This window comes from Spongiibacter taiwanensis (genome assembly GCF_023702635.1).
GTDB classification, from domain to species: domain Bacteria; phylum Pseudomonadota; class Gammaproteobacteria; order Pseudomonadales; family Spongiibacteraceae; genus Spongiibacter; species Spongiibacter taiwanensis.
This window is the reverse complement of record NZ_CP098455.1, coordinates 3,505,955-3,621,297: the sequence shown is the minus strand read 5'-3', so window position 1 is coordinate 3,621,297 and position 115,343 is coordinate 3,505,955. Positions and strand designations below refer to the sequence as shown.

Genomic DNA, 115,343 nt, shown 5'->3' with positions numbered 1-115,343 from the left:
CCATATCCCGGCCATCGGCAACCAGGCCCGGCAACTGGGCAAAGTCACGTTGGCGCTGCAACAGGGCTTTACGCACCGCCGGCAACACTGCCACTTGGGAGGCCAGGCCACCGCTACGCTCACTGCGCAGTTCTGTACTCACATCAGCGCCATCAAGGATCACCCGGGTGGGCTCGCCGGGCTCTCCGGGAATGAACGCCACATCTAATGACGAGGCGATTTCGGCAACCGCCGACTCCTCAGCCAAATCAATTCCCCGCTGATCGGCCGCCATCCCCGTCAACCGGTACAAGGCGCCACTGTCGAGCAGATGCCACCCCAGTTGATGGGCCAGCATCTGACATAACGTCCCTTTACCTGACCCACTCGGGCCATCAATCGTGACCACCGGCGCCGTCATGGGCGTTTCTCTATTTGAATGCCTACCTGCTTGGCCAGTTCGACAAAGTTCGGGAATGAGGTGGCGACGTTATCACAGTCGTGTATCAAAATTGTGTCATGAGCCCGCAGAGAGGCCACAGAAAAGGCCATGGCAATGCGATGATCGTGGTGGGGATTGATGGTAGCGCCACCCATTTCACCACCCTCTATCACAATGCCATCGGGTGTTGGCTGGGCATCAATACCCAAGGCCACCAAACCATCGGCCATCACCTGGATACGATCGCTTTCCTTAACCCGGAGCTCTTCAGCGCCGGTCAACACGGTGCGCCCCTTGGCGCAGGCCGCCGCGATGAAGAGCGCTGGGAACTCATCAATGGCCAGGGGCACCTGATCCTCGGGAATATCAATGCCCTTCAGCTCGGCATAGCGCACGGTAATATCTGCCACGGGCTCCCCGCCCACCAGACGTTCATTTTCAACGTCCAGATTGCCACCCATTGCGCGCAGAATATTGATCACACCGATACGCGTCGGGTTGATCCCCACATGCTCCAGCGTCAGCTCGGCACCGGGGGTGATACTGGCCGCAACCATAAAAAAGGCCGCCGAGGAGATATCCGCCGGCACATCGATATGCACACCCTTCAGGCGACCACCACCCTGCAAACTGGCCTTGGCACCGTCGACGGTCACGGGGTAAGAAAAGCCCTGCAACATACGCTCGCTGTGATCCCGGGTTGGCGCTGGCTCCAGGGTGGAGGTGGTGCCGTCAGCATAGATGCCGGCCAGCAGCACACAGGATTTGACCTGGGCACTGGCCATCGGCAGCACATAATCAATACCTTTTAACTGCTGCCCGCCGCGCAGGGTCAGCGGCGGACGACCACCCTCGCCAGTCTCCACCACCGCGCCCATTTCCCGCAGCGGCTTTGCCACCCGCTCCATCGGCCGCTTGTTCAGCGACTCGTCACCGGTCATGGTGACATCAAAGGATTGCCCCGCCAGCAACCCGGCCAGCAGACGCATAGACGTACCGGAATTGCCCACATACAACGGCCCGGCAGGTGCCTTGAGGCCATCGCGCCCCACACCGTGAATGACCAGACGACCGTTGTCGGGGCCTTCAATGTTCACACCCATCGCCTGAAAGGCCTTCAGCGTGCACAAGGCATCTTCGCCCTCAAGAAAACCGTCGACGGTGGTCACACCATCGGCTATTGCGCCAAACATGACCGAGCGATGGGAGATCGATTTGTCGCCCGGCACCCGAATACGCCCGTTCACCCGACCGCCGGGCTGCAGTGTAAATTCCACAATTATGTTCTCACTGAATGGGGCTCAGTCGCTTTTTCCAGCAGACTGGCCATTGAGATACTGACCGAGAAAGTGCTCATCCCGAGCCGCCTTCGCCTGATCAAACACCTTATATATCGCCTCGCCATCACCATTTTCAATGGCGCGGCGCAACTCGCTGAGATGACTACTAAACAGATCGATGCCCGCCAGCACCGCGTCGGCATTGGCCAGCACAATATCGTGCCACATCTTGGGGTCGCTGGATGCAATGCGGGTAAAATCACGAAACCCACCAGCGGCAAAGCGAAAAATCTCTGCCGCTCTACCGTCTTTGGCCAGGGCGTCCACCAGCGTATAGGCCAGCACATGGGGAAGATGACTGGTCGACGCCAGCACGGCGTCGTGCTCGGCCACCGGCATGCACACCACATCGGCGCCACTGGCCTGCCACATCTGCTCAACGGCCGTCACGGCCTCAGGCCGGGTTGTGGCAAGCGGCGTCAAAATGACGCGGTGATCTTCAAATAACCCGGCCCTAGCCGCCTCAACCCCGCTTTGCTCAGACCCGGCGATGGGGTGGCCCAAAACAAGATTGCTCGGCACATCACCAAAAATATGCTCGGCAGCCCGCTGGATATTGCCCTTCACACTGGCAACGTCGGTAACCACCATGGTGTCATTCCACAATGGCGCCAGGTCGCTAAGTACCGATTCGGCAACCAAGGTCGGCGTCGCAATAACCACGATATCAGCACCGCGGACGGCCTCAGCCAAGTCGAGGGTGTATTCGTCAATCACCCCTAATTCCAAACCTTTGGCGAGAGACGCCTCTCGCCGCCCGGTCGCGACAACACTGCCAACCTTGCCCTGGGCTTTCAAGGCCGCGGCAAGGGAGCCGCCCATCAAGCCGAGGCCGATAATGCACAGTCGGCCGATCACCAGCGAGCCTCCAGCACTTCAGCAAGGGCCGCAAGGAATCGGGCATTTTCAGACGCCAAGCCGACAGAAACCCGCAGGTGATTGGGCATGTCATAGATACCTACCGGCCGGACAATAACGCCACGTTCCAGCAGTGCCTGATAAATTGGCGCGGCCGGGCAAGGCAACTCAATGGCAATAAAATTACCGACCGAGGGAATGTAGGGCACACCCAACGTATCGAGCCCGGCACCCAGCTGGGCCAAACCCTCACGATTCACCTGCTGACTGCGCAGCAAATAATCTTCGTCGTCCAGCACTGCCTCCGCCGCTGCCAATGCCGGCACAGTGACGTTGAAGGGAGCCCGCACCCGATTGAGCAAATCGGCAATATCGGGGTGACTCACCGCATAACCCACCCGCAAGCCGGCCAGACCGTATGCCTTGGAGAAGGTGCGGGTCAAAATCAGGTTGGGGTAATCCTTAAGCAGCGCCAGCCCCTCTTCGCCACGACCCGTGCCGACAAACTCCACATAGGCTTCGTCGAGCACCACAATCACCTGCTCAGCCACCTTTGCCATAAAGGCCCGCAAATCGGAAAACGCCAGACAGGTGCCCGTCGGGTTGTTGGGGTTGGCAATGAAGACCAAGCGGGTATCGGGCTCGATGGCTGCCGCCATGGCGTCGAGGTCATGGCCCCAGTCCTGAGCTGGCGTAATGATGGCGCGAGCCCCTACCGCCTTCACTGAAATGGGGTAGACAATAAAGGCATGCTGGGAAAATACCGCCGAGCCGTCTTTGTCCAGAAACACCCGCGTAATCACGTCGAGCACGTCATTAGAACCGTTGCCCAAGGTCAATTGATTGGCATTCACACCCAGGCGGGGCGCCAGTTTCTTCTTCAGGGCAAACCCGCTGGCGTCAGGATAAAGATGGCTCTCAGCCAGAGCAGCCTGGGCAGCGGCCACGGCCAATGCCGAGGGGCCGAGGGGATTTTCATTACTCGCCAGCTTGACGACATCGCTCAGCCCCAGCTCCCGCTCAAGTTCTTCGATCGGTTTACCCGGCTGATAGGGGTGCAGTTCCTGCACACCACTGTTTGCCAAGCCAATCAGATCACAGCTCATAGCGCCGCCCGGGGGTAGGAACCCAAAATTTTGTAGGTTTGTGAGTGGGTTTCGATCACCTTCAAAATATCGGTGATCACCGCATCCTGCTGATGCCCCTCAAACTCGATGAAGAACAGATAAGTCCAGGCCTCGCTGCGAGACGGCCGGGTATCTATGCGGGTCAGCATGACATTGGCCTGCTCAAAGGGCTCGAGCAGACGCACCAGCGCGCCAGGAACATTACGCGCCGACACCACAATGGAAGTTTTATCACGACCACTGGGGGCAACATCTTCCCGGCCTATAATCAGAAAGCGCGTGGTGTTATTGGTCAGGTCTTCAATATCGCCGGCCACTACCGACAAGCCATATTGCTCTGCCGCGAGCTCTCCAGCCACCGCAGCAATGGAGGTGTCAGCTGCCGCCATTTTTGCGGCCTCGCCGTTGCTGCTCACCGCTTGCCGGGGAATACCCGGATAATGGGCATCCAGCCAGCGACGGCATTGGGCCAGCGCTTGCTGATGGGCAATAATTTTGGTGATTTGCTGATCCGCGTCCTTTTGCATCAACTGCAGGCGAATGCGCAAATCCACCTCACCACAAATTTTCAGCGGCGAATTAATAAAGGCATCCAGGGTTAGGGCAACCATCCCCTCAGTGGAATTTTCTACCGGCACCACACCGTAGTTACAGCGCCCGGCTTCCACATCCCGAAACACCGAATCGATCGACGCCTTGGGCACACTGTTGATGGCATGACCAAAGTGCTTGATGGCCGCGGCCTGGGTAAAGGTTCCCTCGGGACCGAGAAAGGCCACGTCCAGCGGTTTCTCCAGCGCCAGACAGGCCGACATAATTTCCCGAAAAATATAGGCGACGGTGTCATCTGCCAGAGGGCCTTCGTTGGCATCTTTGACCCGTTTGAGCACCTGGGCTTCCCGCTCCGGACGGTAGAACAGCAGCTGCTGGGAACTGCTGCTTTCACCACTGGATTCAAATTGGGCCGCACTGGCGTGCTCACGCAGTTTCACCTCCGCAACCTGCTGGGCACAGCGGGCCCGCTGGTTGAGCAGCCGGTGAATTTGGCTGTCGATATCATCAATCTGATTACGCAAGGTATTCAGATCCACCGGTTTTTCACCAGCGTCACCGCTGCCTGCGTTGTGGTCCTTTCCTGCAGTCATGGTCTTAGCCCTTGGTTTGGGCGAAATCTTTCATGTAGTGAATCAACGCATCCACGGCTGATTCCGGCACCGCATTGTAGACACTGGCACGCATGCCGCCCACCGAGCGATGACCTTTCAGGTTCAGCAGCCCCGCTTCTTCTGCCCCTTTCAGGAAGGCTTTATCCAGCGCAGCGTCAGCCAGAACAAAGGGAATATTCATGAGTGAGCGGCTCGCCACTTCCACCGGGTTACTGTAGAAATCGCTACCATCAATATAACCGTAGAGCTTTTCCGCCTTGCGACGATTGATGATCTCCATCGCTTCCAGGCCGCCCTGCTTTTTCAGCCATTTGAACACCAGCCCCGACAGGTACCAGGCCATGGTCGGCGGGGTGTTGTACATGGAGTCATTGTCCGCTGCCGTTTGGTAATTCAGCATGGTCGGGGTGATGCTTTGCGCCTTACCCAGCAAATCCTTGCGTACAATAACGATCGTCAGACCAGCAGGGCCAATGTTCTTTTGGGCACCGGCGTAAATCAGACCGAATTTGTTCACGTCGATAGGACGAGACAGAATCGTTGACGACATATCCGCCACCAGTGGCGCGGCTACCTCGGGTGTCCAGAAGAACTCAACACCGCCAATGGTTTCGTTTGGGGTGTAGTGCACGTAGGCCGCGTTATCGGTCAGCTGCCAGCGATCAAAGGCGGGAATGGTGGAGAAATTCGTATCTTCAGAGGACGCCGCCACGTTGACCTGACCAAAGCGCTTGGCTTCCTTGATGGCCTTTTTGGACCACTCACCGGTGTTGATATAGTCCGCTGTCTGGCCTTCAGCCATCAGGTTCAACGGGATGGCCGCAAATTGACTGCTGGCACCGCCCTGGACAAACAACACTGCGTAATCATCAGAGATACCGAGCAGTTCGCGCAGATCCTGCTCCGCCTCGGTGGCAATACCCACCATCTCATCGCTGCGGTGACTCATCTCCATTACCGACAGGCCCCTGCCCTGCCAGTCCAGCATTTCATCTCGAGCCTGGGCCAAAACGGATTCAGGCATGGCCGCCGGGCCCGCGCAGAAATTGTAGCGTCGTGTCATGTTTGCTTACTGCTCCAAAAAGAAAACCGGGGAGCATCGCCCCCCATTAATAATCAACCTGAGCTGGATCAGGCATCACTGGTCGGTGCGGCATCACCATCGCCGGCATCGGTCGGCGCAGTCACGGCGGACTCACCATCACCGCCCGCATCGCCGTCAACCTCGGCCACCACATCATCTTCGGCGACGCGCTGAACCCCCACCAGGTGCTCATCTTCCCGCAGACGGATTACCCGAACCCCCTGGGTGTTGCGACCCAGCAAGGAAATTTCGTCCGTGCGGGTTCTTACCAGTGTGCCCTGATCGGTGATCAGCATGAGATCATCGCCGTCGAACACCTGCACCGCGCCCACCAGGTCGCCGTTGCGCTCGGTAATTGCCATCGCGATAACACCGCGACTCCCCCGGCCTTTACAGGGGAAATCTTCCACCGACGTGCGCTTGCCGTAGCCATTTTCAGAAACGGTGAGTACCCTGCCACCCTCTTTCGGGATCAACATGGCGATCACTTTCTGGCCGTCATCCATCCGTACGCCGCGCACACCCCGAGCAGTCCGGCCCATGGCGCGAACATCACCCTCCTGGAAGCGGGCAGCCTTGCCGGCGCTGGTGAGCAACACGACATCGTCTTTGCCATCCGTAATGGCGGTCCCAATCAGTACATCGCCCTCGTCGAGCTCAAGAGCGCGAAGCCCCACACTGCGCGGCCGCGAGAAGGCCTCCAGAGGCGTCTTTTTCACGGTGCCCTGCTCGGTGGCCATAAAGATGAAGTAGCCTTCGGTATATTCGTGCACCGGCAGAATCGAGGTGATGCGCTCACCGTCATCCAGCGGCAGCAAGTTGATCATCGGCCGCCCCCGGGAATTGCGCCCTGCGACCGGAATCTGATACACCTTGAGCCAGTACACCTTGCCGATATTGCTGAAGCACAAAATGGTGTCGTGGGTGTTGGCAACCAGTAGGTGCTCGACAAAATCCTCTTCTTTTACAGCGGTTGCCGACTTACCCATGCCGCCGCGACGCTGCGCTGCGTAGGAATCCAGAGGCTGGGATTTGGCATAGCCGCCGTGGGAAATGGTCACTACCCGATCCTCTTCGGGAATCAGGTCTTCGTGGGTCAGATCCAGCTGGGAAGCCACAATTTCGGTGCGACGGTCATCGCCAAAGTCAGCCACAACCTGTTGCAGCTCACCGCGAATCACCGCCAACAAAGCGGTGTGGTCGCCTAGAATATTCAGGTATTCGGCTATCTCGTCCAGCTTGAGCTTGTACTCTTCCAACAGCTTTTCGTGTTCAAGGCCAGTCAGTTTCTGCAGGCGCAAATCCAAGATGGCCTGCACCTGGGCCGCCGACAGATAATATTTGCCGTCGCGAACACCGAGCCCTTCTTCAAGATCATCCGGGCGGCAGGCGCTCTCACCCGCCCGTTCGAGCATGGCGCTGACGCTGCCCAACTCCCAGGGACGCCCGATCAGGTTATCCCGGGCATCCTGGGTGGTAGCAGACGCTTTGATGGTGGCGATAATCTCGTCGATGTTGGCAATGGCCACCGCCAGGCCTTCCAGCACATGTCCCCGCTCCCGGGCTTTGCGCAGCAGGTAAACCGTGCGCCGGGTAACCACTTCACGGCGGTGACGGATAAAGTAATCCAGCAGCTCCTTCAAATTGAGGATGCGCGGCTGATTATCCACCAGAGCAACAATATTGATGCCGAAGACATTCTGCAGCTGGGTCTGGGCGTAGAGGTTATTCAGCACCACCTCACCGCTCTCGCCCCGCTTCATCTCTACCACGACCCGCAGACCATCTTTATCCGACTCGTCGCGCAGCTCAGAAATGCCCTCTATTTTCTTTTCTTTTACCAGCTCGGCGATCTTCTCAATCAAGCGCGCCTTGTTCACCTGATAAGGCAGCTCGGTAATGATGATCGTGTCTTTGTTGGTCTTCTCGTTGCTGATGACCTCGGCACGGGCACGCACATAAATGCGCCCACGCCCAGTTTTATATGCTTCCACAATGCCAGCGCGGCCATTAATAATCGCGGCAGTGGGAAAATCCGGCCCCGGCACAAATTCCATCAACTCTTCGACGGTAATATCAGGATTGTCCAACACCGCCAAACAGGCATTGACCACTTCCGCCAGATTATGGGGCGGGATATTGGTCGCCATCCCCACCGCGATGCCCGAAGAGCCGTTAATAAGCAGGTTGGGCACCTTGGTGGGCAGCACCGCCGGAATTTGTTCGGTGCCGTCGTAGTTGGGCACCCAGTCAACGGTTTCCTTTTCCAGATCGGCCAACAGCTCGTGGGACAGCTTTTGCATGCGGATTTCGGTGTAACGCATTGCCGCCGCATTGTCGCCATCGATGGAGCCGAAGTTACCCTGACCATCAACCAGCATGTAGCGCAGAGAGAATGGCTGGGCCATCCGAACGATGGTGTCGTACACCGCCGAGTCGCCGTGGGGGTGGTACTTACCGATTACATCACCGACCACACGGGCCGACTTTTTATAGCCCTTGTTCCAGTCGTTGCTGAGTTCGCTCATGGCGAACAATACCCGCCGGTGAACGGGCTTGAGGCCATCTCGCACATCGGGCAGGGCCCGGCCAACGATGACACTCATGGCGTAATCAAGGTAGGACTGCTTAAGCTCGTCCTCGATATTTACGGGAAGAATTTCTTTAGCTAAATCAGCCATTAACGGAAGATTTCCTTATTATCGGCCAGGGCGATGGCGCGGCATATCAAACAGGGGATAACCCATTTCCCCCCAACTCCACCAGCGTTGCCGTGACTGACTGTCACGCGCCTGTCGGGGGTGAAAACAAAACGGCGATCATAGCACGAATATCGCCACCGTAGACAGTTTGAAATCGCGGCAAATCAAGGAGCTAAGGCTCGATCACTTCCCCGGGCAGCACCGAATCTGAGTATACTGGCGCCTTTGCCGAGCTGGAGTTTTTGTCGCCCATGTCCGAGGCCATCCCCACCGTCGCCGACACGCTTATTTTTCCTCGCTGGATACTGCCGATTACCGATGGCGACCCGATTCTGGAGAACCACGCCCTCGCCATCAGCGGCGGGGTGATCACGGCCATTCTCCCCAGCGAACAAGCCCGCAGCGTGGTGGCCAAAGAACGCGTCGATCTGCCGGGCCAGATTGTTTTACCCGGGCTCATCAACGCCCACGGCCACGCCGCCATGAGCCTGCTTCGCGGCATGGCCGACGACTACCCGCTGATGACCTGGCTGAATGATCATATCTGGCCAACCGAGGGCCGCTGGGTAAGCGAGGAGTTTGTCCGCGACGGTGCCGCCCTGGCCCTGGCAGAAATGCTCAAAACCGGCACCACCTGTTTCAGCGACATGTATTTCTTCCCGGAGGTGGCAGCGGAGCTCACTCACCGCATCGGCATGCGCGCCCAATTCGCGTTTCCAATATTCGATTTCCCCTGCGCCTGGGGCAGCGGCCCCGACGAGTACTTTGCCAAGGGCCTGACCCTGCGCGACAAATACAAACAAAGCGACCTGATCAGCATTGCGTTCGGCCCTCATGCACCTTACACCGTTGGCGATGCGGCCCTCAGTCGGGTTGCCATGCTCAGCGCCGAAACCGAGGCCCCGGTGCAGATTCACCTGCACGAGACCCAAACCGAGGTCGACGATGCGGTAGGCGCGGATGGCCGCCGCCCCATTCAACGTCTGGCAGACCTGGGGCTGCTAACACCGCGAACCCAGTGCGTTCACCTGGCCGCCGTCAGCGATGAGGATGTCGCACTGCTGGCCACCCATGGCAGCCATGCTATTCATTGCCCCGAATCCAACCTGAAATTAGCCAGCGGCTTTTCGCCGGTCGAGAAAATGCGCCGGGCGGGTATCAACGTCGCCCTGGGCACTGATGGCGCCGCCAGCAACAATGACCTAGACCTGCTGGGCGAAATGCGCACCGCCGCACTGCTCGCCAAGGCGGTCGCCGGGGACGCCACCGCCCTACCCGATATGGCGGCCCTGCGCTGCGCAACGCTCAACGGCGCCAAAGCACTGGGCATCGACCACCTGGTTGGCAGCCTGGAAGTCGGCAAGCAAGCGGACCTGATCAGCATTGACCTGACCGACCTGGCCCAGCAGCCCCTCTACTCGCCCAGCTCGCAGATGGTCTACAGCAATGTCAGCCACCGGGTTCGCAATAGCTGGATAAAGGGTCAGCGGATGCTGGATAATGGCGCCCTCACCCAGTTGGACAGTCAGGAACTGGCCGCCAAGGCCGAGTATTGGCGCCAGCGTATTAGTGGAGTTTGATATGCAGCAGTATTCCAATGTGGACCCCGCCGAAATCGCCAAATTTGAAGAGTTGGCCCATCGCTGGTGGGACCGGGAAAGCGAGTTCAAGCCCCTTCACGATATTAATCCGCTGCGGGTGAATTACATTGACCAGCGCTCCCCCCTGGCCGAGAAAAAGGTGTTGGACGTGGGCTGCGGCGGCGGCATTTTGTCTGAGGCGATGGCCCAGCGCGGCGCCAAAGTCACCGGCATTGACATGGGCGAAACCCCGCTGAGCGTTGCCCGACTGCATCAACTCGAATCCGGCGTCAAAGTGGACTACTTTCAAGCCACCGCCGAGGAAATGGCCGAGGACCAACCCGGCACCTACGATGTTGTCACCTGCCTGGAAATGCTGGAGCACGTGCCCAATCCGGCGTCAGTCATTCGGGCCTGCGCGAGCTTGTGCAAGCCCGGCGGCGACCTCTATTTCTCCACCATCAACCGTAACCCCAAGTCCTTTATGTTTGCGATTGTTGGCGCCGAGTACGTACTGCAGATGCTGCCCAAGGGCACCCATGAATTCAGCAAATTCATTCGTCCCGCTGAACTGGCCGGCTGGGTGCGCGAGGCTGATCTTTCCCTCGAACACATGACCGGCATGGTCTACAACCCCCTCACCAAGCGCTACAAGCTGACCGAGCGGGATGTCGACGTGAACTACATGATCCACGTCAAGAAGCCCGACTGATGCTCAAAGCCGTTTTATTTGACCTCGATGGCACCCTGCTCGATACGGCGTCCGACTTCACCACCGTTCTCAATAGCATGCTCGCCGCGCGCGACCTGCCCCTGCAAAACTATGAGGCAGTTCGGCAAAACGTCTCCAACGGCGCTCGCGCCGTGATCAAACTCGGCTTCTCCCAGGATGAAAACACCCCCGGATTTGCTGAACTACTGACCGAATTTCTCGACCGCTACGCCGACAACCTCGCCGACCACACCACACTGTTTCCCGGCATGGCCAAAGTTCTGGAGGATTTGGAATGCTGGGGCCTGAAGTGGGGCGTCGTCACCAACAAGCCAGCCCGCTTCACCCTGCCCCTGCTCGCCACATTAAACCTCGATAAACGCTGCGGCCCGGCAATTTGCCCCGATCACGTCAGCCGTCGCAAACCCGACCCAGAGCCCCTGCTGCTGGCCTGTGAGCAATTGGACATCGAACCTGAACAGGCCATCTACGTGGGCGATCACGTGCGCGACATCGAAGCGGGCCGCGCCGCTGCCATGCCCACCATCGCCTGCCGCTATGGGTATATCTCCAGCGATGAAGACATCGCTTCCTGGCAGGCAGATTACATTGTCGATCAACCCGCTGAACTGGCCGATATTGTTGCCGCACTGCTGGCAAACGATATCGCCTGACTCCCAGCACCATTCTTAACCGATACGAGGCTTACCAGTGGCTGACACCCTTCCTCACGACTTCACGCCGGGCGATGCCTGTCTGCAAAACAAAATCATTCTGGTGACCGGTGCCGGCGACGGCATCGGCAGAGCCGCAGCGCTGCGGTTTGCCGCCCACGGCGCCAACGTGATTCTGCTTGGCCGCACCGTGGAAAAACTGGAAGCGGTGTACGACGAGATCGAGGCAGCCGGTCACCCCCAGGCGGCAATCTACCCATTGCACCTGCGCGGCGCCGTCATGCAGGACTACGAGCAACTGGCCAATACCATTGAGCAGGAGTTTGGCCGACTTGATGGATTGCTCCATAACGCCAGCGTGCTTGGCCAGCGCCGCACCCTTGCGCAAACCACAGTAGACAGCTGGGAAGAGGTGTTGCAGGTCAATCTGACGGCGCCCTTTATGATGACCCAGGCCCTGCTACCGGTGATGGCCGCAGCGGGCAAGGCATCACTGGTATTCACTTCGTCAAGCGTGGGGAGAAAGGGCCGCGCCTATTGGGGGGCCTACTCGGTATCCAAATTTGGCACGGAGGCGATGATGCAGATTCTGGCGGATGAGGAATTCAGCCTTAACGGCATTCGGGTGAACAGCATCAACCCGGGAGCCACCAATACCGTGATGCGCCGACTGGCTTACCCCGGCGAGAATCCCGCTTCAAACCCCTCGCCCGAGGAAATCATGCCGCTGTACCTGTATCTGATGAGTGATGACAGTGCTGGGGTCAATGGCCGACAGTTTGACGCCCAACCAAAATAAGCGGTGTAAGTCGCACAAAAAAAGGCGAACAGATTTGTTCGCCTTTTTTCGCAATACCAGGGATTAAGCCCGCAAGGCTTCCTGCATGCGCTCGATCTGCTCCCGATATCCCGCATCTTCCTCGGCGGGATCGACTGGCAGCCCCAGGCGGGCAAAGGCCGTCACGTCGGCCCAGTTCACCGATGCAAAAGGGTGTTGGGTGCCGACGTAACTGTGAAGATTGGCCACGGTGACCAAGTCGGCGTAATCCGCCCGGTCCACTTCCCGGTCAAACTTCAAGTGATCGACCGGCACGTTCACCAGCTCCGGCGCAAAGCCCCAGGACTCCAGAATCCGGGTGCCGATTTCCGGCGCCAACTGCACCAGCACCTGATCCAGCATGGTTGGGTGGTCTCGCAGAAACCCCCGACCTACAGCGTAGTTCAGCAGCGGTAACGCGCCGATCTGGTGAATGATTCCAGCCAGCGTGGCCAGCTCTGGTTTCAGATGGCGCTGGCTCTTCGCCAATGTATTGCAGATCGCTGCAACATCGGTGCTATGCACCCACAAAGCCCGCATCCGGGCATTAAGATTCTCTTTGGTCGACAGAAATATCTGCTGCATCGCCAGTGCCGTCACCAAGGTGCTGGTATAGGAAAGTCCTATTCGACTGATGGCCGTTTTCACGTCCACCACCGGCTCCTGGGCGCGCAGCAACGAGCTATTGGACACCCGCAAAATACGGGCAGCCAGAGAGCTGTCATGCTCAATGATGGTGGCCAACACAGGGATACTGACATCGGGATCGCTGGCGGCCTCCCTCACCTCAAGGGCGACCTCCGGGAGGGTCGGCAGCACGATGGAATCATCTTCGATTGCGCGAATGATATCGCTTCGGATTTGCCCGATAACTTGACTCATAGTTGTAACTTATCAATCCGCATATTTTGGCAAAGCGTAGCAGATAGCGGCCAACCTGCCTTATCGCCAAAAATACCTACACCGCCTCGGCAGGGCCGATACACCTTTTCAGAAAAGGCACAGAAAGCAATCCTGCGGACATAAAAAAGGGCCACCCAGTGGGCAGCCCCCTATCACCGAATCGGCGCGCAACCGGAGGCTACAAGCTCCCGGCGACGGCGGCCAGAGCCGCCTGGGCATCCACCGTCTTGCCCTGTTCGGCAAAGGCGTCGGCCAGTGCGTTGATCAGCAGCTCAATGTTCTCCCGCCGGGCGCTATGGCCCATCAGACCAATGCGCCATACTTTTCCAGCGAAATCGCCCAGACCTGCGCCGATCTCCAGGTTGTATTTGCTGAGCAGGAAGGCCCGCGCCTGGGCATCGTCAACGCCCTCGGGAATATACACACTGTTAAGCTGGGGCAAACGCGCACCGGCTTTAACCACAAAGCGCATTCCAAGGGCCTCCAGACCCGCCGCCAGGGCCTGATGCATACTGGCGTGACGCAGCCAGGCGTTTTCGAGCCCCTCTTCCTTCAAAGCAACCAGGGCTTCATGCAAACCATACAGGGCATTCACCGGCGCGGTATGGTGGTAGGCGCGCTTACCGCCCTGCCCCCAGTATCCCAGGATCAGGTTCATATCCAGAAACCAGCTCTGAACGGGCGTCTTGCGCGCTTTGATCGCTGCCACCGCCGCATCGCTAAAGGTTACCGGCGACAGCCCCGGGGTGCAGGACAAACACTTCTGGGTACCGGAGTACACCGCATCGGCTTTCCAGCGATCAACATACAGCGGCACCCCGCCCAGCGAGGTCACGGTGTCGACAATACTCAGGCAGTTGTGACGCTTGGCCAGGGCACACAGGGTTTCGGCATCGCTGAGGGCGCCGGTCGAGGTTTCCGCATGCACAAAGGCAAGCACTTTCGCGTCGGGATGCGCTGCCAACACCTGCTCCACCGCGGCGGGATCAACAGGCTCGCCCCAGGGCTGATCAACCGCCACCGCAGTGGCGCCGCAGCGCTGCACATTTTCAATCATCCGCTTGCCAAACACCCCGTTCACGGCAACCACCGCCTTATCGCCGGGTTCCAGCAAGTTGGCGAAGCACGCTTCCATGCCCGCTGAACCGGGCGCAGAGACCGGCAACGTCAACGCGTTCTCAGTCTGAAAGGCATATTTCAGCAGGGCTTTGATCTCATCCATCAGCTCAATAAAGCGAGGATCCAAATGGCCAATGGTGGGCCGGGCCAACGCATCGAGAATCCGCTGGGGGACATCTGAAGGTCCAGGACCCATCAGCACCCGCTGGGGGGCAACGAAAGAGGAAATCTGCATAAAAGCCTCACAGGTGACATGATTCGGAGACGCTGCAAGCAAAGGGGCAGCGAAAAAGGCGAGTATTGTACCCAATTTGGTCAACGGCTGGGCAACTTGCGCGGCGTGCCTGCAAATCTGATGATGATCAGGAGCAAAAGCATGCGGCTGAGCTCACACCCGGTGAATACCGCTATTTCCCTTCACAGCAAAAATAGGCATCATGAAATTGCAACAATTGCGGTGCATCCGGGCCGAGGTGTGATACGTATATTGAGTGATACGTCATCGGGTGATGCTTAACGCGCAGGGCGAGCTTGCATGGGAGTGCATCCCTACCCCCCTCCCGGGAGACGGGACGGCCACTTCGCCAACCCTGTTTCGCGCTAGCAAGTCACAGCGCACAGGACTGCCACCGCCATATTATTTTTGCCGGGATAACACTATTCACTGCCACCTTCCCCGGCTGCTGACAGGAGATCGTTTTATGATAGAACGCCTTCGCCGCACACTTCACGAGCTCCGGCTCGCCGTTCGTCGCCACCTCGAGTCGGTCCGTTTCGAGGAGCAAAGTCTACGGGATGAGCCCTACCAGGAAGGGCAATTAGTGCCGATTCGTGTTGAGGCCAGCCGACACCAGCCCCGCTACCGGCGGTAGCCCAACCGCCCGCTCACAATCGATTAACTCCCTCTACAAGATGGCGCGGTGGCACTCTCGCCGACGCCACTTCGCTACTGGACTCTGACCCGCGCCCTGCGCAAAATGGCAGCTTGCGGCCCCAAACCACAGAACCCGAATTCATGTCAGAGATTGTCAGTAAACTCCCCCAAGTGGGCACCACCATCTTCAGCGTGATGTCTGCTCTTGCGAGCGAGCACAATGCCCTGAATTTATCCCAGGGCTTCCCGGATTTTCCGGCGCCCCAAAGCCTGCTCGACGATTTAAACCGCCACGCCCAGGCGGGCCGCAACCAATACCCCCCCATGAGTGGCGCGGCGGAGTTGCGCCAGGCATTGGCCGAATTGATCAAGCGGAGTTATCAGCGGCAGGTCTGCCCGGATCGGGAAATCACCATCACCTCCGGCGCCACAGAAGGGCTGTTCGTGGCGATACACACGCTGGTCAACCCGGGCGATGAAGTGATCGTGTTCGACCCCGCCTACGATAGTTACGAGCCAGCGGTCACCCTAGCGGGAGGACACTGCCGCCACATTCCGCTGGCGGCACCCGATTTTCGCCCTGATTGGCAGCAGGTCGTGGACAGCATCAACCCGCGCACCCGCTGCATCATCGTGAACAGCCCCCACAACCCCAGCGCGACCGTTTTTAGTCAGGCCGACTGGCTGCAGCTTCAGCAGATCGTCATCGACAACAATCTGTTTTTGATTAGCGACGAAGTCTACGAGCATATCGTCTTTGATAATCACCCGCGGCTAAGTGCCAACCGCTTTGAGGCTCTAGCGCAACGCAGCTTCATCGTGTCCTCCTTTGGCAAGACCTTTCATTGCACAGGTTGGAAGACCGGCTACTGCGTTGCGCCGTCTGCGCTCACCACCGAATTTCGCAAAATTCATCAGTACGTTACCTTCGCCAGCTTTGCGCCGGCGCAATATGCCCTGGCCGATATGCTCAACCACCAGCCGCAGCACATTGAGCAACTCGGGGCTTTCTATCAGCAGCGGCGTGACCGCTTTGCCACCGCGCTGGCGTCCAGCCGCCTAAAATTACTTCCCAGTGCAGGAACCTATTTCATGCTGGCTGACTACAGCGCAATCAGTGAGCTAGGCGACATTGAATTTTGCCAATGGTTGACTCAGCATGCTGGGGTGGCCGCCATCCCCTTGTCGGTGTTTTATCAAACACCACCACAAAGCCGCATTATTCGATTCTGTTTTGCCAAACAAGACGCCACCTTAGATCAAGCTGCCGAGAAACTATGTCGACTGTAACGGTGAGCGCCATCCAGGCGCCCCTCACATGGCAGGACCCCGACGCCAACCATCGCTACTTTGCCAATCAAATGGCATCCCTTTTGAACGTGGATGTGGTGGTGCTTCCAGAGATGTTTAGCACGGGCTTTTCCATGGCCAGCGACACCATCGCCGAAGCCAGCGACGGCCCCACCCTGGCGTGGATGAAATCCCAAGCGGCGCGCCTCGACGCTGCCGTCACCGGCTCGGTCGCCGTCCGCGACGGCAACGCCTATTTCAACCGGATGTTCTGGGTCGAGCCCGACGGCAGCGTCAGCTATTACGACAAGCGGCACCTGTTTCGGATGGCCGCCGAGCACCATCATTACCACGCCGGACAAGAACGTGTCATCGTGCCCTGGCGCGGCCTGCGCTTTTGTCTGCAAGTGTGTTACGACCTGCGCTTTCCCGTGTTTTCGCGCAACCGTGGCGATTACGACGTGTTGATTTACGTCGCCAACTGGCCCGCCGCCCGGGCTCACGCATGGCGCACTTTGTTGCCCGCCCGGGCCATTGAAAACCAGTGTTACACCATCGGCGTGAACCGGGTTGGCCAGGACGGCAATGGCCATGACTACAGCGGCGACAGCGTGGTTCTGAATTATCTGGGCCAGCCCCTGCAAAGCGCCCCGGCCAATGCCGCCGTCACCCTGCAGTGTGAACTGGATGGCGCCAAACTGACCGCGTTCCGGGAGAGTTTTCCGGCCGCACTGGATGCCGATGATTTTGAATTGCATTAATAAAATCGACAGGTTCACAGGCCCATTTTGTTTCTAATGCACACGCTCGTAGTGTCACGACCCGAGAACGGTCAAAAACTGAACCCGAACTTTTCATCCCCACCTGTGTGGGGAACACGGTGCTGATGCAGGGCGATGGCGAGCACAAAGGCGGTTCATCCCCACCTGCGTGGGGAACACGTTGACCGTTCAGGTCTGCGTAGATGTAGTAGCGGTTCATCCCCACCTGCGTGGGGAACACGCTGCTGAATCTGCTGGCCACACCGATGCCACCGGTTCATCCCCACCTGCGTGGGGAACACGAACGCATCCACCGGCTAATGTGGGAATCCGGCGGTTCATCCCCACCTGCGTGGGGAACACCGATCCCTAGCGTGTAGGTTTCGACGGGAATGCGGTTCATCCCCACCTGCGTGGGGAACACCCAACAAAATGCCGCCCACTGTGCGCCGGTATCGGTTCATCCCCACCTGCGTGGGGAACACCTTGTGCGGGCCTAGCAGCCAGTCGATGTGCGCGGTTCATCCCCACCTGCGTGGGGAACACCGCAGCCTGATTGCCAGTATTGCCCACCAACGCGGTTCATCCCCACCTGCGTGGGGAACACGGGGATGGGTCGGCCCGCGTTAGACGTAGGGACGGTTCATCCCCACCTGCGTGGGGAACACCCAGCCACCACGGCCCGAAACCGATTGCAGCGCGGTTCATCCCCACCTGCGTGGGGAACACGCTGCAGCGTTCCGCGAAGACCCCGCCAAGGTGCGGTTCATCCCCACCTGCGTGGGGAACACGTAGTAGCGGTCTGCCACCACACTGCCCAACTCGGTTCATCCCCACCTGCGTGGGGAACACTGGACCTGAGCCCGTCTGAGCTGACGCGAAAGCGGTTCATCCCCACCTGCGTGGGGAACACATCAGGTGCCCCTGTAGTCGATATGTTTGCCGCGGTTCATCCCCACCTGCGTGGGGAACACATACCCCACCACCACCGACCGACCGCCCGGTACGGTTCATCCCCACCTGCGTGGGGAACACGCGAGGGGAACCCGGCGAACTGGTGGGGGAACCGGTTCATCCCCACCTGCGTGGGGAACACCAGGAAGCTATCAACCAGCGGGACGCGAAAGCCGGTTCATCCCCACCTGCGTGGGGAACACGCAACCTCTGATTGAGCGCTGTTTTGGTATTGCGGTTCATCCCCACCTGCGTGGGGAACACCCAACAAAATGCCGCCCACTGTGCGCCGGTATCGGTTCATCCCCACCTGCGTGGGGAACACTTCGACAAAAAGATCATGGATCGCGTCTAACTCGGTTCATCCCCACCTGCGTGGGGAACACCCCCGGCACCGCGTACCGCTACCGGCTTATCTCGGTTCATCCCCACCTGCGTGGGGAACACGCCCTGCAGGGCTGCGATAGCCTCAAACATGCCGGTTCATCCCCACCTGCGTGGGGAACACGTCGCTAAATTGCAGCGTGTAGGCCGCGCCCGCGGTTCATCCCCACCTGCGTGGGGAACACAGCGGGCTCAGTACCATCAGGCGACAGCCCCACGGTTCATCCCCACCTGCGTGGGGAACACCTCCAGCAATTCGGCGGAGGTATGCCGATACTCGGTTCATCCCCACCTGCGTGGGGAACACTGCGCCCACAGATATTGCTGATTGTTGGTTCGCGGTTCATCCCCACCTGCGTGGGGAACACGCCCCCCGTTCGAATACTGGGTTGTCGGCCCCCGGTTCATCCCCACCTGCGTGGGGAACACAAATGCATTCAAATTTGCATGATGACCGAATACGGTTCATCCCCACCTGCGTGGGGAACACCTCCCCAACTCCTGTTTTTGCTGGGAATATGGCGGTTCATCCCCACCTGCGTGGGGAACACGTTTCCTATATGGGGCTCTCACTGATAATGGGCGGTTCATCCCCACCTGCGTGGGGAACACCCTCCAAGCTGTCAGGATAAAGCCGGTGATACCGGTTCATCCCCACCTGCGTGGGGAACACTTATTGTTATTGCTTCTCTTCGCGTCAAGTGCCGGTTCATCCCCACCTGCGTGGGGAACACTGGGGAAATTCGATGATACTGCTCTGTTTTTGCGGTTCATCCCCACCTGCGTGGGGAACACACCCCTTCCCAGCACAAAACCATTCGTCAAACGCGGTTCATCCCCACCTGCGTGGGGAACACTTAATCTGTTCAAAGAGCTGGTCGATTTTCTGCGGTTCATCCCCACCTGCGTGGGGAACACATTTCGGCAACAGGTTTATTTTTAGCTGGTTGCGGTTCATCCCCACCTGCGTGGGGAACACCTCGGGATTTGCAACATAAAACGCCGCCATATCGGTTCATCCCCACCTGCGTGGGGAACACACTAAGTCTACATGCTTGTTTTTAAAGAACAAATCGGCGATGAAAAAATCTACCGACTATTGAGTAGTATTATCAGGATTTTCCGAGGGGATAAATTTCACAAGTCTTAGCCCATCCAACTCCACGGGCATACGTCGATTTTCACCATGCGTTACAAAGTCAAACCCTGATTCCGTATTTGTCGCCCAGGCCATAACCGCGTTGCCGTCATCCGCCAATTCGGTAATCTGATGCCAAATCATTTCCCTAATCCGGCGCGATACATCACCTACATAAACACCCGCGCGAATTTCCAACAGCCACACCGCCAATCGACCGCGAAGTCGTGGCGGCACTGCTTCGGTAACGACCACGCACATGCTCACCGTTAACCGCTCCTGTGTCCGCTATCACCAATGGACTCGGGCTCCGGAATCGCGGGAGGCTGTGCATCTCTTGGAGGTTCTGGAGGATTAATTTCCCCGGCGGCCAATACTTCCTCAACCAACGGTATCAAGCGTTTCAGAATCTTGGACGTTCGAAAACTGTCGCGACACGCAATGCGGGTTTCCCGGTCGGCAAACGGGGGCTTTTTTGCAGCGATCTGAAATGCGACGGGAACCACCGTTTCAAACTTCACAATATCAGCAATATCGTAAACAAAACTCAGCGGTTTGCCCGAGTGAAGGAAGCCTATGGCGGGTGCGTACCCGGCTGCCAATACAGCCGCTTCCGTTACGCCATATAGGCATGAAGTCGCTGCACTGAGACATTGATTGGCTATGTCACCCTTTTTCCAATCCTTGGGGTCGTAGCGACGACCATGCCATTGCACACCGTACTGCTGCGCCAGCAGTTCATAGGTCTTGCGCACGCGCGCGCCTTCGATGCCACGCAACTGGTCTACACTTCGTCGCTCAGGAGCTGGTTCACCGAAACGCAGTTCAAACATTTTGCGAACCACTTTTAGTCGCAAGCTTTCATCCAACGCCAACTGCGCCTGGTACAACAGCCGATCAGACCGCGCACCGCCAGGTTGCCCCGCCGCATATAAACGGACCCCTGCCTCGCCCACCCAGATCAACAGCGTACCCACTGTCGAGGCGAGTTTAACGGCGGCATGGCTGACCCTGGCACCCGGCTCCAGCATCAGGCAGGCCAAGCTGCCAACCGGAATCAGCATCCGCTCACCATTGACTTCATCAACCACGCAGAACGCGCCATCACGCACATCCAACTGCCCGCGGCCAACAAACACCATTGAATTGCGGTCTTTAATGGGGATGGGTTTAAGTGGGACGAAATTTCCTTTATCACTCATTGGACAGCTTCCTTTTATGTCCGTACCGACCTCGCGCCAGATTAAAACCCCGCCGTGTTGAGCCCTTCAGACAACGACGTAACTGCAGTGCTCGTCCCTCGCTCACTCCTCCCCCTTTTCGACTAGCGGGTTTTGACTGGAAGTCAGGATACCCATCTGGCGGATTGCTAGCTCGTTGAGCTTTACTACCCGCTCAGCCTGCCCCAGCCCCTGATCAATAAAATGGGCATTGAGCGATTCCAAATTGGCCAGACACACCAGTTGTTGCACGCTGGCGTGGTCACGCATATTCCCCGTTAAAGAAGGATTGGCATCACGCCATTCGCGGGCGGTAATACCGAACAACGCCACGTTAAGCAGATCGGCTTCACTGGCGTACACTGCATTAATCTGTTGGGGAAGCAAGGTATCCGGGATCAGATTTTCCTTGATGGCGTCGGTGTGAATCAGGTAGTTGACCTTGGCCAGATTGCGGCGAATATCCCAGCCAAGCTGCTGAAACTCCTGCTCTTTTAAACGTTGAAACTCCTTAATGAGATACAACTTGAATTCGACGGAGATCCAACTGGCGAATTCGAAGGCGATGTCTTTTTGAGCGAAGGTCCCGCCGTAGCGGCCACGGCTGGATAAAATGCCGATGGCGCCGGTTTTCTCTACCCACTGTTTGGGCGTGAGGGTAAAGCTGTTCAACCCCGCCTCTTTTTTAAACCCGTCGAATTCGACGGGTTTAAAATTCGGGTTATTGAGTTGCTCCCAAATACCAAGGAACTCAATGGTATTGCGATTTCTCAACCAGTTTCGAATCAAGTCATCTGTGCGCTCGCTATTCTTGTAACGCGCAATATCCGTGATATTGATGTACTCGACGCCATCCTTGGTTGTGGTAGCAATTTCCTGCTCCAGCACCTGCAGCTTTGCTTTCATAGACTCATCCTTGAGTGGGTTTGTTGATTCCTGAGTCATCGCGGGCGGATTAGCATCAAGCCACAGCCAAATGCCTTCGCCGGACCAATCCCGTTATTAATCATGGTAAGAAACCCTTCCGGGTCTTTCACAATCAACTCCCCCGAGATATCAACCGAAAGAAAACGAGCCTGTTGCTTTCGCGCAGAGGCATCCTTTTGCGGTAGTGGATGGATTCGATAACGCTGCCACTGAAAAACCGGCACCGTTATCTCTCGATCACCGTCATCATCCTCCACCTCTTGCTCCGCAATAGAAAACAAGCCATCCCGCGAAGGGTTGTGCGCCAGCCACTGAATCAGCCGACGAGACACGGCCTCCTGCGTCGCCAAACCAAGAAGAACATCGACACTGTGCCCCGCCACAGCATCCGCAAAGCACCGGCTTTGGCTTAGATAACTGCACAAGTAGTCCGTCACAGCAGATGCGCGCTGATTTTCCATTAGCCGTCTTTTTAGGTCGCCTTTGCTTCCCTCGCACGACAGCCCAATTTCTTTACAGGCTTGGCGAAAAAACACCAACTGCTCATCCATTACCAGGTCACAGCGCTTTTTATCGCGGGTAACGACCGGATTGGCCGTAAGGCAAAACGAGAGGCGTTGACCAGCCTGAAATTGGGGCCGGTATTCCTTGGATTCCACAGTAAAAAGCGGCGTGCTTTCTCTGGGCCTTGTCACAGAAAGCACATAGTAAACGGGCTCACCTTTTGCTCCAGCGTGCTGCTTCAACTGCTCCTTCGCGACTTCCTCCCGGTAGAGAAAATCCCGCTTTTCCTGATCAAACAAATCCCAGAGTAGTTGATGGGTGCCATAGGTATTGGATTGCAGAAGCCGACCCAACTGTGAGTTTTGACCAATATCGGGTTTCAAGGTCACGCGGGAAAGGTACATTTACACACCCTCCTTGGTACGGTAGTGATAAATCTGTCGGGGGGCATACTGCCAGCGTCTCCGGGAGTTCAGGCGGTCGTGTTGTGTCTCACTGAGTAATTGGCTTTTATCCAATCGCCCTTCACTACCAAAATCCTCAACGTTACCCTCCCAGCAATACTCCACCGATTGATCACGGCAAAGAACATCCCGCTCAAAACGCTCTGACTGTCTTTCCAGTACGGGAGAAATCCCACGGGGTTGATACTTTTTAAATGCCTCTGCAAAGCCGTCAGCAACAACAAGTTGTGGATCAAGCGGGGCGGCCAGCGGGCAGGACTTACGCCCTAGGTAGAGCGTAAATATGGGCGTTCGCAATCCATCTGCAATCTGCTCAAGGGTATAGGGAACCCCGTCCTCTGCACGCAAAGCCACCCATGCCAGGGCATCGCTACGATATTCGCGACTGGAAAGCACCGTACCCAGACGGTCTTTGCCGATCACCAACTCATCTCGACGACTGCGATAGGTAAATTTTCCTACAGTATCCGGTGCCTGCACCGTGTGGTAGTCCCGCAACAAACTGCCTTGGCTGAACAAGGCTGACGCCATGTGATACTCGCGATTCAACCGCAGATGCTGGGACTCCTCCTCACGGCGAATACCCAGAGCTGCCGCCACCAGCCCCATCACCGCAGATTTTGTTGGCCCATGAAAGCTGTGCCGGGATTCGCCAATGGCAATATTCCCCCAACTGGCCAGGGGGCCGTAAAGCCGAAACAGCAGATAATCCATTATCGCCTCCTATTCGGCTCCACCCACAAAGTCCAGCAGCTCGCCCATGGCACCGAGGCGCTCACCAACACAAATTTCATATCGGCGATCAGCGCAAGGGCCATACACCTGGTCAAAGCCCTGATACTGCTGGCGAATGGCATCTACAGCCTGGGTAAGATAATCCTTATCAATCAAGCCGCGAACCTCCACCGGCTTAAGGAAAGAAACCGAAAGGGATCGCGGTTGCTGATTGCCCGCCTCAGCCAGCACATAACTCGCGTAGCCCTGATGGGCAAAGCTGTTTTGCTTCCCTGAGGGTGGCACTTTAATCGCCGTTTCTATCAATGCCGCGATCGCGCGGTTAGCCAACGCGGCATCCCCATTCAGGTTTTCAATAAGTTGTTCACGATTGATACACAGGTAGGAATAAAACAAGCCCGCGGCAAAGCCTGTTTCACCAATATGCGATGAACCCGCATCTTCCCGACCGTCATTCAGATCATCAACAGCGGTAAAGTAGTCATCTTCTATCACAACCGGATGCACACTAATGGCATGGGCAACTTGGCAGGCCGCCTCAATGTTGTATGCTGGCTTTGACGCCAGCATGCGACCGAACAGGGCAATATCCACCGCAGAGGTAGTCTCGCGCAGCAAGTCCAATTCGCCTTTTTCCGGCGCGCGCTGCTCCTCAATAAGTGTTGCGACCAGCTGATCTATTTGGGCCTGTTCATCCGGCCCGATATGGACTAATTGTTCAATTTCCAATTCATTAAGTGGATCATTCTTATCCGCCTTTTTATTCTTACCAAACTCTCCAGCGATGGTGGCTGCCCAGGTCAACGCATTTTTATCCTTTATGCCTGCCTCAGTCAGACGATCATAAATTCCCAGTCCCAGTCGCTTGGTACGCGTACCCAAGTGGCCAGACACCGCTTGCCCAAACAATTCGGAGGTACGCCAATGGCGCTTCAAACTTTGAGAAGAAACACGCAAACGATCAACGCCACCCATTTTGGCGGTTTTTGGACGCCCCTGATCGTCACGATTCAAATTGGCGGGAGGATATGCAGTAAGTAGATGTATCTGGATAAAGCGGCTCATTATTCAGTTCCTTTTGAAGTAGTAGATGAGTTAGATGGAAGGTAATAATCCTTGGCCCATAGCACACTGAGCCGGTTTACCGGATTGCGATCGGGACCTGTTTGATATTCGTCGTACCAACGCAGAATGCCCTCAACAAGGGAAAGAATATTGACACCACCATTGAGCATACGAATGGCCCGAATCAGCCTGCGAAAGAATTCCTCAGGGGTACGGCTTTTAATCAGCTGCCGAAAACGGAGATCACTCATTACAGCAACGTCTTCACCGCCGCCTAATTGAGCAGCAAAACTTCTCCCAGGTTGGTTATGCCTTACTTGAGCCAAGGCACAGGCAACCAACGCACTCGCGTAAAGATGTTCTGTTTCAGCCCAGCGCGGCGGAACATACTCCAGAAAATTAAAGAAAGCCTCCGTCAACAAAGCATCATCCGGGCGCTCCACCCGGCGCAAGCGAGCGCGCAAACCACGATTTTCATCCAGCGACGACCACCAAGCGAGCAAGCGATCAGGCGCCGCGCCGTGAAGGTAGTAAAAGTGTTTTTTCGCCTCCATTGTTTCAGCCATTGGCAACCTCCTTGGCAACTTGGCCTTTTTCCCTCAGGTGTTTAATCGATTTCATTGAATTAAATTTTTTAACCAGTGCATCGCGGGCATTAACAATTCGCTTCAAATCCAGCTCTTCCACCGAGGTTTGCAGAGTGAAGTGATCGAACAGTTCAAGAACGGACTTATAAAGGACTGACCGCCAGTCGCCATAGATTTCTGGTGGTACACGATCAGCACCCACCGGCAAAGCCGCCATCTGCCCCAGCAATCGGTAAAAGTCATTTTCAGTGGCCTGCCAGAATTCTGTGTCGATAAAGCCCACATCGCCTGTCGCATCTTCAGGTCGCCGATACCAACCCTCTTTAACGTATTTTCTAAGCAAGGGCGCGCTATCTTTAGCGCTGGTAAGTAACGTCTGTATCCATGCCTGCACATTGACGATTTGTTCAGGCTCCAAATGAAAGACTGGCAAAATATGTTCGTACCAGCAACGCGCTTTCATGTTGTCCATGTCATAGCCAAAGCACCACAGGCTTAGCTGTTTCTCACTATCCAGCTCCCGCGATTTATTGTTAAAAAAATCCTGAACAATGATCGATGCGCGGTCACCATTGCCATCGTCGTGAAACATGAAGCCCAACCAGTGCCGATAACCAAGGCCGCCTTTCTGACCTTTTAACGACAGGGGTTCGTTTTCTTTCTTGAGATCAAAGCGGTACGGCGTAAGCGGATGAAGCCAAGGGCCTTCGTAATTGACACCATAGTTACGGGTTCGATAGCGGGAATAGAGCGGCAAATCCTGCTCACCGCACAGATCGCACTCACCTGACTGGCTTGCGGGGCAAAGTCTGATACGTCGGGGCATTCCCCAATACATTTGCAGCGGATGGGTATCATCTGGCAACGTTGCCTTACCACTTTTGTCAGATAATCTGGTTAGCGCCAGCCAAGGCAGTATCGACGCATCCATAGACTCTGCCGACGTCTTCAGCCCCTGCTCCTGATCCAATACATTGAGCCAGAGCTTTTGCCACAGACTGCTATCACCCACAGGTCGCAAGAGCGTGGTAAGGGGACCGCCGCCACGCAAACCAACACGATGCCCCACGCCACCAGAAGGCGCATTGGTTTGCAGGGTAAATAAAGCCAAAGCAGTACAGGACGGACACAGCGCATTGACCAAGCCCCCCTTAATAAAAAAATCGAGATTGTCTTTAAGGGTCTTCCCCCCCGGCGCATCAATCAGCAGCCCAGCAATACCCTTTTCTTCGCCATCCTCCAAAGTGAGATCTTGGAGAAAAGCGGGGCTGCCCACCTCGGCATCCAATGCAAATGCATCTTTCCAGGCGCCGAACGCCTCCTGAAGATACCTCGATGACATAGGTTCAACATAACGTTCCTCCCACTCGACAATATCTTCCGGCGCAACACAGGTTTGCAACAGCCCAATCAAAAATTGGTAGAGTGCTCCCTGAAAATCCGCCCTAGGTGCGCATAGCTCAACAACCGGGTTGTCAGTTTCTGCTATTTGCCAAGGGGCAATTTTGCATTGGCTTCCATCCCGCCGGATGGCAGGTATCCATTGAGACGACAATAGGTTCATAGCTCGTATTCCCTCACCAAACTCCATGTGCAATCTAAGAAACGTATACACCAACTCCTGCAACAATCACGGCTGACGCCACAATCCCCAACAGAAGCTTTGTCGACCAATTTGCTCGGTCAATCACCTGAATCAATTCCACCAAGTCACTTACTCGCATCGCGCTAAACCTTTTGGCCAAAAGGAGATACTAGCGAGACTACCACACATTTCTTAAGTGATAAAATCAGTTTTCAATAAAATTCACTTGCTGTACAATCTCTCCCGTTCCCAACATTTGGGATCAACCGTGATAGAACCACTTTTCAGTGGTTCATTATTGCCCGTTCCCCGCTTCGGCGGGGCCTCCCAACCACCCTACCTCTTGGTCGTAGTAGCTATCCAATACCCCCGCCAACGGAAACAGTCTCTTCCATTTCAAAGCGTTATGATTTTCCTGCAAGTCAGCCATTTGCTTTATCAGCTCTGACGACAGTGCCTTTTCCGCCTGCCGCCAGAGGTTTTCCCTCATACTCACCGTGCTTAAATCCCAGGGGTAGTGCGGGTGTTCCGCATAGGCTCGCCAACTGCCCTCCCCATCCGGTTTCACCAGCACCACACTCACTGACGCGTCACTTAGCCGGGTCGGTACATTAACCTCCTCCCCCCAACCCGCGTCATTGCTTTTCCGGGTATAGCCTTTACTCATATCCAGCATATTGAAACCCGCCATACTGGCCGCGGCCCGGCGGTCGCCATCCGCAGAGAAGGAGGCTTCCTCGATGGCTTCTGGAGTGATTAGCGAGGTTGCCGATGAATACACTGACTCAATCAGTTCCCGGGCATCTTCCGGCATCCGATATCCACCTCTGGAAAACAAGACCTTGGCCGAACGCCAGAGCTGGCCGAGATCACGATATACCGCCAGGGTCCCCTTCTGGCCGTCCAGCCAATTCTCATCGGCATCGTCCTGTGGATCAGGGGAATGAACGTAAAATACAGCGGGTGGGCGCTGATCCGCTTCGCCCGGCGAATCAACGGGATTACCTTGGGCGTCCCGACGATGGCGATGCAGGCGACCAGCGCGCTGAAGTAACAGGTCTATTGGCGCCAGATCGGAGATCAGTACATCGAAATCAAGATCAAGGCTCTGCTCCACTACTTGCGTACTGACTAGCACCCGTCCCTTTCGTTTTGCGCCGTCGCTATGCTTACCAAAGCGGGCCAGCACATCCGCTTCAATATTCTGCCGATCCAACATGACATAGCGGCTGTGGAATAACTGAACGACTTCATCGCTTGCCAAGATATTGCGCACCTGTTGACGGGCCCACCGAGCGTCATCCACCGTGTTGCGGATCCAGCAAACACATTGACCTTGCGCCACTGTCTCTGCAATCAACGCCAGAGCCGCGTCTACGCCATTCAGCCTCTGCACTTCTACTCGGCGCGCTACCTCCGGCCGGGTTGCTAGTGCGCACTGGGGCTCTGCAATCGCAGGAAACTGCGTCGCCAGGGGATAGGCTGTCGAATCGAGCGCAGACATGTCTTTGCCTGTCCCCTTGGCGTAAGCGGCGATCAAATCGCGTTTCATTTGATACGGCAGCGTTGCCGACAGCAATATGGCGCTGCCACCCTGGCCGGCATGCATTTCAAGCAGGTTTTCCAACAGCTTTTTCATATAGGGGTCATAGGCGTGTACTTCGTCAATCAGCAAAACCTTTCGACTCAGACCCACCAATCTCAAAGATTGATGGCGTGCTGGTAAAACGCCCAACAGCCCCTGATCTATCGTCCCAACCCCAATATCAGCGAGCAGCGCCTTTTTGCGGTTATCAGCAAACCAGGCATTGCAATAGGCAGAGGCGCTGGCTTCGCCACTTGCGTAATCAACGTCACTTGGCTGCTGGTTCCCCCAACCAACAGAGTCGGAAAACTCCGCCGATAAATGCCTGGCCCCGTGGGCCAAAATCAAAGAAGGCCGTTCTGACTGTGGATAGAGGGCCCGATAACACTCCGCCATGCGTCCATACATAGCATTGGCGGTGGCCATCGTGGGCAAGCCAACATATAGGCCATCCGCCAATCCGACGCTCATCAGGCGATGAACCAGCACCATCGCCGCTTCGGTTTTACCTGCACCCGTCACATCTTCCAGAATAAAAAGCTGAGGCTCTTCTACTAGCGGCTGTGAAATGGCGTAATGCTGCAAAGGGGTAGGCGTTTCGACAAAAGGAAATAACTGTCTGATCGATTCAAATCCTTGCACGGGGCGGCGCTGGAGGCCCGATTGCGCCAGTGCTTTACGGGCCGAGGGCAGCGCGCTTTCCTCCCAATAGTCTTTTAAAGGAACGCGTTGAGCGCAGTAACCGAAATAGCGCTGATTGGACCCCAACCAATCCGCCAGCACAGCCAATCCCGCCAAGCACCAGGACTGGCTTTTAAGTTCCTTGTTCAGCGCTTTATCCTGCAAAAAGCCGAGGTCTTCCGCTTGCAACCACCACCTAAGCATTTCTCCCGAGAAGCTCACCGCGGAGGCAATATCGGATTTATCAAAATGATCAAGAAGGCGGATATTTCCTGGATACTGGGGAGGCTGGCCATGATGACCGGTCACAATCTCTAACCAAGTATCGAGCTGATGCAACCGCCGCACTTGCTTTTGATCTACATTAAATGCCTTGGCAAACACGTCTTGAAGCTCAGCAGACTCCCGCCACAGCCAAAAACCCAGGGAATCATGGCGCACCTCATAACTCATACCGGGCATTGGCGCGACGAGTTGTGCAGATAAGCCGGGTGCTAGCCCCTGAAATGCCCGGGCAAATTTGCCGAGATCGTGCAGACACAGAAACAGCACAAACAAGCGACGCAGCTGATGTTCATCAATACCCAAAGTCTCTGCAATTCGCGCTACGTAAGGGTATTCCTCCGACATTAACAGCCAGCCACAGGCCGCCACATCCAGACTGTGATAAGCCAACAGATGATAGTCTGGCCCTGGTGACACATCGTCTCTTTTGGCCTTGCCCCAATACCGATAAAAATCCGGTACGGGTTCGGAGGCAATTACCTTTTCATCCATCACCGTCCTCCACCGCTTACGGAACACTATTAGCGATAATCACTGTTCGTCCTTATTCCATTCCACCGCAGGGGGATCAAACTTCACCATCACATCGACCTAGGCTCTCTCGATCCATTCATCCGCAATGCGCTTTTCGCAATTCAGCAACTTTCTAATGGATTCCATGGCTTTCTCAGTTCCACCAGTATTGACGCTACTTTAGCCAAGCTGTCGGCCAAAACCTGTCCTGGCGTTTTATCCAGTACTGTTTTCCATCCCCAGCGCTCTCTTAAGACACCTCAGCGAAGGCTTCCCGAACCCAGCTACAAAAATTCCGCTTTCGTTTGTACTCCACCAAAATCCCCGCCAATTCATCTATAATGGCGGCGCGATACCGGTCACCGGCTAACGCTCTGGCGTGTTTAAGGATGTCGATGGCGTCCTGATAGCTTTTGTTATTACTCTGGTCGATCAGATGTCGTACGGCGCCGTAGAGCAGAGGTAAGCCGCGTCCAGCGTGGTCGGGGTTGGCCTGGGCTACCTGAACAAGCAGAACCGACTCAAGCTGATGCGTTTCGGCAATGCGCAATGCATCTTCAGGTTGTTCAAAATGCAGATAAAGTTCAGCCAGGGTGTTTCTACCCTGCCAACACAAATAGGCGTTGCTGGTGTTTGCGGCCGCGATAGTGGCCAGTTCGATGGCTTTGTTGCGGTTGCTTTTGCCGTCCCTTTGCTTGGGTATCGCCAATATCTTTTGGTAGCCTTCCATCCCGGGCTGTTTGGCAAAACGCTGCCATAGCAGCTCCACCACTGGCGCGTACTGTTTATTGTAGAGGTCAATGGCAATCTGGTTATCTTCCAGTGCTTGGGCGTAGTGGTATTGTTTGCCAGCCACGCGCTCTGCCCGCTGGCGCCAGACCAAGGCTTGGTCCAGCTGGCCGTGCTCCAGGCACCGCTCGGACTGCATCAAAAAATCCCGAAAGTCCACGGCGGTTTTAGCATGCAGGTCGATGATCAGCTGATGGTCCTGGCGGGTTTCAGCATCGTCCTCTAAAGGGCCGCGCAGGTGGTAGTAGTCCCCCATGCGCTCCCAGTCTTTTTCCTGCATCGGCGGCAATGCATCCCAGGCCTGTCTTATCAGGGCGATAAAATCGCGCATACCGGCATCGCCCAGCAAGTCTCGGTAATCCCCGGGAATCTCCGGATAAAAATCGCAGGCAGGACTCATAAAGCGCTCAAACAGGTATTGCGCCAATTGCGCCTCTGTCAGCGCTGAAGCATCCAGAATATGGCGATGCCAACGACCCAGCTGCGCCAGCACAGCTAGCCGAAAGCCGCCGGAATCATCAATGGTGTGCAGGGCACGCTCGATGCGGTCAAAGCTGTAGTCGATCAACGCCAGGGCCTTGGCGGGCGGTAAATCGAGAATCACGCTGTCCAGGTTATCCAGCACGGTCTCAAGCCGGGCAAAGTAACTGCGCACTTGGGCGTAACGGAACAGATTGCGATTGAGGGGCATGGCAGCGGTAATCTGCTTTTTTATCGCACGATCATTGAGCTTACCGGCGGCCAGGTCTGCTTTGATAGTCAGTTGTGCCAGCATATCCCGGTCATTTTTAAGCTGTTCCATCAGAAGCTCAACGAGGGCTTCCTTGCTCATGCCCATCAAGTAGGTGGGCAACCGATCTTTATTTTTGCTACTTTGCAATTGCAGCTCTTGTTGCAGGGCATCCCGGTATACCAGCGCCGCGGCAACACAGTGCTTGCAAAAATCAACGCCATCAGATGCTGGGCAATCACAGACACCTTCGAATACTTTGCCGGTGTGCGTTAACACTACTTGGTAAGTCTCACTGCCATCCACCTCGGCAATAACGCTTTTGCCTTTGTGGCGCAGCGGGCCCACCCGATCCTCACGGTAATAGCCCACGCCGCGTTTGTAGGCTGCTTCACCGGCAAGCCGAATCAATAGCTGATCAGTAATTTCTGCACATCAAACCTCTTGGTTATACAACTGAATGCCCTGTTGCAGGCGCGCCAACACCGCACTGCGCAATGCGGTGGGCGCCTCTACAACCACATTGGGGATATGGCGGAGAATATCTTGGATCAGCTCTCGGTCATCGCTGTAAGGCAGGGTGAGAAGATAATCATCACCTTCCCAGCGCCCCTGCTGCGCGGGGTGCCATTGCTGCAAGGCGATCTCTTTAGCGACCACAGGAAGAAAGCGCAACACAGCCCGATTGTCAGCCGCACCTGCAAAGATGCCATAGCCCTGGGCAAAGTGGGTCTTAAGCTGGGTAGGCGCCACCTCCCTGGCCCGCGCCTTTTGTGGTACCAGGCGCTCAATCCGCGCCAACGAAAAGGTACGCAGGTCCTGACGCAGGTGGCACCAGGCGTCCAGGTACCAGTTCTCGCGGTAATAAACGAGGGTTTGGGGGCTAATATCACGATGACTCGCTTTATTGTTATAGGACGAATAGCGAATCGTTATCTTATGACGTTTGAGCAATGCCTCGCACACCCCAACAAACACCGGGTTGGCGAGATAGCGGTTGGCATGGGGCAGCACTTTAACATGCTGATCGAAGTCACTACGACTGATCCCTCGGGCCGCAAGCAGGCGGTTGATGTTGTGCTCAATCACAGCCAGTTCATCGTTGAGCAGACCGCTACCAAACGTGCCCAGTAGTTGCAGCAGCAGCGCAAGGGACTGCAGTTCGCCGCCGGTCAGCCATAAACCGGGCAGTTCAAACAGCACCCGCTCACCGTCGCTACAGTGCCAATCCAAATAGTGCCAGCCTTTGTGTTCGGGAAAGTAATCAATGGGCGCGCCGAGGTAGTCCTTCATCTGGTCGATGGTGCGCCTGACCGTTCTTTCGGAGCATTCCAGAGCATCCGCGAGTTTGCCCAGAGCAATGGGGCGCCGGTGGCTACAAAACTGGCGATGCAGCAATTGGAATCGATCAAATTTATCCACGCAACCCCCGGCAACGTCCTGTCACAAACAAAGCCGCTTTTACAGTGGCCAGTTTCAAAGGCTATGATCCACACTGCTTGGGCTGGCGGTATAACAAACACTCGGCCCACCGGCCCTGTTTTAACACACAACGCCCCGAACCGCCTCTCGGGCGAGGAGCAAGCAGCATCATGATTCGCAAACTGTGTTTTTTTCTGAGCCTGGCAGTTCCCGCCGTGGCCGCTCAGGCCGACTGGCAATGCCCCAACAGCCTCAACACCACGCGCCCCACCCTTGAAGCCGGTGAGCTTAACCTGTGCGACACGGTGAAAAATGCCAAAGCGGTGTTAGTGGTCAACACCGCCAGCATGTGCGGCTTCACCCCGCAATTTGAAGGCCTCGAAGCACTTTACCAGGAGTACAAAGACCAGGGGCTGGTGGTGCTCGGTGTGCCCACCGCAGATTTTGGCGGACAGGAATATGACGATGCGGCCAAGACCTCAAAAGTCTGTCATGCAAATTATGGGGTGACCTTCCCCATGTTCCGCAAGGCCTGCATTCGTTGCGATGAACCCGACCCGCTGCTGGCCTTGGTCAGCGAGGCCAGCGGCACCAAACCGAAGTGGAACTTCTACAAATACGTGCTCAACCCGGCCACCGGCGAGACCGAAAGCTTTTCCTCAATGACCAAGCCCTCATCGGACTCGCTGAAAAAATCCATTGAAGGGGCCTTGAGTGGGCAATCAACGGCTGGGCAATAAACGGGTGGGCAATGACCCGGCAGGCCAATGAAACGCGCTACCCTGGGTCTGCTGGCGCTACTGTCACTGGTCGCCTGCAGCGCCAGTGACAGTTGGACCGAGGGCTGGCAAGCCTACACCGACGGGCTCACCCGACTACTCGACCGGGAGGCGCAGCAACCGCATCCTCTCCCCCCCTTCCCCCACTACCCCCGGGGAAAGGCCATGGCACAGCAATTCTCGTCACCCGATATCAACCTGCTGGAATTTCTTCGGCTCGGGCGCTGTAAGCTCGGGCAAACCCTGGCCCAGCGCAATAGCATTCTGGGCAAGCATGGCGACGCCGCCAGCTTGCTGGTGTTTGATTTACAGTTTCTGTCTCAGGTCGACAACTGCGCAATCAGCCTGGCCGCCCGGGATCAGCATGCGCTCGCCGACGCACTGCTGCGCGCCAAAAAAGTAAAGGCCCAGGAATTACCCCGGCGCATCTTTGCCGCCAGCCTGGCGGGAGCAGAATTTCGTGAACTCTGGTCCCCGCCCGAGCAACGCCAAACGTATCAGCCCAACGGTGAAGATGTGGCCGTGGCGGCATTGCAGCGCTGGGCGACATGGCAAGCCCAGTGGCTTGCGGGAAACTGGTCGGCAGGATTAGAAGACGGCAGCGGTGATGCACTACTCACTACTCTCGGAGAAATTCGCCAGGGCCAGGGCGGCCAGCTATTGCAAGCCCAGCGAATCGCGGTCAGCCATTTACAGCGGGCCAGTGACATACTGCAGCAACGCCTGCATGGCAGGCCGCTATGCCTCAAGCCCCAACCGACACCGAAGGCCAACCACCTGCGCGCACTGCTGCAGGCGCGTTTTGTCGGTGAACTTCAGCCCCGGGCGGCGCGCATCAATCGCCACCAGCAACAACTCAACGCGGCCATTGCGGCGATTGAGCTGCCGCTGTTTGACGCGATGGAAGCGGTTGCAACGGAGTATCTGACCTGGCGGAGCCAGCGTGTGGCGCTACTGGAGCAGGCCACCCAGGCCTACCGCGAACATGTTGCAAGCGCGTCAGCGCTGCTCAAACAATGCGGCCTGTCGCCGGGTGGCAATTAACGGCGACGCTGCTCCATACGCCGCAAAAACACTTCCATCACCGACTGATACAGGCCCTCGCCCATAAACAGGTCTTCCACCCCGGAATCAATGCTGGGGTTGTCGTTCACCTCGATGACCACCACTTGTTTGTCATTCTGTTTCAGGTCAACCCCGTAGAAACCGTTGCCGATCAGCCGGGCCGCCTTGGACGCCGCATCAAGGACTTTCTTGGGGACTTCGTAAGTTGGCATGGTGTCGAAACCGCCAGACTGACTGCGGCTACTGCTGTGTTTATAGATCTGCCAGTGGTTTTTCACCATGTAATACCGGCAGGCATACAGGGGCTTGCCATCGAGCACGCCAATGCGCCAGTCGTATTCGGTGTACATAAATTCCTGGGCCAACAGCAGCGCCGACTTTGCCAACAAGCGTTCGCTTTCGCTCACCAATTCTTCCCAGTTAGCGACTTTCACCACACCGCGAGAAAAGGCGCCATCAGGCACTTTTAGCACCATGGGAAAACCCAGTGTGTCCGCAATGCGGCGCAGCTCCTCTTCGTTTTCCCGGCGCAGAAACTCGGTTTTGGGCACCGGCACTTTATGGCTGCGCAGCAGGTCTGCGAGATAAATTTTGTTGGTGCAGCGCAAAATTGACGTGGGGTCATCCATCACCACCAGCCCCTCCGCCTCGGCCTTTTTGGCAAAGCGGTAGGTGTGGTGATCCACTGATGTGGTCTCGCGGATAAACAGGCCGTCATATTCCGGCAGGCGCATGTAATCCTTGCGGGTAATCATCTCCGCCGAGATGCCCAGCTGCTGGGCGGCTTTCACAAACTTGCGCAGAGCCGCCTTGTCGCTGGGGGGCAACTTCTCTTCGGGGTCCACCAGAATCGCCAGGTCATAACGAAACTGCTTGCGCGCCCGAGGCTTGCGCCACATCTTGTTACTGAAGGATTCGAAAGTCGCTGCAAAGGCATCCTGCTCAGCACCGGCACTCAAATTTTTCAAGGACGCCGCCTGCACCTTACGCAGCCGCCAATGCCCCTTAAATTCCAGAGTAATTTCCAGTACCGGGCTGGGGAAGCGCTCAAACACCGCCTTGGCCAGGGCCTCGTGATCCTCATTCAAGGTGTGACCAAACCAGCAGTGAATTTCCAGCTCTTCACCCGCCTGGCCTTTGGGCAACTTCGACAACAGCGGCTCTACCCCCTCCCACTGAATCACTGACAATGACTTGCGCCCCAGCTCACTGAGGGTTTTCACCGAGGGCAACACATTATGGCCGCGGGCCTCGGCCAGCAGCGAGCAGTAATAACCCGTGCCGAGGTATCGATAGCTGCGACAAAGGTTTATCACCCGCACCCGCTCGTCGGCCGCCGAGCCCGCCTGCTCCAGATACTGGTCAAAGGTGACCACATCCTGGCTGGGAAAGTAGGGGGACCAATCTTTGAGATCATCGACAACAACGTAAAAGCGAGCCATAGCGCGGTGGCCTCGGGCGGATAGCGAAGTTCGGCATTCTGCGACCAAACTTTTCCAACCTCAAGATGCAAATTCGCATTGAGATAAGGAAATATTGCGCAGTATCATCCGCCTGCTGGCCGGGCTTTTCCGCCAGCCGGAGCCGTCTTGGATGTTGCCATGTCTCAACCCCGCCTTCGCACCGCGACCGATGCTGATTTAGCGGCCCTACTCAAGCTCGAGCTGCGCTGTTTTCCCGGAGACCGGCTGTCCCGCCGCAGCTTCAAACGGTTTATCAAAGCTGGCCCCCATGAGCTGGCGATAATTGAAGAGGCCGGCCAAATCATGGGTTACAGCCTGTTGCTGTACCGCACCGGCACCAGCCTGGCCCGCCTTTACTCCATCGCTACCAACCCTGACTACCGGGGCCGGGGCCTGGCGACCCAGCTGCTTCACGACGCGCATCAACGGGCGCAACAGGCAGGCTGCGTGTTTTTGCGCCTGGAAGTGCGTGAGGACAACAACGCGGCCATCGCCCTGTACCGGCGGGAAGGCTATCTCTGCTTTGATACGGTGGAGCACTATTACGAAGACGGCTGCAGCGCACTGCGCTTCGAAAAGCGTCTGCACACTGCCGCCACGCTCAGCAGCGAGCAGGCGCCGCGATACTACGCCCAAACCACCGATTTCACCTGCGGCCCCGCGGCCCTGATGATGGCCATGCACAGCATCGACCCCGCCGCCGTCATCGACCGGCAGGAGGAAATGCGGCTTTGGCGTGAGGCGACCACCATTTACATGACCTCAGGACACGGCGGCTGCTCGCCCCATGGCCTGGCGCTGGCAGCGCTGCGCCGCGGGTTTGGCGCAAAACTGTTTATCAGCAGCGCAGAAACGCCCTTTATCGATAGCGTGCGCAGCCAGGAAAAGCGCAGCGTCATCGAGCTGGTTCATCAGGACTTTGTCAGCCAGCTCGGCCAGTTCGGCACACCCGTAGAGGTCAACCCGCTGGGCCCCAAGCAGTTCAAAGAGATTCTGGAGCAGGAGAGCCACCTGATCGCGCTGATAAGCACCTGGGCCCTGAACCGCAATCGAGCGCCTCACTGGGTGTATATCAGCCGCAGCGACGCCAATTTTGTTTATGTTAACGACCCCGACACCGACGACGACCTGGGTCACACCGCCGCCGATTGCCGCCATGTGCCGGTAAATATCGACGCGTTTATCTCTATGGCCAGCTTTGGCAGACGCCGATTGCGCTGCCTGCTGGCCATTCATCCCCGCACCACCACGGGAGGACACCCATCCACTGATGAAGACTGACTACGCCCAGGCCCTCAAGGCCCTGTCGGATGAGCTGATCGCCATTCAAAAGCCGATTCTGATTCTCGATGCAATCAAGTGGCCCCAGGCCATCGAGCAGGATTTTTTTGCCAAGGGCGCCACTGCCCTACCCACCATTCCGCCGGATTATTACGACGGCTTTCCCCTGAGTTTTGATCCGAAGCAAATCCGCAGCCAGCTGGCGAATCTCAAAACCAAAATCACCACTCAACTGGGTGGGCAGGACCCGCTGGGCGCGATTCTGCAAGAGACAATCGAGCAGTACGAACTGGTCGTGGAGCTGGTCAGCCAACGGGGCAAGCCCGGCTTTCAGCGGGCGAGCCAACAGCTTTACGGATCGGCCCGGGACCATCTTCGCGGCGACAAAATGACCTTGATCGAAATGGGGCAGCGGCTGTGCCACATATTTTCACTGCCAGCAGCCAAGCACCTCGCTGCGGCCTATCCCAAGAATATTCCCGCCGATGAGGCGGTGCGCCAACTTCAGCGACGCCTTCTGCCCTATTTCGCCGACAGCGCGTTCACGGTAAAAGAAACCGATGGCATTGTCTCCGACGCCTCTGCCGGGGGCGACTGCATCAAGGTCAACACCCATGCCGCCTTTTCCAGCCTCGACTTGCAGGTCTTGGAAGTGCACGAGGGTTGGGTTCACGTGGGCACCACCCTCAACGGTCGCAATCAGCCCTGGGCCAGCTGGCTGAGTGTCGGTTCACCCCGAATCACCGCGCCCCAGGAAGGGCTGGCGGTGCTGATTGAAACCCTGACCTTCAGCTCCTTCCCGGCCCGGGCGCGCCGTATCAGCGACCGGGTTGTCGCCATCGACCTGGCTGAAAATGGCGCCGATTTTATGGAGGTCTACCGCTATTTTATCGATCAGGGGTTGCCGCCCAAGGACTGCTACAAGATAGCCCAGCGCGTTTTTCGGGGCGGTGATATTCGCGGAGGCAGCTGTTTCACCAAAGACCTTTCCTACGTCAAAGGCTTTGTGGAAACCGTCAATTTTATCCGCAGCGCTATTCTGTCAGACCGGCCAGAAGTGTTGCCGCTGATGTTTGTGGGCAAGGTAGCCCTGGATGATGTGCCGGTGTTGTACCACTACCAGCAGGAAGGCTTGATCGCCGCTCCCAAATACCTGCCGCCCATGTTCAAGGACCTCAACGGTCTGTACGTGTGGTTTGGCTTCTCCAGCGGGATGTCAGTACTGGATGTGGCCCGGGTACAGGACCATTTCCAGGCCCTGTTCCGGAAGATTGGCTAAAAAAGCTCAGCCGTAGATGCAGAGGTAGGCGGTATTTTGCGCAACCTTAAGATCGAATTTGCTGGAAGCGGGCACATCAAAACCCTGGCCGGCAGAAAAGGTTTGCCACTCGTCACTGCCTGGCAGCTTCACGGTCAACGCGCCGCTTAACACTTCCATACGCTCGGCAGCATCGGTGCCAAACTGGTAGTCACCGGGTGCCATCACACCAAGGGACTCAGGCTTTTCGGCGCCAGCGTATCCCAGAGATTGCACTGCGCCGTCGAAATAGGTGTTGTGTTTAATCATAGGTGCCTCCAAAACGAAGGCGCAATCATACTCGCCCCCCTCGTCCGGCGCCAGAACCTCAGCGGCGGTCTCACTCGGCCGCCACCGGCTGTTTACTGTAATCCCGGCCCATATACAAATACACCGTCGGGACAACAAACAGGGTAAACAGGGTGCCAATAGTCATCCCCGAGGCAATGATCATTCCCAATGAGAATCGCGAAGAGGCGCCCGGACCGCTGGCCGTCAGCAGCGGTACCATGGCCACGACCAATGCCGCCGTGGTCATCAGTATCGGGCGCAAGCGAATGGATGTGGCTTCCTCAATGGCATCGCGTTTACTCATGCCTTGACGCTGCATGCGGTTGGCAAAATCCACAATCAGAATACCGTGTTTGGAAATCACCCCAATCAAGGTCACCAATCCCACCTGAGTGTATATATTGAGCGTCATCCCCGGAAATTGAGTGAGTTGCATTCCATTGGTTAGCGCAAAAATATTCATGGTAAGCAGCGCCCCACAGACCGACATCGGCACGGTAACCAGAATGATCAGGGGATCGCGAAAGGATTCAAACTGGGCCGCCAAAACCAGGTAAATGATAATGATGGCAAACACAAAAGTGGCGAGCAGTGCACCACTCTCCTGTTTTAGCTGACGGGAGCTGCCCGCGTAGTCCAGTCGGAAGCTGCTCGGCATTACCTCTCGGGCAATCTCCTCGATCATCGCCAGGGCCTCTCCCTGGGTCACGTCGGGGCGAGGCACCGCCACGATGGTATTGGAGTTGAGCTGTTGAGCGTGTGGAATCGCCCGGGGCTGAATGGTTTCTTCCAGTTCTACCAACGTTGACAGAGGCACCAGGTCACCACTGCGGGTGCGGGTATAAAAAGACTGCAACTGTTCCGGATTAAGCCGCGCTTGACGCTCCACCTGACTGATCACCTTGTAGGAGCGACCCTCGTAGGAGAAGCGATTAACCTCAGCCCCAGCCATCAATGCCACCAGGTCGGCACTGACGGTGGCCATGTCTACGCCTATCAGCGCCGCCTTCTCCCGATTAATCTTTAACTCGGTCTCCGGGCGATCGTAATTGAGCATAGTGGCAGCAAAGAAAAAGCGTTTGCTTTCCATCACCTGCTTGACCACCTCGTTGCCCACCTCGGCCATAATTTCAGGCCCACTCGTCGACTTCAGCACTAGCTCCACCGGGTATCCCTGACCGGGTGTTGGCAACGGTGGCGGCTCAAACACCGCAGCCCGCAAGCCAGTAATGCTCTGCAACGCTTCTGTCTGGGCAGCAGCAACTTGCGCCATGCTGGCACTGCGCTCATCCCAGGGTTTGCCCATCATGCCGACAAACCCCGAATTCACGCCCATGGTCACATCGCCAGCAAAACCGAACACATTCGCCACATCAGGATTGCTTCTAACAATGTCCTGGCTACGAATGAAGTACTCTCGCACATACTCTGGTGAGGCGTAGCCATCCCCTTCCAGGAGCACCCCGACAAATCCCAGATCCTCGCCGGGGGCCAGCTCAGACTGACTACCGACGTATAGAAAACCGCAAGACAACAACACAATTAAGCCGAACACGGCAACAACAGCAGGCTGATCCAAGGAGCCATGCAGACGCTGTTTATATTGACAGCGCAAGGCTTCAAACTTTTCATCAAGGTAAACTGCCAAACGGCTCTCTTCGCCGGCCTCACCGTGGGACGGCTTCAGCATGCGACTGCACATCATAGGTGTCAGGGTAAGAGCAACCACACCGGAAATCAGTACCGACCCGGCCAGCGAAAAAGCAAACTCGGTAAACAGTACCCCGGTAATCCCGGTGAGAAACCCGATCGGCGCATACACTGCCACCAGGGTGATGGTCATGGCAGTAACCGGCCCCACCAGCTCCCGAGCACCTGCTATTGCGGCATCCTTCGGCTTCATTCCCTCTTCGATGTGGCGGTGGATGTTCTCCAACACAATAATGGCATCGTCCACCACCATGCCGATGGCCAACACCATGGCCAGCAGGGTCAACAGATTGATGGAGAAGCCCAGCACATACATCAGAAACAGTGCGCCCACCAGCGACAAGGGCACGGTAATAGCCGGAATGGCCGAGCTGCGCAGGGAACCCAAGAAGAGAAAAATGACCACCACAACAATCAACACAGCCTCGATCAGTGTCGCGCGCACCTCTTTGATAGCCTTGTCTACGTAGATGGTGCTGTCATAGCCGATCATCGCACCCAATGTCTCAGGCATAGCGGCTTTCAGGGTGGGCCACAGGCTGCGAATGTCCGCCATCACGTCCAGCAGATTGGCATCGGGTCGCACAAATACACCAATAAACACGCTGGGCTCACCGTTCCAGAAGCCATTGGAATCATATTCCTCGGCACCGAATTCGACCCGTGCCACATCCTGAAGGCGCACCAGAGCATCACCATCGGAGCGGACCACCATATTCCGGAAGGCCTCAACATCGTTCAGATCGGTGTCGGCAGACATACCGACCCGCACATAGCCCCCTTTTGTCTGCCCCACCGCCGACAGCACATTTTCCCGCTGAATCGCCTGAAACACCTCACTGGCCGTCAAGTTATGGGCAGTAAGCCCCTCGGGATCCAGCCACACTCGCATGGCGTAGGGTTTGCCACCGATCACCTGCAGGCGCTCAACACCGGGGATCGCAGCCAGCTCGGGCTCAACAATCCGGGACAGATAATCCGTTATCTGGGTGTCGTCCATGGTGTCAGAGAAGAATGAGATGTACATCGCCGCTGTGGCACCGGCGTCAGACAGCTCCACCACCGGATCCTCTGCCCCCACCGGTAGCTGATTACGCAGCTTGTTGACCTTGGCAGAAATCTCCGTGAGCGCCTCATTGGGGTCCTTACTCAGATGCAGATTGGCATTGATCTGGGCAAGGCCCTGGGAGGAAGTGGAAGTGAGGAAATCGATTCCGTCAGCCGAGGCAATTTCCCGCTCCAGGGGGGTGGTGATAAAGCCCTCGACCAGCTTGGGGTCCGCCCCCGGATAGGCAACGCTCACTGAAATCAGGGCGTTTTGCAGCTCGGGATATTCCCTTACCCGCAGGTCGAGTCCAGCCCGCAGGCCGAGCAGTAAAATAATCAGGCTGACTACCACAGCCAGCACAGGCCGTTTAATGAATATATCGGTGAAATGCATGTCGCGTCCTACGCCATCTGTTGGGCTACGTGCTCACTCGGGCTTCCAAAGATCACCCTAGCCCTCGTCCACATTGGGGGAAAATGAGGGGGATGGCGCCAGTTCATTATTAACAATCACGGGTTGCTGGCTGCGCAACTTAAGCAGCCCCGCACTGGCAATCTCCTCGCCACCGGAGAGCCCCTCAATGACCGCAACATAATCGCCCCGGGATGGACCCAGTTTCACAAATTGCTGCACCACAATTTTGTTCGGCCCAGCCTCGCTATCATCCGATTCGGCGCTCTCATCATCCGCAGTTTTACCCTCGACCGTCTGCACTACGTAGACCGAGCTGCCGTAGGACGCATAGTTGACAGCGGAGCGGGGAATGGTGAGGTAGCGCTTCTGCTCGGGCAACACCACACGAATCGAGGCAAACTGCCCCGGCTTAAGCACACCATCAGGGTTTTCTAACCGCGCCCGCAGCGCAAAATTGCGAGTGTTAGGATTGACCTTGGGCTCCATTGCGATCAATTTCCCCTGGTAGGAGGCGGGCTGTTGGGTCTCGGTTTTCGCCTGCACCGGATACCCCGGCGCAACCTCAGCCAGGTATTTTTCAGGGAGAGCGAAATCCACATCAATCGGATTTAACGACTGCAGAGTGACAATGGTCTGACCAACAGCCACGTACTGGCCAACGTTAACCTGACGAATCCCCAAACGCCCGGCGAAGGGAGCCACTACCCGCTTTTGATCCAAGCGACCCTGCTGGGCCACCACCGCTGCGTGGGCGGCTTTGGTTTTCGCCGCGGCGGTATCCAGCTCTGATTGGGAGATACTGCCCCGACGAAACAAGGTTTCAATCCGCTTTCTGTCGATCTCGGCCAGTTCCGCTTCGGCTTTCAAACGATCCAGCTCGCCCTGCTCTGCCGCTGAATCCAGCTCGACTAGCAATGCACCCTTGGCAACCTCGTCCCCTGATTCAAAGTGAATGGCACGCACCACGCCGTCCATCTCTGCAGTAAGGTCGGCCCCATTTACCGCCACCAAAGTCCCCACAGAAGTAAACTCAGCAGGCCAGGACGTCTCTTCCACCAAAGCGGTTGAGATCGTTACCGGCGGTATTGGCATCGCATCAATGAAGTCGTTCATCATGCTGTTGCTCATCCACTTCATGCCAAACACGCCGCCAAAGACCGCGGCCGTGCCAAGCAACATCACTACCATCCGTTTTGTCATCCCCAATCCCTAGAACAAGGCGTGGCTATCTCTCAATTGCCAGTAAATGAATTGCGACCAGGTCCCCTCCCCGGCGCGATGTCGAGAGCCCGCAGCGACGCTGCTGGCCAATCTTTGCGGCCACTACTATACAGGTCATTTACACCGGAAAAGCATTACGAATAGTTTATTCAGGCATTAACGAACAAGCCGGAGCGGCAAGCACCGCGCTGAACCCTCGGAAAACACGGATTATAAGACGGTCGGCAGCCCATTACAGTGAGGCCAATGTGGTTTTATTAGAAGCGTGCCGGCCAATGGATATCGCAACACTACTTGGAATGCTCGGGGCTATCGCGGTTATTGCTGCAGCGATTTTATTTGGCGGCAGTGCTGGCAGCTTTATTGATACCCCCTCCATTCTCATCGTGATCGGCGGCGGCATCTTCGCCAACCTGATGAAATTCCCCCTCGGCGATACCTTGGGCGCCTTTAAGGTCGCGTCCAGGGCTTTTTTTCACAAGAGCATGGGCCCGCAAGAGCTTAGCAACGAGTGCGTTGAGCTGGCAAAAATTGCGCGGAGAGAAGGCCTGCTCGAGCTGGAAAACAAGGAAATCACCAACGAGTTCTTAAATAAAGGCGTACAAATGGCCATTGACGGGGTCGATCACGACTTGGTCAAGTATCTGCTGAACAAGGAAATCAACCTGACCATTGAGCGTCACGAGTCTGGCGAGGCGATCTTTCGCGGCTTTGGCGACTCCTTTCCCGCCATGGGCATGATCGGCACGCTGATTGGCCTGGTGCAAATGATGGCCAATATGTCTGACCCTAAGGCGATCGGCCCCGCAATGGCGGTAGCGCTGTTAACCACCCTCTACGGCGCGGTGCTCGCCAATACCATTTTTATCCCGGTGGCAGAGAAGCTGGCCTTCCGCACATCGGAAGAGCGCCGCAACCGACAGCTGATCCTCGAGGCCGTCAACGGTATCCAGACCGGCATCCAACCTCGTGTGCTTGAAACCCTGCTGGCAACATATGTGCCTCACCAAAAGGCCGAACCTGTAGAAGCCGACAAGGCCGCCTAGCATGCTGGAAGCCCCTCCCGAGAAAAAGGTCCGCCCCGGCGCCCCCGCATGGATGCTGACCTTTGCTGATCTGATGTCGCTGCTGCTGGCCTTCTTTGTGTTGATGTTTTCCTTCTCGGAGATGGACAAACAGAAATTCAAAGAACTATCCGGGTCGCTGCAAAACGCCTTCGGTGTACAGAAAGAAATTCCGGCAAAAGATACCCCCATTGGCACCAGCATTATCGCCCGGGAATTCACGCCGGGACGCACCCGGGTCACCACCGAAGATGTGGTGCGGCAAGACTCCACCAATAACCTCGACCGCTACGCCCTCGCCCAGGACCTGGAGCTGGCCCGCGCCATTCTCGAGGTGGAGATAGCCCTCGACCAGGTGGATGTTGACGAGTCAGCCGATGGGTACCTGATTATTCGCATTCGCGAGCAGGCCTCGTTCCCATCCGGAAGCGCCGAACTCGACCCGCGTTTCAACAGCATTGCGCTAAAAATTGCCGAAGTCATCAATCAGATTCCCGGCGACGTGATTGTGGCGGGTCACACCGACAACGTGCCTATTCATACGGCTTCCTATCGCTCCAATTGGGACCTCTCCTCGGCCCGGGCTGTCACCATGCTCCACGAGCTACTCGATATCAGCGGCGCCAGCCCCAAACGCTTCCGGGCGGCAGGTTATGCCGACTACCAGCCAGTGAACTCAAACGACTCTGAGGACGGCCGGGCCCGCAATCGCCGGGTTGAGATCCAGATTCTGCGCCGGGTGCAGTCTTACTGACCTGACCAGCGCTTACTCGCCAAGCTGTTCTCTAACCAACATACCCAAGGTGGCCAGGCCTCGCTCCAGGCTTTCATCCCAGGGCTGGGCGCAGGAGACGCGCAGGCAATTCCGGTATTTTTCCGAGGCCGAAAATAAAGGCCCCGGCGCAATACTCACTTGCCGTTCCAGCGCCTGCTGGGCCAGCGCCAAACTATCAACCTCTTTGGGAAGTTCCAGCCACAAAACAAACCCGCCGTCGGGGTGGGAAATCCGTGTACCCGCCGGCATATGATGGCTGAGACGGTCGCGCATTTTGGCGACCGCACTGCGTAAAGTCGGCCGCAGGCGATTGAGGTGCCGGTCAAAGGCCCCGTCCAACAGCAATTGTTGCACGGCTATCTGGGCCACCGTGGTATTGGCCGAGCTGCTGACAAATTTGTGGTAGTTGACCCGTTCCAGATAGCGTCCCGGTACAATCCAGCCAACCCGCAGACCGGGCGACAGTGTCTTGGAAAAGGAACTGCAATACAGTACCTCACCGCGCTGATCAAAATGCTTGGCCACTGCCGGCCGCTGGGCATCGAAATGCAGGTCCCCATAAATATCGTCCTCCACCAACGCCACCTCGCGCTCGGCCAATAGCGCTACCAGCGATGCTTTGCGTTCAAGGGGCAAACTGCACCCCAGCGGATTACTGAAATTGCTCACCACGACACAGGCCTTCACCGGCCATTTGTCCAATGCCAGTTCGAGCGCTTCCAGGGACAACCCGGTATCCGGGTGAGTGGGAATCTCCAGTGCTTTGAGGCCAAGGGAATCAATTATCTGCAGCAGCCCGTAAAACGCTGGCGACTCCAGCGCGACAATGTCGCCCTCCTTGCAGAGCGATTTCAGTGCAACCACCAACGCTTCTTGACCACCGTTAGTAATGACAATTTCGTCGGCAGCAACGCGGCAACCGAGACGGGCCATTCGCAGGGAAAGTTGCTCGCGCAATCCTAAATACCCAGGCGGAAAGGCGTAACCCCCGTTAGCCACCAGGGGATGCCTGCTGGCGCTCGCCAACGCCCGTTGCACCATTTTGCCCGGCAGAAAGCTGGAATGTGGAACCGCAGCCCCGAGCGCCAAAATACCAGGGGCGGTCGCAGCCTCTATCATCTGCATCACCCGCTGCTGACCGCTCACCGGAACCGGCCAACTGCGCGGCCGGGATTCCCTGGGAGGCGCACAGATGTCGCTTTGACAATGACGTACAAAAAAGCCGGAACGAGGCCGAGCCTCAATGACATTTTCCTGCTCAAGCTGGCGATACGCGGCAACCGCGGTAGCCAGGCTGACGCCGAACTGTGCACTGATCCGGCGAACCCCCGGCATTCGGTCCCCCGCTACCAGCCCGCCCGCCTCAATCAGCTCCCCTCGCAGCTTTTCGGCGATTTGCTGATATAAGGGGGGGCCCGAGGGTACCGGGGCGGTAGCCCGTCGCGATTTCTGAGGTGACATCGCCGTCTCCTGACTGTTATCAGAGACAGTTTAGCGACAAACACATCTGTATCGCATCAATTTTTAGTTATCTGTGACTGTATAGGCGATAGTATCCTTGTCATTCTGTTTGCTCAGCAACCGGAGAGTACCGACGCCATGTCCAATTCAGACTTATACTCAGGCAAATGGTGGCGTGCCTTGGGCGCCGCCTTCATATTGATGGTACTGCTGGCAGGCGCCGGGCTGCTGGTCGCCCATCGAAGCGTGAACCACCTTCCCTGGTGGTGGAATATCCATTAGCCACCCCCAGAGTAACCGCCAATGAAATACGCTATTGTCGACGCCTTTACACAGCGTGCCTTTTCTGGAAATCCGGCAGCAGTGTGCCTGATGGAAAGCCCCCTCCCCGATCACCTGATGCAGGCACTGGCCGCGGAATTCAACCTGTCCGAAACGGCCTTTGTTTTCCCACTGCAATCAAACCGCTGGTCGCTGCGGTGGTTCACGCCAACAACAGAAGTCAACTTGTGCGGTCACGCCACACTGGCAGCCGGGCATGTATTGATCAGCGAGCAGAAAGAAGCCAGCCCGCTGGTATGTTTTGAAACTCGAAGTGGCGATCTTTGGGTAGAGCAATACCGGCAAGGCTACCGGTTGAAACTGCCAATCACGCACTGCACTCCCTTGGCCTCAGACGCACTGCCCAACTCGTTAGCCTTGCAGACAGTTCGTGCCGCCCGCGCTGGCGAGGACTGGCTTATCGAATTGGCCAGCGCGCAGGCAGTGCGCGATTTTGTCCCTCCCCTCGCTGACATCACCGCCCTCCCTATTCGCGGCTTGATCGTCACTGCCCAGGGAGAAGACTGCGATATTGTCTCGCGCTTTTTCGCTCCCGCCGCCGGTATTAACGAAGACCCGGTTACCGGTTCTGCTCACTGCGCTTTGAGCGATTATTGGCAAGACAGTATTGCGACGCGCCCCATACGGGCACGCCAATTGTCGAAGCGAGGTGGTGAACTGGAAGTCGCCGCCAAAGACCAAAGCGTCTGGTTAACCGGCGATGCAGTGACCGTAATGACCGGACAGATTCGTTCTGAGTGGTTAACGTAATGCGCTTACCGCGCGGTGCTGGGAATACGATAGATGGCATTTGAGCGTCCTATTAAACGCTCGCCCGCGTAGACCTCGGCACGAGTGAATAGCATCCGCCCTGTTCGCTGCTGGGCTTTCACCTGCATTTCCAGCCAATCGCCACATTGGGCCGGCGCCAGGTAGTCAACGCTCAAACTGATCGTCGGGGTGTGGGCAGTAATCCCCAGATAAGGCTTTACTGCGGCAGCCTGCCAATCAAACAAGGTGGCCAAAACCCCGCCGTGCAAGGTACCACCTATATTCATGTGCTTGGGCTCAACGCGAAAGCCGATGATCCACTCGGCACCCGTGTCCTTACTGTAATACGCGCCGACAAGTTGATCGAAGGGAGACTCGGCGCACTCCGCCAGAAGTTCAAAACCCGCTGGGACCTGATTTTCAGCCATAACTCTTTCTCACTCGCTGGGAAGACGACCTGAGTGAATCGCAACCGACCACCCCAAATTTGCTTAGCTACCTAAGCACTTTGCCCGCAAGCCACCACATTTGTCAACTGCGATACCATTATTCAATCAATCCCCCTCACCTAAAAATCCGAAAAATACAGCCTGATATCCGGACAACATAGGCTAAAGCAAGGGATAGAGTAATTATCTGTAACAACCTATACTTTGTTTGAATTGACTTGGAGGCTAATTCCCGTTGTCTACCGCCGAAAACCATCGCTCCTCGCCATCCGTTAGGCCCAAAGAGCGTACGGGCGAAGGTGCGGAGTTTCACGTTCTTGTGCACAGCGTAGCCCGCTTACAGCGAACCCAGTTTGACCGGGCCTTAAGCCCCCTGGGGATCAGCCGCGCCCAGTGGTGGACACTGAAAAATCTCGCTCGCATGAATAACGAGAACCCCGGTCTTAACCAATCGGAGTTAGCGGCCATCATCGGTACCACCAAGGCAAGTCTGGGCAAACTGGTTCACAAAATGGAAGCCGCTGCCTTACTGCGTCGCCATCACTGCCCGGATGACCAACGCGCATTGCGACTCAACCTCACCCCCAGCGCTGCGACTTTGCTGCAACAGGCCACGGGAATCGAGGACGCCCTCGCTGAGATCAATTGCGCCGGCCTGACGGAAATCGACCTGCGTGCCGGCGCCGACGTATTGCTGGCGGCAGATCGCAATATGCACAAGAAACACATCGGTCAACGCAGCAGCAAAACAGCTACCAAGATTTCCCAGCGTGTTCAGTCGTTTCACCAGCACTTTGCATTGAACAAGATTGGCTTCCTCACCGACCACGTCTCCCGGATGCGCCAGATCATTATCGACCGGCTGCTGCTTCCCATTGGCCTGTCTCGAGCCCAATGGGCCCTGCTGAGCTACCTCGCCGAGCAAGACGGCATGACCCAAAGCCATCTGGCCAAAGCTTTGAATATGAGTCGTGCGGCAGCGGGGTCGCTACTGGTCAAACTGGAGGAAAACCATCTGGTAGCACGCATTCCCGATCCTCAGGATGCGCGCTCAAATAGGGTGTTTCTGGCCAAACCCGGCAACGCCCTGCTCCGGTCCGTGGGCGATACGGCTAGCCAAGCCGAAGACTTTGTCCTGACCGGTATTCGCAACCAAGAATTGCACCACGCTGTTCAGGTGCTTCGGCAAATGAAGGTCAATATTCTGCGGGATCTGGGGGAGTAATAAGGCCCGGGCGGGCGCACTGCCACACCCTGCTTTCGTGCGAAACCATGTAATGCTAACAAAGGGATTAATCGAAACGGCTTGAGGCCGTTTCGACCCCTCCGGGGCGCCGCCGCTGCGCTCTGGCGTTCAAAACGCTGGCGCGTTTTGTGATCGAAACAGGCTGTGGCCTGTTTCGCCCCTTCGGGCAGGACTGACAACGTCATGTCTAAAACGCTGGCGCGTTTTGTCGAACCGGGGGGTTCGTCCACACACCCTTACTCACGGTTAAATAAAAAAGCCCCGGTCTGACGACCGGGGCTTTTTTATTTAATGGCGGAGAAGGGGGGATTCGAACCCCCGATGAGGCTACAAACCCCATACTCCCTTAGCAGGGGAGCGCCTTCAGCCACTCGGCCACCTCTCCGAAACAATTTTTTCTGCGTTGCGCCAATCACCTGCGCGAAAGGCAAGAAAATCAACCTTGCAAATGGTGACGCCCGCTGACCCTGCACGGCTCGCTTTTTCCATCCCCTCTCACAGAGCTTTTGGAATAAAGACAAACACTTGCATGTCTTTGAAAACGGGCGGCATGATACCACACTGAGCGGATATGCAAAGACCCGACGGCGCTTTTTCTGCTATTCCTTTCCGCCGGTCTTTTCGTGCTGAATGCGGTCGTAGATTTCTTCACGATGAACAGCAACATGCTTGGGAGCATTCACTCCCAGGCGAACTTGGTTACCTTTTACACCTAAGACGGTGACTGTGACTTCATCGCCGACCATCAATGTTTCACCGATACGACGCGTTAGAATTAACATAGTGGCTTCTCCTTGTTAGAGCCCTAATCCATTATCTCTGGCGTCCCCTCCCTTGGTCCTGCCTTGCTTTCTTACGTTTTGCGCTATCAATCCAGATCAAAAGCGGTGTGAAGCGCACGCACGGCAAGCTCCAAGTACTTCTCATCAATCACTACCGAAATCTTGATTTCGGAGGTGGTAATCAACTGAATGTTAATTGATTCGTCAGCCAGTGCTTTGAACATCTTGCTGGCAATGCCCGCGTGAGAACGCATTCCCACACCCACCAGAGAGACCTTGGCGATCTTATCGTCTGTTTTGACTTCCCGGGCGCCAGTTTGTTGCACCAGCTTGCGAACAATCCCCTCCGCCTTGGCCATATCGCCGCGACTTACGGTAAATGTCAGATCCGTCGTGTTGTCTTCCGCGACATTCTGAACAATCACGTCCACTTCAATATTCGCATCACTCACCGGCCCCAGTATCTGATAGGCCAGCCCCGGGGTGTCAGGCACACCGAGTACAGTGATCTTTGCTTCATCGCGGGTGAATGCAATACCCGAAATCGCCGGGTTTTCCATGTCTTGTGGTTCCTCTAAGCTAATCAACGTGCCGGGGCCATCCTGAAAGGCATGCAACACCCGCAGCGGGACGTTGTACTTTCCGGCAAATTCCACCGAGCGAATTTGTAATACTTTTGAACCAAGGCTGGCCATTTCCAGCATTTCTTCAAAGGTGATTCTCTCCAGGCGCCGCGCTTTGGGCACTACCCGCGGGTCGGTGGTATAAACCCCATCCACATCGGTGTAGATCTGGCATTCATCCGCCTTGAGTGCTGCCGCCAGCGCGACACCCGTGGTGTCGGAGCCTCCGCGACCGAGGGTGGTGATGTTGCCCTCTTCGTCTACCCCTTGAAAGCCTGCCACCACAACCACATTGCCCGCAGCGAGGTCGGCACGAATCTTCTCGTCATCAATGTCCTTTATTCGGGCTTTGGTGTGCGCTTCATCGGTCAAAATACGCACTTGGGTTCCGGTATAAGACCGGGCGCCATAGCCGAGTTCGTGCAATGCCATACACAGCAGGGAGATGGTGACCTGCTCGCCAGTCGCTACCAGCACGTCCAGTTCTCTGGGTGTTGGAGTGGACTGCACCGCCTTGGCCAGCTCAATCAAGCGATTGGTTTCACCGCTCATCGCAGACACAACAACAACGATGTCGTGCCCCTGATCTCGAAAGCCTGCCACTTTCTTCGCAACGGCTTGAATACGCTCTACTGTCCCGACAGAGGTACCGCCAAATTTCTGAACTATAAGACTCATGTTTGCTTTCTACTAATGCGCACCCTGCGCGAGAGGGCGCCCATTAAACACCAGTTGTAGGGTAAAGGAAACGCCCCAGAGTCGGCCATACGTGTTTTACCTAGCCGCTTTGACGTAGTCCCGCGCGACCTCAAGGGCCTGAGGGATCGCGGCAACATCGCTGCCCCCGCCCTGAGCCATATCGGGACGACCACCGCCCTTACCACCAACGGCCTGCGCGGCAAGTTTCATCAGCTCACCCGCTTTGTAGCGGTCGGTCAAATCTTTGGTCACCCCCGCAGCCAGCGCCACTTTGTCGCCATCCACTGCGGCGAGCAGTACCACTGCAGAGCCCAGCTTGTTTTTCAGCTGGTCCAGGGTATCTCGAAGGGTCTTGGCATCGGCACCGTCGAGTAACTTGGCAAGCAGCTTGACGCCACCAATGTCCTCGGCTTCGGCCAGCAAGTCGTCACCAGCAGAGCTGGCCAGCTTGGCTTTCAATGCGCCCAGCTCCTTCTCCAGCTGCTTTTGCTGCGCCAGCATTTGCTCGACCTTATCCAGCAACTTATCGCGGCCGGTCTTCAGCAAGTTCGACAACTGGCCGAGGTCGTTATCCGCCTTGGACACAGCAGCCAATGCGCCTGCGCCCGTTACCGCCTCGATCCGCCGCACGCCTGAAGCAATGCCCGACTCACTGACAATACGCATCAAGCCAATATCACCCGTGCGACTAACATGGGTGCCACCACATAACTCCACGGAGAAGTCGCCGCCCATGCTAAGCACGCGAACCTGGTCGCCGTACTTCTCGCCAAACAGCATCATTGCACCCCGAGCCTTGGCGCTTTCCATATCCATTTCCGCCACTTCGACAGGCGTATTGCGGCGAATTTCGTCATTTACCAGCGCTTCAATCTGGGCGAGCTCTGCCTTGCTGACCGCTTCAAAATGCGAGAAGTCAAAGCGCAGGCGTTGGGAGTCAACCAGCGAGCCCTTCTGACTGACATGCTCCCCTAGCACCTGACGCAACGCCGCATGCAGCAGGTGGGTTGCAGAGTGGTTCAGAGCCGTTGCCCCGCGAATATTGTTGTCAACCTGGGCTGTTAACACCTCGCCTTCCGCCACACTCCCAGCGACCACCACGCCGTGGTGGACGTGAAATTTTCCGGCCTTCTGGGTGTCGCGAACCTCAAAGCGAAGGTTGGCACCGGTGATTAATCCAGCGTCCCCCACCTGCCCGCCGGACTCGGCATAGAATGGGGTTTGGTCAAGTACCAGCGCGCCGCTGTCGCCCTCGGTCAAGGCGCCGCATTGCTGCCCGTCTTTCAACAAGCCAATCACCGTGCAGTGAGCGGACAGATCCTGATAGCCGATAAAGCGGGTCTCGCCATCGATAGCTAGTTCAACGCCAGATTCCATTTTGAAGTTGGATGCGCTGCGAGCCCGCTGACGCTGTGCTTCCATGGCTTTTTCAAAGCCGGGCATATCCAGAGTCAACTGCTTTTCCCGGGCGATGTCGGCAGTCAGGTCCACCGGGAAGCCGTAGGTGTCATAGAGACGGAACACGGTTTCTCCGGGAATTTCCGTTCCCTGAAGGCTGTCCAGATCCTGCTCGAGAATCTTCATACCCTGGTCCAGGGTCTTGGCAAACTGCTCTTCTTCCAACAGCAGCACCTTGGCAATATGGCTGCCTTGATCATTCAACTCGGGATAGGCTTCGCCCATTTCTTTCGCCAACGGAGCGACCAACTTATGGAAGAAAGGCGAAGTGGCGCCAAGCTTGTTGCCGTGGCGAGCTGCCCGCCGGATGATCCGGCGCAATACATAACCACGGCCTTCATTTGAGGGCATCACGCCATCGGCAATCAGGAAAGCGCACGAGCGAATATGGTCGGCAATAACACGCAGTGAGCTGTCGCGGGTATCGGTCAGGCCGAGAACCGCGGCAGTGGCATTGATCAGATTCTGAAACAGGTCAATCTCGTAATTGCTGTGCACGTGTTGCATTACCGCAGAGATCCGCTCCAGACCCATACCGGTATCCACCGAGGGCGCCGGCAGGGGTGTCATCGAACCATCGGCATCCCGGTTAAACTGCATGAACACGTTGTTCCAAATTTCGATATAGCGATCGCCGTCTTCTTCCGGGCTACCCGGAGGGCCACCCCAAATTTCCGGGCCATGATCATAGAAAATTTCGGTGCAGGGGCCACAGGGACCGGTATCCCCCATCGACCAGAAGTTATCTGACGCGTACTTGCCGCCCTTGTTATCACCAATGCGCACCATCCGCTCGGCGGGCACACCCATTTCTTTGTGCCAGATGTCATAGGCTTCATCGTCTTCAGCGTATACCGTTACCCACAGCTTTTCGGAAGGGAGGTTGAGCCACTCGGGTGAAGTGAGAAACTCCCAGGCAAAGCTGATCGCATCCCGTTTGAAATAATCACCAAAGCTGAAGTTACCCAGCATCTCGAAAAAGGTGTGATGGCGAGCGGTGTAACCGACGTTTTCGAGGTCGTTGTGCTTGCCTCCCGCGCGCACACAACGCTGCGAACTAACCGCCCGCACGTAAGAACGCGACTCGCGCCCCAGAAACAGGTCTTTGAATTGGACCATGCCGGCGTTGGTGAACAACAGGGTGGGATCATTTGCCGGCACCAGCGAACTACTCGCTACTGCAGTGTGCCCCTTACTCTCAAAGTAACGAATAAAGGCTTCACGAATAGCCGCACTTTTCATGACTCGACTCTCTCAAATCTCAAGGCAAAAATAACACCGCCAGTCGACTGGGACTGGCGGAAAAAACGGGAAGTATAGCGAAAAAGGCAGGTGTTGTATCCTGCTCACCAGGAGCAGAGCACTACTGCCGACGGGGCTTTCAGCACCCTTCAGCCCAACTTTTCGTCGGTGGTCAGCGGCCGCGCTTCCGATTCCAGCATCACGGGAATGCCGTCGCGAATGGGATAGGCCAATGCGCTGGGCCGACAGATCAGCTCGTTGCGCTCGGGGTCAAATTCCAGGGGTGCCTTGCTGACGGGGCACACCAAAATCTCCAACAGTTTCTTGTCAATCATTCCTGTCACTCATCAACACACTAATCTTGCAAAGGCGGGTTTGGCGCAGACATGTCACCGACCAGCAACTGGGGGTCAAGGCGCTTACCAAACCAGTTCATGCGCCAGTCGAGGTGCGGCCCGGTTGCGCGGCCCGTGGCCCCTACTTCGGCAATGGGCTGGCCTTGGGTAATTTCCTGCCCGTCTTTCACCAGAATCTTACTCAGGTGAATAAAGGTGGAGGAAATGCCCTGGCCGTGATCGATAATCAGGGTACCGCCAGAGTAAAACATGTCATCGTGGGTCAGGGTCACCACGCCGTCGGCCGGCGATGTCACCACCGCGCCCACCGGACCGGCCACATCCACCCCATAGTGGGGGCGGCCGGGCGAGCCATTATAGACACGCTGGCTGCCAAACACACCCGTGATCGGCCCCTGCAGCGGCCACACAAAGGCCTTGGTAAAATCCTGGCGATAAAGAAACTCAGCCCGGGCCTCTCTCACCAACGCAGCCTCCCGCCGAATCCGCTCCAGCACCGATGCCGGCGGCGTAACCGTTTTTTGGGGCACGCCTTCGATTCGTTGAATATCATAGTGGCGCTGTTCAATATCCAGAACCCGGGCCTCGCATTGATCGTCGGAAACGCACAATTTCAGCGTCATCTTTGCCGGCGCATCGCGATCAAAGCCCATCGCAAAAATGCCATTGTCAGCCACCTGAACCGTATCATCCTCGAGAATGACCCGGGTGCCGGGCGCCACCTGCCCCCAGACCATGCCCCCCTGAATCAGCTGCCCACGCAACTCCACTTCTTCCGCCAATGCCGTCGAGGCAATTACCACCAGCGCCAGTGCAAAGAAATTATTCATCGAACCGTTTCTTCTCCAATATCAGCTGCAATACCATACTCCTTTAACCAGTGGAAAACAGCCATCCGGCCATGTCGCGATACCGTCCACCGCGTCCCAAGGGCGCCTGCTATATTACCCCCGAGGGCGAGCGGGCCCTGCGCGCTGAGCTCTATCAGCTGTGGAAGGTTGAGCGCCCGCAAGTCACCGCCACCGTTCACGAAGCAGCCAAAAACGGCGACCGCTCGGAAAACGGCGACTACATTTACGGTAAGCGTCGTCTACGAGAAATCGACAGCCGCGTCCGCTTTCTGACCAAGCGCCTGGAAGAGCTGACGGTGGTCCATGATCTGCCCAGCGACAAACAGCGCATTTTCTTCGGCGCCTGGGTCACCCTGGAGGACGAAGACGGCGGTGAGCAGCGCTACCGCGTTGTCGGCCCCGACGAATTTGATCTTAGCCAGCGCAAGCTCTCGGTTGACTCACCGATGGCCCGGGCCATGCTTGGCAAGCGTTTGGACGATGAGGTCATTGTCAGCACCCCAACAGGAGAGCGGTGTTACTATGTGGTCGCTATCGACTACGAGCCACTGGGCTGATCGCCATCACCGACCGCGCTACCCACTGCAAAGGAGCCGCAACGCCTCATGTTCTTTCTGTCACTGATCTGGGCCTGGACCGCCTACAACCTCTACAGCCCTCACCGCGGCAAACCGGAGGCACTGGCCGTGACCAGCTTCCTGCTGGGTCTGCTGGTTGGCGAATTTGCCCTCCATGTCATTGCGCTGGAAGTGGCACTTACCCTGCTCTTTGTCAGCGCAGATGAATTAAGCGGCCTGGGTGACGCACTGGGGCTGGCCATTGCCATGGCCAGCTGGGTGGCCATTGGCCTGTTTTACTTCCGCGGGCAGCGGGCCGCACCGGTAATGGAGCAGGCCGTGCGATATGGTTTAGCCCTCTCCGCCGATGCGCCCCTGCCCTCGCCTCCTGCAGATACCCCCCCTTTGACACTGCATGATCCCACCCTGAAACGACTGGTAAATCCCTTTGCCTTCAGCCCCCCTGGTGTCACTGTGAAGCGCAATGTGGTCTACCATCATGAACAGGGAAGACCCCTTCATGTCGACATTTACAGCCCGGCGGAAAAGCCCGAAAACGCCCCGGTACTGCTGCAAATTCATGGCGGCGCCTGGCTAGAACGCCTGGGCAGCAAAGAGCAGCAGGGCCGCCCGCTGATGGCGCAAATGGCAGAAAATGGCTGGATTTGCGTGGCCGCGGAATATCGACTCAGCCCCGGCGCAACCTTTCCCGACCATATTATTGATTGCAAGCGCGCCCTGTGCTGGGTGAAAGAAAACATTGGCGACTACGGTGGCAACGCCGACTTTATTGTTGTCACTGGCGGCTCGGCCGGCGGGCATTTGTCGGCCCTGTTGGCCCTAAGCGCGAACGCACCCGAGTTTCAGCCCGGTTTTGAAGACAAGAACACCGCCGTGCAAGGTTGCATTCCCTTTTATGGCTTTTACGATTTTCTTAATCTAAAACAGCAGCGTACCAATCTGGGGGTGGAAACCTGGGTCTTTTCCAAGCTGTTCAAAAAGACCCAGGCCGAGGCGCCTGCCCTCTGGAAGTCAGGCTGCCCCGCCACCTGGGCCAGCGACAAGGCGCCACCGTTTCTGATTATTCACGGCGAGTGTGACACCCTGGTGCCCTGCACCGAGTCGCGCAACCTCTATGAAGTCTTGCAAGAAAAATCGGCCAGCGCGGTGGCATACGCTGAACTGCCAGACGCTCAGCACGCTTTTGACATCCCATTGTCATTGCGCACACAGATCGTCGTGAATTATCTGACGATCTATCTGGCCGAACTGCACCGCCGCTATCGAGAGCCTGCGCAAAGCAACAGCGCGGAAGGCTAAACGAGTTCGGCTCCGACGAGACGGGAGACGCTGGGCGGGAAACGGGAGACGCAAGATGCGAGATGCGAGATGCGAGATGCGAGATGCGAGTGCAGGACGCGAGGCGGGCTGCCATTGCTCCGGCGGCTTGGGCAGAGGCTGACCGGGATGGCAACGTAATACAGCGTCGTTCCGGACGCGTTGTTTGCGAGCCGGAACCCAGAGGAGTTGGACTTTTACGCAGCTGGACGTCGGCTCGAGGGCCACTACTGTCCGGAACAATTTTTATATCGTCATCCCCGCGAAGGCGGGAATCCAGAAACCCTCTGGCCGGTCGTACATTCAGGCTTTGGTAAATCCAGTCTCGCCCCGGGCGGAAGCTGTTTGCGCCCACGATGTAAAGTCCTTGCCAGCCGTGGCTCAATTTATTCTGGACAGCAGTGGGCCTTCGCGGGAATGACAATTCGGGCGATATTTGTCTAAAGTAAGCGCCATTCGGGCCGGCCCGTACCACTCTCTGAAAAGTGCCCGCTAGAATTTAGAAAGGAAGCCAGGATTTCTTCTTGGTGTAATGAATGTAACCCACATTCGCGCCACCGCGCAGGCCGACACCCGTGCGAATTGGCGCCAGCGTGACATCGCCGCTGCGCTGGTAATTCACACCCACACCGGCCACCACGTATACGCTCCCCTCAACACCGGGAAAGCGTTGAAATAACACCTCCGTGTCATTCAAGTTGTAAACCAGGGTGAATACCTTGGAGGCATTTGCGCCGAGATCAAAGCCGACCGAGGGGCCCTGCCAAAATACCGGGTGGGTTTCCCCTGTGACCATCTGCAACTCGCCTTGCCCATAGCGCACTCCCACCGCGATGGCCGCAGACACTTCCTCGCCAGCAATAATCGCGTTGGGGCTACCCTGGTCTTCAAAGACTTTTTCAATCGCTTTGGCCAGGCCTTCTGTGGTCTCACCAAAAAAAGCATTGGCCTTATTCAGCACTTCGTCCTGAGTGAAACCTTGTTGTTGATTGTCTTTACCCTGTTGGCCACCCGGCGCAGGCTCAGACTGGGCTACGGCCAAATGAGCATTGAACATGAGCGCCAACACCAATGCTGCCCGGGAAAAAAAGGTGAACATCCCCAGTTTCATATTGTTATCTCCAATCATCGTAGTTTTGCCATTCACACCCTTTCAGGCAAGGTGCTCCAGGGCCGTCATTCGCGCTACCAAGGCGTCGATGTCGCCATTTTCTTCATTTAGCAGCACGCGAATTTTTAGCAGTGCCGCAACACTGATGGCATCGGTAATGCGCCCATCCAGGGCCATCGCGATCGCATCGTGCAGGGGCAACTGCAGTACCTCCAAATCCGCTTCGGAGTCTTCCAGGCAGGCCTCGCCCGGCATCAAATCCAGCGCCAGAAAAACATCGGCACCCTCATCACAGACCGAGTTGGAGAGGTGCAGTTCCAGCAATTTATAAACCCGGCTTGCTCGAAAACCCGTCTCCTCTTCCAGCTCTCGCCGGGCCGTTAATAGCGTCGACTCGCCCAGGGGGCAGCCACCCTCCGGGATCTCCCAGCTGACTTCCTCAAGAGGATACCGAAATTGTTTTACAAGATAGGTGTTGCCGTTGGCATCCAGGGGCACCACACCCACCGCCCTGCTCTTGAAGCACACCTTGCCGTAAATCCCGTCACTGCCGGCCGGGGTGGTGACCTCGTGGTGCTCCACCTTAATCCAGGGGTTTTCGTAAACCGTCTCGATCGATCGCTGCCGCCAGGGGCCAACTGCCTTGTTCATAATGACTCCAATAATGGCGCAACGCGGCGGCGCAACAAAGGCAATGTTTGTGCTTCAAACCACGGGTTCTTTTTCAACCAAATTTGGTTTCGCGGCGACGGATGGGGCAAGGGAAAATACCGTCCCTGACCATCATAGTCGCGCACTCGTTCCGTAAGCGACAGCGCAGGGGGTGAAAGGTAATACCGCTGAGCATACTGGCCGATTAACAAGACCAGCTCGACCAAAGGTAAGAAAGACAAGACCCGCTCGTGCCAGCGAGGCGCACACTCAGGCCTGGGCGGCAGATCCCCAGACTTACCCTTGCCGGGGTAACAGAACCCCATCGGGACAATGGCAATTCGCGGGTCGCTGTAGAACTGGGGTCTATCAATACCCAGCCAGCTTCGCAAACGATCGCCGGAAGGATCATTCCACGGGATGCCGCTATTGTGGACCTTCAACCCCGGCGCTTGCCCAATAATCAGCAGTCGGGCCTCAGGCTGGGCAACCAGCACCGGACGGGGGGCCAGAGGCAGACTGTCTTCGCAATGGTGACAGTCTCTGACCTCTGCAAGTAAGGCGGACAATAGACTCATTTCGCCATTGTGCGCAGAAGCCCCCGCACCGGGCAAGCCTCACTCCATATTATTCAACCGTCGGGAAAATCCCCAGTGAATGCATCGCCTCCATCGACAAACGTCCGGTCGCCAGGCCTTTGTCTTTTTGGTAAGCGGCCACCGCTTGTTCGGTGCGCCGCCCCCAAACACCATCCGCGTAGCCAGCATCAAAGCCCGCGGCGTTGAGGGCCTTCTGCAACGCGCGAACCAGGCCTTCAGTCAAGGTGGGCTTGCACGGAATCTCCCGCCAATCCAACTTGGCGTCAGCGACTTTTTCCTTGTAATGGAAAGTCTTGTATTCCGGCGGCTCGACATGGCGAACTTGGCGTTCGGGCTCAAGGACCTTTTTCACTCGCACGCTTTTATATACCGCAGGTTGCACCTCTTCCACCGTATGCTCGGGCGTATCCACCACACGCTTGGAGACCGTTTCAAAGACGGCGGGGATCACCTCGGTGCGATAAGTGGGCTCCGCCACCAGTACCTGCTTAGTGATATTGCGATAGGTGGCCGGAATGGTTGCCAGATGTACGATCTGACCGGTCTCGTCATCCACCCGCTCTCGCTCGCCGCGCCCGGGTCGCCAGACCTGTTGCTCGGGAGTGTCGACCACCTTCTCTACCACGGTCTTATATTTCGCAGGCGACACCATTACCTGACGGCGACGCTCGGGCAGCACCTGGGTCCGCTCCTCGACCCATTTATACGTGGCGGGCACTACCTTCAGCGTGACATATTCCTCACTTACCATTACTCGCTCAGTCACCCAGCCCAGTTTTGCTGGCAGCATTTCGATACGCTCACTGGCTTCTTTAACAATGCGCCGCTCGCTGCGATTCACATACTGGGCGGGCACCAGCAGTTTGGCATAGCAGCTGCTTTCATTTGCATCCGGAGGAATATCCGACAGCGTTTGCTGATCCGCCTGCTCAGCCTGAAGCCGCTCTATTTGAATCAAGGCGTCGGCAAGGGCGCTCTCTAACTCATCTACCCGCTCGGTGGTTGTGTCATAGGGAGGAACCACCGCGGCGGCAGTAGAAGTATTTTGGGCGGGAGGCAGCTGGCAGGCCAGCAAAATACCTGCCGCTGCCAGCATAAATAGTGGACTAGCCAGTCGCAACGTCATACCCCAGAGTGAATGTAAACCAAGAAATTCGTCTGACTATAATTGTTAGCTATCATTTTTTCTATTGTAAATTGCCAACTCTTTTTCGCTATTTCACCTATTTTCATAGATGTAACGATACTATTACACATCATTATTATGAGTGTCATTTTGGGGACAAATCAACATGACAAAACGCCACCAGGGTGTGGCAGGCTCACATCTCAACTCCGGGCACTTTTGGGCCATCTCCCTACCCCGGAAACCCGGCTCGCTCACCCGGCGAGCCACTGGCCAAATCGAGGAAAAACGACCCACTTTGTGGTTTAATAGCGCCCTTTTCTCCCCCCGACTCAACAACAGGCACACTGCAGCATGACAAGCGCGATTGACTCCCTTTTTTCCCACGACGACTTTGTACGGCGCCACATCGGCCCCGATGAAGGCGAGCAACAGCAGATGCTGGAGAAAGTGGGCGCTGAATCCCTCGATGACCTGATCCGCCAAACCGTACCCGCCGCCATCTTGCGCGGCGACATGCCGCTACCCGCACCCCAGGGAGAAATGGACACGCTGGCCGAACTCCGCCGCATTGCCCAACAAAATAAGGTCGCAAAAAGCTACATCGGTATGGGCTACCACGACACCATTACTCCGCCAGTGATACTGCGCAACGTGCTGGAAAACCCCGGCTGGTACACGGCATACACCCCCTATCAGCCGGAGATCGCCCAAGGACGCTTGGAAGCGCTCCTCAATTTCCAACAGATGGCGATGGACCTGACCGGCCTCGAGCTGGCAAATGCCTCATTATTAGATGAAGCGACGGCGGCCGCCGAAGCCATGGCGCTATGCAAGCGCGTCGCCCGCAAGAACAAAAGCAACGTGTTTCTGATTGACCAGAATTGCCACCCCCAGACCATTGCGGTGGTGAAGACCCGCGCCCTGCCGCTGGGGCTGGAAGTTCAGGTTGCCGATGTGGCAGCCACGATTGCCAGCACCGATTGCTTTGGCGTGCTGCTGCAATACCCTGGCAGCGATGGCCAGGTCACCGATTTGCGCCCAACCCTGGATATCGCCCGGGAGCGCGACATTAGCACGGTCGTCGCCGCCGATATTCTCAGCCTGCTGTTGCTGACGCCGCCGGGCGAACAAGGTGCCGATATTGTTATTGGCAGCGCCCAGCGGTTTGGCGTGCCCATGGGCTTTGGCGGACCCCACGCCGCCTTTATGGCAACCCGTGAGTCCTTCAAGCGATCTCTTCCGGGCCGAATCATCGGCGTCTCGGTAGACAGCAAAGGCCGTCGCGCCCTACGCATGGCCATGCAGACCCGCGAGCAGCATATTCGCAGGGAAAAGGCGACTTCCAACATTTGTACTTCCCAGGCGCTGCTGGCCGTGATGGCGGTGTTTTATGCCATTTACCACGGCCCTGAGGGGCTGCAGCGAATCGCCAAACGCTGCAATCGTCTCGCAGGCATTTTCGCCGCGGGTCTAAAACAGCTCGGTTACACCTGCAACGAACAGTTCTTTGACACTATTGTGGTGGACACCGGCGAAGAGACCAGCGCCATTGCCGATGCCGCCGAAGCGCAACTGATTAACCTGCGCCGACTGCCCGGAAAATTGTCTGTAAGCTTCAACGAGTGCAGCAGCCTGGACGATCTGACATCACTGTGGTCACTGTTCAGCAAGGGGCAAGCCCTTCCCAACGTCAGCGAGATTGATCGCCAGCTGGGCGACCTGCCCGGCATTCCAGCCGACCTGCAGCGTAGCTCGTCCTTCCTGACGCACCCAATCTTTAATCAGTACCATTCTGAAACTGAAATGCTGCGTTACATGAAGCGGCTGGAGAATCGGGACATCGCGCTGAACCACTCCATGATTGCACTGGGCTCCTGCACCATGAAGCTCAACGCCACCAGCGAAATGATCCCCATCACCTGGCCCGAGTTTGCCCGTATTCACCCATTTGCCCCGCGCGACCAGGTCGCCGGCTATCTCGAGATGATTGATCAGCTTGAAGCGCAATTGGTGGCCTGCACCGGCTACGACCGCTTTTCCATGCAGCCCAATGCCGGATCTCAGGGGGAGTATGCCGGGCTATTGGCCATTAAGCGCTACCACGAAAGTCGCGGTGATTTTCAACGGGACCTTTGCCTGATCCCCAGTTCGGCCCACGGCACCAACCCCGCGTCGGCGGCGATGGCGGGCATGTCCGTCATTATTGTGGCTTGCGACAAACAGGGTAATGTCGATATTGCTGACCTGAAACAGAAGGCAGAACAGCATCGCGATCAGTTAGCTGCGGTCATGGTCACCTACCCCTCCACCCACGGCGTGTTCGAGGAAGGTATTCGGGAAATTTGCAATATTGTCCACGACTGTGGCGGCCAGGTGTATGTCGATGGCGCCAACATGAATGCCCTGGTCGGGGTTGCCGCTCCGGGCGAGTTCGGCGCCGATGTTTCCCACCTCAACCTGCACAAAACTTTCTGCATTCCCCATGGTGGCGGCGGGCCGGGCATGGGCCCCATTGGCGTGAAAGCCCATCTGGCGCCCTTCCTGCCCAATCACCCGGTCGCGCCAGTGAAGGGTGTGGAGAGCGAAAACGACACCATCTCCGCAGCCACCTATGGCAGCGCGGGTATTCTGCCCATCTCGTGGACCTACATCCGCTTGATGGGGGCCAGCGGTTTAAAGAAGGCAACCCAGGTTGCCATTCTCAACGCCAACTATGTTGCCAAGCGCCTGGCGGAGTTCTATCCGATTCTTTATACCGGTCGCCATGACCGTGTTGCCCATGAGTGCATTATTGACCTACGGCCACTGAAAGAAGCCAGCGGAATCAGTGAAGAAGACATCGCCAAACGATTGATGGACTATGGCTTTCACGCCCCGACCATGTCCTTCCCCGTTCCCGGCACGCTGATGATTGAGCCAACCGAAAGTGAATCCCTGTACGAACTGGATCGGTTCTGTGAGGCGATGATTCAGATTCGCGGGGAAATTGCCCAAGTAGAAGCTGGCGAATTCCCGCTGGAAGACAATCCCCTGGTGAACGCCCCCCATAGCCACAACGATACAGTCAGCAGCGACTGGCCTCATCCCTACAGCCGGGAGCAAGCCGCCTTCCCGGTTCCGGGCTTGCGGGCAAACAAGTTTTGGCCAAGTGTCAGTCGCATCGATAACGTTTACGGCGACCGCAATCTGTTTTGCGCCTGCCCGCCGATCGAAAGCTACCAGCAATAACACAAAGACAAGCGAACGATATTAAGGCGCGGTTAAGACTGCGGCATTACACTCGGTGCCAATCTCAGCCAGCCGGCGTTGCGGTGGCAACGCCGGCTCTGGCGGCCGAACTCACTGCCGCGCCGCCCCATTTGAGCACCCCCTGGCACCGCTGCGTCAGGCTCCAAATGTAATCATCAGCAACATTGAGGGACGGGAAATTCACTTCCCACAATTAGCAAAATGCGCAATTAAACTACGTATTTACTACTCGTTTCACAGAAAATAGTATCAAACCCGATCTAACATCACGACTTAGATGCGAGCAGTATTGTTTTTGCGTGTAAAGTCCGTAAAACTACGCGACAGTTGCACAAACAATAACTTATGTACCTTTTTTCTTGAATCACTGCTGAACTCTCCTGGAGGGGGATAAATGAAAACCTTGAAGCATGGCCTACCGTTAGCGCTAGTCGTTAGCCTGCTTACCGCCTGTGGTGGCGGAGGCGGATCTAACAGCCCGGATCGTCCTGGACTCCGGCTCGACCCAGACACCCTTCGAATTGAGTTCCCCAACGGCAATATCCTGGCCGGCACGGGCAATGCAATGATTCCCGCCAGAATGCTTGGCCTGCAGACTGACGGTGTACAAGACAATCAAGGCCCTGAGTTAAACGTTACCGCAAATACGCAGTGGAGCATCACCGGCGCAGACAACACGCCACAAGTTGCGGCGCTCGCTGAAGAGGTTCGCAATGCCGGCTCGCTGGGTAATGTGATTGATATTCTCAGCACGGTTCGCCTGACCACCGCGGATACCACCAAGAATCTGACCTTGCGCGGCAGCTATGCATTTGACGGCACCACCTACAACCTCAGTGAAGCATTTACCGTGCGGCCGCCAATCCCCAATGGCAACCCCTTCATTAGTGGCCCGGAGGTGATTGCACTCGATCCGGTCAGCGATGTTGTGCCGACTGACGTGGCCTACCGTCTGCTGCAGCCGCTCAAGGAAATCCCCACTCCAGAAAACCAAACCGGCACGGTGCGTTTCTGCTCACTTCCGCAACCGGCTGAGTTCTTGAAGTTTGAGGGCAGTCAGCCTTACACCGGTGGCTCTGCCCCCGCCACACTTAAAAACCCCTTCTTTGAAAACGATGACGACCAAGTCGTTACCGTGACCATTGTGGTCATTGACCCACAATATACCTGCGACAAAATTGGCACCGACGTTACCCCTAACGACGGCGTCGACAACGTGCTGGAAGGCAAATATCCCAAACAGGTTCAGCTCATTCCTGCCGTTGTTCAAGCTGGTGGCGTCACGGTTTGCGGTGTCGTAAACCCAGAAGTGGACGCCTGTGATGAAGACGGAAACTTTGATGACGAAGCTTACCTGAGCGAATGTCGCGGCCTGAACGCTGCCAGCATTGATGTGCCTGCGGGTGAGAATCTGCAAATGGTAGCGCGACTGAACTACACCAACCCAAACAATGCCAATCAAACCGCATTTGTGGATTACCGGTGTGCTGCCAGTGGCCGCCTGACCTGGTCTGCCAACTCCGGCACTATCTTTGCTGACGGACTGGATGCAACCAACGGCTCTGCCAGCCTGATTTCGCGGAGCGAGTTCCAAGAGATCGCCGACACCAACCCCAACGCGGTTGTCACTGGCAGCTTCGATAACAAAAATAACAGCCCCGTGGTGACCGACACGCTGCGCCTGAACCTGGTTGATTCAACGGTTACCGATATCGAAATCGTTCCGGTTGATCCCGATCCAAATGCACCAGACACCATCTTCCTCAACATTCTGGAAGAAGACCTGGACTACCGAGCCCAATGTACCTTTGGCGAGACCAATCCGGTGGTTGCCAGCTGTACTGATGCCTGTGTTGGCTGGAGCGTCAGCAATGGCGATGTGTTGACGGTCAACCCGACAACAGGCTCAACCACATCTGTGTCGTCAACCGACAACCAGACTGTGGGAAGCGCGGACCTCAAAGCGACGTACACCTGTGCGGCCGGTATCTCTGACTCGCGCACGATTACTACTGTTGACGATCCCGTTGTTGAGCTTCACCTGCTGCAGGTTTCTAACGCCAACCAGCCGGACCAGCGTAATGTGGATGCATTCTCCTGTGTGGGTAGAACCGACCTGGTGGGTACACTGGCTCCCGGCGACACCTTCATTAATGGCAGTCAGCAGTTCTACGCCCACGCATTGTTCGAAAGCGATGTTGCCGGCTACAACGGCGACCCGCGCACCCTGCCCGATGTCTCTGGCGCCGATGCTGTGAAATTCTCAGCCCTCCCCGGCTACGCCAATGGCGATGGCACCTGTGCCTCTGCGCTGCCATTGGAGATTCCTGAGTTTCCTGGCGGCGGTGACGATACGGGAACAGACTCTCCCTTGGCCGGCATCCCCATTTTGGGCGGTATCCTGGACTTCTACCTGGGAGACGTCATCGACATCCTGACGCTGCCACTGGATGAGCTTCCTGGTGCGCCTGGCGGTGGCGGTGATACGCCTGGCCTGAACCCCGGCCCTGCTGCGAGCTTTACTGGCGAGCAGAAAGGTAAGCTGCAGTCCAACGGTCAGCTGCGTCTGAGCACCGTTTGTATTCAGAGCTTTATTGACAGCGATGGTGACGAAAGCTTCAGTGAAGACGACATTATCGCCGAAGAAAGCTCCACCGTACTGGTGTTGCCGGCGGCAGATGATGACCTGCTGAGCTTCTCAAACGAAGTGTGTGAGATTCTTGAACCCGCACTCACCTTAGGTGTAGGCACACCAGCCGAAGGCGCCCTGCCAGCCGGCATCGTTGTGCCACTGGTGTATGGTGTTAGCCTGATCGCTGATCCGGTCCTCGCCGCACTCGACGGCACCGTGCCCACCGAGGACATTCTGACTGCATTGATCACTGGCAGCTTCTCCGACCTGTCCATTCCTGGTCAGCCGGAATTCACCGATGCGCCCTTTGGCCTGGGTGCGATCACTGGCGGCCTGTTGGGCGGCACCGATCAGACTCCTGGCCTGCTGACGCTGGTTGACGCGCTGGATGCCTGTGCGGTTGATCCTTTGACCACCAGTGTGACAGCCTTACTGGGCGGCCTGTTGACGCTCGACCCAACCGCTTTCGGCGGACTTGGTGATACAATCTCGCCAGAACAGTGCCAGTCGATCTTCGGCGACCTGACCGGCGGAGGCGCTCCAGGGCTACCAGAGCTGCCAGGAGCACCCGGCATTCCGCTGCCGATTCCTGCGCCCTAACAACAAAAACAAACTTAACGCGACCCTCCGGGGTCGCGTTTTTATAGCTACTCACATATGGAGACCCAATAGATGAGCAAGTTGCGTAACTGGACGATTGCCCTTGCTTTAGGTTGTGTAGCCACCACCGGCTACAGCCAGGACGAAGACGAACGCGTGATTGATGACCGCTGGCGTATTCACGGCATGGTCGGTTCAATGGTGGCCGACGATTCCGATTTTGATACCGGTTTTCAATACAAGTTTGGTATCGGCAAACCTATTAGCCGCTATGTGATGCTCGACCTCTACGGCACCTACGGTGATCTGGAGACCGAAATAGGTGACCAATACGAGCGCACCGCTGCAGGTCTGGACGTTTTGTTCTTCCCTGCCCGTGCCTTTGAACTGGACTCTCGCGCACTGCAGCCCTTCTTTGGTGCCGGCGCTACCTACCACGACGTGGATTTTATTGGCGCATCCGAGACAGGATACGGTACCGATATGATCGTAGGCCTGATGTACCAATTGGACCAAGTGGAGTTCCGCGCTGAAATTCGCTATCAGGTCGACAATATCGAGGAGGAGCCGCCCCTTAACGACGACACCTTCTACACCTACGGCGCCATGCTGGGTGTGTCGGTGCCCCTAGGTGCCAAGCCCCTACCCTACAATTACGACTCTGACGGCGACGGTGTGCCTGATCGCCTGGACAAATGCCCCAACACCCCGCGGGGTACCCGGGTCGATTCCGACGGCTGTCCGCTGGATAAAGACGGTGATGGCGTACCTGACTTCCGCGACAAGTGTCCGAACACACCTCCGGGCGCCAAAGTGAACGTCGACGGCTGCTCGATTGATGACGACCGGGACGGCGTGCCTAACGACATCGATCAGTGCCCGAACACCCCTTATGGCACCCCAGTAGATGCCAGAGGCTGTCCGCTGGATGAAGATGGCGACGGCGTGCCCAATAAGATTGACCAGTGTCCTGGCACCCTGCCTGGCATGAAAGTCAATTCTCGCGGCTGTGTGATTTCGCAAACCGTTGAGCTCAGCGGTGTTCACTTTGAGTTTGACAAGGCCCGCTTGATGCTGGATTCCAAAACTGTCCTGCGCAAAGTGGCTGAGTCGCTGAACAACGAGCCAGACGTGAAGATCATTATCATGGGTCACACTGACTCTGTCGGTAGCGACGCTTACAACAAACGCCTCTCTCAGGAGCGCGCCCAATCCGTGGTGGATTACCTGACCACCCAGGGCATTGGCCGCACTCGTATGGAAGCGATTGGTTATGGCGAAAGCAAGCCGGTGGCCAGCAACAACACCGACGAGGGCCGCGAGCGCAACCGTCGTGTCGAACTGCAGGTCATTTCGCCAAACTAAATCGGCGGCGCGCTAAACCACTACCAAGGGCAGCTCTCAGAGCTGCCCTTTTTTGTTTGTGCGCAGCAGCAAAACCTCACACAGGCGCGGTAGTCATCGGCGCGCCTGTCCCGCATAGCCATCGGGCCTCACCCTGGACATTCACCGGAACCGCATTATTTCCATTGGTGAACAGATATTTTTCTAGAAAGATACTTCTTTAAAAACGATTCTCATTCAGTTATTGTCGGCGGGTTACTGCGGAGTAACCTTTGCGTGAAAATTCTAAAATATCCTTTATTTTCAAAATCTTATACGAAAATCTACCGAGATTACGCAGCAAGTTACCCCGCCCCAAAAAACTGCTTTGGAGTCAGTTTTTGATATGAAATTATTGCGTGCACGATCTCGTCACAATGCCCTTCCCCAGCTCGGTGAACTCGAACTTGCACTGTTAGAGTTGCTTTGGCAAAAGCCCGGCAGTGATGTAAAAGCCTTGGCTAGCCGCCTCACCCCGGATAAACGTCCAAGTATCAGCACCCTGCAATCCACCGTGGAACGCCTCCACCGGAAGAACCTGCTAAACCGCAGCAAACAGGGCCACGCCTACATCTATACCCCGGTGGTGAAGCGCGGCGAGCTGATGGGACGTCTCATTGGCGATGTCATAAACGCTTTGCACGATGGCCCGGCAGAAACTATCCTAAGCGGCTTCGTTAACGCGGCTGCCAGTATCGACAAGGATTCGTTGGATCGCATGAAGCAGCTCATCGATCAGCACGAGCGCAAAAAGGGTAATGATTGAACACCTTGGCACTGCCAACCTTGTCTTCCTAAGCCTGTGGTTCTTTCTCGGCCTCTCTCTGGTCGCTCTTCGACGCCCCCTGCTGATGCTGCTGAGAGGCCTTCACCCTCAGCAAGCCACAAGCCTATTGTTAGTAGCGGTTTTCCTGCCGATCTCAATCAGCGTTGCCACCACGGTGCTGCTGTATCTGCCGCTCGTTAATGATTTTTTAATCGGCTACCACTGTCACGACGGTGTCTGCTCCAACCATCATCCTGTTGGAATCTTGCCTCAGGCCGGACCGGCGTCCCTGGTATTAACGGTACTAGCGCTAGTGGCCATCAGTAGGAAAAGCTGGCGCAGTACCACTGCCAGTCGGCGCTGCAAAGACAGTGTTCGCCTGTTTTCCCGCGACCGGGGCGACTTCCTGGAAGTACCGGATCAACAGCTCTTGGCCTTCACAGTCGGCCTGCTTACCCCCCGCGTTGTGCTCAGCTCAGGCCTGTTGGCCCATTGCGATGAGAAAGAGAGAGATATTGTGCTGCGCCACGAACGCGGGCACGTTCTCCACCGCGATAACCTGCGATTGCTGCTCGCCAAGATGGTTAGCCTGCCCATGCCCGGCGCAGCCCGTTTCCGCGGTGAGTTGCGGCTGGGTATCGAGAAACACTGTGATTTGATTGCCAGCAAGGTCCACAGCCGCGCCGATGTCGCGCGTTGTATTGTCAAACTGGCAGAGGCGTCTTGCGCCGCCGCCCCTCACACCAGCAGTTTTGTCGACGAAGCCGTTGAGCAGCGGGTCATGGCCCTGTTAAACCCCGCACCCAGGCCCCCTTCGCCGTTCATCACGGCTTCAACCGTAGCGGTGATGCTCACGTTGGCGGGATTGAGCATCAACCCCCTTCACCATCAAATCGAGTTGCTGTTGTTCTGGCTAAGCGAATAGCCCAGCGACCAAGGGAGGCCGGTGCGCAACCGCTCAGTAGTTATGGATTTCCGCAGCGCTGTGATCCTTAAAGAACAAGCGAAATGGCCACTCACGGTTTTTGCCCAGATACACATAGAGCCCGTAGCGGTCGTTGGCATAATCTTTCACCAACTCATACCGCGGCGCTGGCACGGGTTCCTCAGCCTCCCTCGGGGTATCACGGGAGGCGCTAACCACAATTTCTTCAATCACCGTTGGCGAGGTGTTTTCACCCCGAGGCACCGAGACCAGCACCCGATACTCTCCATCACCCTGGGGCTCCACCGCTTCCACCCGCGCGCCACTGGTTTCGTCGACAAAACCCACTTCACTGCGAATCGGGCCACTCTGTCCCGCAATAGCGGCGCCAGAGACGATCCACAGCAGTGAAATACCGCAAATTAGTACTCTCATTGATGACTCTCCTGTTTATCGGGCATCGGCTGCTTGATCCATTCAAGGGCACGTCAACATCATTAAGCCAAACCGCGCTGCCGGGACCGTTGATTTAGATCACCCGTCTAGAGTCTAGCCAATATTTCGCTCCCGGCCCGGCTCAGAAACCACACCGCCACTGAGCACAAGTTGCAAGGCATCGGCGGGACGCATATCAATCGGTCGGGTATGCTGCCGAGGTACCACAACCGTGTAACCGCCCACCTGATAACTCATTGGCAGGTACACCGCGATATGATCATCATCGAGTTCACTGGCCATCGTGTTGCCATTGCCCTTCTCCCTCACCGTGACGATACCAATCAGGCGGGCTTCTGAATTGGGTAGCTCGACCATGACCACCGCCTCATCATCGAATTTATTGCCCCCCATAATTTCCATCACGTCTTTGAGCGTACCGTAGATTTGCCGCAACACTGGTGTACGCTCCAGCACTCGCCCCGGTAAGCCCCAGACAAAGCTGGCCGTGGGCCAACGCGAGCTGAGGCCAACGAGCACGGTAAGGGCAACCAGTAACAGCAGAGCCATCCCGGGAAAGTAGACCGGTCCAAGCAACTCCTTTAAGGGCGGTGCCAGCCAGGATTCCGCGGTGGATATCACCCATACCGCGAGCTGGATCGACAGCACCACCGGCAGCAGAACAAACATACCGCGCAGAAACGCACCACTGAGATTTCGCATAAAATCGCTCCCTGAATATCTGTCTGACATCGTCCGGCCAGACCATCACGATTTTTTGGGCAGGCCCCGCTGGCCTAAGTTTCACCAGCCTGGCGGAGAGAAATGGCGATTTGTCATTCTGAGCAACAGGGACTGTCAGCTGCGAGCGCCCAAAGCACGCGCCCTGCGGGGGCTTGGAAGAACCGTCCAGCGAGTGGCAGACTGACTACGGTAAATATTTACAATTTGGCAACGCGACCCCGAAACCTGTCCGGGGTCGCGCAAGGATTTGAGAAACGATGACCCTAATGCTCATCCTCAGCGGCCTGTTTCTGGCCCTGCTTGTTGTCATTCCGCTGATCGAGCGCTATGCCCCCCAGCCCAGCACTGAGACCCAAAACAAACTCAGTCGCTGGATCCTGCCCCTCGTCGCGGTGGGTCTGGTATTAGCGATGCTCAGGCAGTGCGGTGCGATTCCCTGATCATGCCTCGCCCTGATCCTGCGGCCCAGGTCATTAGAGCACTAGGCTCTATCCGCAGGCCTCAACCCGCCAGCGCCATCTCTGCCGGGGCGCTTGATGGCGCCTGCAAATGCCGCCATACCCGCTCATGGAAGTAGAACACCACCGTGTTAATCGCGGGTTCAATCAGGGCCATCACACCGCCCACTAAGACACTGCCGGTCAACACGTAGGCCACGGAAAAGGCCACACTGAAATGCAAAACGGCGAAACTGACGGTCTTTTTCATCACTGCTGCCCCTTTAACTTGAAGTGGAGGTCATCAAATACCTGAGCACCAACGATAACGATTCTTATTTGATAAGCATAATTGATCTTTCCGACTATTTTCATTGTTTTTTCCTATTCGAGACCCGGCGCCCCGGCTTAGCGCACAGCCCCGCACCACCTTATGGCATCTATTGCTAAATTCGCGTCAATGCCCGTCTGGGACCCTAAAACGCCGTCCCATCCCACTTACCTCAAGTGGCATAGCAGTTGCTATGTCTGCAGAGAATACCGCTTTTCAAGCCGGGTGCCGCCACCCCACTGCCATAGAGGTTCAAATGACTCACACCCGACTGACTGGCTTACTCGCTTTGCTGGCCGCAAGCCAGCCTACGCTCGCCGACGATGCAACCGCTGCCATGGACATGGTCTGGCTGGTCACTGCCAGCGCCCTCGTATTTTTGATGCAAGCCGGATTTGCGCTACTAGAATCCGGCATGTCGCGGGCAAAAAACGCTCTCAACGTAGTGATGAAAAACTACATGGATGTCTGCATCGGTACCCTGATCTTCTGGGCACTGGGCTACGGACTGATGTTTGGCACCAACACGACCGGGCTGTTTGGCACCGACCTGTTCTTGCTCGATGAGGCCGACGCCAGCACCTATGGCAGCCTGTTGTTCCAAACCATGTTTGCCGCCACCGCCGTCACGATCGCCAGTGGCGCCATGGCAGAGCGAACTCGCTTTGAGGCCTACCTGGTCGGTGCTGTATTCATCACTGCGGCCATTTACCCGGTTTTCGGCAGCTGGGTATGGAATTCCGGCGGCTGGCTTGCCGAAATGGGCTTTATCGATTTTGCCGGTTCGACTGTCGTTCACTCGGTGGGCGCCTGGGCGGCACTGGCCGGCATTATTATTCTTGGGCCGCGGCTGGGCCGCTACGACAAAGCTGGCAAGCCCCGCGAGATTCGCGGCCACAATCTCACCCTGGTCGCTCTCGGCGGTTTTATCCTCTGGTTTGGCTGGTTTGGCTTTAACGGCGGTTCCACCCTGGCGGCCAGTGCTGACATTGGTCTGATCAACCTGAACACCCAACTGGCCGCAGCGGCCGGCGCGGCCGCCTGCATGCTGCTGTCGTTGGTTGGCCGCCGGCCAATATTACTGACGGAAACGGTGAATGGCAGTCTGGCGGGCCTGGTTGCCATCACCGCTGGCTGCGCCAGCATGACCCCCATGTTCGCACTGCTTACTGGCTTTATCGGCGGTATCGTGTGCACCCTTGGCGGCAGAATGTTGGTCAATCTGCATCTGGATGATGTGGTGGGTGCGGTATCAGTGCACGGCTTTGCCGGTGCCTGGGGCACGCTGGCAGCGGGCATGTTCTATGCCGAGGATATGTTCAATACCCAGATGATTGTGGTGCAGCTGGTTGGCATTCTGGCGTGCTTCATCTGGACCTTTTCCACCGCCTTGATTATGTACTACCTCATTGACCTGACGATGGGGCTGCGCGCCTCCGCGCTGCACGAACAGCGAGGCCTGGACCTCAGCGAGCACGCCGAAATTGGCTACCCCGAGTTTCCCTCAGGTAATACCGCCTATACCGCCGACCGCGCCGGCGACCTGGATTACAAGCGATGAGTCAAAAAGATTTCAATCAACGCCGCCAGGCTATCGCCACCGGCTTGCAGGGTTTTCTGGATGACCATGGCGTAGAGCGTGCGCTGCGCCATTGGGAAAGCCGGTATGCAGATCAACCCAGCCTGGCGCTGCAACGCTTTGTGGCAGACATTTGCCAGGACACCCCCCTGAAAAACCAGCGCGCCGCCATTTTACGCAGCCTGCTCAATGCCATGAACCTGCCTGCAAGCCAGGCAGCCAGCGCCAATGGCAGCACAGCAGCCTTTGCCCCCCAGCGACAACCCACCCTGAGCCACAGCACCGCCTTCTCCGAGCTTATGCTCGCCCTGATGGGCCAGCTCGGTGAGAGTCAGCAGGCCAAACTGCGCCTCGACTTATTCGCTGCGCTGCGCCGCCGAAATCTGCCACCCAGTATACTGGACGCCCTTCAGCGCTGGCTGGCCAGTAGACAACCACTAGAGCTGGACAACGCCCCGCCCAGCCTCCTGCAAAAGTTGATCAACCAATATTATGTGTTGCTGTGCGAAAGCCTGGGACCGATTCAGGCGGACCGCATGCTGGCTGCCGCCGTCAAAAAGGTGCAACAGGAACGGCCAGAGTTGGATCGCTTTCTCGGGTCTTTGCTTTGATTGCAGTGCCACAAAATAGCCCCTTGCAAAGGCGCCGCGTTATGCAGACACCAACTTTACCCCAATTGCGGTCTGCCCTATCTTTAGTGCCATTCACTCGCTGAGGTAGGCCATATGACCGTCTTTGCCCCGCCACCCATTATCAGAACTGTCCCACCAAGCCGACGAGCAATCAAACCGATGATCTTTATCGTCATGGCGGCATCGATGATGGCGTGCAGTCGGGCACCGGAATCCACTGTCCTCAGTCCCGGCCAGCAAAACGCCCTGGATAGAGCCAATCAAATGGAGTCCCAGCTGCAGCAACAAGCCGACGAGCGGGCAAAGCAGATGCGCGACCACGGCATGTAATGGTTCAGCGGGAAACCGTGATTGGCTTGAGCGAATTTACAAATGTGCCAGCGGATGCACCTGCCAGGGAGCCGAAAACAGCGCGTCGATTTCAGCGTCAGGCACGTCTTCTATTGAACGATAACACCAGCGAGGATCGCGGTCCCGGTCCAGCAGCTGCGCGCGAACACCCTCGGCAAACTCCGGATCCCGAATTCGATTAACCACCAGAATCAACTCCATCCGGAAGACATCCTTCAAGCTCAAGCCCTTGCCCTGATCGAGCTGTCGAAATATCAATTTCGCTGCACTGGACGCTCCCCTCTGTAGCCCGACCGATGCCGCCTGCAGCCAGGCCTGTCCGCCGCGGTACTGGCATATTTTGCGTGCCACCCGAACCGGCTCCAAGGGGCAGCAGGTGCGCTCAATCCATTCCCGCGCGCCTTTAAGGTGGGAGTCACCAAGCGCCACGCCCTGCTCTGCTTCTATATCGGTGAGCAGCTCAGTCACCTGCTCCCGGTTCCATTCGCTATCATCGCACCAGGGCAGTTGAATCAAGGCCTGCAGTACATCGCGACGGCAATCCACCGCCAGACAATAATCCGCTAGCCCCGCATACAGCGCATCGGCGGGCAGTAACTCCGCGCCAGTCAGGCCGCAAAACAAGCCCGTCGAACCCGGCATCTGGTGGAGAAACCAACTGGCGCCCAGGCCCGGGAACAAGCCGACTCTGATCTCTGGCATCGACAGCCGGCTGGCTTGGGTGACGATTCGGTGGCTGGCACCCACCATCAAACCGACACCGGCCCCCATCACCGCGCCGCAGGCCCACACAATAATGGGCTTCGGAAAGGTATGAATCAGATGGGCGACCGCGTACTCCTGGGCAAAAAATGCCTCGGCTTCCACTGCCGGGCCCCCCGGATTGGCCAGCGCCGATTCGCACAAGCGCAACGCATCATCACCCACGCAAAACGCTTGCTCGCCAGCGCCATCGAGGAAAACCGCCACCGCATCCGGGTCGTCGCGCAGCTCCAGCAGTAAGCGCAACAGCATTGCCACCATTTCCGGCGTGAGGGCGTTGAGACGACGCGGGGCATTGAGGGTCAGATGGGCAAGATACCCCCCTGCCGGAAGGGAAAGTCGCTCCAGATGTACTGCAAAATCAACTTGCATTGCCACACCTCTCGGCCAGTCGGCATCATTATCATCAAAAACCCTTTTATCCGACCTGCCTCATTCTCGAACAATCCGCGCGCGCGTGCAATTTTGTCGGCGTATCTCGGCCACCAAGATTGACCCAATCGTCAGGCCGGATACCAGCCCACGGCCAATTGCCCGCCTCCCCGCTTCGGCTAAGCTCCTTGACACTCGAGCTGGGCCCAATGCCCGACTCTTCCTGACGTACACAGAGGCACAACATGACCCAATTCAAAGCGCCGTTACGGGACATTCAGTTCGTCATCCATGAGTTGTTGAACTACGAAAGCCACTACAAAACGCTGCCTGGTGGCGACGAAGCCACCCCGGACATGGTGGATGCGATCTCAGCCGAGGCCGCAAAATTTGCCGAGGAAGTGCTCGCTCCGCTCAATCATATCGGTGACCAGCAGGGTTGCCGCCTCGAGAATGGCGAAGTCACCACCCCCGAGGGCTTCAAAGAAGCCTATCAGATGTGGATCGACGGTGGCTGGCAGGGCCTTTCTCACCCGACCGAGTACGGCGGTCAGGGCATGCCACTCTCCCTTGGCCTGATCAAATCCGAACTGGTGGGCACAGCAAACTGGGCCTGGGGCATGTATCCCGGGTTGAGCCTGGGCGCGATGAACACCCTGCAAGTTCATGGCAGCGATGCACAAAAGCAGACCTACCTGACACCGCTATGCAGCGGCGAATGGACCGGCACTATGTGTCTTACCGAAGCCCACTGCGGCTCCGATCTGGGCCAAATGAAAACCAAGGCGGAGCGCCAAAGCGATGGCACCTTCCGGGTCACTGGCAGCAAAATTTTTATCTCCGCTGGCGAACACGATCTGGCCGAGAATATCGTTCATATTGTACTGGCGCGCATTCCCGGAGCACCCGAGGGGACGAAAGGCATTTCGCTGTTCATCGTGCCCAAGTTTCTGCCCAATGCCGACGGCAGTATCGGCGAGCGCAATGGCGTCACCTGCGGCAGTATCGAAGAGAAAATGGGCATCCACGGCAACGCCACCTGCGTGCTGAATTTTGACGGCGCGACTGGCTATCTTCTGGGCAAAGAAAACGAAGGCCTCCCTGCCATGTTCACCTTTATGAACACGGCGCGCGTGGGCACTGCGATCCAGGGCCTGGCCGCCTCGGAACTGGCTTATCAAAATGCCGTTCCCTACGCACTGGAGCGCCATTCCATGCGCGCCCTGTCGGGCACCAAAAACCCGGATCAGGTTGCCGATGCCATCATCCATCACGCCGATGTTCGGCGCATGTTGCTCACCGCCAGGGCCTTTGCTGAAGGTGGCCGGGCAATGCTGTACGACGCGGCAAAATACGCCGACTTTATGACCCAGGCTGGCACCGAAGCCGAGCGGGAACAGGCCGAAAACCAGCTCGGATTCCTGACTCCCATTCTCAAAGCCTTTCTCACCGAGACAGGTCTGGAATCGGCGAGCAATGCCATGCAGGTCTACGGCGGCCACGGCTATATCAAGGAACACGGCCTGGAGCAGATCTACCGGGACGCTCGCATAGCAACCATGTACGAAGGCACCACCGGCATCCAGGCAATGGACCTGATTGGCCGCAAAGTCGTTCTGGATCGTTTCCGCCTGTACACCACCTTCAGTAAAAAGCTCTACAGCCATGGCCTGAAAACCCTGTTCAAAGGCAAGCGCCGGGGCTTTGCCGCCAAGCTGTTGCGCAGCACACTGTGCTGGAACTGGAAAACCCTCAAAATGGTTGCCAGAGCCAGCAAGGACCGGGATGCCGTCGCCGCCGCCTCCTACGACTTCCTGATGTACAGCGGCTACCTGTCGATGGCTTACTACTGGTCGCAGATGGCCGAATTGGCGGAGCGTCGGCTGGCCGAAGGCACCACCGAAGTGGACTTCTATCAGGCGAAACTGGAAACGGCCGAGTTCTACTTCAGACGTCTGCTGCCCCGCGCCACCGCCCATGCGGAATCGATGGATAGCAGCACCGGCAGCGTGATGGGCATGACCGAGGCGCATTTCAGCCTGCGCTAATTCCGCAGAGTCCAAAACCAAAAAACCCGGGATTTCCCGGGTTTGTTGGTTTTGCGCAGCAGGTTTTCCAGCTTATTTGAAAGCCGGGCGTTCAATTCACCTGAGTGACCTGGTAGGACCAATCAGCAGCCCCATCACAGGGGTTTGCTACCACGGCGGTGCCACCGGGCCGCACTTTAAAGGGTTGCACCGACATGACTCTCGGCTCGGTGTCGCGGAGGTAACTGAACACACCGCGCACCGGCGTGCTGCAATGATTGATCACGGTAAAGCGGGTCGAGACTTTATCTGGATTAAAGTAGGCGCAACTCGAAAGGGCGTCCCCGGAGGCGTAGGTTTCAACCTCCCAATCGAGGCAAACATCACTGTCCTGACTGGGGGCGGCATAGGTCGCCGACGCACCGAGCAGTGACGCATATAGCAGTACAGCGGAAAGCATTATCTTTATCATAAGTCACCTGCCATTTCTGGTGGAGCTAAATCGGGTGAAGCCAATCTGAGCGCGAGGCTAACAGAGCTTGTATGACAGACGATAGGGATTTCGCGGGGACAGAAACAGTTCGTAATTCCACGCACCGAGCAGGAATGAACTTATAACAAATTGTTTTAATTATATTTTTTCAAAAGCAGACGACAAACAGGGCAAAAATGGATTTGCTGTAGTGTGACCGGCTTCGCAGCCTGCACACCTAAAATCATGCGGATTAAGATAAATGTTAGAGCCTGTCTGCCAGGCAGAAAGGAGGAAGACGGTGCCCGTCGACCTCCCTGTTGAGCATCAAAAACGCCGCCAGTCAGGCTTCAATATCAAGGGTTGAGGCAAACCGCTTAGATCACGGCACCATCCCGGGCCTTTTCGGCATTCAAGATCATCTGCAAGGCCTGGGTATAGTACTTGCCGCTTGAGCCAACCCGCGTAAGGTAAAAATTCAACTTCTCGATGGCCGCATCGGGCGACCCCACGGCCAATAGTGCCTCGCCCCAAAAATAGTAAAAGGAATCTTCCATTGCCTCGCCAAGACGATCCAACAAGTTGGCGTACAGCACGGCCTCAATATAATTCTCCGACTTGAGCGCCGAGGTGAAGGCCACAAGGTATTTGTCTCGCTTCAAACTTAGCGGCAGTTCGGCGTCTTTCTCCTCCACCGCTTCAAGTCGCGAAATCAGGGTTGCCTTCCGCTCGTTAATTTCGTACTTCGTCCGCAATGCTTTCAGCGCCTCCGGCTTGATGCCATTTTTTTCGGCGGCATAAGCGAGAATCGTTTTACCCTCGTTGGTGGTGGCAGAGAGTGAAGCACCTCGCTCAACCAGCAGCGTGGCCACTGCCGGGTCCTCCCCCGCCAGCGCAAGATACAGTGGCGTCATGCCGTGCTTATTGGTTGCCTCGATATCCGCGCCGGCATCCAGCAGCAACTCCACATGCGCCGCACTCCGATAGCGGGCCGCCATGGCCAGCGGTGTCCAGCCGTCGGCATTGCGGGTATTCAAATCGGCCCCGGCATCGATCAAGATTTTGACAACGTCCAGTGTGGCGTCGGTTCGCAAGGCACCGTTTAGTGGGCTCCACAATCCATAGCCCTTATCAACCTTAGCGCCTGCGGCCAATAGCGATTTCATCACTTCAATATGGTTGGCCCTGGCAGCCGAGTACAACGGTGTCGCGCCGCCCTCACTCAGCACATTGGGGTCATACCCTGCCGCCAGCAGGGCGTCTACCTGGCTATTGTTGCCCTCAATCGACGCGGTGACCAACGCAGGTTGGGAAGAACAACCCACCACCAACACGGAGAAACCAAGGGCAATGACAAACTTACTCAGGCGGGACCAGGACATCGAATAACTCATAACACTATCTCGTCGGCGTCAACCAATGGGAACAAAAGCACCACATTGGCAGATATCGTTATATGCCTTACTGCTGCAACTAGGAAGCTGTAAAAAGTAACCGCTAAGGCCTAGCGGCGCAAGGCAAGGGATGCGCTTGGCGCCGACAGCCCTTGCAAACGCGACCATCAGCCTTTACCGTCAAACCCTACCAAGACCCCCTGTTAGAATGATCGAGCCGACCGAGATCTCGCTGCAATGTTTTTCCGTTTGTTCCCATGTTTCGCCCTCTTGCTGCTCACCGCTGCGCTCAGCCTTCCGGCATTCGACACCCAGGCCCAGGGGCTGTCTCTGGATGCCTTGATGGAGGACGAAACACCGACAACGACAAACAAGCCACAGGTTCAGCAGCCTCCCGAAGCCGGGGGCTCCGGCGCATCGCCATCACTGGGCTTTGATGATATTTACGCTGGCAGAGAGCAAACCCGTCAGCAGCGCGCGATTGATGAACTGCGCGGCTTCGATCGCCGCCTGGCCAACCGTTGTGGCTGCGCCACCCAGGGCTGCTATAACTTTGCAGACCACCAGATCAGTCAAGCCAGCGTTATTGAAGCGGGCGAAAAGGCCGCCGCGCAAATGAATGGGCAACTGCGAGATGCCTGTGGCAAATGGCAGGCCGGGAGAAACCTATCCGCCCACGGCAGCACCGCCGTTGCCAGCCAGTTACGCTTCGCCAACGATGTCACCAAGGTACTCGACCAGCTCGATGCCTCCGCGACCGATATTCGCCGAAATTTGATCAGCAAGGACAAGGAGATCAGTCGAGCCATCGCGCAGCAGCAACAATCCCAGTCTAATTTCGATTGGGGTAAAGCGATGGCCCTCGGGGTGGGCGCACTCGCCGGGGGACTCGATCAATTGAGCAGTGAAGCCCAGGCAAAAATTTTAAGCTCCATTGTTGCTGACAGTTACGGCGGAGCCGAGGGCATGTCCAACTTGCAGGCCACCGTTAACTCCCTCTCTGTACCCTCTTCAGGCAATCTCGCAGGCAGCGCCGGTGGCGCACTGGGCGGCGGTTCAGGCGGTGGCGGCTCGGGGGGCGGCTTTGTCATCGACGAGCAGTTCCAGTTCAGCTGCCCCCACGGAGGCAACCACAGCGTACCGATCAAGGCTAAAAGCACTGCCTGCGGCCAGGCGATGCGGCGCTATGCCAAAGTCGCAGGCTGCAACCTGATCGACGACATGCAGTCTGCCCAGGACAACTACTATTCTGCCTGCGCATCGGAAATGTACGAGTAAGCTACCGGGCCAGCTCAAAGGCGAGCAGCTTCCTCAGCGCCCGAGCCTTTATGCCACTCTGATCAGCTGCATCTGACGTCAATCCGAGACAAGCCAGCACCGGCTCGAGCTCCGGGCTCCCGCGCTGGGGTGCAATCAGCGCCCGAACCTTCTCCCATCGCGATAAGCCGGCCACGGCTTTTAAGGCCCTGGCCGCCGCCAATTCCACCTCGGTGAAGTCGCAACCCAGCGGGTACGGTGGCAGCACGTCGCCGGCCTCCCGCACTTTTTGGCTCACCGACTCGGGAAGGTTATTGCGGCTGGCAACGGGCACCTGCCAGTCACTCGCCAACTTGCCGGCCGCTTTTGCCTCAGCCACCAGCTGCGGCTGGAAGCGGCTGTCTGCAACACAGATCAGCGCCTGAATGACCTCCTCATCGGTCTTTGAGCGCAAGCCCGCAATGCCGTACTCGGTGATGACAATATCGCGAAGGTGCCGGGGAATGGTGCAGCTGCCATACTGCCAAAGCACATTAGAACGGGCGTGTTTGCCCTCGCCCCGTACCGCCCGAATCATCAGAATAGAGCGCCCTTCCGGGAGCTGATGGGCCATCGCTACAAAGTTATATTGACCGCCCACACCGGATATCACCTGACCATTTTCCAGGGTATCCGACGACACTGCGCCAGTAAGCGACACATTCAACCCGGTGTTGATAAACCTCGCCCGCCGTCGCTGCTGGCGAAACAGCCGCGGGTTGGCATCGAGTTGGTTAATCTTGTCCACCCCGCACATGGCGATTTGTCGGCGCGCCTTGTTATCCAGGCCGCGAAGAGCCTCGTAGAAGCGGTCACTTCCCAGAAAAAAGCCGCCGTGAAGCACCGTGCCGTTGCGCAGTGACTCACCCACACAGGCTTGCATTCGCTTCTGGCTCTCAGGATTGGCCACGTTGGCACTAAATGCCTCGCCGTCGGCACCGATGATATGGCCCTCACGATACTGACAATCATCCCGAAAAACGCCGTGGTGTTGCAGGATAGCAAAGTCCTTGCCGCGCAACTCCCTGACCCCAAGGTCGGCAAGATCGCGAAATATCGAATCGGACAGCGCCTCGGGCTGACAGCGGCCATCATTCACCAGCTGCTGGAGCGCCCAAAAATCGTAGACCTGGCGGCGTAACACACCGGCGCTGAACAGCGCGAGAAAACCCTCCACAAACATTTCAGTGACGCCGTAAAGCCCCGCTTCAAAGGCTCGGGTTCCACCCACATTGGCGATCAAGTCGCCATACCGCTGGGTTGCCTGGAAGCGATCCAGCAACGCCTGGTATTTCGCGGACTCCCGGTGGCGCAGCAGCAGGCAATGCACAATGGCATCCCCCATGGCGCCAATGCCCAGCTGCAAACTACCCCCATCAGCCACCAGCGCGCTGGCATACAAGCCGATGGCGTAATCCGCCGCAGGAATGGGCGCGAGATGAGGTACCCCAAACAGCCCGTGACCGCTGAGCGGTTGTTTGACCAGCAGGTCAAACTCGCCCTCGTCCACATTGGCCTCGCCATGCATAAAGGGCAGGTCTTCGTGGATGACTGCCACCCGCAGTGGCGGGCGCCTCTGGGAGCGCAAGATATCGACCAACTCAGAGCTAGTATCTGGGTTGCAACTAGTACTCACCCGGCCGGGATAACCGTCGTCCCTGGCCACTAACTGCAATACCAGATTACAGCCTTGGGCAGCCACATCCCGGGCGGCAAAAGTGTAGTTCGAACTGATGTAATGCCGTTGGGCCAGCGGGTTTCCCACCTGGCTACCCGGCTTGAAATAAAACTCCTTCACACAGATGTTGCTCGGCAACGCCGCGTTGGCCAGATCCGTTATGTATTGGGGCTCGGTGTAATTGCCATACAGCCGATCAAAAACCGGATTCAGTAATCGCCCTGCCTCGGCGGATTTCTCCACAGGCCGCCCGAGAGAAAGCGCCGTTAAAATGGTCAACTTACGGTCAGGGAGGTTGGCTATCTGCCGGTAAAGGGCATCGATAAGTGCCACCGGCTTCCCGAGCCCCAGCGGCATAGCCACCACGATGTCACCCGGCAGTCGCTTGAGAATTTCTGCCACTGCCGACTCAATGTCCCACTCACTCACGCTTGCCCCCTTAGCCACCATCAGTTTCCCCCGGACTTCACCAGCAACAGCCCACTCCTTGACCCACATCAAGATCCCCCTATCAGTCCAGCGATAGGCTACACGCTAACCCCTCTGGCGATGAGGGGAACGGCCTGACCTCAGGGTTGCGCCTGGTCAACCGCAGTGACGTGAGGGTATCGAAATGCATCCAATGTTGAGTCGACTGGAGTCTGATCACCAGCGCATGCTGAAAATGCTATATACCCTAAATGCTGAGGTCAGCAAGTTCTATGGACTGCATCGAGGAAAAGCCGATGTGGATACCATTCTTTCCATTTTGGATTACATCCAGGTATACCCGGAAAAATGGCATCACCCGATTGAGGACATTCTGTTTGCCCACCTTGCCCAACACCCCCTGGCCGATCAACACGCCATTGCCGAGGTACAGCGGGACCACCAACGGCTGGAGGCCCTCAGTGATCGGCTCGTCCAAATTTTTGGCGAGCTGCGTTTGGCACAAAGCAAGGCAGGCCTATCTGTCATCCGCTTGTGCAAGCACTACTACACCCGCCAGATTTCTCATATTCACGATGAACGGCGCCTGTTTCTCGACGCTGAAAAAATGCTGACTGCCGACCAATGGCAGCGCATTGAAGATGAAATCGAACACTACCTGGACCAGGAGGCCATTGACGAGCGCGACGCCTATCTGGCGCTGCTTCGTCAACCGCAATCCGCCAGCTCGACTGCCACCACCGTTCATGAGTCCCGGAAATGACAATGCCCTCCCCCATTTCCCTGCAAAACGCGACGGACGACCTCACAACCCTGCTGCAACGCTACGCCGTCAGGGGGCCTCGCTACACGTCCTATCCCACTGCCCTCAACTTCAGCGACAGCTTCTCGGAGGCGGATTACCAGCGACAACTGCTCGACGCCAGAGCATCAACCTCCCCGTTATCCCTTTACGTACATATCCCGTTTTGCCGCAGTCTTTGCTACTACTGTGCTTGCAACAAGGTCATCACCAAGAATCGCGGCGCCGCACGGCGCTATCTTGATCACCTGCATATCGAAATCGAGTTACTGGCAAAGGCGATTGGCCGATGCCGCAAGGTCACTCAACTCCACCTCGGCGGCGGTACCCCCAACTTCCTCGATGATGCCGAAATGACTGAGCTGATTCATATGCTTGCCAGTCATTTCACCTTCGATGACAGCAAGCGCCGGGAATACTCGATAGAAATCGACCCGCGCACCGTTACACCCGAGAGTTTGGCCTTGCTCCGGGGCCTGGGCTTCAATCGGCTCAGCTTTGGCATCCAGGATACCGATCCCAAGGTGCAGCAGGCGATTAACCGATTGCAGCCCTTCGACGATGTCAGCGCCCTGGTCGAGACCGCCCGGGTATATCGCTTTCGTTCCGTCAGCACCGATTTGATTTACGGTCTGCCCCACCAAAGCCCGACCAGTTTTGAACACACCCTGAATGCCACCATTGCCCTGGCGCCGGATCGCATCGCGCTGTACCACTACGCCCACCTCCCCCAACAGTTCAAGTGGCAGCGGGCATTGGAAAAACACCCGATGCCAGACGCAAGCGAAAAGCTGGCCATTCTTCAACTGGCCATCGACCGTTTGACCCGGGCAGGCTACCTCCACATTGGCATGGACCACTTTGTTAAACCCGAAGACGAGCTGGCCATCTATCAACGTGAAGGGCGCCTGCAGCGCAATTTCCAGGGTTACTCCACTTGCATGTCGCCGGACGTACTGGCAATTGGTGTCTCGGCAATCAGCTCACTGAGAGGAAGCTACGCCCAGAATCATAAAAGTCTGGACGACTACTACGCTGCGTTAGCAGCAGGCAGGTTGCCCATCGCTCGGGGGGTATTGCTCAGCGCAGAAGATCAGCTGCGACGTTTCATCATTATGCAATTTGCTTGCAATCTAAAGCTCGACTGCAAGCTGCTGCAAGAGCGATTCCACGTGACCTTCGCGCAAAAATTTGCCGACCTTTTACCTGCGCTACGCCAACTCCAACACGATGGCATCCTGGATATCAGCCACGAGGATATTACTGTCACCGAGCGCGGCCGGCTGTTCTTACGCAATGTCTGCATGCTCTTCGACACCTCACTTACCGCTGACCAATCACGCTACTCAAAGGTTTTGTGACATAGCGAGTGGGTAGAAAGCGACGATGAAAACCATTCAAACAAATTTGGCCACGATAGATGGGGTGATGACTTGACCAAGTGCGCAAGCCCGGCGTTCAATGACACTTTGGCAGAGCAAACGTCATTGGAGGACGCCATGCGGCCGGCGCAAACATCCCAGCAATGTCCCCACAACCCGGCGGTCAGTTGCAGCAAATGTCGCCTCAGTGCGATTTGTTTACCCCTGGCCTTGGAAAGCGACGAAATCGTCAAACTCGACAATATCGTCCAGCGTGGGCGCCCCCTGCAAAAGAATCGTCACATCTTCCGCGAGGGTGACGAGTTTGGCTCGGTGTTCGCGGTGCGCTCTGGAGCGGTAAAGACCTACAGCATCACCGACGCCGGTGAGGAGCAAGTCACCGGTTTTTATTTCCCGGGCGAAGTCGTCGGCCTTGATGGCATCGGTCAAAATCGCTATGCCAACTCGGCAGTGAGTCTGGAAACAGCGGCGATCTGTGAAATTCCCTTCTCGCAGATCGAACAACTCAGCGGCCACATTCCCAATCTCCGCCGCCATTTCTTCAAACTGCTTAGCAGTGAGATTGTTGAGGACCAACGCCACATTACCCTGCTGAGTAAAAACACCGCTGAAGAGCGCCTCGCCTCGCTGCTGGTCAGCATTTCCGCACGCCAGGCCCGCCGCGGCCTGTCTTCCAGCGCTTTCCGTCTCCCTATGTCCCGGGCCGACATCGGCAGTTTCCTTGGCTTAACGGTCGAAACCGTCAGCCGGGTATTCAGCCGCTTTGCCAAACAAGGCCTGGTGAAGATCGACAACAAAGACCTCAGCGACCTCAACGTGGAAGGGCTTAAAGCGATAGCCAACGTTCACGACGAACACTGCGCCCGCTAACCTTCGGCGAGCTTGACGCAGATCAATATGCCGCACTGCACCGCCGGTATGCTGACTCCCTGAATCGATCATTTTCAGTGAGACCACCATGCCGCTTACCATCAGCAATCCCCTCGGTTTTCTCCTATCGCCCCGACAGCAATGGCAGCGCGTCGCCCAGGTTCGGGATACCCAATGGGTCGGCAAACTCGCCTATCCGCTGATTCTCGCCATTGGCCCCTGCCTGGCCTGGTACTACGGCAGCAGCGAAATCGGTTGGTCCGTGGGTGGCGGTGAGACCGTGCGCCTCACTCAACACAGCGCCACTCAGATCGTGGTCGCCTTTTACCTGGCCATGCTGGCGTCACTGGCAGTGATTGGTTATTTCATACACTGGATGTCCGCCACCTACGGCGCCACCTCAACCCCGCTGAAGGGAATCGTTCTTGCCAGTTATACCGCCACACCCCTGTTCGCTGCGGGCTTGATTGGCTTCTATCCGCTGTTCTGGCTGGACCTGGTGCTTGGCATTGCCGCATTGGGCTGGTCAGTCTACCTGCTGTATGTCGGTATCCCCATCGCCATGAGCATCCCTGAAGACCGCGGGTTCTTTTATGCCTCCGCGGTGATTGCCATTTGCATGGTCATCTTTATGGCACTGATGGGCGCAGTCGTCATCCTCTGGGATATCGGCATGATGCCGGTATTTACTCACCGCTAATCAGCTTCGTTTTTTCCACCGAGCCTCCTAGCGTGGGAAGGAGGCGTTCGCTGTTTCTTCACCAGCGGCACATTGCCAACCGTCTGCGACCAGCACTTTCATTGATCTGGATCAGCACCTCCCTGACCACCCCTTGGGACAATTATCGCAACACCATTACCGTCCCGGATTTACGTCCGGCTCACTGCAACTACAACGGATCGAGGGCAACCATGAGTTCAGCGCCTAGTCATCCAGTCTACAACTACCGCGTGGTCCAGCAATTCACCGTGATGACGGTAATCTGGGGCATTGTCGGCATGGCCGTCGGCGTACTGCTGGCGGCCCAGTTGGTCTGGCCCCAGCTTAATTTCGATACCCCCTGGCTGAGCTTCGGCCGCCTGCGGCCCCTGCACACCAATGCGGTTATTTTCGCCTTTGGCGGCTGCGCCTTGATGGCATCGTCATTTTATGTGGTGCAACGGACCTGTCAGGCCAGACTGATCTCCGACTCCCTGGCCGCCTTTGTGTTCTGGGGCTGGCAGTTGGTGATTCTACTGGCCGCCATCAGCCTTCCCCTCGGCTTTACCAGCGCCAAGGAGTACGCCGAACTGGAATGGCCGATTGATATTCTGATCACTGTCGTTTGGGTGGTCTACGCCATCGTCTTTTTTGGCACCATCATGAAGCGTAAAACAGCTCACATCTATGTGGCCAACTGGTTCTTTGGCGCCTTTATAGTGACGGTGGCGGTGCTGCATATCGTGAACAGTCTGGCGATCCCGGTGACCTTGACCAAGTCTTATTCCCTCTACGCTGGCGCCGTGGACGCCATGATCCAATGGTGGTACGGCCACAACGCAGTGGGCTTTTTCCTCACCGCGGGCTTTCTGGGGATGATGTACTACTTCGTACCCAAGCAGGCGGAACGCCCGGTTTACTCATACCGTCTTTCCATCGTCCACTTCTGGGCGCTGGTATCGGTATACATCTGGGCGGGCCCTCACCACCTTCATTACACTGCGCTACCCGACTGGGCCCAAAGCCTCGGGATGGTCATGTCACTGATTCTTCTCGCACCCAGCTGGGGCGGCATGATCAACGGCATAATGACCCTGTCAGGTGCCTGGCATAAACTGCGTACCGACCCCATCCTGCGGTTTCTCGTGGTCTCTTTATCCTTCTACGGTATGTCGACCTTTGAAGGGCCCATGATGTCGATCAAGACCGTCAACTCCCTGTCCCATTACACCGACTGGACCATCGGCCACGTTCACTCCGGCGCCCTTGGCTGGGTGGCGATGATCTCCATCGGCATGGTGTATCACCTGGTGCCAGTGCTGTTCAACAAACCCAAGATGTACAGCACTGGCCTGATCAACACCCACTTCTGGATGTCGACCATCGGCACGGTGTTGTACATCTCCTCCATGTGGGTCAACGGCATTGTTCAGGGCCTGATGTGGCGGGCCTACAACGCCGATGGCTCGCTGACCTACAGCTTCGCCGAATCGGTTCTGGCAAGTCATCCCGGCTATGTGGTGCGCCTGATTGGCGGTGTTATCTGGTTGGCCGGCATGATCCTGATGGCCTGGAATGTCTGGAAAACCATCGCTGCTGAACAATCTGAAACCGCTGCTGGCAAACTGGTGGAGGCGCAGGCATGAAACACGACGTCGTCGAAAAAAACATTGGCTTGATGATTGTGCTGATCATCGTCGCCATCAGCTTTGGCGCCCTGGTCGAGCTGGTCCCCCTGTTTTTCCAGAAGCAAACCACCGAACCGGTAGCTGGCCTCAAACCGCTCAATGCCCTGCAACTCAGTGGTCGGGACGTTTACATCCGTGAGGGCTGCCATGTGTGCCACTCACAGATGATACGGCCGCTGCGCTCTGAGACTGAGCGTTATGGCCACTACTCCGTCGCCGGTGAGCATGTCTATGAGCACCCTTTCTTGTGGGGTTCAAAACGCACCGGACCGGACCTGGCCCGGGTGGGTGGTCGCTACAGCGATGAGTGGCACCGCGCCCATCTCAATAACCCCCGGGATGTAGTGCCCGAATCGATCATGCCCGCGTATCCCTGGCTGGCCTCCGCCGAGCTCGACCCGAACTTGGTGGCCAAGAAGATGATCGCCCTGAATAAAGTCGGTGTGCCCTACACCGAGACCGATATTAACGGCGCCGCCGCGCTGGTCTCGGGAAAAACCGAAATGGATGCCGTGGTTGCCTACCTGCAACAGCTCGGTCATCTGATCAAGTACAAGCGATAATTGAGGCCGATAACATGGAGCAAGATACCCTCCGCGCCCTGTCGACACTGCTGGTTTTTAGCGCCTTTGTTTCACTGAGCATCAGCATCTACTGGCGGGGCCGCAAATCCTATTTCGATCAAGCCGCCAAATTGCCGTTTGCCGATGAGTTCCCCCGGGAGGACAGCCCCAATGACTAACTTCTGGAGCGCCTGGATTATTGTCATCACTGCTGTTTCCTTCGTGTTGATCTGCTGGCTGCTGTTCAGCAACCGAAAAATCGACAAGGGCGGTGAAACCACAGGTCATATTTATGATGGCATTGAGGAATTTGATAACCCGCTGCCCGCTTGGTGGATCAAACTATTTGTGGTAAGCATTGTATTTGGCGCGGGCTACCTGCTGGCTTACCCCGGCCTGGGCAGCTTTCCCGGTCTGTTGAAATGGAGTTCAACCGGCCAGTGGCAGGCCGCCGTGGACGAGGCCAATGCCAAGTTTGAAGACTTGTACAGCGGCTTTGAGGCGCAGCCCATTGCCGCCCTGGCGACGGATCGAGACGCGATGCGCATTGGCCGACGGCTGTTCGACAACAACTGCGCCATCTGTCACGGCGCCAATGCCGAAGGCGGCTATGGCTTTCCCAATCTCACCGACAACGACTGGCTTTATGGCGACGCGCCTGACCAGATTGTGACCTCCATTCGTCAGGGGCGTAGCGGCCTGATGCCCGCCTGGGCAAGCATTCTCGGCGACGAGGGGCTAGACAACATGACCCGCTACGTCGCCAGCCTGTCGGATGACGCGGCATCCCCCGCCCCAGACACCCGGCAGCAGTTTGTTGCGATGTGCAGTGGCTGCCACGGTGCCGACGGGAAAGGCAATATCGCCATGGGCGCCCCCGATCTGACCGACAACATCTGGCTCTATGGCGGCGACGCCGGCAAGATAAAGCAGAGTATCGCCAATGGCCGCGCCGGGAAAATGCCCGCCCACGGCGACATTCTCGGCGATGCCAAAATTCATCTGCTGGCGGCCTACGTCTACCATCTCTCCCAGGGAGCCGGTGGCGCAAAATGACGGCCATGCATCCGCCGACCCGGCAAGGCAGCGATGCCGCCTCCTCTTTGGATAAGGCGGCCATCGACGCAACATCAACCGACAGCCCGCGCATTCCCGCGGTTGAGCTGGCGCCGGCAGAAGTCGGCGAGATCGACCTTTATCAAAAGCGCGAAAAGATTTACACCCGCAAGATCGAGGGCTTTTTCCAGCGCCTGCGGTTGTTCACTGGCTGGCCACTATTGATCGGCTATTTCCTGCTGCCCTGGCTACGCTGGGACGGTCACCAGGCAGTTCTGTTCGATTTGCCTGCCCGTAAATTTCACATTCTGGGGCTTACCTTCTGGCCTCAGGATATGACCCTGCTGGCCTGGGTGCTGATCGTGGCCGCCTTCGGCTTATTCACGATCACCAATTTTGCCGGGCGGGTGTGGTGTGGCTACACCTGCCCACAAACTGTCTGGACCAGTATTTTTATGTGGCTGGAGCAGAAGTCCGAGGGCACCCGCAACCAGCGCATCAAGCTCGACGCGCGCCCGTGGAATCTGGAAAAGCTGCGCAAGAAGGGGCTCAAACATGCTCTGTGGATGGGCTTTGCCTTGCTGACCGGGTTCACCTTTATCGGCTATTTCACCGATATTCGCGGGCTGTTGATGGACTTCACCCAGTGGCAGGTCAACCCGTGGGCCCTGTCGTGGACGGTATTCTTTACCCTCGCTACCTATATCAATGCAGGCTGGATGCGCGAGCAGGTGTGCCTTTACATGTGCCCCTACGCCCGCTTTCAGTCGGTCATGTTCGACCCCGACACGCTGGTCATCAGTTACGATCAAGACCGAGGCGAGCCCAGGGGCAGCCGCAAGCGCGGCACTAAAGGGTCGCCCAACCAGGGCGACTGCATTGACTGTCGACTGTGTGTGCAGGTCTGCCCCACCGGTATCGATATCCGCAATGGCCTGCAATACCAGTGTATCGGCTGCGCCTTATGCGTTGATGCCTGCAACTCGGTGATGGAAAAAATGGGCTACGCCAAGGGCCTGATCCGCTACGCCTCGGAAAACAGTCTGCAGCACAAACCCTCCCGTATCCTGCGGCCGCGCCTTATTGGCTACACCACGGTACTTGTGGTCATGGCGGCGCTGTTAATACTGCAACTGGCATCGCGCACCCTGATTGAGTTCAGCGTAATTCGCGATCGCCAAGCCCTGTATAGCGTGGCGGCCGATGACCACATTGAAAATCACTACACCATCAAGGTGGCCAACAAAGGCAGTACGCTACAGCATTTTCAATTGCATATGGATACGGATGCGCCATTGGAAATCCATGGCAATTCGCGAATCAGTGTTCCTGGTGGCGAGCTGATGGAGCTGCCCCTGCGCATCAGGATGAAGCCCGGGAGCCACCCGGCAGAACGCACAGAAGTTCGCCTGACCTTGGTGGGCGAGCAGTCTGAAGCCGAGTCTGCCACCGTCAGTACCAGCTTCTATACACCCCCTGCCAACCAGGCTGACCGGCGAGCCGGCAGCACTAGCCAGTGAGGTGAAGTCAATGATTAGCAGTCATATCAATGCCCCGCTTCCCAACCCTCAGGGCGAGCGCCCAGGACACGACATCATGAATACGCCTCGGCAACCCTGGTTTACGCAGTTCTGGCCCTGGTTTCTTATCATCTTACCCAGCGTGGTGGTGGTCGCGGCCATCGCCACGGTGTATATCGCCATAAAGCACAGCGACGAACTGGTGATAGACACCTACTACAAGGAAGGTCTGGCAATTAACCAACAGCTGTCCCAGAACCAGCAAGCCCGCCAACAGGCAGTGGTCGCCAAGATCTACCTCAACCCATCAATGGATTTACGCTTACAGCTAACGGGAGAAGGACTGGCGCAAATCAATCATCTTCAGCTGCGCCTGCAGCATCCAACGACTGAGGCCCTGGACCAAAGCGTGGTGCTAACCCGCCGCGACGGAGAATGGTTTGAAGGCCGTTTGGGACAACCTCTCCTGGGAGTTAACCACTTGGGCGCGCCGTCCCAGAGCCGTTGGTACTTGACCCTGCAACCCTTTCACAGTGAGGAATACGGCAACTGGCGTTTGAAAGGCGAATGGGACATGAGCAAGAAAACCCTGATCACCCTTTGGGCCAAAGGAGCATTGGAGAAATGACCCCGCCTGCGCCGGGCTGCACCTGCTTTCACTGCGGCCAGCCAGTGCCGCCAAATTTGAATTTATGGGTGACGGTGGCTGGGCAACAGCAGCCCTTGTGCTGCGACGCTTGCCTGGCGGTCAGCCAATGCATCCTCGGCGCCGGGCTGGATGACTTCTACCGGATGCGCGAGCAGACGTTGTCAAGGCGGCAGCCCAGCAGTAAACAGGTGGACTACCGGCAATACGATGATGAGTCGGTCTACACTGGCTTCTCGCGCTGCCTGGCCGGGGATTGGGAGTCCCAGCTGGCCATCAGCGACCTCCATTGCAGTGCCTGTGCCTGGCTGATCGAGCACCAGCTGCTGCGGCTGACCGGCGTAAAAGCCGTGCAGGTGAATTTACAGCGTGGTCTGGCGACTGTCACCTGGCAGCCTGGCAACGTCAAAATAAGTCAGATTTTTCAGGCTATCTGGAATCTGGGTTACCCGGTCCAACCCTGGAGCGCGGAAGCGCGCAGTGCCCAGATGCAGACCGAAATTAACGGTCTGCTGCGTAGAGTCGGTGTGGCTGGCATTGCCATGATGCAATTGGGTATGGTGGCCATCGCGCTCTATGCTGGCGCCTTTCAGGATATGGACAGCACCAGTCAAGCGCTGTTGCGTGTGTTCAGCCTGTTGGTGGCAACACCGGTTATTTTATACGCCGCCCAGCCATTTTTTTGGGGGGCACTGCGAAACCTGCGAGCTGGCCAGGTCGGCATGGATGTGCCTATTGCCCTGGCGCTGGCCGCCGCCTACGGTGCCAGTGCTCTGGCCACCCTGCGTCAACAGGGCGAGGTCTATTTCGACACCGTCAGTATGTTCTGCTTCTTCTTGTTGCTCAGTCGCTACCTGCAAGCACTGGTGCAACGCCGCCAGGAACAATCCCTGCGGCCCTTACTGCCACTTACCGCCCGGCGGCGCCGGGCTGACGGGCAACTAGAATGGAAGGCGCTCAGCCGCATCGCAGTGGGTGACGAGCTTGTCGTCGAGCCCGGCGAAATGATCCCGGCCGATGGTGACATCATCAGTGGGACCAGCAGTATTGAAGACAGCGCCTTTACCGGTGAATTTCTCCCCAGCCACTGTGCGCCCGGCCAGGCCGTGCTGGCTGGCAGCCGCAACGTCGAGGCCAGCCTGACTATCAGAGTGAGGCGCCCCAGTTGCGATAGCCGGATCGTCAAAATTGATCAATTGCTTTGCCGTGCCCAGGCAAACAAGCCCGCCATTGCCGCCCTCGCCGACCGCCTCGGTCGCGGCTTCGTCCTGCTGGTGTTGGCACTGGCCGGAGGCAGTTATCTGTTGTGGTCCCAACTCGGGGGACACGATCCCTTCCTGACGGCGCTGGCCGTGCTGGTCGTCAGTTGTCCCTGCGCCCTGTCGCTGGCTACCCCCAGCTGCTACACGGCCGCGGTCAATGGCCTGCGCAAATTGGGGTTGCTGGTCAGCAACGCCGCCGCGCTGGAGTCGGTTGATCAGATTACCCATGTGATTTTCGACAAGACCGGCACGTTGACTGAGGGCGAGCCCGAATTGCTTGCCGTGGAGTCCTATAGCGGCCAACACACGGCGCACCTGGTTGCGCTCGCCGCCGCATTGGAGGCCAATTCCAACCATCCCATCGCGCTGGCTTTTCGCCCCGATGCCCTCAGCAAACTGGGATATCAGCCCAGCCCCATCGACCTGAAGCAGCCTCAGATTCACAGTGGCCGCGGTATCGAAGGGGTTTATGCGGGGCGATACTACCGAATTGGTAGCGCCAGCTTTTGCAGCCACGGTACGGACCCTGGTCAGATGCCCAACAGCAATGCCATTCCCGTATTCCTCAGCGAAGACGGCCAGCTGATTGGTCGCTTTCTGATTGCCGACAAGCTACGTCAGGATGCCCCAGCATTGATGGATTTTCTGCATCAGCGGGGGATCAAAACGTTGCTACTTAGCGGCGACCATAGCCATCAGGTAGGCCACCTTGCCAGACGCTTGGGCGTTGATCAGTTTCAAGGAAGCTGCAGCCCGGATGACAAGCTATCGGTGATCAGGCAACTGCAGGCTTACGGGGCCACTGTGATGATGGTTGGCGATGGCGTCAACGACGCCCCTATCATTGCCGCCGCCGACATTTCAGTGGCGATGGCGAGCGGTTCAGATCTGACTCGCTCACAGGCCGATATCTGCCTACTTCGCAATCAGTTGATCAGTATCAAGAAGGTCTTCACGGGCGCCGCTAAGATGAAACACATTCTCAAGCAAAACCTGCTGTGGGCGTTGCTCTACAACCTAACGGCTCTGCCAGCGGCGGCCTTGGGCCTGGTGCCCCCCTGGGCAGCAGCCATCGGCATGTCGCTCAGTTCACTGATAGTGGTGTTAAACGCCCTGCGCATCGACCGGATCGATAACGCCAGGCAAAGCCCAACCCTGCGAGAGTCTGTATTGGAGGTGGTACATGGATAGCTTACTGATTCTATTACCCGTTGCCCTGGCCTTTTTCAGTTTGGCCTCCGCACTTTTCCTATGGGCGGTAAACCATCAACAGTTTGATGATCTTGACCGGGAGGGTTGCCGCATACTGTTTGACGCCGACCGAAGTCAAGAACGGGACTAAAGCGAAGCATGACTGAATCACTCACACTGCTCGGCGCCTTTCTGCTCGGCCTTGCGGGCAGCCCCCACTGCGTCGGTATGTGTGGCGCCATTGCCTGTCTAGGCCACCAGCGCAACAGCACCAACAAAGTATCACCGCTGTTTTTTCAGCTGGGTCGGGTGGGCAGCTACGCGGCACTGGGCGCCTTGCTCGGCGGCTTTGGCGCCCTGTTAAGCAGCCAGTGGCTGCCCCTCGGGCTCGCTTTTCGGGTCCTGGCCAGTGCCTTGTTGGTGATGATGGCGGTGAGCCTGGCAGGCTGGTTTCCCGCCACCCGGCGCCTGGAGCAGGTCGGCGCCAGGCTATGGCGCAAACTTCAGCCCCTCAGTCGCCACCTGCTGCCGGCAAACACCCCGACAAAAGCGCTTTTGCTCGGTGGACTCTGGGGCCTGCTGCCCTGCGGCTTAATTTACAGCGCACTGGCCTGGGCCACCCTGTCAGCAAAGCCCTATCAGTCGGGCTTGCTGATGGCTGCCTTTGGTTTGGGCACTCTCCCTGCCCTGCTCTCAGTCAGCCTGACTCATGGCAGAATGGTGCGAACAGCCCAGCGCCCGGCCGTCCGTCAGCTGGTCGCGGTCATGATGATCGTGCTGGCAATTTTCCCGCTGGCGCAGCTATCACCCGCGCTGCGCGTTTTACATAGCAACCACCACAACCATTCGGCGCAGAGCACTGCCGTGGCCGCCGATCCGCACAACCGTGCCAGTGCGAAGCAACATCATCATTTGTAAATGATGGCGCAGGCGCTGGGCGAGGTGACCCTAGTGCAATTTCAAGCGCGGCCGCCATAGGCGATTAAACCGCCCCGCCAGCAATAGCATCAGCGTTCTCGGCCAACCGTAAAGGGCTGCCTGATGAAAGCGGTAGAGTGACACGTACATCATCCGCGCCATCCACCCCTCAATAAAGAAATTGCCACCGCGCAGATTCCCCATCAATTGCCCTACGGCAGAATATCGTGACAGGGAAACCAGCGACCCGCGATCCCGATATTCAAAGGGCTGTTGAAGCTTGCCGTGAATCAGGTTACTGAAATAACGGGACAGATAATTTGCCATTTGCTGAGCGGACTGGGCCCGCGGCGGCACCATTTTGTCCTCGCCCATCGGGCAGGCGCAGCAATCACCCATGGCAAATATTGCCGGGTCGCTGCTGCGCAGAAACGCATCCACTTTGATGAGCGACAATTTGCCCAACTCCAGGCCCAATTCGGCCAGCACCGGCGGCGCCTTGATGCCCGCCGCCCACACCAGCAAATCAGCTTCGATGCGGTCACCGGCTTTGGTCAGCATGGCGCCGTCCACCACTTCTTTCACCATGGTGCCGACTCGCACTGACACGCCCATTTTCTCTAACTGGGCCTGGGCATTGGCCGCCAGCTCTTCTTTCAGTGCGGGTAACAACCGCGGCCCCGCCTCAACCAGTTGCACATGCAGCCGCCGGCGATCGAGGTGCTCGTGGCCATATACCTTGAGCAGCGATACGGCGTGGTGCAATTCCGCAGCCAGTTCCACCCCAGTGGCACCCCCGCCAACGATGGCCACCGAAATCGGCTTATCTTCATAGTTAGCGCGCAGACAGCGATCCAGAAAAATTTCATGAAAGCGGTCGGCCTGGGCGCGTTTATCGAGAAACAGGCAGTGCTCCTGCACCCCGGGAATGTTGAAATCGTTACCGACACTGCCAATCGCCAGCACCAGATAGTCGTAATCCAGACGCCGACTGGGTAAGACCTCCTCCCCTTCACTATTGCGATGAGGTGCCAACACGATCTGTTTAGCCTCCCGGTCAATGCCAGACAGGCTGCCGAGAGCAAAACGATAGTGATTCAGGTGGGCATGGGCCCGGTAATCTACCGCATCCAAATCGGCGTCGATCGCGCCGGTGGCAACCTCGTGAAAGCGCGGCTTCCAGATATGGGTAGTACTGGCATCGACCAGGGTGATTTCGGCCAGGGACTTTTTCCCCAGACGACGCCCCAGGTAGGTTGCCAGCGGCAAGCCCCCGGCTCCCCCGCCGACGATAACGATACGTTCTGACATAGCAGATCTCCTTCAAGTGAACCGTGAGATCACCGCGACACCGAGGGCGCTTTTTACCCACGTTGACGCGGCAACATCACTAAATTTGGCGGGGCGTTCGACAAAGATTGACCCCGGGGAAAGGGCTTGGAAACGTGTGGGAAACGGCGCCGCGCCCGACGCGCGCTCACCGTGCCGCCACGGCAGGGCAGCGTTGTTGGCTGCCCTTGGCGGTAAAAATCCTAGTGGCGGTAACTGACTCCCAAGCCCACCGCCACCTTGTCGTCGAGGTTGGCTTCAAACTCGGATTCTGATCGATACATTAAGTTCAAGGGTATCGAGATTGCACCCCGCCGCCAAGTCAACGTCACCCGCATCACCTCATGATCAAGGCGCACCGGGCTGCGATCATAGCGGTAATAGTCCGCGCCCAGATCCAGGCGCAGCGAAGTGCTGGCGGCCAACGCCGGCTTGGGATCGGTCAAGGTCGCCCCCAGTCCAATGCCAAAGCGTTGGTAGCGGCCGCCGTCAATCACAAAGCGATTGGGATCGTCTGGATCAATCCCCAACCCCAGTGCCTCACCCGGCAACAAATCCTGCAGCACGAGACCCACTGCCCCAGCCGCCAGTGGTGGCAATTGCACCGACAGATCAGCAATATCGCCCTGCTCATAATACGCAGTCAACCCCACACCATGACGCAGAACCCAGGAGTTGATCCACTCACGGTACACGGCAGGACAGGCCTCGTTGTCCAACTCGGCATTGCAATCGCCAAACAACCGCAACCAGGTCAAATTGGCTAAGCCGGTGGAAAAGGAAACGCGCCAGCTTGACGCCTCAGCCCCCACCAAATCGTCGCGCTTCAGCTGTTTTACCTGTAGATCCAGTTGCGGCTGGTTATGAATCAGCTTCCAGAAGTCATTCAGCCCTGCCCCGGAAATCCGGTGCCACACCCGTTGCTCAAAGTCCGCCAGGTCGGCAACAGCATAGGCCAAGGCCTTGCGATCCAGCTCATCACGCAATTGCAGCCGCTTTACCGCTGCCAGCATCAACTGACTGTTCTCGCTTTGGGTAACAGAATTGAGCAAGTTCTGTCGCACCCGGTGGTTGTCGCTGAGTTCCCGGCCAAACCAGGGACCGAGCAGGCTGACATCGAGGGCGTAAAAGTAATCATCCCCCGGGCTAAGATCATCTTCGCTGTCGCTGAGAAGTTGCGCCCGCCCGTCTTCCACCAACCTTTTTTCCAGCAGCGGATTCAATTCCGGCAGTGGCGTGGCGTAAGTCGTCAGCCGCGGCTGCAACCAGAAAAGGCGGGGCAAAGGCACCCGGACCCCCAGGGTTTGAGGCTCCTCCAGCGTCTCGAGATTAAGCAGTGAATCCACCGCCAGGGCTTGAAAATCCTCCACAACGCCGGATACCGCGGGAATCCCCAAACCTGTTGCCACGCCGTCAAGGGCAGCCTCGGCAAGCCCGGTTGCTCGATCAGCCACCTTGGCCAGCGCATGTTGATCTGGTGTAAATTCGGGCGCCCAGCTCGGTACGCTGTTCAAGTTGCGCACCACCGCCGGACCTTGCAGCAGTGCCTTGGCGCAGGGAAAGGCACGCCGATCTGCGGCGCACTGAGGTTCGCGGCTCAATTGCTGGTAGTAGTCAGCGATTTGATGGGACTGGGGCTGCGGCTCGGCAGCGGCCCGCCGCCAGCGTTGCAGCAAGTCGTTGATGGCGCGCTCAGATGGCGCGCCATCGGGATCGTCATCATCGAAGCGCGGCGCACCACCGGTATTCACCGCGCCCCGCGCGCCAAAGTCACCGGTGACATGGGGTTGGCCAACCCCCTCAATGCACCAGCCGATGGTGGCCAGCATCCACAGAAGTCGCAGCCAGCGGCGTCCTAGCTTACTGCACCTCATAACTGAGCATCCTTCTGGTGGCCTGGTTTTTGTCGAGGGTCAGGGTAAGAGGCGGCGCCAAGGCGATATCGCCCGGCTGTTGCAAGGGTTGGATAAGCAGCTGGACCGGGCTGTCCTGTGTAATCACCGTCAGGGTGGTGGACTCATCATCGTCGACTATAAAGTTGGCAACCACCCCCGACGTGTGCCAATACCCGAAATGCTGCTGAATGAAGCGATCAATCTTTTGCCAGCCGAATTGAATCATGGCATCGGCAGGCCTGCGGCTACCATGCGGCTGTGGGCACCAGGCCTTGAATAGAAAGCCATATTTACCCGGCGCCGGGCACGGCCAGGTCACGATATGACTTGCGCTGACCGAGTCAGCTAGATCGACCAGCTCACCCAGTTCATCCCGTCGATCGCCGACCAGGCCCTCGCTGCGAGCAGCCACGCCGAGTTCAAAGGCGTTGCGCAGGGCTCGTTGCAAGCCCGCATTGGCCAGCATATCGCCCGGCAAAATATCCGCCCAGCGGTTGACCAGTTCACTAAATCGTTGTTCCAGCATACCCCCTCCTTAGCTTCTTTAATTTTGCTTTCCTGCGCCCGGCCTATATCGCCCCCGACAACGCTGGCGTCCCTAAAGGACCGACCCTTTATGTATTCCGCGCCTAAGCCCAGCGCATTAGTAATAGACAATAGCTCACTACAACACAAACCACAGCCGATATCCCCCCAAGATTGCGCAAGGCCACCCTCCAAGTGACGTCACGGTCTGCTACCAATACGTATTGGCATTTCGGGAGCAGCGGCGCAGACTTGAGGAAAATGAAAGTAAAGGCACGAGCATGGCAATGGCGGCAGTTGAAGAAAATCCGAAGCAGCGCAGGCGCTTTTTCCGTCTGTCCTACCCGACGACGTCGCGCCCGCCCTTTCGCACATCTGGCACGAACCCTTACAAAGTGCTGGAGATTGCCGAAAATAGCCTGCTCATCGAGCAAAAGCCCGACCGGATGTTGCGCAAGGGCGAAATTATTGCCGGCGAGGTGGTTTTTCACGATATGGCCAGCGAGCATGTAGTCGGCGAAGTTTTTCGCCATGACGACCGCGGCGTGGTGATCTTGTTAAGTAAAGGCATCAGCCTGCGGCATGTCATCAGCGAGCAGGTGTACATTAAATCCAAGTACCCACTGTTTTTTGCCTCACTTTATCAACCGGAGCCCTCGCACTAGGCATTGCTGTCCAGAATAAATTGCGTGGCGGCTTGCGAGTACGTTAAATCGTGAGCGAAAACAGAATCTGCCGGGGGCGAGACTTAATTTACCAAAGCCTGCAGGTATGACCGGTCAGAAATGACTAGGGCCCATTCAGCATGACCCGGGTAGCGAGCTGAATTTCCCGCAAAAAGCCGATCAGCGCGCTGATCAGAAACAACATTGCAAGAACAAACAGAGCGGCAACCACCACCCCGCCGTTCCACTCCATCACCGCGCTAATAAACAGAATTGCCACCACAAAACACACCAGCAGCGCACTGGTCGTGGCAAAACCAATCGCTCGATGCACCGCCCGGCCCCGCAAAAACAGCACCTGCAACTCCCGCTCTACCCCGCCACGCCGGGGCGGATCCAACAGTTCGAGGCGGCTATGCAATTCACGGGATCGGTCGACAATCCGTGACAGACGGTTGGCCAACACATTGAGAATGGCCCCGATGCCCGCCAGCAAAAACACCGGCGCGGCGGCTTGCTGAATGGCGTGGGTAATAGAAACCACTGCGATATCCGCTGCCATAAATTTAACTCATCCTTTACCAACCGCCGGTCATCCGCATTACAGCTTGACGAACACCGAACCCTCTTCGCATTCAACCGGAAAGGTTTTCACGGTCTGAGGCGGCTTGCCAAAGGCGACCAGCTTTTGCGCCCAAAGAGGCAGCGGAATGCCGAAGAAATTGGTCGTCCAGGCGGTGCTCTGCCCGCTGAGCAGATCAAAACTGGAGCCGTGGAAGGGACAGGTCACTGCGCCCTCACAAATCTTCCCTTTTGCCAGCGGCAAACCCAGATGGGGACAGCGGTTTTCGATGGCGGCAATTTGGCCATTGACCCGGGTCAGCAGCACCTTCTTGGCATCGCCCTCGCCCCGAATAAAGCTGCCCTCGGGAATATCATCAACATTCGCAACTTTGATCTTCATCATGTGGGTCTCTCCTTTTTCTGGCCAGTTATTGATGGATATTGCGTCATCAGGCCGACGATGCCCGCTGAGGATACTAGTGCCCCCTCGTACACCTTCAACATCATCGCCAACCTCCGCTTCGGCGCCTGGCGCCGACTGCTATAGTATCGGCAGGGCGGTTTTCTGCAATGGCGATTTCATGACGAAGCTGGAGTGCACCCCGGTGACCCCCTCAATCCGGGTCAAGCGCTCCAACAGCAGTGCCTGAAACGCATCCATATCAGCCACGATGACCTTCAGCAAATAGTCAGCCTCTTGCCCGGTAATCAGGTGGCATTCCAGCACCTCAGGACAATCGCGAACATGGCGCTCAAAATTCTCGAATCGCTCAGGAGTATGGCGATCCATACTGATATGAATAAAAGCCATCAGACTCAGCCCCAGGGCCCTTGCATTTAACAGTGCGCGATAGCCGTCGATCAGCCCGGCCTCTTCCAAGCGCCGCACCCGTCGCAGACAGGGGGATGGCGACAAACCTATCTTGTCAGCCAGCTCCTGATTGCTCAGCCGGCCATTATCTTGCAGGGCCGCAAGAATCTGTTTATCGTAGCGATCCAGTTTCATAAAAAACCACCCAAGCCAAAAACCAAAGCAGATCATTCCAAAATATTTAACAAAATTAGCATAACCTAGAAAATAAATCCTGAAATTGCGCAAAATTGGCAATCATCTGCTCTCCGCATTTTCCTATACTGATCACCATGGAGTTACCCCTCCAGCAACCGTTACCAGCGCACCACCCCGCACTGGCTAACACCACCAAGGCGTTCTACCCGAACTCCAGACAATGCCCGGCTTGCCGGGCTTTAAAACTCCGGATCATTACCCTTTATTGATCACCACCACACAGGACCAGTGACATGAGCAGCACAAAAGGTTTCAACCATCGCAAATACCAGGCTACCGCAGGGGTCAATATTCCCGACCGCCAGTGGCCCGGCAAAACCATCGACAAAGCCCCCACCTGGTGCTCCGTCGACCTGCGCGACGGTAACCAGGCGCTAGTCGAGCCCATGTCAGTGGAGCAAAAGCTGCGTATGTGGGACCTGCTGGTCAAACTGGGTTTCAAGGAAATTGAAGTCGGCTTTCCCTCTGCATCGCAACCCGACTTCGATTTTGTTCGCGCCCTGATCGAAGGTGACCGAATTCCCGAGGATGTAACCATTCAGATTCTGGTGCAGGCCCGGGAAGAATTGATTGCCCGCAGCTATGAGGCGATGGCCGGCGCGAAAAAAGCCATTGTCCACGTTTACAACTCCACCAGCCCGGTACAACGGGAGCGGGTGTTTGGCCTCGACAAAGAAGGTATCAAAGCCATCGGTGTGCAGGGCGCGCGCTGGGTAAAGGAATACGCCAAGAAATATCCTGAAACCGAATGGCGTTTTCAGTACAGCCCCGAGAGTTTCAGCAGCACGGAAGTGGAGTACGCCACCGAAGTCTGTGACGCGGTAATCGCAGAGTGGAAAGACTCCGGCAACCCGATCATTATCAATCTGCCTGCCACCGTAGAGTGCGCCGGCCCCAACGTATTTGCCGACCAGGTGGAATGGTTTTGCCGCAACACCCAATACCGCAAAGACATTACCGTCTCACTGCACACTCACAATGACCGGGGCTGCGCGGTAGCCGCCGCTGAGCTGGGCGTAATGGCCGGTGCCGACCGGATTGAAGGCACGTTGTTGGGTAACGGCGAGCGCACTGGCAATATGGACATTGTGACCATGGCAATGAACCTGTACAGCCAGGGCATAGACCCCAAGCTGGACCTGTCTGGGATGGACGAAATTATTGCGGTATCGGAATACTGCACCAAGATTCCTTTGCATCCCCGCCACCCTTACGCGGGCGACCTGGTGTTCACGGCTTTCTCCGGCAGCCACCAGGATGCCATCCGCAAGTGCATGAGCAAGCAGCGGGAAGACGAACACTGGCAGGTAGCTTATCTGCCGATAGACCCGGCCGATTTGGGCCGCAGCTATGAAGCGGTGATTCGCATTAACAGCCAGTCTGGCAAAGGCGGCGTCACTTGGGTACTGGAGAACGACTACGGTCTGAACCTGCCCCGCTGGATGCAAATTGACGCCAGCCGCAAAGTGCAGGCCGCCGCAGAAGCGCTGTCGGGAGAAATCAGCCCCCAGCAAATCTGGAACCTGTTTGAGGAGCATTACCTGAGCCCCGCCAAAGCCTGCGCGGTGCAGGATTTCTCCCTCAGCCAGAACAACGCCGAGAATGACGGTCAGGATGTACTGAACATGCACTTCAATTTTGCTGGCGAGAAAATTCAGCTCACCGGCCAGGGCAATGGCGCCATCAGCGCCCTGGTGAATGCCTGGCAGGCCCATTGCGGTGATGCAGTCGAAATTCTCGACTACAGCGAGCATGCCTTGAACTCAGGCACGGCCTCACAAGCCATCGCCTATGTGATGCTGTCGGTTAACAACACGCGCTATGTCGGTGTTGCTTCCCATCGGGATGTGGTGAGCGCCTCGCTGCAAGCGGTGATCAATGCCGCCGTGCAATCGCCCTCGGCCAGTGTGCTGCAGCGTAAAGCAAGCTGATCGTAAGCTGCCTCAACGCAAACGATCTCGACCAAAAGAAGCCCGCTGCCAACAGCGGGCTTCTTTTGCTTTATCGAGAATTGCGTTATCGAGCGTTGCTTTAGCAAGAGTGGCTTTGCCGCAGGCACTTACCCTAACTCATTTGCCCTGATCCACGGTGCTACCGGACCAGGTGATACCACGCCCTGCGGCCCCAACTTCTGTGACACCAAGACTGCGCACTGGGTACTAGCCCGCAAGACGGTTGTCTGCCATCATTTCCATCCAGGCCCACCCCGCCGCCAACACCGAAACCGCCGCCTTCGCGACGCAGTAAAATAAAGGTACGACCGCAGGGTAAAGCCTCTCCGCCACCCGGCTAAAAAGGACCCCGGCATGAAAAAACTGCTTTTGGCTACTGTATTTGCCCTCGCCAGTACGAGCGCCTATCCCGACACCCCGACCCGTGAGGTTGCGGGTATTACCCTCGGCGCAAAATCCACCTGCCCTTTTGTTTCGGAAACCATGCTGTTGGATATCATGGCCCGCCAGTTGGCTCAGGCAGCTCATCCTGTCATACCGCCCAATCAGCGCGGTATGCGTCTCGTCACCGACTTCCACTGTGACACCCCTGAGCAAGCAGGTGGCCATGTACTCTACACCGGCGCGGTTGCCCTCCAAGTCTTGGCCCGGGTTGACCGGCCCTTTTCCGACCACTTCTGGCTGCCGATTTACGATTACAAGATCTATGGCATCAAGTTGAAGGAGGACTTACCCAGCTCCTTTGCCATGGGGATGAATGAATTTATCGCGTCCATGAAAACCGTAACCCCGCAGGCGTATCGCGGATTTGGCCTACAGCCGCCGTACTGAGTCCGGCACCCAGGCCCAATTAAACAAGTAGAATCAAAAAAGCCTCCGCTTGGAGGCTTTTTCGTTGCCAATTCAGATTTAGCAAGTCCTTTAGCCAGACTGCACGGCGTCCAGGTGGGCAAATTCCAAACACTGGCGGGCCCGGGGGTAGTCGGGTTTGCCGCTGGGGTTTCTGGGAATGTGATCAACCAATAGCATTTGCCGTGGCAGCTTGTAGGCCGCGAGCTGCTCACGACAATGGGCCAATACGCCCTGCTCATCCAGAGGCCCGTTATCTCGGGTTTGCACTACCGCAGTCACCCGGCTCCCCCAGCGCGCGTCCTCCACACCAAATACCAGGGCGTCTAAAATATCCGGATGGCTTTTTAATGCCATCTCCACCTCTTCCGGAAAAACCTTCTCACCGCCCGTATTGATACAGTGATTGCCGCGACCATAGATGCGGATACTGCCACTGTCGTCCTGCTCGGCGATGTCCCCGGTCAACAGCCAGCGCCGCCCGTCCAGATTCACAAACGCCATTGCGGTAGCCTCTGGATCGGCGTAATAGCCTTCGGGGATCATCCCGCTGCGCGCCAGCACTCCCTGCTCACCAACCCGCGCACGACGAATGGCATCACCACGAATCAGCAATACTGCGGCATCGTCGGTTGCCGCAATCTTGGCGACCCCCGCACCCTGGTAGTCCCCCACGTCCATGCCCATTTGCCCCGATTCTGACGAACCGTAGCTATTGGTGATATACGCCCGCGGGAAGTGCTGCAAAAACCCTCTGCGGCTCGACGGCGACAACAGCGCCCCACCCGAGCCAATACTGAACACCGCAGACAAGTCCCAGCGATTGGGAGAGCGCCGCAAGGCTTCCAGCAGCGGAACGGCCATGGCGTCACCCACAATCTGCACCAGGTGACAGGCCTCGTCGGCCACCCATTGCCATGCAATGTCGGGATCAAAATTCGCCTGGGGAAGCAGTACAAGTTTATTGCCGGCAAATAGCTGCACCAGGCTAAACCACTGGGCCGCACCGTGCATCAGCGGCGCCATGGCAATGCCGCAAAACGGATGTTCATTGATTCGCTCAACGATATCTTGCGGCCGTTGACAGGGGCCGTCGGCAGAAAAGAACCCGCCGCCACCCAAGGCAGCAAAGAACAGCTTTTCGTGCTGCCAGAGAACGCCCTTGGGCTTTCCGGTGGTACCGCCGGTGTACAGTAAATACTGATCGGCGCCACTGCGCGATGGAAACTCCCCTCGGGGGCGTTCGCTGTCGATAGCACCGTGATAATCCGCCGCCGGCAATGTCAGCTCCGCGCAACTGTCGTCCGCCACCCACATTAACAGGCTAAAAGCATGGCCACTTTGGTAGAGGTGCTGAATTTGATCGGCAAAACCTTGATGAAAAATACACACCCGCAAATCGGCGCTATCAAAAAGATATTGCAGCTCCTGTTTTACATAGCGGTAATTAATATTCACCGGCACGGCGCAAATTTTGAAACAGGCAAACAAGGCTTCAAGGTATTCCGGGCTGTTGTGGAGGTAGATACCGACGTGATCCCCCGGCTTTACCCCCTGACGGAGAAGGTAGTGGGCCAGGCGAGAGGCGCGTTCGTCGAGCTCTTGATAGGTCAGCCGCCGGTCACCACAGACCACCGCCTCGCGATCCGGCACCCGGGCCGCCACTGCCTCAAAAATATCTGCCAAACTGAACTGCATCGCCGTCAAAGCCTGCCTCAATGTCACATTGACTATTTTTTGGATAATAGAGAGCACTGCCTGTAGGCAAGATAAAGCCGCATCTAACCACGCCAAACAGTCGCGCTAATTCACAGCCTCACTCTAGAGCAATTCAAAATTGAAGACCAGCCATTGCGCCAGATAAATCGGCAGCTGAGACCGAGTGATCACCTTTGCCCGCAACACGCGCACATTTTCAACGATAGGGGTGACGTAAGCAGAAACCGGTGCTGACCGTTCGATGATATGATAATCGCTACAGCACACGCCTATGCTTAGCAGCGCGGCGCCGGCATCCCGCGATCGAAATCGCTACAGAGTGATCCCCTTGAGTCGAGAACCCTTTATCCACAAAAGCCCCTTGATTCGCTACAGCCTGCTGATCCTCGGCTGGTTTTCATTTGTCTGCGGCGTGATCGGCATTCTGCTACCGGTGGTACCAACATCGCCGTTCTTAATCCTTAGCGCCGCCTGCTTTCTGCGCAGCTCTCCCCGCTTTTATTATTGGTTGATCAATCATCGTTGGTTCGGGATTTACATTCGCTATTACCTTGACGGCAAAGGCATTCCCCGGCGTGCGAAGGTGATGATTCTGCTGATGCTGTGGGTGATGATGCTAAGCAGTGCATTGTTGATTGTGAAAATTCGCTGGGTGTCAGCGGTCATGATTGGCATTGCCGCGGCCGTGAGCCTCTACATCATTCGCCAACCTGAACCCGCCGTCATCAAGGGCGACCCCGAGCAACGTTGATGCGGTGTCCACACCCAATGCAGATTATCGGCTGGCAAAGCGGCGGCGATACTCCCCTGGCGACACCCCGCAATAGCGCTTGAACAAGCGTCTGAAAGCACTCTCATCACTGTAGCCGCACCGTGCGACAATTTCGCCCAGTCGCAATCGGGTGGTCTCCAACAGAATCTTGCTCTTTTCGATGCGGATCTTCTGGGTATAGGTTTGCGGCGATTCGCCAAGGTGTTTCTGGAAGCGTCGAATCAGCGTGCGCGGGCTGACCGCCATGGCATCGGCCAGTTCTTCTACGCGAAATTCACGCTGCATGTTGGCCCGAATCCACTGCTCAGCCCGAGTCATCAGGGGGTCGTTAATTTCGGCCGCTGGCAAAATAGCATAGGGTGCCTGGGAGGCGCGTTGGTTATCCAGCATCATGTACTTGGCTAACAGGCGGGCGAAATGCTTGCCAGCGTAGCGCTCAATCACCTGCAGGGTAATATCGTAGAACGCACTGGTCGCCGCGCCAGTAAGAATATTTTGCCAGTGCACGCAAACGTCATCCGTTTCCACCGAAACCGCGGGGTAGCGGCGTCCTAAGGCACTGTGCAGCCACCAGGCCGTGGTGGCCCGGCCACCGTTGAGCACACCTGCCTCTGCCAACATGAACACACCGCTGCAATGGCTTACCAGCAACTCCAGTGAAGCCTGCACCTGGCGCAGCCAGGGCCCCACTTCCTGCCATCGGCTGATCAGGGGCTCAACATCACTCCCCCGGGATACCCGATATGCCGGGGTAAACAAAATATCACCAGGCTGCACCAGGCCAAGATCGCCATCGACGCCGATCTCCACGCCGTTTGAGCATCGAAATGCCTGCCCGTTGGGCGAGACCCTGAGCAGCTGGAACAACTCTTCCTCGCCACCAACGCGCCGACCAATCACATTAGCAACGTCAAATAAATCCGTCGTGCCGAGAATACTGGTGGCGATCACCCCGTCCATCCCCAGCAATACCACCCGTTTGGTCATCGTATTCCCCCGCATGCGAAAGCGGCACAAACCTGATCTGTCGTATTTAACATTATTTTTGCTATTTCAGCCACAAATACCAAGAGACGACCACCTACCTGAAATTGTCTTATTTAGCACTTTATTTGTCATATTAGCCATTACTGAGCGATAACGCAGGCCGATAAACTGGATTCAGATTTAGGCAACGCGTCAACGGAGGACATCATGACAATGCAAAGACGGGCATTCTTACAGTTGCTTGGCGGCGCCGCCGCCCTGAGCGGCACCACGCTGGTGTTGGGCACCATGACGGGCTGCGCGGCCTTTGAACCCCGCCCCTTTATCTCTGGTAAAGCGGTTACCGCCCCCAAAGGATGCCAGGACCTGCTGGCGAGAGACCCGCAAGGAGATTGCTAATGAGCCCGCTACTTGCCAGGCTGCAGGCGGTGCACCAAACCGTCCGCCAGCGCTTTATTGCCCAGCGTGAAATTGAAGAGCGATGGGATATGCCGCCACCCGGTTACAACGGGGAGCAGACGCTACGCGACGACTGCGATGGCTTCTGCCTGGCTTGTCGCAGCCTGCTGCGCCAGCAGCAGATTAACAGCCGCCTGGTGTATTGCGAGATCAAGGGAGCGGGCCACCTGGTGGTTGAGGTGGATGGCTGGATTCTGGACCAGAGACAAAAAACGGTGGTGGCCAACACCCTGCTCAGAGATTACCACTGGCGGCGAATTTCCGGTTATCAGCCGGGGGAGCCCTGGCGGGAAATCCTCAACCCCTGACGGCAAACCAAAACGCCCGGCAATGCCGGGCGTTCAATTGGAAATAGCGAAACAAGCTGCCACGGTTACTTGCCGCGTTTTTTCTTGTTTTCCTTTTTCTTTACAAAACTCACCAAGCGGCGCTTGCGGTCAATCTGGCGCTTGGTCAGGGTATTTTTCTTACCCTCATAAGGGTTGTCGGCGGTCTTGAACTGAATCCTAATGGGGGTTCCCACCATCTTCAGCTCACGACGGTAAACTTTCTCCAGATAGCGGGTATAGCTGGCTGGCACCTTGTCGGTCTGGTTGCCGTGGATCACCACAATAGGTGGATTACTGCCGCCGGGGTGAGCCAGGCGCAGCTTGATCCGCCGCCCGTTGATCATCGGCGGCGCGTGATCGTAGACGGCGCCCTCCAGAATCAAGGTGAGATTGCGGGTGGTCAGTTGGCGCGTGGCCGATTCGTAGGCCTTCTCGATGGACTCATACAGGTGACCCACACCCGTGCCGTGCAGGGCGGAGATAAAATGCACCTCGGCAAAGTCAATAAACTGCAGCCGCCGGTCGAGCTCCACCTTAATGCGGTCCTTGTGGTCGCTATCAAGCCCGTCCCACTTGTTAATGGCCACCACAACCGCACGTCCAGCATCGACAACCTGCCCCAACAAGTGCAGATCCTGCTCAACAATGCCCTCGCGGGCATCCATCACCAGGATCACAACGTGGGCATCATCAATCGCTTTCAGGGTCTTAACGATGGAGAATTTTTCCACCGTCTCATGGATGTGACGGCGTTTGCGCACCCCAGCAGTGTCGATCAGGGTGTAGGACTCCCCTTCGCGCTCGTAATTGATATAGATGCTGTCCCGGGTGGTGCCCGGCTGATCGTACACCACCACCCGATCTTCGCCGAGCATGCGGTTAACCAGCGTGGACTTACCCACGTTGGGTCGCCCCACCACCGCGATCTTTTTGCCATTGGCCAGACCCGCACCGCTGTCCTGCTCTGCCTCGGGGAAGAACTCCAGCACATCCTGCAGCAGTTTGCGCACCCCGCGACCGTGGGTTGCCGTCAGCGGGTAAATTTGCGCGGCACCGGTCTGGTAAAACTCCGCCATGGCCACGTCGGGATCGGTGCCATCGACTTTGTTGGCAACGAAAAAGACGGGTTTAGAACAGCTGCGCAGATGTTTTATCAGCCCCTGATCTGCGGGGAGTAATCCGGCCCGGGCATCGAGCATCAGCAGCACGGCATCGGCCTCCTCAATGGCCTGCAATGACTGCTGGGCCATGGCCGAATCAATGCCTTCCTCTTCACCGGTAATACCGCCGGTATCAATCAGCATAAAGCGGCGATCCCCGAACAGGGCCTCGCCATATTTGCGATCCCGGGTCAGGCCGGGAAAGTTGGCCACCAGGGCGTCCCGGCTCTTGGTGAGTCGGTTGAACAGTGTTGATTTACCCACATTGGGGCGTCCAACCAGAGCGATGACAGGAATCATGAGGTTACCGTAAGCGGGGACGGCCCACGTCTGTGGGCCAGACTATCAGCGGTCTTGCAGCTTGTAAGCGACAAGTTTCCCGCTATTTCCGTAGACATACAACAGCTTGCCATCGACCAGCATCGGCGCGCGAACGCCGTCGCTGTCTGCCCGGGTGCGGCCCACCAGACGACCGTCAAGCTGAGACAAAAAGTGCACATAGCCTTCAAAATCGGCAACGGCCACCGTGCCACTGAACGCCGCCGGCTCTGTCAACTCGCGACGGGCCAACACGCTCTGGGACCAACGCACACCCTGGCCCTGATCTTCAAATGCGGTCACGCTGCCATCGGACAAGGCCACATAGACGTAACCCAGCCCGGCAGTGGGACCAACATAGCTGGAGGCTTCCTTCGCCCACATTGGCCGACCATTTCCAAGATTGATCGCCACAACATTGCCCTGATATCCGGTGGCCACCACCATCGAACGGTCATTGGAGACCAGCAAGCGACCATCTACATCTGACAGGCGCTCGATTTCGGTGGTCCCCTGGGGCGCGGAAATCGACTCGTCCCACAACAGCGCGCCATTGTCGATATCAAAGGCCGCCAGGCGGCCACTGGCCAATCCAACCAATGCCACACCGCGAACAATCACGGGCGAGCTGGTACCACGCAAGGTCAGCCGCGGTGGCTGGGTATTGTAGACCCACACCCGCTCGCCATTTTCGATATTCAGACCAAAGATATCGCCGGCGAAGGTTTGCACCACCACCACTCGGCTGCTGGCAGCTGGCGCACCAAGCACCTCGGCATTGACGAAGCTCTTCCAGACGATATCGCCGCTGAGCCGGTCAATTGCGACCACTTCCCCGTCGGCGGTGCCAACAAAAACCATCGCCGAGCCGACCCCAACACCGCCGGAAATCCGCAGGTCGTAGGATTCTTTCCAGACTTTCTTGCCGGTTTCCTTTTTGAATACCGCCACATCGCCGTCGGCCGAAGCCACAAAAATGTCGTCGCCATCAATAACCGGCGTGATGCGATAGAAAGCATCCCCCTGACCATCACCAATGGACCGCGACCAGGCCTTTTTGACTTTCTTCTCTGCCTTGAAACTGGTCAGCTCGGCAGGCTCTTTACCCGTCGGCGTGGAGCTACAGGCGGCGAGCAAACCGAAGGCCGCCGCCAGGGCAACAATGCGCAAACCTCTCATGACTGGGCTCCCTGTTCATTGCTGGCCAAATCGTTAATTTTCATATCCAGCATCGGGCGCTGGCTCGGCACTTGCTGCGCCTTCTGCGCGGCCTTTGCCTCCCGGTAGGCGACCAGAGCACCGTCAGCATCACCCTGCTCAAGCAGGATATCGCCCTTCAATTCCAGCGCCTCAGGGGCGTAGCCGGTGCCGTTCAAGCCCTCAACCAGCGCGGTTGCCTGATCGTACTCACCCTGAGCGAAATAGACCTGGGCCAAGCGCATCTCGGTTTGCGAGCGCACCGCCGCATCAGGGCCTTTGGACAACACCCATTGAAGTTCCTCCGCGGCCGCCGAATATTCACCTTTCATCACCGCGTATTTTGCTTTGTATAACGCGGCGAACTGACCGTAGGTCAGCGAACCATAGGCCGACTTGACGGTTTCCGCCAGGGTCTCTGCGGTCGAGGTCGGACGCCCCGTGTTCTGTACTGCAGCATCGGCAGCCAACAGCTGATCAAACATGGCCGACGCTTCGCCAGCCTGGTTTTGTTGATGATCACTCCAGGCCCGCCAGCCAAACACACCACCAAGGGCCAGCACCACGGCAAATACCGTGGACTTACCGTTTTCCTGCCACCAACGCTTGAGGGCTTCTACCTGTTCTTCTTCTGTGCGATACGTTTCCACAAAATGTCCTCTACGATGCGCCATGCACCGGCTTTTCAAAGTTAACGTCTTATTGCTCTGCGGCAGCGCCTGTCAGCTGGTCCACCACCGCCGAAATGGCGACAAGCTGTTGCTCGGCCGCCGCATCGCGAAGGGGCTTGATCGCCACCTCACCCCGGGACAGCTCTTCCTCGCCCAACACCAGTGCCCAGCGCGCACCGCTTTTATCTGCCTTTTTAAACTGGCTCTTAAAACTGCCGCCACCGCAGTTACTTTGCACTTTCAGCTGCGGCGCGCCTTCGCGAATGCGCTCAGCGAGCGTCAGCGCTGCGATCTCTGCCCTCTCACCCACGGCGACAATAAATACATCAGCACTGGGCGCAGAGGCTGGCATTACACCAAGGGTTTCCAACAGCAACACCAATCGCTCAACCCCCATCGCAAAACCGACCGCAGGGGTTGCACGCCCACCTAACTGCTCTACCAGACCGTCATAGCGACCGCCGGCGCAGACCGTGCCCTGAGCGCCGAGCTTTTCGGTGGTCCATTCAAACACCGTCAGCCCATAATAATCCAGCCCGCGCACCAGCCGGGTGTTGATGCGATACGCAATGCCCATCTGGTCAAGACGGGCGCACAGGCCACTGAAATGCGCGTTAGCGGCGTCGTCAAGGTAGTCCTTTAGTACCGGCGCATCCTTCAGGAGTTCCTGGGTGCGTGGGCTTTTGCTATCGAGAATACGCAAGGGATTAGTACCCAGACGGCGCTGGCTGTCTTCGTCGAGTTCGTCGACAAACCCCGCCAGGTAATCCACCAGAGCCGCCTTGTAGCGACCCCGGGACTCCGCCGTACCAATGCTGTTCAGCTCCAACGTCAGCGCCTCATTGATGCCCAGCTCGCGCCACAAACGCGCTGTTAGCGCAATAAGCTCGGCGTCAATGTCCGGGCCGGCCATGCCGAAGGTCTCCACACCAATCTGGTGGAACTGGCGCAACCGCCCCTTTTGGGGACGCTCATGACGAAACATAGGCCCGGCATACCACAACCGCTGCTGCTGGTTGTGCAGCAAGCCATTTTGCTCGCAGGCACGCACGCAACTGGCCGTGCCCTCGGGGCGGAGGGTCAGGCTGTCGCCGTTGCGATCGGCAAACGTGTACATTTCCTTCTCAACAATATCGGTGACTTCACCGATCGAGCGCTTAAACAGCTCGGTCTGCTCAAGAATCGGAAAGCGAATTTCCTGGTAGCCGTAGCGACTGAGGAGCGCGCGTACCACTGACTCCAAGTATTGCCATTGACTGGTCTCTCCCGGCAGGATATCGCTCATACCCCGCACTGACTGAATTCGCGCCAAAACCTGTTTCCTGTTTACGATTTAACCCTGACTGCCTCAACTGCGGGCAATCAGGTCTTTTTCCTGCTGCTGTTTGGCAGCGACTTTTTCTCTGATCAAATTCTCGAGATGATCGACCAGTTCAACGTTCTCGACCTTGTGGGATTTTTCGCCGCCCACATAAACCAGGTTGCGCGGCGTGCCACCGGTCAGACCGATATCCGCTTCCTTGGCTTCGCCCGGACCATTCACAATGCAGCCGATCACGGCCACATCCAGCGGTGTGGTGACATCCTCAAGCCGCGCTTCCAGCTCGTTCATGGTGCCAATCACATCAAAGTTTTGCCGTGAGCAGCTCGGGCAGGCAATAAAGTTAATTCCCTTACTGCGCAGCTTCAGGCTTTTCAGAATCTCGTAACCGACCTTGACCTCTTCCACCGGATCCGCCGCCAGCGAGATGCGGATGGTATCACCGATACCGTCCATCAACAGCATCCCCAGGCCCACCGCTGACTTGACAGTGCCGCCGCGCAGACCGCCGGCCTCGGTGATCCCCAAATGCAGGGGCTGCTCGATCTGGCTGGCGATCTGTCGATAGGCTGCCACCGCCATGAACACATCAGAGGCTTTAACGCTGAGCTTGTAATCCTGGAAGTCCAGTCGATCGAGAATATCGATATGGCGCATGGCCGACTCGACCAGGGCCTCTGGTGTCGGCTCGCCATACTTGCGCTGCAGTTCTTTCTCGAGCGACCCGGCATTGACCCCGATACGAATGGGAATGCCGTGGTGCTTGGCAGCATCGATCACCGCACGCACCCGATCTTCCCGGCCGATGTTCCCGGGGTTGATCCGCAGACAATCCACGCCGTACTCAGCCACCTTCAGGGCAATTTTGTAATCGAAGTGGATATCAGCCACCAGCGGAACCGATACCTGTTTGCGGATTTCCCGAAAGGCTTCAGCCGCCTCCAGACTCGGCACAGAGACGCGCACAATATCGGCACAGGCGTCTTCCAGACGCTTAATCTGGGCAACGGTGGCGGCCACATCCCGGGTTTCGGTATTGGTCATGCTCTGCACCGAAATCGGCGCATCGCCACCTACCGGGACCTTGCCGATATGGATCTGCCGCGACTTACGGCGACGTATCGGCGACGTCATGTTCATATTTCACCTACCTGCAGACGCACTGCTTTACTCTCTGCAATATTGTCAAAATGGACTGGCTTACCGTTGTACTGCAGCGCGACCGCGGGCCAATAGGCCACACTGAAGTAAATCGGTCCCTCTACGGCCAGGCTGAACTGCTTGCCCTTGGGCTGAATACCAGTCAGTACAATCACATTGTTGGCGTCGCGAATTTCCAGCCAGACGCTTTCCTTCACTTGTAAACTCAGCGTTGCGGAATGGCTCTCAAACCCGGACTCATCCTCCGGGATTCGCATTTCC

At 57.0% G+C, this 115,343-nt stretch carries 104 protein-coding genes, 1 tRNA gene and 1 CRISPR repeat array (2 of these 106 running past the window's edge); of the genes, 48 read left to right on the top strand and 57 right to left on the bottom strand.

The window, feature by feature from the left end; genetic code table 11:
* The 7 genes from cmk to gyrA all read right to left on the bottom strand — a co-directional run.
* A protein-coding gene (gene cmk / locus NCG89_RS16410) for a (d)CMP kinase (RefSeq protein WP_251087644.1) crosses the window boundary here: on the bottom strand, window positions 1–400 show its 5' portion. Its footprint begins 296 nt before the window's first position; 400 of the gene's 696 nt are visible here — the first part of the coding sequence; its start codon is at window positions 398–400; the stop codon falls past the left edge of the window.
* Window positions 397–1,698, bottom strand: a complete 1,302-nt coding sequence (gene aroA, locus NCG89_RS16405; RefSeq protein WP_251087643.1) for a 3-phosphoshikimate 1-carboxyvinyltransferase — start codon at window positions 1,696–1,698, stop codon at window positions 397–399. Before aroA ends, cmk begins: the two co-directional genes overlap by 4 nt.
* 24 nt (window positions 1,699–1,722) lie before the next feature.
* On the bottom strand, window positions 1,723–2,619 hold the full coding sequence (locus NCG89_RS16400) for a prephenate dehydrogenase/arogenate dehydrogenase family protein (RefSeq protein WP_251087642.1): 897 nt from the start codon (window positions 2,617–2,619) through the stop codon (window positions 1,723–1,725).
* On the bottom strand, window positions 2,616–3,725 hold the full coding sequence (gene hisC, locus NCG89_RS16395; RefSeq protein WP_251087641.1) for a histidinol-phosphate transaminase: 1,110 nt from the start codon (window positions 3,723–3,725) through the stop codon (window positions 2,616–2,618). Before hisC ends, NCG89_RS16400 begins: the two co-directional genes overlap by 4 nt.
* Window positions 3,722–4,891 (bottom strand): prephenate dehydratase, encoded by a 1,170-nt coding sequence (gene pheA, locus NCG89_RS16390; protein ID WP_251087640.1) that lies wholly within the window; start codon window positions 4,889–4,891, stop codon window positions 3,722–3,724. Before pheA ends, hisC begins: the two co-directional genes overlap by 4 nt.
* A gap of 4 nt (window positions 4,892–4,895) precedes the next feature.
* Window positions 4,896–5,975, bottom strand: a complete 1,080-nt coding sequence (gene serC, locus NCG89_RS16385) for a 3-phosphoserine/phosphohydroxythreonine transaminase (protein WP_251087639.1) — start codon at window positions 5,973–5,975, stop codon at window positions 4,896–4,898.
* Between the two features lie 68 nt (window positions 5,976–6,043).
* Window positions 6,044–8,677, bottom strand: a complete 2,634-nt coding sequence (gene gyrA, locus NCG89_RS16380; RefSeq protein WP_251087638.1) for a DNA gyrase subunit A — start codon at window positions 8,675–8,677, stop codon at window positions 6,044–6,046.
* Between the two features lie 272 nt (window positions 8,678–8,949).
* Here gyrA and NCG89_RS16375 point away from each other — a divergent pair, with 272 nt between their 5' ends.
* Genes NCG89_RS16375 through NCG89_RS16360 form a run of 4 tightly spaced genes read left to right on the top strand, consistent with a single transcriptional unit; the run spans window position 8,950 to window position 12,463 of the window.
* Complete coding sequence (locus tag NCG89_RS16375; protein ID WP_251087637.1) at window positions 8,950–10,278, top strand: TRZ/ATZ family hydrolase; 1,329 nt, start codon at window positions 8,950–8,952, stop codon at window positions 10,276–10,278.
* A 1-nt stretch (window position 10,279) separates the two neighbouring features.
* Window positions 10,280–10,990: a bifunctional 2-polyprenyl-6-hydroxyphenol methylase/3-demethylubiquinol 3-O-methyltransferase UbiG gene (ubiG, locus tag NCG89_RS16370; protein WP_251087636.1), complete on the top strand. Its 711-nt coding sequence runs from the start codon at window positions 10,280–10,282 to the stop codon at window positions 10,988–10,990.
* On the top strand, window positions 10,990–11,664 hold the full coding sequence (gene gph / locus NCG89_RS16365; RefSeq protein WP_251087635.1) for a phosphoglycolate phosphatase: 675 nt from the start codon (window positions 10,990–10,992) through the stop codon (window positions 11,662–11,664). Before ubiG ends, gph begins: the two co-directional genes overlap by 1 nt.
* Before the next feature lie 37 nt (window positions 11,665–11,701).
* The gene (locus NCG89_RS16360; RefSeq protein WP_251087634.1) at window positions 11,702–12,463 is read left to right on the top strand and encodes a YciK family oxidoreductase; all 762 of its coding nucleotides are present in this window, start codon (window positions 11,702–11,704) and stop codon (window positions 12,461–12,463) included.
* Window positions 12,464–12,526: 63 nt separating this feature from the next.
* On the opposite strand, the gene NCG89_RS16355 is transcribed toward NCG89_RS16360, so the two are convergent.
* Both NCG89_RS16355 and NCG89_RS16350 read right to left on the bottom strand, forming a co-directional pair.
* On the bottom strand, window positions 12,527–13,363 hold the full coding sequence (locus NCG89_RS16355) for an HDOD domain-containing protein (protein WP_251087633.1): 837 nt from the start codon (window positions 13,361–13,363) through the stop codon (window positions 12,527–12,529).
* A 199-nt stretch (window positions 13,364–13,562) separates the two neighbouring features.
* A complete protein-coding gene (locus NCG89_RS16350; RefSeq protein WP_251087632.1) occupies window positions 13,563–14,738 on the bottom strand; it encodes a pyridoxal-phosphate-dependent aminotransferase family protein in 1,176 nt (391 codons plus the stop codon).
* A 466-nt stretch (window positions 14,739–15,204) separates the two neighbouring features.
* Here NCG89_RS16350 and NCG89_RS16345 point away from each other — a divergent pair, with 466 nt between their 5' ends.
* From NCG89_RS16345 to NCG89_RS16335, 3 genes are all read left to right on the top strand, one after another.
* Window positions 15,205–15,375 carry a hypothetical protein gene (locus tag NCG89_RS16345; RefSeq protein WP_251087631.1) on the top strand — a complete coding sequence of 57 codons (171 nt, stop codon included), beginning with the start codon at window positions 15,205–15,207 and terminating at the stop codon, window positions 15,373–15,375.
* A 143-nt stretch (window positions 15,376–15,518) separates the two neighbouring features.
* Window positions 15,519–16,667 carry a pyridoxal phosphate-dependent aminotransferase gene (locus NCG89_RS16340; RefSeq protein ID WP_251087630.1) on the top strand — a complete coding sequence of 383 codons (1,149 nt, stop codon included), beginning with the start codon at window positions 15,519–15,521 and terminating at the stop codon, window positions 16,665–16,667.
* On the top strand, window positions 16,655–17,428 hold the full coding sequence (locus tag NCG89_RS16335) for an amidohydrolase (RefSeq protein WP_251087629.1): 774 nt from the start codon (window positions 16,655–16,657) through the stop codon (window positions 17,426–17,428). Before NCG89_RS16340 ends, NCG89_RS16335 begins: the two co-directional genes overlap by 13 nt.
* An 89-nt stretch (window positions 17,429–17,517) precedes the next feature.
* Window positions 17,518–19,806: a CRISPR direct-repeat array (repeat unit 29 nt; unit sequence CGGTTCATCCCCACCTGCGTGGGGAACAC).
* Between the two features lie 56 nt (window positions 19,807–19,862).
* Here the strand turns inward: NCG89_RS16335 and cas2e are convergent.
* From cas2e to NCG89_RS16280, 11 genes are all read right to left on the bottom strand, one after another.
* Entirely contained in the window at window positions 19,863–20,165 is a 303-nt protein-coding gene (gene cas2e / locus NCG89_RS16330; protein WP_349631937.1) for a type I-E CRISPR-associated endoribonuclease Cas2e, read from the bottom strand.
* A gap of 8 nt (window positions 20,166–20,173) precedes the next feature.
* Window positions 20,174–21,106 (bottom strand): type I-E CRISPR-associated endonuclease Cas1e, encoded by a 933-nt coding sequence (gene cas1e, locus NCG89_RS16325; protein ID WP_251087627.1) that lies wholly within the window; start codon window positions 21,104–21,106, stop codon window positions 20,174–20,176.
* Between the two features lie 102 nt (window positions 21,107–21,208).
* Complete coding sequence (locus tag NCG89_RS16320) at window positions 21,209–22,030, bottom strand: KilA-N domain-containing protein (protein WP_251087626.1); 822 nt, start codon at window positions 22,028–22,030, stop codon at window positions 21,209–21,211.
* 35 nt (window positions 22,031–22,065) lie between these two features.
* A complete protein-coding gene (gene cas6e / locus NCG89_RS16315; protein ID WP_251087625.1) occupies window positions 22,066–22,959 on the bottom strand; it encodes a type I-E CRISPR-associated protein Cas6/Cse3/CasE in 894 nt (297 codons plus the stop codon).
* Window positions 22,960–23,733: a type I-E CRISPR-associated protein Cas5/CasD gene (gene cas5e, locus NCG89_RS16310; RefSeq protein WP_251087624.1), complete on the bottom strand. Its 774-nt coding sequence runs from the start codon at window positions 23,731–23,733 to the stop codon at window positions 22,960–22,962.
* Between the two features lie 9 nt (window positions 23,734–23,742).
* Window positions 23,743–24,819: a type I-E CRISPR-associated protein Cas7/Cse4/CasC gene (gene cas7e / locus NCG89_RS16305; RefSeq protein ID WP_251087623.1), complete on the bottom strand. Its 1,077-nt coding sequence runs from the start codon at window positions 24,817–24,819 to the stop codon at window positions 23,743–23,745.
* The gene (gene casB, locus NCG89_RS16300) at window positions 24,819–25,385 is read right to left on the bottom strand and encodes a type I-E CRISPR-associated protein Cse2/CasB (RefSeq protein ID WP_251087622.1); all 567 of its coding nucleotides are present in this window, start codon (window positions 25,383–25,385) and stop codon (window positions 24,819–24,821) included. The genes cas7e and casB overlap by 1 nt, the downstream gene beginning before the upstream one ends.
* Window positions 25,378–26,970, bottom strand: coding sequence for a type I-E CRISPR-associated protein Cse1/CasA (gene casA, locus NCG89_RS16295; RefSeq protein WP_251087621.1), 1,593 nt, complete (start codon window positions 26,968–26,970; stop codon window positions 25,378–25,380). Before casA ends, casB begins: the two co-directional genes overlap by 8 nt.
* Window positions 26,971–27,286: 316 nt before the next feature.
* Complete coding sequence (gene cas3 / locus NCG89_RS16290; protein WP_251087620.1) at window positions 27,287–30,034, bottom strand: CRISPR-associated helicase Cas3'; 2,748 nt, start codon at window positions 30,032–30,034, stop codon at window positions 27,287–27,289.
* A gap of 271 nt (window positions 30,035–30,305) precedes the next feature.
* Window positions 30,306–31,985, bottom strand: coding sequence for an SWIM zinc finger family protein (locus tag NCG89_RS16285; protein WP_251087619.1), 1,680 nt, complete (start codon window positions 31,983–31,985; stop codon window positions 30,306–30,308).
* A gap of 24 nt (window positions 31,986–32,009) precedes the next feature.
* A complete protein-coding gene (locus NCG89_RS16280; protein ID WP_251087618.1) occupies window positions 32,010–32,996 on the bottom strand; it encodes a helix-turn-helix transcriptional regulator in 987 nt (328 codons plus the stop codon).
* Window positions 32,997–33,166: 170 nt separating this feature from the next.
* Here NCG89_RS16280 and NCG89_RS16275 point away from each other — a divergent pair, with 170 nt between their 5' ends.
* Window positions 33,167–33,736, top strand: a complete 570-nt coding sequence (locus tag NCG89_RS16275; RefSeq protein ID WP_251087617.1) for a glutathione peroxidase — start codon at window positions 33,167–33,169, stop codon at window positions 33,734–33,736.
* A 27-nt stretch (window positions 33,737–33,763) separates the two neighbouring features.
* Window positions 33,764–34,819 (top strand): DUF3080 family protein, encoded by a 1,056-nt coding sequence (locus NCG89_RS16270; protein ID WP_251087616.1) that lies wholly within the window; start codon window positions 33,764–33,766, stop codon window positions 34,817–34,819.
* Here NCG89_RS16270 and NCG89_RS16265 read toward each other — a convergent pair.
* A complete protein-coding gene (locus NCG89_RS16265) occupies window positions 34,816–36,282 on the bottom strand; it encodes a RimK family ATP-grasp domain-containing protein (protein ID WP_251087615.1) in 1,467 nt (488 codons plus the stop codon). The two genes, NCG89_RS16270 and NCG89_RS16265, sit on opposite strands and share 4 nt — an antisense overlap.
* 159 nt (window positions 36,283–36,441) lie before the next feature.
* On the opposite strand from NCG89_RS16265, the gene NCG89_RS16260 reads away from it, so the two are divergent.
* Complete coding sequence (locus NCG89_RS16260) at window positions 36,442–37,584, top strand: GNAT family N-acetyltransferase/peptidase C39 family protein (RefSeq protein ID WP_251087614.1); 1,143 nt, start codon at window positions 36,442–36,444, stop codon at window positions 37,582–37,584.
* Entirely contained in the window at window positions 37,574–38,863 is a 1,290-nt protein-coding gene (locus NCG89_RS16255) for a flavohemoglobin expression-modulating QEGLA motif protein (protein ID WP_251087613.1), read from the top strand. Before NCG89_RS16260 ends, NCG89_RS16255 begins: the two co-directional genes overlap by 11 nt.
* 6 nt (window positions 38,864–38,869) lie before the next feature.
* Here the strand turns inward: NCG89_RS16255 and ppnP are convergent, their stop codons facing one another.
* The 3 genes from ppnP to NCG89_RS16240 form a co-directional block, all read right to left on the bottom strand.
* A complete protein-coding gene (gene ppnP / locus NCG89_RS16250) occupies window positions 38,870–39,151 on the bottom strand; it encodes a pyrimidine/purine nucleoside phosphorylase (protein WP_251087612.1) in 282 nt (93 codons plus the stop codon).
* Between the two features lie 70 nt (window positions 39,152–39,221).
* Window positions 39,222–42,323: an efflux RND transporter permease subunit gene (locus NCG89_RS16245; RefSeq protein ID WP_251087611.1), complete on the bottom strand. Its 3,102-nt coding sequence runs from the start codon at window positions 42,321–42,323 to the stop codon at window positions 39,222–39,224.
* Between the two features lie 57 nt (window positions 42,324–42,380).
* Window positions 42,381–43,544 (bottom strand): efflux RND transporter periplasmic adaptor subunit, encoded by a 1,164-nt coding sequence (locus NCG89_RS16240; protein ID WP_251087610.1) that lies wholly within the window; start codon window positions 43,542–43,544, stop codon window positions 42,381–42,383.
* A 296-nt stretch (window positions 43,545–43,840) separates the two neighbouring features.
* Here NCG89_RS16240 and NCG89_RS16235 point away from each other — a divergent pair, with 296 nt between their 5' ends.
* Window positions 43,841–44,611: a MotA/TolQ/ExbB proton channel family protein gene (locus NCG89_RS16235; RefSeq protein ID WP_251087609.1), complete on the top strand. Its 771-nt coding sequence runs from the start codon at window positions 43,841–43,843 to the stop codon at window positions 44,609–44,611.
* A 1-nt stretch (window position 44,612) separates the two neighbouring features.
* Window positions 44,613–45,383, top strand: a complete 771-nt coding sequence (locus tag NCG89_RS16230; protein ID WP_251087608.1) for a flagellar motor protein MotB — start codon at window positions 44,613–44,615, stop codon at window positions 45,381–45,383.
* A 12-nt stretch (window positions 45,384–45,395) separates the two neighbouring features.
* Here NCG89_RS16230 and NCG89_RS16225 read toward each other — a convergent pair whose 3' ends face one another.
* Window positions 45,396–46,865 (bottom strand): aminotransferase-like domain-containing protein, encoded by a 1,470-nt coding sequence (locus NCG89_RS16225; RefSeq protein ID WP_251087607.1) that lies wholly within the window; start codon window positions 46,863–46,865, stop codon window positions 45,396–45,398.
* Between the two features lie 138 nt (window positions 46,866–47,003).
* Between NCG89_RS16225 and NCG89_RS16220 the strand changes: the two genes are divergently transcribed.
* Window positions 47,004–47,147: a hypothetical protein gene (locus tag NCG89_RS16220; protein WP_251087606.1), complete on the top strand. Its 144-nt coding sequence runs from the start codon at window positions 47,004–47,006 to the stop codon at window positions 47,145–47,147.
* Between the two features lie 21 nt (window positions 47,148–47,168).
* Entirely contained in the window at window positions 47,169–47,957 is a 789-nt protein-coding gene (locus NCG89_RS16215) for a PhzF family phenazine biosynthesis protein (RefSeq protein WP_251087605.1), read from the top strand.
* Window positions 47,958–47,962: 5 nt separating this feature from the next.
* Here NCG89_RS16215 and NCG89_RS16210 read toward each other — a convergent pair whose 3' ends face one another.
* Window positions 47,963–48,385, bottom strand: coding sequence for a PaaI family thioesterase (locus NCG89_RS16210; RefSeq protein WP_251087604.1), 423 nt, complete (start codon window positions 48,383–48,385; stop codon window positions 47,963–47,965).
* A 340-nt stretch (window positions 48,386–48,725) separates the two neighbouring features.
* Between NCG89_RS16210 and NCG89_RS16205 the strand changes: the two genes are divergently transcribed.
* The gene (locus tag NCG89_RS16205) at window positions 48,726–49,631 is read left to right on the top strand and encodes a MarR family winged helix-turn-helix transcriptional regulator (protein ID WP_251087603.1); all 906 of its coding nucleotides are present in this window, start codon (window positions 48,726–48,728) and stop codon (window positions 49,629–49,631) included.
* Window positions 49,632–49,944: 313 nt separating this feature from the next.
* Here NCG89_RS16205 and NCG89_RS16200 read toward each other — a convergent pair.
* The 6 genes from NCG89_RS16200 to NCG89_RS16175 form a co-directional block, all read right to left on the bottom strand.
* Window positions 49,945–50,037, bottom strand: a tRNA-Ser gene (locus NCG89_RS16200).
* Window positions 50,038–50,251: 214 nt separating this feature from the next.
* Window positions 50,252–50,434, bottom strand: coding sequence for a carbon storage regulator CsrA (csrA, locus tag NCG89_RS16195; protein WP_251087602.1), 183 nt, complete (start codon window positions 50,432–50,434; stop codon window positions 50,252–50,254).
* Window positions 50,435–50,520: 86 nt separating this feature from the next.
* Window positions 50,521–51,735, bottom strand: a complete 1,215-nt coding sequence (locus NCG89_RS16190) for an aspartate kinase (protein ID WP_251087601.1) — start codon at window positions 51,733–51,735, stop codon at window positions 50,521–50,523.
* Window positions 51,736–51,831: 96 nt separating this feature from the next.
* On the bottom strand, window positions 51,832–54,456 hold the full coding sequence (alaS, locus tag NCG89_RS16185; RefSeq protein WP_251087600.1) for an alanine--tRNA ligase: 2,625 nt from the start codon (window positions 54,454–54,456) through the stop codon (window positions 51,832–51,834).
* A 149-nt stretch (window positions 54,457–54,605) separates the two neighbouring features.
* Window positions 54,606–54,791, bottom strand: a complete 186-nt coding sequence (locus NCG89_RS16180) for a Trm112 family protein (RefSeq protein ID WP_251087599.1) — start codon at window positions 54,789–54,791, stop codon at window positions 54,606–54,608.
* Between the two features lie 20 nt (window positions 54,792–54,811).
* The gene (locus tag NCG89_RS16175; RefSeq protein ID WP_251087598.1) at window positions 54,812–55,642 is read right to left on the bottom strand and encodes a M23 family metallopeptidase; all 831 of its coding nucleotides are present in this window, start codon (window positions 55,640–55,642) and stop codon (window positions 54,812–54,814) included.
* Window positions 55,643–55,713: 71 nt separating this feature from the next.
* On the opposite strand from NCG89_RS16175, the gene greB reads away from it, so the two are divergent.
* Window positions 55,714–56,220, top strand: a complete 507-nt coding sequence (gene greB, locus NCG89_RS16170; RefSeq protein WP_251087597.1) for a transcription elongation factor GreB — start codon at window positions 55,714–55,716, stop codon at window positions 56,218–56,220.
* A 48-nt stretch (window positions 56,221–56,268) separates the two neighbouring features.
* Complete coding sequence (locus tag NCG89_RS16165; RefSeq protein ID WP_251087596.1) at window positions 56,269–57,540, top strand: alpha/beta hydrolase; 1,272 nt, start codon at window positions 56,269–56,271, stop codon at window positions 57,538–57,540.
* A gap of 517 nt (window positions 57,541–58,057) precedes the next feature.
* Here NCG89_RS16165 and NCG89_RS16160 read toward each other — a convergent pair.
* The 4 genes from NCG89_RS16160 to NCG89_RS16145 are packed head-to-tail and all read right to left on the bottom strand — an operon-like array spanning window position 58,058 to window position 61,015.
* Entirely contained in the window at window positions 58,058–58,669 is a 612-nt protein-coding gene (locus NCG89_RS16160) for a DUF1134 domain-containing protein (RefSeq protein ID WP_251087595.1), read from the bottom strand.
* A gap of 42 nt (window positions 58,670–58,711) precedes the next feature.
* A complete protein-coding gene (locus tag NCG89_RS16155) occupies window positions 58,712–59,320 on the bottom strand; it encodes an NUDIX domain-containing protein (protein ID WP_251087594.1) in 609 nt (202 codons plus the stop codon).
* Entirely contained in the window at window positions 59,317–59,898 is a 582-nt protein-coding gene (locus NCG89_RS16150) for a uracil-DNA glycosylase family protein (RefSeq protein WP_251087593.1), read from the bottom strand. The genes NCG89_RS16155 and NCG89_RS16150 overlap by 4 nt, the downstream gene beginning before the upstream one ends.
* 49 nt (window positions 59,899–59,947) lie before the next feature.
* Window positions 59,948–61,015, bottom strand: coding sequence for a peptidoglycan-binding domain-containing protein (locus NCG89_RS16145; RefSeq protein WP_251087592.1), 1,068 nt, complete (start codon window positions 61,013–61,015; stop codon window positions 59,948–59,950).
* A gap of 384 nt (window positions 61,016–61,399) precedes the next feature.
* On the opposite strand from NCG89_RS16145, the gene gcvP reads away from it, so the two are divergent.
* The 5 genes from gcvP (at window position 61,400) to NCG89_RS16120 (ending at window position 70,603) form a co-directional block, all read left to right on the top strand.
* Window positions 61,400–64,276, top strand: coding sequence for an aminomethyl-transferring glycine dehydrogenase (gene gcvP, locus NCG89_RS16140; protein ID WP_251087591.1), 2,877 nt, complete (start codon window positions 61,400–61,402; stop codon window positions 64,274–64,276).
* Between the two features lie 415 nt (window positions 64,277–64,691).
* The gene (locus tag NCG89_RS16135) at window positions 64,692–67,529 is read left to right on the top strand and encodes a hypothetical protein (RefSeq protein ID WP_251087590.1); all 2,838 of its coding nucleotides are present in this window, start codon (window positions 64,692–64,694) and stop codon (window positions 67,527–67,529) included.
* A gap of 72 nt (window positions 67,530–67,601) precedes the next feature.
* The gene (locus tag NCG89_RS16130) at window positions 67,602–68,894 is read left to right on the top strand and encodes an OmpA family protein (protein WP_251087589.1); all 1,293 of its coding nucleotides are present in this window, start codon (window positions 67,602–67,604) and stop codon (window positions 68,892–68,894) included.
* 364 nt (window positions 68,895–69,258) lie between these two features.
* Window positions 69,259–69,678: a BlaI/MecI/CopY family transcriptional regulator gene (locus tag NCG89_RS16125; protein ID WP_251087588.1), complete on the top strand. Its 420-nt coding sequence runs from the start codon at window positions 69,259–69,261 to the stop codon at window positions 69,676–69,678.
* On the top strand, window positions 69,671–70,603 hold the full coding sequence (locus NCG89_RS16120; protein WP_251087587.1) for a M56 family metallopeptidase: 933 nt from the start codon (window positions 69,671–69,673) through the stop codon (window positions 70,601–70,603). The genes NCG89_RS16125 and NCG89_RS16120 overlap by 8 nt, the downstream gene beginning before the upstream one ends.
* A 33-nt stretch (window positions 70,604–70,636) precedes the next feature.
* On the opposite strand, the gene NCG89_RS16115 is transcribed toward NCG89_RS16120, so the two are convergent.
* Complete coding sequence (locus NCG89_RS16115; protein WP_251087586.1) at window positions 70,637–71,038, bottom strand: hypothetical protein; 402 nt, start codon at window positions 71,036–71,038, stop codon at window positions 70,637–70,639.
* A 114-nt stretch (window positions 71,039–71,152) separates the two neighbouring features.
* On the bottom strand, window positions 71,153–71,761 hold the full coding sequence (locus tag NCG89_RS16110; RefSeq protein ID WP_251087585.1) for a DUF502 domain-containing protein: 609 nt from the start codon (window positions 71,759–71,761) through the stop codon (window positions 71,153–71,155).
* A gap of 278 nt (window positions 71,762–72,039) precedes the next feature.
* Between NCG89_RS16110 and NCG89_RS16105 the strand changes: the two genes are divergently transcribed.
* Window positions 72,040–72,222, top strand: coding sequence for a hypothetical protein (locus tag NCG89_RS16105; RefSeq protein WP_251087584.1), 183 nt, complete (start codon window positions 72,040–72,042; stop codon window positions 72,220–72,222).
* A gap of 61 nt (window positions 72,223–72,283) precedes the next feature.
* Here the strand turns inward: NCG89_RS16105 and NCG89_RS16100 are convergent, their stop codons facing one another.
* Complete coding sequence (locus tag NCG89_RS16100; protein ID WP_251087583.1) at window positions 72,284–72,490, bottom strand: DUF2061 domain-containing protein; 207 nt, start codon at window positions 72,488–72,490, stop codon at window positions 72,284–72,286.
* 316 nt (window positions 72,491–72,806) lie between these two features.
* Here NCG89_RS16100 and NCG89_RS16095 point away from each other — a divergent pair, with 316 nt between their 5' ends.
* From NCG89_RS16095 to NCG89_RS16085, 3 genes are all read left to right on the top strand, one after another.
* Window positions 72,807–74,111 carry an ammonium transporter gene (locus tag NCG89_RS16095; RefSeq protein ID WP_251087582.1) on the top strand — a complete coding sequence of 435 codons (1,305 nt, stop codon included), beginning with the start codon at window positions 72,807–72,809 and terminating at the stop codon, window positions 74,109–74,111.
* Window positions 74,108–74,740, top strand: coding sequence for a hypothetical protein (locus NCG89_RS16090; RefSeq protein ID WP_251087581.1), 633 nt, complete (start codon window positions 74,108–74,110; stop codon window positions 74,738–74,740). The genes NCG89_RS16095 and NCG89_RS16090 overlap by 4 nt, the downstream gene beginning before the upstream one ends.
* Window positions 74,741–74,920: 180 nt before the next feature.
* Window positions 74,921–75,091 carry a hypothetical protein gene (locus tag NCG89_RS16085; protein ID WP_251087580.1) on the top strand — a complete coding sequence of 57 codons (171 nt, stop codon included), beginning with the start codon at window positions 74,921–74,923 and terminating at the stop codon, window positions 75,089–75,091.
* Window positions 75,092–75,127: 36 nt separating this feature from the next.
* Here the strand turns inward: NCG89_RS16085 and NCG89_RS16080 are convergent, their stop codons facing one another.
* Window positions 75,128–76,246 carry an enoyl-CoA hydratase/isomerase family protein gene (locus NCG89_RS16080; protein ID WP_251087579.1) on the bottom strand — a complete coding sequence of 373 codons (1,119 nt, stop codon included), beginning with the start codon at window positions 76,244–76,246 and terminating at the stop codon, window positions 75,128–75,130.
* Window positions 76,247–76,491: 245 nt separating this feature from the next.
* Here NCG89_RS16080 and NCG89_RS16075 point away from each other — a divergent pair, with 245 nt between their 5' ends.
* A complete protein-coding gene (locus NCG89_RS16075) occupies window positions 76,492–78,294 on the top strand; it encodes an acyl-CoA dehydrogenase C-terminal domain-containing protein (RefSeq protein ID WP_251087578.1) in 1,803 nt (600 codons plus the stop codon).
* Window positions 78,295–78,385: 91 nt separating this feature from the next.
* Here the strand turns inward: NCG89_RS16075 and NCG89_RS16070 are convergent, their stop codons facing one another.
* Complete coding sequence (locus tag NCG89_RS16070; protein WP_251087577.1) at window positions 78,386–78,745, bottom strand: hypothetical protein; 360 nt, start codon at window positions 78,743–78,745, stop codon at window positions 78,386–78,388.
* Between the two features lie 377 nt (window positions 78,746–79,122).
* Complete coding sequence (locus tag NCG89_RS16065) at window positions 79,123–80,139, bottom strand: ankyrin repeat domain-containing protein (protein WP_251087576.1); 1,017 nt, start codon at window positions 80,137–80,139, stop codon at window positions 79,123–79,125.
* A gap of 237 nt (window positions 80,140–80,376) precedes the next feature.
* Between NCG89_RS16065 and NCG89_RS16060 the strand changes: the two genes are divergently transcribed.
* Window positions 80,377–81,417 carry a hypothetical protein gene (locus NCG89_RS16060; RefSeq protein WP_251087575.1) on the top strand — a complete coding sequence of 347 codons (1,041 nt, stop codon included), beginning with the start codon at window positions 80,377–80,379 and terminating at the stop codon, window positions 81,415–81,417.
* Between the two features lies 1 nt (window position 81,418).
* On the opposite strand, the gene NCG89_RS16055 is transcribed toward NCG89_RS16060, so the two are convergent.
* On the bottom strand, window positions 81,419–83,542 hold the full coding sequence (locus NCG89_RS16055; protein ID WP_251087574.1) for an acetyl-CoA hydrolase/transferase C-terminal domain-containing protein: 2,124 nt from the start codon (window positions 83,540–83,542) through the stop codon (window positions 81,419–81,421).
* 184 nt (window positions 83,543–83,726) lie between these two features.
* Here NCG89_RS16055 and NCG89_RS16050 point away from each other — a divergent pair, with 184 nt between their 5' ends.
* From NCG89_RS16050 to NCG89_RS15990, 13 genes are all read left to right on the top strand, one after another.
* Window positions 83,727–84,305 carry a hemerythrin domain-containing protein gene (locus NCG89_RS16050; protein WP_251087573.1) on the top strand — a complete coding sequence of 193 codons (579 nt, stop codon included), beginning with the start codon at window positions 83,727–83,729 and terminating at the stop codon, window positions 84,303–84,305.
* Window positions 84,306–84,307: 2 nt separating this feature from the next.
* Window positions 84,308–85,705 carry an oxygen-independent coproporphyrinogen III oxidase gene (gene hemN, locus NCG89_RS16045; protein WP_251087572.1) on the top strand — a complete coding sequence of 466 codons (1,398 nt, stop codon included), beginning with the start codon at window positions 84,308–84,310 and terminating at the stop codon, window positions 85,703–85,705.
* 138 nt (window positions 85,706–85,843) lie between these two features.
* A complete protein-coding gene (fnr, locus tag NCG89_RS16040; RefSeq protein ID WP_251087571.1) occupies window positions 85,844–86,596 on the top strand; it encodes a fumarate/nitrate reduction transcriptional regulator Fnr in 753 nt (250 codons plus the stop codon).
* A gap of 88 nt (window positions 86,597–86,684) precedes the next feature.
* Entirely contained in the window at window positions 86,685–87,296 is a 612-nt protein-coding gene (locus NCG89_RS16035) for a Yip1 family protein (protein ID WP_251087570.1), read from the top strand.
* A gap of 212 nt (window positions 87,297–87,508) precedes the next feature.
* A complete protein-coding gene (gene ccoN, locus NCG89_RS16030) occupies window positions 87,509–88,942 on the top strand; it encodes a cytochrome-c oxidase, cbb3-type subunit I (protein WP_251087569.1) in 1,434 nt (477 codons plus the stop codon).
* On the top strand, window positions 88,939–89,547 hold the full coding sequence (gene ccoO / locus NCG89_RS16025; RefSeq protein WP_251087568.1) for a cytochrome-c oxidase, cbb3-type subunit II: 609 nt from the start codon (window positions 88,939–88,941) through the stop codon (window positions 89,545–89,547). Before ccoN ends, ccoO begins: the two co-directional genes overlap by 4 nt.
* A gap of 14 nt (window positions 89,548–89,561) precedes the next feature.
* Window positions 89,562–89,726 (top strand): cbb3-type cytochrome oxidase subunit 3, encoded by a 165-nt coding sequence (locus NCG89_RS16020; protein ID WP_251087567.1) that lies wholly within the window; start codon window positions 89,562–89,564, stop codon window positions 89,724–89,726.
* Complete coding sequence (ccoP, locus tag NCG89_RS16015; protein ID WP_251087566.1) at window positions 89,719–90,603, top strand: cytochrome-c oxidase, cbb3-type subunit III; 885 nt, start codon at window positions 89,719–89,721, stop codon at window positions 90,601–90,603. Before NCG89_RS16020 ends, ccoP begins: the two co-directional genes overlap by 8 nt.
* Entirely contained in the window at window positions 90,600–92,123 is a 1,524-nt protein-coding gene (gene ccoG, locus NCG89_RS16010) for a cytochrome c oxidase accessory protein CcoG (RefSeq protein WP_251087565.1), read from the top strand. Before ccoP ends, ccoG begins: the two co-directional genes overlap by 4 nt.
* Window positions 92,124–92,133: 10 nt before the next feature.
* The gene (locus NCG89_RS16005; protein WP_251087564.1) at window positions 92,134–92,751 is read left to right on the top strand and encodes a FixH family protein; all 618 of its coding nucleotides are present in this window, start codon (window positions 92,134–92,136) and stop codon (window positions 92,749–92,751) included.
* Entirely contained in the window at window positions 92,748–95,222 is a 2,475-nt protein-coding gene (locus NCG89_RS16000; RefSeq protein WP_251087563.1) for a heavy metal translocating P-type ATPase, read from the top strand. Before NCG89_RS16005 ends, NCG89_RS16000 begins: the two co-directional genes overlap by 4 nt.
* Entirely contained in the window at window positions 95,215–95,373 is a 159-nt protein-coding gene (gene ccoS, locus NCG89_RS15995) for a cbb3-type cytochrome oxidase assembly protein CcoS (RefSeq protein ID WP_251087562.1), read from the top strand. The genes NCG89_RS16000 and ccoS overlap by 8 nt, the downstream gene beginning before the upstream one ends.
* 8 nt (window positions 95,374–95,381) lie before the next feature.
* The gene (locus NCG89_RS15990; RefSeq protein WP_251087561.1) at window positions 95,382–96,140 is read left to right on the top strand and encodes a sulfite exporter TauE/SafE family protein; all 759 of its coding nucleotides are present in this window, start codon (window positions 95,382–95,384) and stop codon (window positions 96,138–96,140) included.
* 30 nt (window positions 96,141–96,170) lie between these two features.
* Here the strand turns inward: NCG89_RS15990 and NCG89_RS15985 are convergent, their stop codons facing one another.
* The 3 genes from NCG89_RS15985 to NCG89_RS15975 all read right to left on the bottom strand — a co-directional run bounded on the left by NCG89_RS15985 (window position 96,171) and on the right by NCG89_RS15975 (window position 99,890).
* On the bottom strand, window positions 96,171–97,451 hold the full coding sequence (locus NCG89_RS15985; protein ID WP_251087560.1) for an NAD(P)/FAD-dependent oxidoreductase: 1,281 nt from the start codon (window positions 97,449–97,451) through the stop codon (window positions 96,171–96,173).
* Window positions 97,452–97,672: 221 nt separating this feature from the next.
* Window positions 97,673–99,343 (bottom strand): hypothetical protein, encoded by a 1,671-nt coding sequence (locus NCG89_RS15980; RefSeq protein WP_251087559.1) that lies wholly within the window; start codon window positions 99,341–99,343, stop codon window positions 97,673–97,675.
* Window positions 99,330–99,890, bottom strand: coding sequence for a hypothetical protein (locus NCG89_RS15975; RefSeq protein ID WP_251087558.1), 561 nt, complete (start codon window positions 99,888–99,890; stop codon window positions 99,330–99,332). Before NCG89_RS15975 ends, NCG89_RS15980 begins: the two co-directional genes overlap by 14 nt.
* 286 nt (window positions 99,891–100,176) lie before the next feature.
* Between NCG89_RS15975 and NCG89_RS15970 the strand changes: the two genes are divergently transcribed.
* The gene (locus NCG89_RS15970; protein WP_251087557.1) at window positions 100,177–100,554 is read left to right on the top strand and encodes a hypothetical protein; all 378 of its coding nucleotides are present in this window, start codon (window positions 100,177–100,179) and stop codon (window positions 100,552–100,554) included.
* A gap of 124 nt (window positions 100,555–100,678) precedes the next feature.
* On the opposite strand, the gene NCG89_RS15965 is transcribed toward NCG89_RS15970, so the two are convergent.
* The 3 genes from NCG89_RS15965 to NCG89_RS15955 form a co-directional block, all read right to left on the bottom strand.
* Complete coding sequence (locus NCG89_RS15965) at window positions 100,679–101,116, bottom strand: DUF2721 domain-containing protein (protein WP_251087556.1); 438 nt, start codon at window positions 101,114–101,116, stop codon at window positions 100,679–100,681.
* Between the two features lie 39 nt (window positions 101,117–101,155).
* Complete coding sequence (locus NCG89_RS15960; protein WP_251087555.1) at window positions 101,156–101,521, bottom strand: Rieske (2Fe-2S) protein; 366 nt, start codon at window positions 101,519–101,521, stop codon at window positions 101,156–101,158.
* Window positions 101,522–101,659: 138 nt separating this feature from the next.
* Window positions 101,660–102,124 carry an Lrp/AsnC family transcriptional regulator gene (locus NCG89_RS15955; RefSeq protein WP_251087554.1) on the bottom strand — a complete coding sequence of 155 codons (465 nt, stop codon included), beginning with the start codon at window positions 102,122–102,124 and terminating at the stop codon, window positions 101,660–101,662.
* A gap of 296 nt (window positions 102,125–102,420) precedes the next feature.
* Between NCG89_RS15955 and leuA the strand changes: the two genes are divergently transcribed.
* The gene (leuA, locus tag NCG89_RS15950) at window positions 102,421–104,118 is read left to right on the top strand and encodes a 2-isopropylmalate synthase (RefSeq protein ID WP_251087553.1); all 1,698 of its coding nucleotides are present in this window, start codon (window positions 102,421–102,423) and stop codon (window positions 104,116–104,118) included.
* Window positions 104,119–104,493: 375 nt separating this feature from the next.
* Window positions 104,494–104,970, top strand: coding sequence for a hypothetical protein (locus NCG89_RS15945; protein WP_251087552.1), 477 nt, complete (start codon window positions 104,494–104,496; stop codon window positions 104,968–104,970).
* Window positions 104,971–105,060: 90 nt separating this feature from the next.
* On the opposite strand, the gene NCG89_RS15940 is transcribed toward NCG89_RS15945, so the two are convergent.
* Window positions 105,061–106,686: an AMP-binding protein gene (locus NCG89_RS15940; RefSeq protein ID WP_251087551.1), complete on the bottom strand. Its 1,626-nt coding sequence runs from the start codon at window positions 106,684–106,686 to the stop codon at window positions 105,061–105,063.
* A gap of 349 nt (window positions 106,687–107,035) precedes the next feature.
* Here NCG89_RS15940 and NCG89_RS15935 point away from each other — a divergent pair, with 349 nt between their 5' ends.
* Complete coding sequence (locus NCG89_RS15935) at window positions 107,036–107,458, top strand: YbaN family protein (protein WP_432757877.1); 423 nt, start codon at window positions 107,036–107,038, stop codon at window positions 107,456–107,458.
* Window positions 107,459–107,482: 24 nt separating this feature from the next.
* Here NCG89_RS15935 and NCG89_RS15930 read toward each other — a convergent pair whose 3' ends face one another.
* The gene (locus tag NCG89_RS15930; RefSeq protein WP_251087550.1) at window positions 107,483–108,466 is read right to left on the bottom strand and encodes a GlxA family transcriptional regulator; all 984 of its coding nucleotides are present in this window, start codon (window positions 108,464–108,466) and stop codon (window positions 107,483–107,485) included.
* A 207-nt stretch (window positions 108,467–108,673) separates the two neighbouring features.
* Here NCG89_RS15930 and NCG89_RS15925 point away from each other — a divergent pair, with 207 nt between their 5' ends.
* Window positions 108,674–108,865, top strand: coding sequence for a hypothetical protein (locus NCG89_RS15925; RefSeq protein ID WP_251087549.1), 192 nt, complete (start codon window positions 108,674–108,676; stop codon window positions 108,863–108,865).
* Window positions 108,865–109,233, top strand: coding sequence for a hypothetical protein (locus NCG89_RS15920; RefSeq protein WP_251087548.1), 369 nt, complete (start codon window positions 108,865–108,867; stop codon window positions 109,231–109,233). Before NCG89_RS15925 ends, NCG89_RS15920 begins: the two co-directional genes overlap by 1 nt.
* Before the next feature lie 65 nt (window positions 109,234–109,298).
* Here the strand turns inward: NCG89_RS15920 and der are convergent, their stop codons facing one another.
* The 6 genes in view from der to NCG89_RS15890 are tightly spaced (at most 49 nt apart) and all read right to left on the bottom strand, a layout consistent with a single transcriptional unit that may run on beyond the window.
* On the bottom strand, window positions 109,299–110,714 hold the full coding sequence (gene der / locus NCG89_RS15915; protein WP_251087547.1) for a ribosome biogenesis GTPase Der: 1,416 nt from the start codon (window positions 110,712–110,714) through the stop codon (window positions 109,299–109,301).
* 45 nt (window positions 110,715–110,759) lie between these two features.
* A complete protein-coding gene (gene bamB, locus NCG89_RS15910; protein ID WP_251087546.1) occupies window positions 110,760–111,911 on the bottom strand; it encodes an outer membrane protein assembly factor BamB in 1,152 nt (383 codons plus the stop codon).
* Window positions 111,908–112,579, bottom strand: a complete 672-nt coding sequence (locus tag NCG89_RS15905; protein ID WP_251087545.1) for a YfgM family protein — start codon at window positions 112,577–112,579, stop codon at window positions 111,908–111,910. The genes bamB and NCG89_RS15905 overlap by 4 nt, the downstream gene beginning before the upstream one ends.
* 49 nt (window positions 112,580–112,628) lie before the next feature.
* Complete coding sequence (hisS, locus tag NCG89_RS15900; protein WP_251087544.1) at window positions 112,629–113,912, bottom strand: histidine--tRNA ligase; 1,284 nt, start codon at window positions 113,910–113,912, stop codon at window positions 112,629–112,631.
* 36 nt (window positions 113,913–113,948) lie between these two features.
* Window positions 113,949–115,061 carry a flavodoxin-dependent (E)-4-hydroxy-3-methylbut-2-enyl-diphosphate synthase gene (ispG, locus tag NCG89_RS15895; RefSeq protein WP_251087543.1) on the bottom strand — a complete coding sequence of 371 codons (1,113 nt, stop codon included), beginning with the start codon at window positions 115,059–115,061 and terminating at the stop codon, window positions 113,949–113,951.
* Window positions 115,058–115,343 carry the 3' end of a helix-turn-helix domain-containing protein gene (locus tag NCG89_RS15890; protein ID WP_251087542.1) on the bottom strand. The gene runs 497 nt beyond the window's last position, so the window shows 286 of its 783 coding nt (coding positions 498–783); its start codon lies beyond the right edge, outside the window; the stop codon is at window positions 115,058–115,060. The genes ispG and NCG89_RS15890 overlap by 4 nt, the downstream gene beginning before the upstream one ends.

Excerpts from the sequence above, each read along its gene's own strand:
- NCG89_RS16375 (WP_251087637.1), top strand. The coding sequence starts at position 8,950 with ATGTCCGAGGCCATCCCCACCGTCGCCGACACGCTTATTTTTCCTCGC.
- NCG89_RS16165 (WP_251087596.1), top strand. The coding sequence starts at position 56,269 with ATGTTCTTTCTGTCACTGATCTGGGCCTGGACCGCCTACAACCTCTAC.
- cas5e (WP_251087624.1), bottom strand. The coding sequence starts at position 23,733 with ATGGATTATCTGCTGTTTCGGCTTTACGGCCCCCTGGCCAGTTGGGGG.
- NCG89_RS16240 (WP_251087610.1), bottom strand. The coding sequence starts at position 43,544 with ATGACAAAACGGATGGTAGTGATGTTGCTTGGCACGGCCGCGGTCTTT.
- ppnP (WP_251087612.1), bottom strand. The coding sequence starts at position 39,151 with ATGATTAAACACAACACCTATTTCGACGGCGCAGTGCAATCTCTGGGA.
- NCG89_RS16080 (WP_251087579.1), bottom strand. The coding sequence starts at position 76,246 with ATGCAAGTTGATTTTGCAGTACATCTGGAGCGACTTTCCCTTCCGGCA.
- NCG89_RS16345 (WP_251087631.1), top strand. The coding sequence starts at position 15,205 with ATGATAGAACGCCTTCGCCGCACACTTCACGAGCTCCGGCTCGCCGTT.
- NCG89_RS16155 (WP_251087594.1), bottom strand. The coding sequence starts at position 59,320 with ATGAACAAGGCAGTTGGCCCCTGGCGGCAGCGATCGATCGAGACGGTT.
- NCG89_RS15930 (WP_251087550.1), bottom strand. The coding sequence starts at position 108,466 with ATGACCAAACGGGTGGTATTGCTGGGGATGGACGGGGTGATCGCCACC.
- cas2e (WP_349631937.1), bottom strand. The coding sequence starts at position 20,165 with ATGTGCGTGGTCGTTACCGAAGCAGTGCCGCCACGACTTCGCGGTCGA.
- NCG89_RS16225 (WP_251087607.1), bottom strand. The coding sequence starts at position 46,865 with ATGTCACCTCAGAAATCGCGACGGGCTACCGCCCCGGTACCCTCGGGC.
- NCG89_RS16000 (WP_251087563.1), top strand. The coding sequence starts at position 92,748 with ATGACCCCGCCTGCGCCGGGCTGCACCTGCTTTCACTGCGGCCAGCCA.
- bamB (WP_251087546.1), bottom strand. The coding sequence starts at position 111,911 with ATGAGAGGTTTGCGCATTGTTGCCCTGGCGGCGGCCTTCGGTTTGCTC.
- NCG89_RS16230 (WP_251087608.1), top strand. The coding sequence starts at position 44,613 with ATGCTGGAAGCCCCTCCCGAGAAAAAGGTCCGCCCCGGCGCCCCCGCA.
- NCG89_RS16235 (WP_251087609.1), top strand. The coding sequence starts at position 43,841 with ATGGATATCGCAACACTACTTGGAATGCTCGGGGCTATCGCGGTTATT.
- cas7e (WP_251087623.1), bottom strand. The coding sequence starts at position 24,819 with ATGAGCCGCTTTATCCAGATACATCTACTTACTGCATATCCTCCCGCC.
- NCG89_RS15970 (WP_251087557.1), top strand. The coding sequence starts at position 100,177 with ATGGCGGCAGTTGAAGAAAATCCGAAGCAGCGCAGGCGCTTTTTCCGT.
- NCG89_RS15920 (WP_251087548.1), top strand. The coding sequence starts at position 108,865 with ATGAGCCCGCTACTTGCCAGGCTGCAGGCGGTGCACCAAACCGTCCGC.
- NCG89_RS16275 (WP_251087617.1), top strand. The coding sequence starts at position 33,167 with ATGATTCGCAAACTGTGTTTTTTTCTGAGCCTGGCAGTTCCCGCCGTG.
- NCG89_RS15965 (WP_251087556.1), bottom strand. The coding sequence starts at position 101,116 with ATGGCAGCGGATATCGCAGTGGTTTCTATTACCCACGCCATTCAGCAA.
- NCG89_RS16085 (WP_251087580.1), top strand. The coding sequence starts at position 74,921 with ATGATCTTTATCGTCATGGCGGCATCGATGATGGCGTGCAGTCGGGCA.
- NCG89_RS16035 (WP_251087570.1), top strand. The coding sequence starts at position 86,685 with ATGCCGCTTACCATCAGCAATCCCCTCGGTTTTCTCCTATCGCCCCGA.
- NCG89_RS16095 (WP_251087582.1), top strand. The coding sequence starts at position 72,807 with ATGACTCACACCCGACTGACTGGCTTACTCGCTTTGCTGGCCGCAAGC.
- NCG89_RS16175 (WP_251087598.1), bottom strand. The coding sequence starts at position 55,642 with ATGAATAATTTCTTTGCACTGGCGCTGGTGGTAATTGCCTCGACGGCA.
- ccoS (WP_251087562.1), top strand. The coding sequence starts at position 95,215 with ATGGATAGCTTACTGATTCTATTACCCGTTGCCCTGGCCTTTTTCAGT.
- csrA (WP_251087602.1), bottom strand. The coding sequence starts at position 50,434 with ATGTTAATTCTAACGCGTCGTATCGGTGAAACATTGATGGTCGGCGAT.
- NCG89_RS16220 (WP_251087606.1), top strand. The coding sequence starts at position 47,004 with ATGTCCAATTCAGACTTATACTCAGGCAAATGGTGGCGTGCCTTGGGC.
- pheA (WP_251087640.1), bottom strand. The coding sequence starts at position 4,891 with ATGACTGCAGGAAAGGACCACAACGCAGGCAGCGGTGACGCTGGTGAA.
- NCG89_RS16190 (WP_251087601.1), bottom strand. The coding sequence starts at position 51,735 with ATGAGTCTTATAGTTCAGAAATTTGGCGGTACCTCTGTCGGGACAGTA.
- NCG89_RS16065 (WP_251087576.1), bottom strand. The coding sequence starts at position 80,139 with ATGAGTTATTCGATGTCCTGGTCCCGCCTGAGTAAGTTTGTCATTGCC.
- alaS (WP_251087600.1), bottom strand. The coding sequence starts at position 54,456 with ATGAAAAGTGCGGCTATTCGTGAAGCCTTTATTCGTTACTTTGAGAGT.
- NCG89_RS16320 (WP_251087626.1), bottom strand. The coding sequence starts at position 22,030 with ATGAAAGCAAAGCTGCAGGTGCTGGAGCAGGAAATTGCTACCACAACC.
- NCG89_RS16050 (WP_251087573.1), top strand. The coding sequence starts at position 83,727 with ATGCATCCAATGTTGAGTCGACTGGAGTCTGATCACCAGCGCATGCTG.
- NCG89_RS16005 (WP_251087564.1), top strand. The coding sequence starts at position 92,134 with ATGATTAGCAGTCATATCAATGCCCCGCTTCCCAACCCTCAGGGCGAG.
- casB (WP_251087622.1), bottom strand. The coding sequence starts at position 25,385 with ATGGCTGAAACAATGGAGGCGAAAAAACACTTTTACTACCTTCACGGC.
- leuA (WP_251087553.1), top strand. The coding sequence starts at position 102,421 with ATGAGCAGCACAAAAGGTTTCAACCATCGCAAATACCAGGCTACCGCA.
- greB (WP_251087597.1), top strand. The coding sequence starts at position 55,714 with ATGTCGCGATACCGTCCACCGCGTCCCAAGGGCGCCTGCTATATTACC.
- NCG89_RS16135 (WP_251087590.1), top strand. The coding sequence starts at position 64,692 with ATGAAAACCTTGAAGCATGGCCTACCGTTAGCGCTAGTCGTTAGCCTG.
- gyrA (WP_251087638.1), bottom strand. The coding sequence starts at position 8,677 with ATGGCTGATTTAGCTAAAGAAATTCTTCCCGTAAATATCGAGGACGAG.
- NCG89_RS16160 (WP_251087595.1), bottom strand. The coding sequence starts at position 58,669 with ATGAAACTGGGGATGTTCACCTTTTTTTCCCGGGCAGCATTGGTGTTG.
- NCG89_RS15990 (WP_251087561.1), top strand. The coding sequence starts at position 95,382 with ATGACTGAATCACTCACACTGCTCGGCGCCTTTCTGCTCGGCCTTGCG.
- NCG89_RS16105 (WP_251087584.1), top strand. The coding sequence starts at position 72,040 with ATGACCCTAATGCTCATCCTCAGCGGCCTGTTTCTGGCCCTGCTTGTT.
- hemN (WP_251087572.1), top strand. The coding sequence starts at position 84,308 with ATGCCCTCCCCCATTTCCCTGCAAAACGCGACGGACGACCTCACAACC.
- NCG89_RS15980 (WP_251087559.1), bottom strand. The coding sequence starts at position 99,343 with ATGAGGTGCAGTAAGCTAGGACGCCGCTGGCTGCGACTTCTGTGGATG.
- NCG89_RS15945 (WP_251087552.1), top strand. The coding sequence starts at position 104,494 with ATGAAAAAACTGCTTTTGGCTACTGTATTTGCCCTCGCCAGTACGAGC.
- gcvP (WP_251087591.1), top strand. The coding sequence starts at position 61,400 with ATGACAAGCGCGATTGACTCCCTTTTTTCCCACGACGACTTTGTACGG.
- NCG89_RS16090 (WP_251087581.1), top strand. The coding sequence starts at position 74,108 with ATGAGTCAAAAAGATTTCAATCAACGCCGCCAGGCTATCGCCACCGGC.
- NCG89_RS16060 (WP_251087575.1), top strand. The coding sequence starts at position 80,377 with ATGTTTTTCCGTTTGTTCCCATGTTTCGCCCTCTTGCTGCTCACCGCT.
- NCG89_RS16110 (WP_251087585.1), bottom strand. The coding sequence starts at position 71,761 with ATGCGAAATCTCAGTGGTGCGTTTCTGCGCGGTATGTTTGTTCTGCTG.
- NCG89_RS16335 (WP_251087629.1), top strand. The coding sequence starts at position 16,655 with ATGTCGACTGTAACGGTGAGCGCCATCCAGGCGCCCCTCACATGGCAG.
- fnr (WP_251087571.1), top strand. The coding sequence starts at position 85,844 with ATGCGGCCGGCGCAAACATCCCAGCAATGTCCCCACAACCCGGCGGTC.
- serC (WP_251087639.1), bottom strand. The coding sequence starts at position 5,975 with ATGACACGACGCTACAATTTCTGCGCGGGCCCGGCGGCCATGCCTGAA.
- gph (WP_251087635.1), top strand. The coding sequence starts at position 10,990 with ATGCTCAAAGCCGTTTTATTTGACCTCGATGGCACCCTGCTCGATACG.
- NCG89_RS16265 (WP_251087615.1), bottom strand. The coding sequence starts at position 36,282 with ATGGCTCGCTTTTACGTTGTTGTCGATGATCTCAAAGATTGGTCCCCC.
- NCG89_RS16075 (WP_251087578.1), top strand. The coding sequence starts at position 76,492 with ATGACCCAATTCAAAGCGCCGTTACGGGACATTCAGTTCGTCATCCAT.
- NCG89_RS16100 (WP_251087583.1), bottom strand. The coding sequence starts at position 72,490 with ATGAAAAAGACCGTCAGTTTCGCCGTTTTGCATTTCAGTGTGGCCTTT.
- ccoN (WP_251087569.1), top strand. The coding sequence starts at position 87,509 with ATGAGTTCAGCGCCTAGTCATCCAGTCTACAACTACCGCGTGGTCCAG.
- hisC (WP_251087641.1), bottom strand. The coding sequence starts at position 3,725 with ATGAGCTGTGATCTGATTGGCTTGGCAAACAGTGGTGTGCAGGAACTG.
- NCG89_RS15960 (WP_251087555.1), bottom strand. The coding sequence starts at position 101,521 with ATGATGAAGATCAAAGTTGCGAATGTTGATGATATTCCCGAGGGCAGC.
- NCG89_RS16070 (WP_251087577.1), bottom strand. The coding sequence starts at position 78,745 with ATGATAAAGATAATGCTTTCCGCTGTACTGCTATATGCGTCACTGCTC.
- NCG89_RS16125 (WP_251087588.1), top strand. The coding sequence starts at position 69,259 with ATGAAATTATTGCGTGCACGATCTCGTCACAATGCCCTTCCCCAGCTC.
- ccoO (WP_251087568.1), top strand. The coding sequence starts at position 88,939 with ATGAAACACGACGTCGTCGAAAAAAACATTGGCTTGATGATTGTGCTG.
- NCG89_RS16350 (WP_251087632.1), bottom strand. The coding sequence starts at position 14,738 with ATGCAGATTTCCTCTTTCGTTGCCCCCCAGCGGGTGCTGATGGGTCCT.
- NCG89_RS15985 (WP_251087560.1), bottom strand. The coding sequence starts at position 97,451 with ATGTCAGAACGTATCGTTATCGTCGGCGGGGGAGCCGGGGGCTTGCCG.
- ccoP (WP_251087566.1), top strand. The coding sequence starts at position 89,719 with ATGACTAACTTCTGGAGCGCCTGGATTATTGTCATCACTGCTGTTTCC.
- NCG89_RS16210 (WP_251087604.1), bottom strand. The coding sequence starts at position 48,385 with ATGGCTGAAAATCAGGTCCCAGCGGGTTTTGAACTTCTGGCGGAGTGC.
- NCG89_RS15925 (WP_251087549.1), top strand. The coding sequence starts at position 108,674 with ATGACAATGCAAAGACGGGCATTCTTACAGTTGCTTGGCGGCGCCGCC.
- NCG89_RS16215 (WP_251087605.1), top strand. The coding sequence starts at position 47,169 with ATGAAATACGCTATTGTCGACGCCTTTACACAGCGTGCCTTTTCTGGA.
- ccoG (WP_251087565.1), top strand. The coding sequence starts at position 90,600 with ATGACGGCCATGCATCCGCCGACCCGGCAAGGCAGCGATGCCGCCTCC.
- cas3 (WP_251087620.1), bottom strand. The coding sequence starts at position 30,034 with ATGGATGAAAAGGTAATTGCCTCCGAACCCGTACCGGATTTTTATCGG.
- NCG89_RS15940 (WP_251087551.1), bottom strand. The coding sequence starts at position 106,686 with ATGCAGTTCAGTTTGGCAGATATTTTTGAGGCAGTGGCGGCCCGGGTG.
- NCG89_RS15975 (WP_251087558.1), bottom strand. The coding sequence starts at position 99,890 with ATGCTGGAACAACGATTTAGTGAACTGGTCAACCGCTGGGCGGATATT.
- NCG89_RS16120 (WP_251087587.1), top strand. The coding sequence starts at position 69,671 with ATGATTGAACACCTTGGCACTGCCAACCTTGTCTTCCTAAGCCTGTGG.
- NCG89_RS16150 (WP_251087593.1), bottom strand. The coding sequence starts at position 59,898 with ATGAGTCTATTGTCCGCCTTACTTGCAGAGGTCAGAGACTGTCACCAT.
- NCG89_RS16245 (WP_251087611.1), bottom strand. The coding sequence starts at position 42,323 with ATGCATTTCACCGATATATTCATTAAACGGCCTGTGCTGGCTGTGGTA.
- NCG89_RS16340 (WP_251087630.1), top strand. The coding sequence starts at position 15,519 with ATGTCAGAGATTGTCAGTAAACTCCCCCAAGTGGGCACCACCATCTTC.
- casA (WP_251087621.1), bottom strand. The coding sequence starts at position 26,970 with ATGAACCTATTGTCGTCTCAATGGATACCTGCCATCCGGCGGGATGGA.
- ubiG (WP_251087636.1), top strand. The coding sequence starts at position 10,280 with ATGCAGCAGTATTCCAATGTGGACCCCGCCGAAATCGCCAAATTTGAA.
- cas6e (WP_251087625.1), bottom strand. The coding sequence starts at position 22,959 with ATGTACCTTTCCCGCGTGACCTTGAAACCCGATATTGGTCAAAACTCA.
- NCG89_RS16260 (WP_251087614.1), top strand. The coding sequence starts at position 36,442 with ATGTCTCAACCCCGCCTTCGCACCGCGACCGATGCTGATTTAGCGGCC.
- NCG89_RS16255 (WP_251087613.1), top strand. The coding sequence starts at position 37,574 with ATGAAGACTGACTACGCCCAGGCCCTCAAGGCCCTGTCGGATGAGCTG.
- NCG89_RS16130 (WP_251087589.1), top strand. The coding sequence starts at position 67,602 with ATGAGCAAGTTGCGTAACTGGACGATTGCCCTTGCTTTAGGTTGTGTA.
- NCG89_RS16020 (WP_251087567.1), top strand. The coding sequence starts at position 89,562 with ATGGAGCAAGATACCCTCCGCGCCCTGTCGACACTGCTGGTTTTTAGC.
- NCG89_RS15955 (WP_251087554.1), bottom strand. The coding sequence starts at position 102,124 with ATGAAACTGGATCGCTACGATAAACAGATTCTTGCGGCCCTGCAAGAT.
- NCG89_RS16270 (WP_251087616.1), top strand. The coding sequence starts at position 33,764 with ATGAAACGCGCTACCCTGGGTCTGCTGGCGCTACTGTCACTGGTCGCC.
- NCG89_RS16115 (WP_251087586.1), bottom strand. The coding sequence starts at position 71,038 with ATGAGAGTACTAATTTGCGGTATTTCACTGCTGTGGATCGTCTCTGGC.
- NCG89_RS16145 (WP_251087592.1), bottom strand. The coding sequence starts at position 61,015 with ATGCTGGCAGCGGCAGGTATTTTGCTGGCCTGCCAGCTGCCTCCCGCC.
- cas1e (WP_251087627.1), bottom strand. The coding sequence starts at position 21,106 with ATGAGTGATAAAGGAAATTTCGTCCCACTTAAACCCATCCCCATTAAA.
- NCG89_RS16355 (WP_251087633.1), bottom strand. The coding sequence starts at position 13,363 with ATGAGTCAAGTTATCGGGCAAATCCGAAGCGATATCATTCGCGCAATC.
- NCG89_RS16180 (WP_251087599.1), bottom strand. The coding sequence starts at position 54,791 with ATGATTGACAAGAAACTGTTGGAGATTTTGGTGTGCCCCGTCAGCAAG.
- ispG (WP_251087543.1), bottom strand. The coding sequence starts at position 115,061 with ATGAACATGACGTCGCCGATACGTCGCCGTAAGTCGCGGCAGATCCAT.
- der (WP_251087547.1), bottom strand. The coding sequence starts at position 110,714 with ATGATTCCTGTCATCGCTCTGGTTGGACGCCCCAATGTGGGTAAATCA.